Here is a 114,932-nt window from a genome sequence, read left to right on the forward strand (position 1 = left end):
AGGCGCTGCCGCCGGTCCTTGGCGATGTCGTTGGCAACCGTCGAGAAATAGCCGCTATATTCGGGAAGCTCGCGATCATGGAATGTATTGCGCCTGATCTCGCGATAGATCGTCGAGCGGTGCCGGCTGAGCTGGCGCGCCATCTCATTGACCGGCACCTTGCGTTCGACAAGCTGGTGCAGGCGACGGCGATCGGCGAGGGTCAGTAGCAAATAGCATCGCGACATTCCAAAATCTCCAAACGGAAGCCATTGTTTTTCTGGCACGTCGCGCTTGGAAATAGAATGTACCATCTAAGATTGCAGAAGTGGCATAAGGCAGGTTATGGAACATTCCGGTATCAAGCAGACGCGTGGCGGTACACGGCTGAGCCCGCAAGCCGACAAATGTCGGGAACTGTTGAGCCCGATGTATGCCAATTCCTGTCGCCCCATTTCGTCGCTCTAGGAATGTGCCTTAGGTGTCGCGACCAGCGGCGATCAGCGCGTGCGCGGCATCGCGGAGCAAACCCGTCGCCTCGCCGGGTTCGAAGACCTGCATGCTGACAAAGGCGCCGTTGATCAGGACCGCGAGCTGCCCGGCAAGCCGGTCGGGCGCAGCAACCGCCAGTTTGCCGGCGATGGTCTTTAGGCGGCGCCGCATTTCGCGCATATGGGCTTCGGCAACCTTGCGGGCCGGGTGACCGGCTTCCGGAAACTCGGCAGCGGTGTTGATCTGCGGGCAGCCTCGGTAATTGTCGCGCCCGACCCGTTCGCCGATCCACTCGAAATGGGCGTCGAGTTCGGCCGAAGCGTCATCCGCATGTTGCGTGCTCACCCGGTCCCAAGTGCTCCAGAAATCCAGATCCTCGCGCTTGAGAAAGGCGGCAATCAAATCGTCCTTTGTGCCGAAATGGCGGTAAAGACTGGTCTTGGCGACACCGGATTTTTCCACCACCAGATCGACACCAACGGCGCGGACGCCACGCCGGTAGAAGAGCTCCGACGCCGTTTCGAGAATTCTGTCCCGGACCTCGTTGACGGCAGTGGCCGGTGCGTTCGCTGTGCTTTTCGTCATTCGCTTATCTCCAATTCAGGCACACTAGCAGAAAGTTTGTTGACACGCTACAGACCTGTATGTTTTATAGAAGGCAGACAGGTCTGTAGCGCAAGGGGAAGCAATGACCATGGATCACGCCGACATCATCAGAACATCCCAAGCCGTCGCGGTCTTCGGCGCGAACGGCCATACCGGCCGGTTTGTCGTCACCGAACTGTTGCGGCGCGGGCTGAAACCGATTGCCATCGGACGGAGTATCGAGCGGCTGGCGGAAGCGGGTTTTCCGGACCGTGGCGTCGAATGCCGCGAAGCAGCGATAGAGGATGACGCGGCGCTCGACAGGGCTCTCGCCGAAGCGGCGGTGGTCATCAACTGCGCCGGCCCGTTCATGGAGACGGCCGATGCGGTCATAGGTGCCGCGTTGCGGGCCGGCATCCACTATCTCGACGTGACCGCTGAGCAGCCGAGCGCGCAGGCCACGTTCGACCGGCATGGTGCTGCTGCCGAAAAAGCGGGCGTAGTCGTCATCCCGGCCATGGGATTTTACGGCGGTCTGGCCGATCTGCTGGTGTCAGTGCTGATGGACGAATGGCAGGACGCAGACACTGTCGAAATTCGCGTCGCGCTCGACAGCTGGCTGCCCACGAAGGGCACGCGCGTGACGGGGGAGAAGAACAAGGCACAGCGCCTGGCCGTCAACGGCGGGCAGCTTGGGCCTGTGCCTCAGCCGGCGGCCGAGATAGTGTCTGTTTTACCAGCCCCGTTCGGCCGGCAGACATTGGTCGAGCTTCCATTTTCCGAAGTGCCGCTCATCGCCCGCCACATCAGGACAAGGGAGCTGCATACCTTCCTCAGCACGACAGCGCTGCGAGATGTTCGCGATCCGTCGACGCCCCCGCCCCAGGCCATCGATGAAACCGGGCGTTCGGCGCAGCGCTTCGTCGTTGAAGCGATCGTCACGCGAGGCGGCCTACGCCGCCGAATTCTCGCCCAGGGACAGGACATCTATGCCGTCACGGCGCCGATCATCTGCGAAGCAGTCCAGCGCATCCTGTCGGGCGACGTCCGCGATACCGGCGCGAAACCACCGGCTGCCATCTTTGATGCTGCGAGTTTCCTGCGGGCACTCGGCTCGAACCTGCTGGTTGAGACATCGGAAACCTCAAGTCTTCGCGCATAACTCGGGGACCCGATACGACATTTGCCAGTCAAATCGCCGGGCCGATGCGGGCCGGCGGGGATGCCTCCCCGCCGCATCAGGCAACGGCCTTCTCAGGCGAGATATTTCTTGAACCAGTCGACCGTCCGCTGCCATGCGAGCGTAGCGGCCGCTTCGTCGTAGCGCGGCGTGGAATCGTTGTGGAAGCCGTGATTGACGTCGGGATAGACATAGGCCTCGTAGGTCTTCCCTGCTGATTTCAGCGCCGCCTCATAGGCGGGCCAGCCTTCGTTGATGCCCTTGTCCAGGCCGGCATAATGAAGAAGCAGTGGCGCCTTGATCTTCGGCACGTCCTCGGCGCGCGGCTGCCGGCCGTAGAAGGGCACGGCGGCGGCAAGCTCGGGATAGGCCACCGCCGCGGCGTTGGAAACGCCGCCGCCGTAGCAGAAGCCGGTGATGCCGACTTTGCCGGTGGTGAGGTCGCTCTGCATCAGAAACTCGACTGCGGCGAAGAAGTCGTTCATCAGCTTTTCCGGATCCACCTTCTGCTGGAGTTCCCTTCCCTTTTCGTCATTGCCGGGATAGCCGCCGACCGAAGTCAGGCCATCCGGCGCAAGGGCGATGAAGCCGGCCTTCGCCACGCGCCGCGCCACATCCTCGATATAAGGGTTGAGGCCTCTGTTCTCGTGAACGACGACCACGCCGGCGACCTTGACGGTGGCGTTTTTGGGGCGGACGAGATAGCCGCGGACATCGCCGTTTCCTTTCGGCGAGGGATAGGTGATGTATTCGGCGGATATGTCGGGATCGGTGAACTCGACCTGGGTCGCCAGCGCATAATTGGGGCTGAGCGATGCCAGAATGGCGGCTGCCGTCACGCCGCCGACCGCAAACTTGGCGGCCCGGTCGAGAAACTCGCGCTTGGTGATCTTCCCGTGCGCGTAATAATCGTAGAGTTCGAGAAGTTCCTGCGGGAAATCCTTGGCTGTCATACGGGTCATGATGGCTCCTCCTGGCCTCGGGTTCTCAACGCATCCTACACGCGCGGGATAACGTGTCTTTTCAACCTTTCGCGAGCACTTGCGTGATCTTGCGGACGGTCGTTCACGCCTTGCAGCAAGAGGGATCGGCATCCGCCGTCCGTTCTTCGAGGCGCGGCCCTGTGCGCACCCGGTCCCTCGCGGCCCGGAATCGGCGGCCGCCTACCCATTCATGAAAATTAATTTCATACGCGCCCCGCGGCGCCCGTTTTCTATTGACGCCCCCTGTTTTTTGTCCCAACTTAAAGAAAATAAATTACTTAACTGGGAACATGATCGGCATGAAAGTAGGAATCATCGGGCTCGGATTCCGGCTGGGTTATCTCGGCTATGTCTTCAAGGCGATCGACAGCAGCTTCGACATCGTCGGCTATGTGGATCCTGATCCCGCCGGGCTTCCCGGATTGACGGAAAAGGGCATTTCGGTCGGTAAGGCCTATGGTTCGCCGGAAGAGCTTCTCGCTTCCGAAAAGCTAGATCTCTTAATGATCGGCTCTCCCAATCACATGCATCTCGACCATATCAGGCTCGGGCTTCAGGCCGGCCTGAAGGTCTTCTGTGAAAAGCCGATCGTCACGACGATTGCCGAAAGCATCGAGCTTGCCCATCTGATGGCGAAGTTCGGCCATGAGCGGCTGATGGTCGGCCTGGTGCTGCGTTACTCCCCGCTTTACAAGGATCTGCGCGCCATCCAGGCCGAGGGCACGCTTGGCCAGATCGTCTCGATCGAGGCCTCCGAACATATCGAGCCCTATCACGGCGCCTTCTTCATGCGCGACTGGCGCCGCTACGAGCGCTATTCCGGCAGCTTCATGCTGGAGAAATGCTGCCACGACCTCGACCTTTATAATGGCGTCGTCGGCGCCCGGCCGGAGCGCGTCGCCAGTTTCGGCGGCCGCAAGAGCTTCATCCCCGCCAACGACCCGGCGCGCGAAGGTATCAACGATCTCGAACTTTTCCACCGCAAGCCGAGCGGCTGGATGGGATCGGACAAGGTCTTCGACAGCGATGCCGATATCATCGATTATCAGGTGGCGATCGTCGAATATGAGAATGGCGTCGGCATGAACTTCCACACCAATCTGAACGTGCCCGACCAGTTCCGCCGTTTCGCCATCATGGGTTCGCGCGGCATGGCCGAAGGCGATTTCGTCCGCGGCTATCTCGACGTCCACGAGCAGCTGACCGGCAAGAAGGTGGTCGAGAACAAATATGCCGCCACCGAACTCTCCCAGCATTACGGCGCCGACGAGCAGATGGCGAGCGACCTCTTGGAAAGCGTGCGCACCGGCCTTGAACTTCCCGTGTCCACGCTGAACGCGCTGGAAGCCGGCATCCTCGCATTGGCAATGGACGAGGCGAGGATGAAGAAGACGGTCGTCGACCTGCGTCCCGTCTGGGACCGCTTCGACGAGGCGCTCCACGCCAGAGCGGCTTGAGGAAGGCGGCAAGATGAGTGTCCAAAGAAGCGCCTTCATCTTCGCCTGGATCCTTCTTCTTCCGGCCGTTCTCTATGTTCTCGCCATCGTCGCCTATCCCCTCGTCGACACGTTCATCCTCTCCTTCACCGACGCGTCGCTGAAGAAGACCACCAATTGGGTCGGCTGGGTCAATTACCAGAAGATCTTCAACGCCACCTTTGCCGAGGTGATCCTGCGCACCTTCGTCTGGACCTTCTTCTCGGTCGCCCTGAAAATGGTGATCGGCACCTTCGGCGCCTGCATGCTGAACGCCGCCGTGCCCGGCCGCTCGCTGTTCCGGCTGTTGACCATGCCGCCATGGATCGTGCCGATGGCGATCGGCATCTTCATGTGGGGCTGGATGTATAATGGCCAGTTCGGGATGATTTCGGGCCTGCTGCAGCGCTTCGGCCTCGTCGACGGCCCGGTCGCCTTCCTCGCCTATGGCAGCACCGCCTTCTGGGCGACAATCGTCACGGACGTCTGGATCGGCGTGCCGCTGGTGACGATCTATTTTCTGGCGGCGATCCAGTCGATCCCGAAGGACCTCTACGAGGCCGCCTGGACCGACGGCGCCGGCCGCTGGTACCGCTTCCGCCGCATCACCCTGCCGCTGATGGTGCCGGCCATCATCACCATGTCGATGCTGTCGCTGATTGCCACCTTCAATTCGTTCGACATCATCTGGATCCTGACGCAGGGCGGCCCGAGCGGCGAGACGACGACGATGATCATCGATACCTATCAGACCGCGATCGGCTCGAAGAAATACGGAGAAGGTGCGGCGCGCGCCGTGCTGATCTGCATCTTCCTGTCGCTCTTCTGCTTCGCCTATTTCCGCGTCACCCGCCGCCTCAACCCGGAGAAGCGCGCATGAGCAGTGCTGCCATGATCGACCGTTACCGCTGGTGGGAGATCATCCTGATCTATTGCGGCATCGCGGTGTTCCTGTTCTTCGTGCTGGCGCCCTTCGTCGAGGGCTTCCTGGTGTCGCTGAAGCCGCTCGCCCAGCTCTTCTCCTCGCCCTATCGCTTCTGGCCGGAGAACGGCTCGTTCGAAGCCTACCGGACGATGTGGATCAGCGTGCCGGGCTTCGGGCGCTATATCTTCAACTCCTTCTTCATCTCGATCATCGTCACGCTGATCGTGCTCTGCCTCGTCATTCCGGCGGCTTACGCCTTCGCCAAGTTCGAATTCAAGGGCATGGGCATCCTGCTCGGCGCCTTCCTGACGGTGAACATGTTCTCCGGCGCCGTGCTTCTGATCCCGCTCTTCCGGCTGATGCGCAGCATGGGCGTGCTCAACACCTATCTCGCGATGATCGTGCCGGGTGTCGCTTTCCTCATCCCGTCGGCGATCTGGCTGCTGCGCACCTATATGATCCGCATTCCCCAGGAGCTCAACGAAGCCGCCTTCATGGATGGCGCCAGCCACTTCTACACGCTTCGCCGCGTCATCCTGCCCATTGCGATGCCGGGAATTATCGTCGTCGCCATCACCACCTTCATCGGCGCTTACGCCCAGCAATTCATCTTCGCGCTGACCTTCAACTCGAAGACCGAATACATGCCCTTGCCGGTGGGGCTCTTTGCTTACTTCGGCAAGCAGGAGGTCATCTGGAACGAACTGATGGCGGCTTCCTTCGTCGGCATCGCGCCGGCGATGGTCGTCATCTTCTTCCTTCAGCGTTACCTCGTCGGCGGCCTGACCGCCGGTGCGGTGAAACAATAAGACTAAGAAAAGAGTGAACAGCTAACAACCACGATGGGAGTCACGACGTGAGCATAACAATCAAAACAGGCCTTATGGCCCTCGCCTTGCTCGGTTCGACGGCATTGACGGCAGTCACTGCCCATGCGGCCGACAAGGAAATCAGCTGGATCTATTGCGGCGACACGATCGACCCGGTCCACACCAAATACATCAAGCAGTGGGAAGAAAAGAACGCGGGCTGGAAGGTCACGCCCGAGGTCGTCGGCTGGGCGCAGTGCCAGGACAAGGCAACGACGCTCGCCGCCGCCGGCACGCCGGTTGCCATGGCCTATGTCGGCTCGCGCACGCTGAAGGAATTCGCGCAGAACGATCTCATCGTTCCGGTGCCGATGACCGATGAGGAGAAGAAGGCTTACTATCCCCACATCGTCGACACGGTAACCTTCGAGGGCAACCAGTGGGGCGTTCCGATCGCCTTCTCCACCAAGGCGCTCTACTGGAACAAGGATCTCTTCAAGCAGGCCGGCCTCGACCCCGAGACGCCGCCGAAGACCTGGGCCGAAGAAATCGAGATGGCCAAAACCATCAAGGAAAAGACCGGCATTCCGGGCTTTGGCCTTTCCGCCAAGACCTTCGACAACACGATGCACCAGTTCATGCATTGGGTTTACACCAACAACGGCGCGGTGACGGATGCCGAAGGCAAGATCACGCTCGACAGCCCGCAGATTCTCGCCGCGCTGAAGGCCTACAAGGATATCGTCCCCTACTCCGAGGAAGGCCCGACGGCCTATGAGCAGAACGAAGTCCGCGCCATCTTCCTCGACGGCAAGGTCGCCATGATCCAGGCCGGGTCGGGCGCCGCTACCCGTCTGAAGGAGACGAAGATCAACTGGGGCATCACGACGTTGCCGCTCGGCCCCGATGCCAAGGGTCCCGGCACGCTGCTGATCACCGACAGCCTTGCGATCTTCAAGGGTTCGGGCGTCGAGGACAAGGCGACCGAGTTCGCCAAGTTCATCACCTCGCCGGATGTTCAGTCGGAATACGAACTGCAGGGCGGCGCCGGCCTCACTCCGCTGCGTCCCTCCGCAAAGGTCGATGAGTTCGTCGCCAAGGATCCCTACTGGAAGCCGCTCATCGAGGGCATCAGCTATGGTGGTCCCGAGCCGCTCTTCACCGACTATAAGGGCTTCCAGAACTCGATGATCGAGATGATCCAGTCCGTGGTGACGGGCAAGGCCGAACCGGAAGCCGCGCTGAAGAAGGCTGCCGGCGAAATCGAGGCCTTCAAGTAAGCGATCTCCCTGGGGTCGCGGCATCAGCCGCGGCCCCTCCCCTCTATCGAACGTGCGACGAAGGCCGCCGGCGGAGACAGATTTTTGGGACAGCTTCTTCTCAACAAAGTCCAGAAGTTCTATGGCGACTACGAGGTTCTGAAGGGCGTGCAGCTCGAGGTGAGGAACGGCGAGTTCGTCGTCTTCGTCGGCCCGTCAGGCTGCGGCAAGTCCACGCTCTTGCGCATGATCGCCGGTCTCGACGCGACGACGGCGGGCGATATCGTCATCGACGGCGTCAGGGTCAACGATCTGCCGCCGGTCAAGCGCGGCATCGCCATGGTGTTCCAGTCCTACGCGCTCTATCCGCATATGTCGGTTTTCGAAAACATCGCCTTCCCGCTGCGCGTCGAGAAGATGGAAGAGCAAAAGCTCAAGGCCAAGGTGGAAAATGCGGCCCGCATCCTCCACCTAGACCAGCGGCTGCAGCAGAAGCCCGGCATGCTTTCCGGCGGCCAGCGCCAGCGCGTCGCGATCGGCCGCGCGATCGTGCGCGAACCGAAGATCTTCCTGTTCGACGAGCCGCTCTCCAACCTCGACGCGGCGCTGCGCGCCGACATGCGCATCGAGCTTGCCAAGCTGCACCGGCAGCTGAAGGCGACGATGATCTATGTGACGCACGACCAGGTCGAAGCCATGACCATGGCCGACCGCATCGTCGTGCTCGACGCCGGCAATATCTCGCAGACCGGCGCGCCGCTGGAGCTTTACCACAAGCCCGCCAACAAATTCGTCGCCGGCTTCATCGGCAACCCGAAAATGAATTTTCTGCCCGTCACCTGCAAGGCCGTCAGCGCCGCCGGCGTCGAAGTCGATTATCTCGGCCAGACCGCCGTCCTGCCGGTGACCCCGCGCGATGGCATGGCCGGCAAGACCCTGACGCTCGGCATCCGACCGGAGCATATCCAGCTCAACGGCGGCGACATCGTCTTTACCGTCACGCCGACGGTGATCGAGCGCCTCGGTGCCAATACGGTCGCCTATGCCTCGCTCAACGGCGAGGCCGAGAATTTCTGCGCCATGCTCCCCGGCAGCGTCGGCATCCGTGCGGATGCGCCTGTTTCGACCGGCATCAATGCCGCCGATTGCCATCTGTTCGATGAGGCGGGCGTTGCGTTTGAGCGGCGCGTGGAGCTGACCGAAATCGATATGAATGTGATCAACCCGACGGCGGCTTGAAGCGGCAGGCTCTGTGTTGGCGGTTCGTCTTGCCAGGGCACTTCCGGGGCGAAATGACACCCGGGCAATTGCGGCTGCCCGCCGGAAGGGAGTTAGGTTTTTTCATCCACTAACGTCGTTGGACAATCTCCTGCAGATGGACGAGTCGGGCCCATTGCGGACAGAGTGGTAGCCCTGGAGGGACTCGCCCCCTAACCAAGCGGTTATGAGCCGCCGGCTCTAACCATTGAGCTACGGGCCCCCTGACGCCAGTGGTGGGCGCCGAGGTGTCGAAGATCGTTACGATCGACCCGGGACTTTGTTCTATCTTGATCCGGCTTACTTTGGGAACGAAGGGGACTATGGAAAAGCGCTTTTCGGTCGGGACCAGTTCGAAGCCATGGCGATCAGATTGCGACACCTGAAGGGGCGCTTCATCTTCTCGATTAATGATGTTCCTGATATCCGTGATTTAGCGGCTGTATAATTCAAACAGTTTTTCGAGCGAGCATTGTAAGAAAATTAACCCGATCTGAACGCTCACTTTGAATGAAGGATAGCTAAGCATGTCGGCCGAAGATGCCACCAAGAATACAAATGGAAAGCGCAAAACTTGTTTCGTCGTTGGACCGATCGGGGCCGCTGGTAGCGTGTCGCGAAATCATGCGGATTGGTTGCTCAAAGGCGTGATTTTGCCAACATTCAAAGAGCACTTTCCCGATTTTGATGTTGTTCGCTCCGATAGAATTAACGAGCCGGGTATGATCGATGCCCAAATGATCGGATATCTATTAGACGCCGAATTGGTGGTTGCGGACATGAGTGAGCACAATGCCAATGCGTTTTACGAAATGGGTATTCGTCATATGGCAGCATTGCCCATAATTCACATGTTCAAGAAAGGCACCGTCATTCCGTTCGATGTGAAGCCGTATAGGTCGATCGAATTCGACTATGCAGATCCTGACGATCTGGTGGCGGCAAAGACTGAGCTTAAAGCTTTTGTTGAACAAACCCAAAAGCCCGATTTCAAGGTCGACAATCCTATAACACGGGCGCGAGGTGTGATGAGGATTTCGGAGAATGCCACTCCGGAGATGCAGTTGGTCTGGCAAGAGCTCAATGATCTGAAGCGCCAAATTGCAGAGCGAGATTTTCAACAAATACCCAAGGCGGATGACGTCGAACTAAGGATTACTGTTCCCTTGGTTGAGCTCGACAGAGTGATTTCGTTGTTGCATTCGATAGAGTCCTACTCAGGGCTTAGTATTTCTCGAGGGCAAGATCCGGCGGTCATCCATGCGTCATTCGGACCAGCCATAAGGCGGGACGAACTCGTGCGGATCCAACGCCAGGTACGACATTCCCAGGGCTTCGTGACGGTGCTGTCATCTGGCTCAACCGATATTCTTTCTTAATTCAATGCCCTGGATTGGTTTGAGATAAAATTCCAAATTTTGGTATCAAGATTCCGGAAAGTCGTGTCCGGCTACAGCGCTCCAGCTTAACCGCGGAACTATCAGCGCCTTTAGATGTCTAAGGACAAAAAAATGGTAGGCCCGGAGGGAGCGCCCGCCATTGCTCAAAACCCTTAGAAAGCGAGCTTCCAAGATGGCTAGGGGGACGCGATGTCTCCCTTTTGTGTGGTTGCATTGCACAGGATGGTAGAGCATGCAACAGCCACAAGTGATCGCTGCGCGGCCTAAAGATGCCAAAGCCCAAAATTCTCGATACGAATGGTAGCTTGAAATGGTGCCGTTCGCAGGAAGCGTTTCCCGAGATCAAAGGCGTTGCGTACCAAGGGCTCTACGGGCGGGCAGTGAAACGCGATGTCTCACTTTATGGTCCAGTTTTATTCGAGCGGATAGCACGCGGCAAGTGCTCATGCTCCTTTACTCCCGACGGCCCTCATGTAATTACACGTTAAGGTTTGCAAGCTACTTGTTTTTAGCAGCGAGAATTGGACAGATTATGCAAAAATTGTTCCTCACAGGCTTTCACATCTCAAATTTGAATGGTCGTTCAAATGTTGACTTGGTTATAAAAGACAACACCCTAGTCCTAGTTGGAGAGAACGGGACAGGGAAAACGACAATACTTAGAATAATGTTCTATTTCCTTTCGGGTAGATTTTTCGAGCTTTCTAAATTTCGGTTTGATGAGATAAACGTATTCTTTGGAAAAAAGAAATTTTCGCTAAAGCACAAAGATATTCAGACCCCATTCCTTGAGGCGCCTGATCTTGCTCGCGTGCCGCCTAGCATGCGCAATAGGTGGAAGGCTCTGGAAGCCGAGGGCAGGTACGACGAATTGCGCGCTTTGGCTGAGCGCGTTATGCCAAGAACCTATAGAGAACAGCTGACGATGTTCGAAAATCAGGCGGTCGAAAAACTTGCTGAGCTGCAAGCCGAGATTGTCAAGATAATGAATTCGCAGATACTCTACCTGCCCACCTATCGGCGCATCGAAAGAGAGCTGACGAGCATTTACGCGGGAATTGATCCTGATGACCTTCGGAGAAACCGCCTGGCCAGCCAGTCCGATACTGATGACGTTTATATCGAACTAGTCGAGTTCGGAATGGCCGATGTCAAGCGGGCGATCGATACGGCACTACAACGAATTAGCGCTTTCGCTAATGCGGGTCTCAACACATTGACGTTGGGATACTTGGGCGAGGTCGTAAACCAGGACTATCGGACGACCGAACGGCCGGAGATTGCCACCGCATCACCGGAGACCGTGTCGGCTGTCCTTAACCGGGTGGGGACCACGATTTTGAACGAGGGTCAGAAGCAACACCTAAGAGAGATCATTACCAAGGCAAAATTAAATGCCAGCGCACCTACAGAACATGAACAAATAATATTTCACTACTTCTCAAAGCTACTTCGTTTTCAAAGTGAATTGCAGGAAAGAGAAAAAAGCATAACGGCATTCTGCGAGCTATGTTCCACCTATATTAGGGACAAGAGGTTCGTTTATGACGCGCAGACTTTTTCATTTCGCATAGAGTGGACTGGAGGGCAGAAGCCGCAAACCGTGCGAGGACCGAAAAGCGAAGGTGATGTTGCATTGTCTGACCTCTCGTCTGGCGAAAAGCAAATCGTGTCGCTTTTTAGTCACCTATATTTGGCTGGTCGCGAGAGATTTTTCGTGTTGATCGATGAGCCTGAGCTATCTCTCTCGGTGCCCTGGCAGCGCCGGTTCCTTGAAGACATACGAGATGGCGAATTTTGTTCAGGCCTTATCGCAGTTACGCATTCGCCCTTCATCTATGACAATAGCCTCAGAAAGAGCACGCATGCTCTCGGCGAATTCGTTAGCGGGCCGGACTGGGGTAATCTTTAATGAGCATGCTTGATGTCCATGCAGCGGCCCTCCAAACCATAAATGAAGCTCATCATACCTTTCTTCTTAAGTACAAGAAAATCGCACGGAAAGTGTATGGTTTCACAGAGGGTAAAGAAGATCCTATGTTCTATAGGAGCTTGATTGAAGCCATTCTACCTCCGGACTGGTCGGTTGAACTGATTTCTTGCGGTGGAAGAGAAAAGGTAGTTGGCGCATACCAATCTTTTGATTGGACTGAATTCCCAAAGAAACGCATTTGTTTCTTCTTGGATCGCGATCTCACGAACTATATACCGCCAGAGATAGATATCGCTGATTGCAACGTCTATGTTACAGATGGATATAGTATTGAAAACAGTATTGTAAATTTCGGCCTTTGCGAGAGAATGCTCATTGAGGTGTTCAAAGTTGATAAAATTTCTGGCGAGGAGCAAGTTATCCTCGAACGCTTATTCAATACGTCTCTAAATAGCTACAAGTTATCACTCACCCCGTTGATGTCGCAAATCCTGCATTGGCGGCAAAAAAAGGTGGTTGCGCCTTTGAATAACGTTAATCTGAGCGCCCTCTTCAGCGTCGAGGACGGTCAGCTTGCAGTGAAAGTTGGAACAGATGACATGCTTCGGCTTTCTGCAAATGACGTTGGCGCGCCATCATTAGATGCGGCATCGTATAGGTTCGCCGAGGCTCAATTTACATCTGATGGAAACTGCCATGAATATACTAGAGGTAAGTATCTATTATGGTTTTTGAGTGCATTTCTTGCCTCTGTGCACGAAAATTCATCGAAGTTTTGTTCTAAAATACAAGTAACTCCAAAAATGAACGTAACTGTTGGCAGCAAAAACTTGATGATCTATGCGGCTCCTCGCGCTCGATGCCCGCAAACACTTCGTTCCTTCATTAATGACAACTACATCGATTTTATCGAGAGCGGCGTGCATGCTATAAGCGCGAGTGGTTGACTCATCTGCGATACCAAAAATTTCTACGAGGGGCTGTCTAAGTACCTGAACTTGGCTGCTTCCCCCCATGGCACTAGGAGTTCCGCGCGCTAAATTCGTGTCGTGCAAAGACCGCGATCTTCCCTCTCAGCATTCGCCGTCGTTTGGAGGATATGGGAGGGACAGGGGGCCGCATAGGTATATCGTAGCGGGTGTTGGACGCGGCACGTTCTCCCTGTCTGCAAAGCCGCTCCAGCTTCTTCGTGTGCTGCATCGAACGGGCATCACCGGTACGGACAGCGATAGAGCCCGGAGCTGGATCATCACCGCCCTTCGTACACAAAGGTATAATTTTGCGTACACAGAAGGCCTTAGTCGTTTGCCCGATAGGGTTAAATGCTCTGTTTGGGCAAAGCCATCAGCGTAGAGAAACCCTTATGGCCGCTGATTGTTAGAACCTCGGCCATTTGCGTAACGAAGTCATCCGCTGCGCGGCGCATCTCGCAATATCAGCGACCGCATTCCTGCTCCGAGCCAGCAATTCACCAATAACTGCGCTCTTCGACGAGCAGGTTCATTTCGCCCTCGACCGACCCCCCCTACCAGACGAGGCCGCGAGCCGCGACCTCCTCCACCCGGGTCACCACGCCGCCCCGATGAAACACCATCGTGTCGAACAGGTTGGAGACCACGCAGGTGTGGTTCGGGATGATGAACAGCTTCTCGCCGATCTGCGGCCGGGGGCCGGTGCAGTTTGAGAGATCGATCACGCCGTGTTCTTCCGAGAGGCTGGTGATCCGGGCCTGGGGATAGCCGACGATCAGACCGTAATCGCTGAAGCCCTGGAGGTCCGAAGTCAGCGCCTTCGAGCCGGCGTCGATGACGGCGCGGTCGGCGTTGGGGCGGGAGACGACGGTTGCGAGCACATGCATGGCGCAATCGTCCTCGGTGCAATGGCCCATGCGCACCATCTGGCGGTCGTTGTAGATATAGGTGCCGGCGCGGTGTTCCGTGGCCGAGGTGACGAGGTGCGCCTCGAACAGGCTCGGCGTTCCGCCATTGCTGACGATTGGGCAGGCGATGCCTTCCGATTTCAGGCGGTTGACCGTCTCGGTGATGAAGGCTTCGACGCTCGCTGCCGACTGCGGCTTCGGATAGGTGACGATGCCGCCGAAGGTGAGGCCGTCGGCGGCGGCGATGCGCTTGGCGAGTGCTGCGGCCTCCTCCGGCGTCTGCACGCCGCAGCGGCTGCCGCCCGTATCGCATTCGACAAGCACGGTCAGCGGCTTGTGGCCGGAGAAATGCGCGGCGAGCCCGTCGACTGTCGTTTCGCTGTCGGCGACGACCTTGAGGGCCGGGATTTTCTCGTTCAGCCTGGCGAGGCGCTCGAGCTTCTGCTGGCCAAGGATGTTGAAGGTGATCAGGATGTCGCCGAAGCCGGCTTCGGCAAAGACTTCCGCTTCCGTGACCTTCTGGCAATTGATGCCCTTGGCGCCCGCGGCGACCTGCGCCACGGCGAGCGCCGGAATCTTGTGCGTCTTGATATGCGGGCGGAAGTTCAGCCCGTGCTCGTCCATATAGGATTGAACGCGGGCGATGTTTGCAGCCACCCGGTCCTCGTCGATGACAGGGCGCGGCGTCGAGAGATCGGCGATCCTATCACCTGCCTTGGCGACGACGGCGAACCTGTTGTCATGCATCTAGGCGGCTCCGCGTTCTGTCCCGTGTGGATCGGCCACGATCGGCCAAATGGTCTTCGGCGCCCGCCGGTAAGGCGTCGTCGCCGGATTATTGGGATAGGGCGTTCCGGCGGAGCAGTAAAGGATCTCCGACGCGATCTTCGAGAAGGACGCGAAGAAGTGATTGGTGGATTTGATCACCAGGATCTTCTGCTTGGTGGGATCGAGGCCCATCACCGAAAAGAGGCTCGGGTCGAAGCTCTGGGCGCGCGTCGAATTGAGGATGATGTCGATGCCGTTGAGAACGATGTGCGCGGCATCGCCGAAAGGCGCGAGGCTCTCGCCGAACTGCATCGCGGCATTCCTGACCAGCTTGACGACCTTCACCGTGCCGTCGATGGGGTTGCCGGTGCCGGGGGCCGACTTGGCGCCGAAGCGCAGCGGAATTTCCGCCCCCTCCCCTGCCGCAAAGCAAATCTGCACCGCAATCGGATCCCAGATGGTGCCGATCGCCGCACTCGTGACACCGCGCGCCATGAGTTCTGCGAGAACAACGGTTGCATCGCCTGCCGTGCCGCCGCCCGGATTGTCCCAGACATCGGCGATGACGACGGGCCATGCGGTGGCGGCGATCGCCCGCGAGACGGCTTCCTTCTCGTCGATCTGCGGGACCATGAACGTGCCGCGTTTGGAAAAGAGTTCGAGGCCGAGTTCGCGCGCCAAGGCGGCACCTTTTTCCGGCTTGTTGTCGGTGACGACGAGCAGCTTTGTTCCCATTTCGGGAACGTCGCCGACCATGAAGCCGTGGATTACCGAAATCGACAGGATCTCAGGGTCATCCTTCTCGATCCGCATGATCTTGTCGACGAAGGAGCGCATGGGCTCGCGCGAGGTCGGGAAGACGTCGATCATGCGGCAGTCGAACACCGACATGAGAGGCTTGGCCCGGCCTTCGAGCGTTTCGACCGCGATGCGCCAGAGATCCTCGGCGCGATCGACGAAATCGGTATGCGGAAATTCCTTGAAATAGACGGCGAAATCGAGCGCGGCGACGCGCTTTGCCGTGAGATGGCTATGCGGATCGAGCTCGGCGCAGATCAGGACGTCAGACCCGACGATCTCGCGCATGCGCTGGAGAAGGTCGCCTTCCGTATCCTCATAGCCCGCTGCCACCATGGCGCCATGCAGGCCCATGACGACGGCGTCGACCGGCATGGCCGCCCGGAGCTGGCCGAGGATTTCGTCGCGCAATCCCTCATAGGTCTCCCGGTTGACGAGGCCTGCCGGATCGGCCCAGGTGGCCGTTCCCTCGATCAGTTCCCAGCCCTTTTCCCTGGTCACGCGCCTTCCGACGGTGATCGGCGCGGTGCAGAGCGTCGGCGTTTCGGGATGCTGGCCGGGGGGCGCATAAAGCGAGGCTTCGAATGCGCGGCGATCCACGCAGATCGGGGAGAAAGTGTTGGTCTCGGTCGCCAGTGCTGCCGTGAAAATGCGCAAGAAAGTGGCCTTCGTGTTGGCGGCTCCGCTTCAACCCATCGGGTTCGGCAGGTAGCCGGTGAAACCTGAGATTTTCCAGCGTCCCTCGTGCAGCCTGCAATAATAGAGCGTCTGCCATTGCAGGACATCGCGGGTGCCGTCAGCCTTGGTAATGCCGCCGTCGAATTTCTTGCGCACCAGCGCCATGTCGCCTTCGATCTCGATATCCTCGAGCGTCGTCGTGGTGAAGATCGCCGTGCGCGGATCTTCCGCGAAGCTCTGTCCGGCGAAATCCTTCGCCTGCCTTAGCCATTCCTGGCGGTAGGCCGAAAGCGTCGGGAAAGCCAGGCGCCACTTGTCGGGGCTCACTTCCTTCCGGCCGTCGATGCCAATGAAGCCCTCTTCCACGAAATCATGCTCCACCATCGACCAGTCGGCGGCGAGGAACGCGTCGATATCGCGGGAAACGAGCATTTCCCAGATCGCGTGCCGAGCGCTGTCGGACGGGAAAGGATTCTTGAACGGATCGCGCATTTCGGCCCCGGATTGAAATTCTTTTCATAAATTGCGTTTTTCCCTGGTCAAATTCCGCTTTCTATGGTCACTTGTCAACTTATCAAGAAAATAATTTGCAAGGATTTGGGAATGCCTATCAAGCGCTATGGCACTGTTCAAACGGGCGCCGGCGGCAAGGCGCTGCCTTTCGCGCGCGCCGTCGAAGCCGATGGATGGCTCTACGTGTCAGGACAGGTTGCAATGGAGGATGGCGAGATCATCGACGGCAACATCATCGCGCAGACCCATAAGACGATCGCCAATGTTCTCGATATTCTCGAGGAGGCCGGGTATGGCGTCGAGGATGTCGTGCGCGTCGGCGTCTGGCTCGATGATCCCCGCGATTTCTGGACCTTCAATAAAATCTATCAGGAGTATTTCGGCGAACATCCGCCGGCACGCGCCTGTGTGCAATCCTCGATGATGGTCGATTGCAAGGTTGAGATCGATTGCGTGGCCTATAAGAAGAAGGGTGCATAGCAAATAAGGGCGGGAGCGGCTTTGGATATCTTTTCGACATTGCAGGAAGACAAAGGCCGGCTCTCTCCCTCCGAAAGCCGCATCGCCGAGATCATCGTCAACGATTTCGAATTTGCCGTAAACGCCTCGATCATCGAGCTTGCCGAGCGGGCCGAGGTATCGCCGCCGACCGTGACGCGCTTCTGCCGCCGGCTCGGCTGCGAGAGTTTTTCCGATTTCAAGGTGCAGCTCGCCCGCACCGCCCATATCGGCGTGCGCTACCTGAAGCCGGAATCGAAAAGCACCGATCCGGCCGATGTCGCCCAGGATATCATCACCAAGGCGCAGAACGCGCTGTTTCTCCTGCACCGCTCGCTCGATCTGGCCGCGATCGAAACCGCCGTCTCTCACATCGCCAAGGCCGATATGATCTACGCCTTCGGCTCGGGCGGCAATTCGTCGATGATCGCCGACGAGCTGCAGAACCGCCTCTTCCGTCTCGGGCTGCGCATTACCGCAAGTTCCGACCACAGCATGCAGCTGATGATGGCGGCCGCGGCGAAGTCGGGCGACGTGCTGATCGGCTCCTCCTTCTCGGGGCGCAACATGGAGCTGGTGCGCGCCTTCGAGCTTGCCCGCCAGGCCAAGGTCAAGACGATCGCGCTGACGCAGACGGCAAGCCCGGTTGCCAAGGCGGCGGAAATCGTCGTGCCGATCGACCTTCCCGAAGGCAACAATATCTATCGCCCGACCTCGACGCGCATCGCCTACATCGCCATGGTCGATATTCTGGCGAGCCTGATCGCCTATGCCGTTCAGCCGAAGGCGACGGCGACGCTGCGGCGCATCAAGCAGCAGCTTGTCCTGCACCGGGACGGCGACGACCGGCAATTGCTTGGAGACTGAAGCGCATGAACGGGAGCGACATCCAATGACCCAATCGGCAGCGATCGTGACCGGCGCGGCCGGCGATATCGGCGCGGCGATCGCCGCGCGGCTCGCCGACGACCATGATGTCGTGCTGCTCGCCGACATCGATGCTGCGGCCGCCGCCGCCGTGGCTTCGAAGCTCGGCCCGGCCGACCGCTTCGTGGCCGTCGGATGCGATGTGACCAGCGAGGCAAGCATATCCGAACTGGCAAAACGGGCTGAAAACGTCGGCGTCGTTCGAACCCTGGTCAACAATGCCGGCGCTGCCCGCGCGACCAGCCTGCACGATACGACGCCGGAGATCTGGCGGGCCGACAATGCGCTCAATCTCGAGGCGGCCTTCTTATGCTTTCGCGCCTTAGAGCCGATGCTGAAGGCCTCGAAGGGCTCTGTCGTCAACATCGCCTCGGTCAACGGCATGAACGTTTTCGGGCATCCGGCCTATAGCGCCGCCAAGGCCGGCCTTCTGCACTTCACCCGGCTGGTCGCCGTCGAATACGGCAAATTCGGCATCCGCTCCAATGCCGTCGCCCCCGGCACGGTGAAGACGCGGGCCTGGGAGGCGCGCGCCGCCGCCAATCCCAATGTGTTCGAGGAGGCGCGCCGCTGGTATCCGCTGCGGCGCGTCGTCGATCCCAAGGATGTCGCCAATGCCGTCGCCTTCCTGGCGGGTCCGCTGGCGGCCGCCATAACGGGAGTCTGCCTGCCCGTCGATTGCGGGCTGACGGCCGGCCAGGCGGAGCTTGCGCGGACATTTTCCCAATCGGAGCATTATTGACATTCAGGGCTGCGATCTCTGAGTTGAAACGATAGCATGACATGACCTTCCGGACTGCCCGCCGCGGCCGCGCCTGCCGATTTCCCTGACGATTGATGCCCCCATGAGTCGCCTCTTCCCCGACGTCTTCCGCAATCCGGCGATCCGCGCCAGCATGATCGCCATTTTCACCTTCGGAATGGCGGGGGCGATGACCGCGCCCTATCGTTCGATCGTCGGCATTCGCGAATTGGGCCTGAGCGATGGCCTCTATTCCTTCCTGAGCTTCGCCTCAGCGGCGGTGAACGTCATCGTCAGCGTCCTGCTCGGCAATCTTGCCGATCGCCTCGGCGAATATCGGTCGGCGATGATCGGCGCCTGCATTTTCGGCATCGTCGGTTACGGCATGGTCTATGCCTTTCCGAGCGCGGCCATCTTCGCCATCAGCGGGTTGCTGCCGCTGCCGATCTTCGGAGCGCTGAATTCGCTGCTGTTTGCCAATGCGCGCGCGGCGATGCAGGGCATGAACCGGAATGACATGGTAACGGCCAATTCAGGCGTGCGCGCGATGATCTCGCTCTCCTGGGTATTGATCCCGGGGATTACCGGCCTTGTGCTCTCCGGCGCATCGAGCATGCTGCCGGCCTATCTCTTTGCCGCCATCTCCTGCCTGCTATGCCAGGCTATCATCCTCTTCGCCTTGTCGAAGCGGACGGGAACGGAGATGGCCGCGACCCATCACCTCACCTATCTCGGTGCGCTCCGCCAGGTGGTTTCGCCGCGGATTTCGGCACATATTGCAGGGGTGGCGCTGATCACCAGCACGCTGCATCTCAACGACGCCCTTCTGCCGCTGATTGCCACCGGCGCGGCGCATGGCGCGCTCAGCGATGTCGGCATTCTCGTAGGCATCGTCGCATTGCTGGAGGTCGTCTTCATCATCGTCTGGTCGCGGATTGCGCGAAAGACCGGCCAGATGACGGCGCTTGCTGCCGGCACTGTCATCTATGCCATATTCCTCGGCCTTCTCGGTTTCGCCTCCGAGCCATGGCATCTCTATGCGCTTACCTCACTTGCCGGCATCGGTGCTGCGGCGATCATCAGCTTTCCGATCACCTATCTCCAGGATCTCATCGCCGATCGGCCGGGGCTCGGCAGCGCGCTCATCTCCGTGAATATCTTCGCGAGCGCCGGGATCGGCGCACTGGTTTTTGCCGCCGGCACGTCGGTTACGGGTTATTCCGGCACCGCCATCCTCAGCGCCGTCACCGGATTGGCGGGGATCGGCATCCTCGGCTTCCTGCAGAGGCGCAACGCCTAGCCGATCGATGGGCTCGGGAAATATCTGGCTTTCATCACCACCCGTCTTGTGACAAGGGTGATGCACCCACTTCCTTTGAAGGCCACATGAAGGCGATCTCCGGCACGAATCTCGAGCAGGCCAAGTCTCACAACCGGCGCGTTGTGATAGAGTTGATCCGCACGCACGGTTCGCTCTCGCGGGCTGCGATCGCCCGGATGACGGCGCTGACGCCGCAGACGGTTTCGAACATCGTCGAGGAGCTGGAGAGGTCGCACCTGCTCGTGGCCGCCGAGGCGCAGAAGCTGGCGCGCGGCCAGCCGATCATTCCCTACACGATCAATCCGCGCGGCGCCTATTCGATCGGTCTCGAACTTGGCCGCCAGCGCGCCAGCGGCGTCCTGACGGATCTGTCGGGCGCCGTTTGCGCCCGCATTGAACGCGATATCGAGCATCCCGATCCGCAAAGGGCGATGCCGGTGCTGCAAGCGATCGTCGAGGAGCTGCACCAAGCCTTCGCCTTCGACCGCAGCAGGCTGCTCGGCGTCGGCATGGCCCTGCCCGGCCGCTATGGCGATGGCGGCACCACCTCCCTCAGCCCGCACAGCCTGCCCGGCTGGCAGAGTTTTCCCGTCGGGCGCGAGCTGGAAGAGCGGGTGAAGGTGCCGGTGCTCGTCGAGAACGACGCGACGGCGGCGGCGATCGGCGAGCGTCTCCATGGCGTCGCCCGCGGTCTCGCCAGCTTCGTCTACCTCTTTCTCGCGGGCGGCGGCGGCATCGGCGCCGGCATGTTCCTTGACGGCCACCTCTATAAGGGCAGCCGCAACAATGCCGGCGAGATCGGGCACATCATCGTCGAGCCGCATGGCAAGCTCTGCAGCTGCGGCAAACGCGGCTGCCTGGATCGCTACGTCTCGCCGAGCGTCGCTTACGAATTCATAGGCATCGCGAATGCGCAGGAGCTTTCGCCCGACGAGCTCGACGCGCTGATCGCCAGGAGCGGCGACGGGCTGGACGCCTGGCTAGACCAGGCCGTCCAGCCGCTGCGGCAAACGGTCGATTTTCTCGAACTCGCCTTCGATCCGCAGACCGTCGTGCTCGGCGGCAGCATATCGACATCGCTGATGCGCCGGCTTGCCGAGCGGCTGGAGCCGCTGCACGTCCCGATCGATCCCGACCAAAAGCGGACGCTGCCGCGCGTCATGATCGGCATGACCGGCAAGGATACAGCGATCCTCGGCGCCGCCGCCCTGCCGATCTTTTCCGAAACCAATCCGCGCTTCGACGTGCTGCAGAAGCCGGTTGGCTAAAGCAGTCGGCTCTCCTTCAGCCGCGTGCCGGGAGGCTCGCATCCGGTTGCGGCGGGCGGCGTGCGAGAGGGCGCGCGAAGATAATCACGTTGCCGAGCAGCGTCAGCGCCAGGCCGATCAGGCCCAGGCCGCTCCAGTGGTAGCCCTCGAAGACCGTCGACAGCGACAGGGCGACGATCGGGAACAGCACCGTGGCATAAGCAGCGCGTGAGGAGCCGATGCGCGACACCAGCATGAGATAGGTGGTGAAGCCGATCACCGATCCGATGGCCGCGAGATAGAGCAGCGCGGCAAGATAGGTGATGCCTGATGGTGCCACGATCGGGGTTTGCGTCACGGCAATCAGGACGAGAAGGATGATCGTGCCATAAGCCATGCCCCAGGCATTGGCGGTCAGCGGTGAGATGCCGGCCGCGCTGTTGCGGCGCGATGCCATATTGCCGAGCGAGAAGAACAGCGTGCCGAGCGCTGCGAGCCCGATCCCTTTCAACGTGCCCATATCGAAATCGACGGCAACCTCCTCTCCGAACAGCAGGAGAAGGCCGGTTGCGCCGAGCGCCGCTGCGAAGAGCGTGCGGCCGGTAATGCGGTCGCCGAAGAAGAGGCGCGCATTGACGGCATTGTAGATCGTCGCGAGCGAGAAGATCACCGAGATCAGTCCGGAAGGAATCGAGGCGGCCGCGTTGTAGAAACAGATGAAATTGAGGCTGAACAGGCAGAGCGCCTGCGCCAGGATGAAAGGTTGATCGCGCAAGGCAGGGAGCTTGAGCCGCCGCATGACAGCCAGGACGGCGATGAGAATCACGGCTGCGAGCGCAAATCTGTAAAAGACCGAGATCAGGACCGGCACCGGCCCGACCTGCATTGCAATGGCGATCCAGGTCGTTCCCCATATGAGGACGGTCGCGATGAAAAGAACGGCATTTGCCATGGAGTAATCCTCGTTTTCTCCAAGAATAGGCGAAGCGCGAGCGGGTCTCTTGCAGATTCTTGCTATGAAATCGATGTGCCCGGACTTCCCTCTCGCCATCTCAGCGGTCGCCCCGTATTATTCTGAGCGCGTGGCCAGCTGTGAGATAGAACGAGTGAACGATAGCCGCCTCTCGGTTTTCAGGTTTTTGTCCGCCTCTCCCACTGCGCGGATGTCACAGTCGATCGATCTGGGTTTCGGGCGATCGGCTGCCATTTGGAGCAATGCGCATGACAGGATGAGCTATCAGCGGCCGAACGGTCATACGTTCAGTCTTTATCTGAGCGGCGGCGCCGGAACGCGTCGGCTGGATGGCGGCCCCGACGCGCGCGGTCGTCCTGGTGTGCTGTGCATCATGCCGCAGGGCCACTCGTCCGAATGGGAAATCACCGACTTCTTCGAATTCGTCCATCTGTATGTTCCCGACGATCAGATGCGCCGGATGTTTGCCGAGACGTTTGACCGCGATGCGCGGCTCATGGCTCTTCCGGAAGTAACCTTCGACGATGCCCCCGCCTTGGCGCTGAGGCTTCGGCAGATGACGGAAGCGATATTGGCGGGCGGGCATCTGCTGGCCGAAGAAGCGATGACGCAGGCGATCCACGATCTCTTCGTCGATCCGCGTTATGGAGGCATGCGTGCCTGCACGATCAGCGGCGGGCTCGCGCCGCATGTGCGCCGCCGAACCCTGGACTATATCGAGGCCCATCTTGGCGAGACGATCCGCCTGCAGGATCTGGGTGATATCGGCCAGCTCAGCGCCTTTCATTTCCAGCGGATGTTCCGGGCAAGCTTTGGCGTGTCGCCGCATGGCTGGGTGGCGCACCGTCGTGTCGAGCGCGCCAAAATGATGCTATCGGGCATGGAGCCAATCGCGCAGATCGCTTCGGCCTGCGGCTTCAGCAGTCAGAGCCACATGACGCGGGCCTTCAAGCTGGGCACTGGCGTCACGCCCTCTGCCTACCGGCAGCGACAGTAAAGGCCGCCTTCAAGACTCTCGCAGCCCGTAAAGCAGCGGCATCAATCCCGCCAAGGCTCTGAAGCGCTCCCAAGACTTGGCGGACGGCTTCGTCCAGCCCGTTTCGGCCAGCGCGGAAATACGCGGGAAGACGAGACGGTCGAACACGGCGCGATCGGTCATCGGTTCCGACCAGATGCAGGCCTGGATGCCGAGAAGTCTCTGTTTCTGCGCTGCCGTCCAGCCGCCGACCGGATCGAAATTGTAGAGCTTTTCCGCGTCTGACGTTCCTGCCCAGCTGGCGCCGGGCTCGTCCCAGTCGGGTCTCAGCGCCATGTCGAGATAATAGACCTGCCCGGGGCAGACGACCATCTGATAGCCGCGTTCGGCGAGTTCGGCCGAGACCTCGACATTGCGCCAGCTGCAGAGATAGCTCTTCGATTTGTCGATGACATCGCCGTGCGCCGCTTCTTCCCAGCCGCCGGTGATGCAGCCCTTGCTCGCCAGGAAGCGCTGTACCCGCTCCAGGAATTCCGCCTGCAGGATAGCCGCACCCGAGCCATGGATATCGTCGGCGCCGTGGGTATTGGTGACGACGTTCAGCCGTTTGGCATGCGCATCGGCAACCGCGTCGCCGGCGACGGCGCGCAGGCGCGCAAGCGCTTCCGGCGAGCCGGACCAGGCGCCGAGGGGAACTTCGTCGGCGCCGAGGTGGATCGTCTTGAACGGAAAGAGCTCGATAAGTTCGGTAAGGATCGTCTCGACGATCTCGTAAGTCTTCTCCCGCGCCGGGTTGATGCAATTGTCGGGAAAGCCCTGCACCGAGTAGTAGCTGCCAGTTTCATCCGGATCACGCAGCTCCGGTATGGCCTGCTGCATGGCGTAGCAATGGCCGGGCATGTCGATCTCCGGCACGATTTCCACGCCAAGACCCTTTGCATAGGCGACGATATCGCGGATGACTGATTTGGTGTAGTAGCCGCCCGTCCGGGCCGGGCTGGAGCCGAGAAGCGGCGGCACAGCAAGGCCGTGGCCGCGCCAGGCGCCGACCTCGGTCAGAGCGGGATAGGCATCGATTTCCACGCGCCAGGCTTCGTCGTCGGACAGGTGCCAGTGGAAACGGTTGAGCTTGTTCCAGGCCAGAACCGCAATCAGCTTCTTGACCTCGGCCGCGCCATAGAACTGGCGGGCGACATCGAGATGCAGGCCGCGCCAGCCCATCGACGGCTCGTCGACGATCTCGCCGGATGCCGGAAACTGGAAAACGCCGGGATGCAGCCTCGCACCGCGCCAGATCTGGCCGAGTGTCACGAGGCCATAGAGAAAACCGGTCCGGCTGCTTGCCTCGACGGCGATCGTTTCGCCGTCGAAGCTCAGCCGATAAGCCTCCGCTCCCATGCCGGCGGCATCCCTGAGGGCAACCGGAACCGCGCCTTCCGCTTCACTGCGCACGATGCCTTCCACCGCGAAGAGATGGTCCACCAGCGCTGCGAAGCTCCGGGCGGCCGCCTCCCCTTCGGCGCTCTGCGCCTGCGGTGCAAAACCGGCGGGCAGCGGGCGGTGCGAGCTGACCGCCACGCGGTTCGGCCAGGGAATGATCGACACCTGGACGGGCGCATTGGCGGGAACCGGATAGATCTCGGCGCCGCGCTTCAGCGGCGCATTGCTGACGGAGGACCGCGTCGGCTCGATGGACAGCACGACGGTGCTGCCGTCGGAGAGCGCGAGATAGCCGCTCGTCGCGCCGTCCGTCCAGTGGCGGAACTGCCAGCTCAGCGCATAGACCGATATCGTCCATGTCTCGCCGGCGCCGAGAATGAAATTGGCCGGCGGTTTGAATTCGGTGAAATTCGACAGCCGCTGCGAGACGGTGGCGCCTTCGACGCGCCCGGCCGGATCGACGCGGCCCGGGCCGCTCACGCAGAGAGAAAAATCCGAAAGCGGCTCGGTGCCGAGATTCCTGAGGCGCAGGACATAGGAAAATTCCTTGCCGTCAGCAGGCGGGTTCCAGAGGGTTTCGAGCCGCAAGGCTTTCGGGCGCGGTATGGACATGGTCACTGGTTCCTCATGAAAATCAGGCTTGAACATTCCGCGGAGTGCGGGAGCTGAATTTGATGTCAATCAAATTGATTTAATATTGATAGTCAGTTTCCCGCCGGGGCGTCAACCGCCGATCGCGAATTTGCGACGGCCTGCTTCCATAACTTTCACCTTGAGGCGGCAGCCGGATCAGCCCCGACACCGAGCGTTCGATTTTCGTACAAAATTACGCCGCATCGCCGTTACGTTAACGATTAAGGTACCTTTAAGTACCATAATTTTCTCCACGATGGCGAATTGACCTGCCCGAACGCGGGTCGATAAGCATGAGGCTGCTCGCCACGGCCCGGATGTGTCCCGGGATGCAACACATCCAACTTCCGAAACAGGCGAATTTCCAATGACGAGCATCAATACGAACAATTCCGCGATGGCCGCGCTTCAGACGCTGCGCAGCATCAATTCCAACCTCGAGTCGACGCAGAACAGTGTTTCTACCGGTTATCGCGTCGATACCGCATCCGACAACGCTGCCTACTGGTCGATCGCAACCACGATGCGGTCCGACAACAAGGCCCTTTCTGCTGTGTCCGACGCCCTTGGCCTCGGCGCGGCAAAGGTCGATACGGCTTACACGGCAATGGAAAGTGCGATCGACGTCGTCGACGAGATCAAGGCCAAGCTGGTTGCCGCAACGGAAGACGGTGTCGACAAATCCAAGGTCCAGGAAGAAATCAGCCAGTTGCAGGAACAGCTGATGAGCATCGCCCAGTCGGCGTCGTTCTCCGGCGAGAACTGGGTCGCCGGCGAGAGCAGCACGAAGAGCGTGGTATCGTCCTTCGTTCGCGACGGCTCCGGCGCCGTTTCTGTTAAGATGACGGACTACGCTCTGGATACCGGCTCCATGGGCAACGTCCTGTTTGGCATGAGCGGCGGGTCGATCGAAACCTCCTCGGGTATCCTCGGTACCTCCTCGGGCGCGACCGGCTCGGTCTATTCGATGGACATCACCGACTTCACGCTCGGCCAGATCCAGTCGGCGCTGACGACAGTCGAATCGGCGCTGTCCGCGATGACCTCTGCCGGCGCGCAGCTGGGTTCGATCTCGACGCGTATCGAACTGCAGGAAGATTTCGTCAGCGCGCTGTCGGATTCGATCGATTCGGGCGTGGGCCGACTGGTCGATGCCGACATGGAGGAAGAATCGAGCAGGCTGTCTGCCCTGCAAACCCAGCAGCAGCTTGCGATCCAGTCTCTGTCGATCGCGAATTCGTCGTCCCAGAACATCCTGTCGCTCTTCCGCGGCTAATCGTACTGGTCGAGGCAAAGGGAGCCGGGCGCATAGCACGCCCGGACCACATTCGCTGATCGAGCACCGAGTCTGGCCCTCCCGGCCAGGCTCGGTCGCATTGTCGGCGAAAATGCCGCTGCCGGCATTTTTCTCCGCAAGCCAATACGGCTGCCCGGGCCTTCCAAGACCGGTTGCCCCTCTTCCGATTGTCGGTAAGATTTCTCTCAATCTTTTTGCGTCATCCTTCGATTCCCCTCTGATGCCAATCGATGAGATCCCGATGTCCCCCGACTTTACGCGCAGTTTGCAGATGCCCCGACGCGAAGAGCTTGGCCTCTCCACGATCGGCAACGGTTCCGACCTGTCGATATCGGCGCTGCCGAACGGCACGCTGTTTGCCATCGAATATGCCGACGACAAGGGATCGGTGCAGATCAATCAGATCCAGGGATCGCCGCTCATCGGCGGCATCGGCCGCCTGTATCTGCGCATCGGCGGTCCTTCGCCCGATGTCGTCGAGATCGTCGGCCCTCGCGCCGCCGGCAGCTTCGGGTCCGATGCGACGAGTTTTTCCTGGAGCGGCAAAACAGGCGACATCGGCTACAAGGTTCGCCTCGAGCTTCACCCCTCAGAAACCGCCTGGTTCTGGCGCGTCTCCCTTCGCCATCTGAAGCGTGGAAACGTTCCGGTGGATCTGGTGCTGGTCCAGGACCTCGGTCTCGGCGATCGCGGCTTCCTGATGAACAGCGAAGCCTATGCCTCGCAATATGTCGACCACCATATCGCCGAGCACGAGACATTCGGCCCCGTCCTGATGAACCGGCAAAACCTCAAGCAGTCGGGCGCGCGCAATCCCTGGATCGTGCAGGGCTGCCTTGAGGGCGCGGCCGCCTATGCCACGGATGCGATCCAGCTGGTGCAGGCGAAAGAGCGCCTCGGCGACCTGCTGGTCGGCCCCTTCGGCACCAGCCTGCCGAGCGAACGGCGGCAGCAGGAGACGGCATGTCCGGTCATCCAATCGAAATCCTTCCCGGTGCCGGCGAGCGGCGCGAGCGCGACTTTCTTCGCCCTGTTTGCTGCCGATCATCCCGAAGCATCGAGCGATGCCGATCTTTCGCTCCTCGGTGGGTTCGCGGCGACGGAAGGTGCTGCAGCTGATATTGCAGAAGCCGAGCCGGTCCGTAGCCTACTGCAGGATGCCGTTCTGCTCACGGCCGAGCCGCTCGATAAAAAGGCGATTGCGAGGCTCTATCCGGAACGGAGCCTGGAGGAATGCGCCGGCGGAAAGCTTCTTTCGTTTTTCGTGCCGGATGGCGTGCTGAACCGCCACGTTGTCCTCAGCGAAAAGGAGCGCCTGGTGGCGCGCCGCCACGGCGCGATCGTCCGCAGCGGCCAGAACATGTTGCTCGACGATTCCACGCTTGCCGCCACGTGCTGGATGCAGGGCATCTTCGCCGCGCAGCTGACGATCGGCAACACCTCCTTCCACAAGCTCTTTTCTGTGTCCCGCGACCCCTACAATCTGACGCGCGCCAGCGGGCTGCGCGTCATGGCCGATCTCGGCGCCGGCTGGCAGCTTCTGGCGGTGCCCTCGGCTTTCGAAATGGGGCTCAGCGATTGCCGCTGGATCTATCGTTGCGCTGGCCGTACCATCACCGTCGCGGCAGCCGCCTCCGGCGAGGATGCGGCCATGCAGTGGACGATTTCAGTGGAGGGCAAACCCTGCCGCTTCCTGGTGTTCGGCCATGTCGTTCTTGGCGAACGCGAATATGACGCGGGCGGCCGGATCGAGTTCGATCCATCCGGCAAACGCATCCGCTTCCTGCCGGATCCGGCCTGGCTCTGGGGTGATCGATACCCCGATGCCAGCTATTGGCTGGTGAGTTCGACGCCCGATGCCATCGAGGAAATCGGCGGCGACGAATTGCTCCATACCGACGGTGTCGCCCGCAATGGCGCCTTCATCGCGTTGCGCTCCCGGCCGACGCAGGCGCTGTCCTTCGCCGTCGTCGGTTCGATGACCGATGCTGAGGAGGCCGAGCGCCTGGCGCAGCGATATGCGGCTGGCATCGCCGATCAAGCCATGCTTGCGCCGGCATCGGCATTCTGGCGGAAGGCCGTGCGTGGCCTGACGATCGACGGCACATCGCCCGACCTCGCCGCGCAGGCGACCATGCTGCCCTGGCTCGCCCATGACGCCATCGTGCATCTGAGCGTGCCGCATGGGCTCGAACAATATACCGGTGCGGCCTGGGGCACGCGCGATGCCTGCCAGGGCCCGATCGAATTCCTGCTCGCCTATGAGCATGACCGCGAAGCCAAGGAGGTGGTGAAGACCGTCTTCAGCGAGCAGTACCTGGAAAAGGGTGACTGGCCGCAATGGTTCATGTTGGAGCCCTATTCCAACATCCGGGCGGGCGACTGTCACGGCGATATCGTCGTCTGGCCGCTGAAGGCGCTCTGCGACTATATCGAAGCGACCGGCGATCTCGCCATCCTCGATGAGGAGGTCACCTGGCGCGACGAAAAGACCATGCAGAAAGCGGCGCATACCGACACCATCGCGATCCATGTCGATAAGCTGCTCGATACCGTCCGCGAAGCTTTCATCCCGGGGACGCATCTGATCCGCTATGGCGAAGGAGACTGGAACGATTCCCTGCAGCCCGCCGATCCGCATCTGCGCGACTGGATGGTCAGCAGCTGGACCGTTGCCCTGCTCTATGAGCAGGTCGTCCGCTATTCCGCCATCCTGCGCCGTCGCGGGTCCGGCGAAAAGGCCAAGGCGCTCAGGAAGATCGCAACGGCGATGCGCCGGGACTTCAATCGCCATCTCATCCGTGACGGCGTGGTTGCCGGCTATGGCATCTTCGATCCCGAACATGACGGCGTCGAATTGCTGCTGCACCCGAGCGACCGGCGCACCGGCCTCTCCTTCTCGCTGATCTCGATGACGCAGGCGATGCTCGGCGGCCTCTTCACGCCGGTTCAGAGGCACGATCATATGAAGCTGATCGAGAAGCATCTGCTTTATCCCGATGGCGTGCGGCTGATGGAGAAACCTGCAACCTATGCCGGCGGGCCCGAGACGCTGTTTCGGCGAGCGGAATCCTCTTCCTTCTTCGGCCGCGAGATCGGGCTGATGTATGTGCATGCGCATCTGCGCTATTGCGAAACGCTCGCCCTGGAAGCCGAGGCGGACGAACTCTGGAAGGCAATCGCCGTCGTCAATCCGATCGCCGTCACATCGGCGCTGCCGCATGCTTCACTGCGCCAGCGCAACACCTATTTCAGCAGCAGCGACGCGGCCTTCCATGACCGCTATCAGGCGGCGGCCGAATGGGCGCGGGTCAAGGCGGGCAAAATCGCCGTCGACGGCGGCTGGCGCATCTATTCGAGCGGTCCGGGCCTCTACACACGGAGCTTCGTCGAAAATATCCTCGGCTTCAAACGGCGCTTCGGCCGGCGCAGGCGCAAGCCGCTTCTGCCCGCCGCTCATGCCTCCGTCGAACTGCAAACGGATCACGCCGCCTGGCGGCGGCTGATGAAGCCTCAGCGCAAAGATTAAGATGAACTACTCGCGTCGCGCAGCTCTTCGAAGCGCGCGGTGCTTTTCGACAGGTGGGTCCGGATGGCGCGGCGCGCGGCGGATTCGTTGCCGTCGCGGATCGCCGCGAATATGGCGTGATGTTCCCTGCGCATGCGCGTCGCATGGCGCTTGCGCTCGGCTGATGTCATCTTGTCCAGGCGCGCCCACTGCCGCGGCACCATGATGTTGCCGAAGGTATCGAAGAGACGGCCGTAATAGGAGTTCTGCGTCGCGACCAGAATGGAGCGGTGGAAGGCGTAGTCCTCCTGCGCGCCATATCCGCCTTCTTCCAGCGCCTTGTCGAGGGCGTCGAGGCGATCCTGCATGCGGTCGATATCTTCCTGCGTGCGCCGCAAGGCGGCGAGGCCGGCGGCTTCATATTCCACCCCCATGCGCAGCTCCAGCACGCGCAGGACCTCGTCGATCGACTGGAGGTCGTTGGGAATGATCGAGAAGGACCGCGGCTTGGGATCGTCGGAGACGAAAGCTCCGAGGCCCTGATGCGTGGTGATCAGCCCCTTGGCGCGCAGCGTGGCGAGCGCCTCGCGCACGATCGTCCGGCTGACGCCGGTCGCCGCCATGATCGCCTGTTCGGTCGGCAGGCGCTGGCCGGGCTTCAGATCGCCGGACTCGATCTGCGCCGTCATCATATCCGCAAGGCCGCTGCGCAGGTTCGGCGGCTGGCGAATAGTGTCGAAGACCGTCTTGTCCCTGTCCGTCATCCCGTGTCGAAGTCCTGCGTGTCGATGCGGCTGTGCCGGCCGCGCCTCTGTTGCTAACGCATGCGGGCGGGAAAGGCAAAACGATGCGAGCACGGCGGAACCGCCGTGCCTCGTCAGTTGCCGAGGCGTGTCACCGTGCGAGCCAGCCGCCGTCGACGGGCAGCACCGTCCCGTGCACGTAATCGGATGCCGGCGACGCCAGGAAGACGGCGGCACCGCCGAGTTCGGCGGGCGTTCCCCAGCGCCCGGCCGGAATGCGGGCGAGGATCGCGGCATTGCGGTCAGGATCTTCGCGCAGCGCCGTGGTGTTGTTGGTGACGAAATAGCCGGGCGCGATGGCATTGACGTTGACGCCCTTGGCCGCCCATTCGCAGGCGAGCAGCTTGGTCAATCCGGCAAGGCCGCTTTTCGATGCTGTATAGGACGGGATGCGGATGCCGCCCTGGAAGGAGAGCAGCGAGGCGATGTTGATGATCTTGCCCCTGCCCTTCTCGACCATGTGCCGGCCGGCCGCCTGCGACAGGAAGAAGGCCGTCTTCAAATTGACGTCGATCACCGCGTCCCAGTCTTCTTCGGTGAAGTCGAGCGCATCGGCGCGGCGAATGATGCCGGCATTGTTGACGAGAATGTCGAGGCCGCCGAAGGTGCGGATCGTCTCGTCGACGATCCCCTTGACCGGTTCGATGGTGGAGAGGTCGGCCTTGACCACGTGGAAGCGGCTGCCCGCTTCCTTCACCAATGCTTCGGTTTCGTCCATCGAGGAACGCCCGACGGCGACGATGGAGGCGCCCGCTTCGGCGAGCGCGGCCGCGATGGCCTGGCCGATACCGGTGTTGGCGCCGGTGACGACGGCAGTCCTGCCGGAAAGGTCGAAGGGGCTTGCCACAGCGCTCACCTCAGATCCGCAACGGCGATGTGGTCCATGTCGGTGAAGCTCTTGTTGTCGCCGGCCATCGCCCAGATGAAGCTGTAATTGCGGGTGCCGGCGCCGGAGTGGATCGACCAGGGCGGCGAAATGACCGCCTGCTCGCTGGCCACCACCATATGGCGGGTCTGCTGCGGCTCGCCCATGAAATGGAAGACGCGCTGGTCGGCTTCGAGATCGAAATAGAGATAGGCTTCCATGCGCCGGTCGTGCGTGTGCGCGGGCATGGTATTCCAGACACTGCCGGTCTCGAGCATCGTCAGGCCCATGGTCAGCTGGCAGGACTGGCAGATTTCGGGATGGACATACTGGTAGATCGACCGCTTGTTGGAGGTCGCCGGGTCGCCGGGGCTGAGATGCCTCGCCTTGTCGCGCGTGAGCAGCACGGTCGGATGCGTGGCATGGGCCGGCGTCGAGACGAGGTAGAATTTTGCCGGATCGGCGGCATCGACGCTTTCGAAGCGGATGTCGCGCGCACCCTTGCCGACATAGAGGCAATCATACTTGGCGAGATCGTAGCTCGCGCCGTCGACGACGATGCGGCCGGCGCCGCCGATGTTCAGGGCGCCGAGTTCACGTTCGGCAAGGAAGGTTTCCTGCCCGATCGCCGTCGGCGCCGTCAGCGTCAGCCCAGGAGCGAGCGGCGTGGCGCCGCCGATGACCATGCGGTCGTAATGGGAATAGGTGAGCCGGATCTCGCCGCCTTCGAAGATGGTTTCCACCAGAAAGTGACGCCGCAGCGTCTCCGTGTCGAAATTGCGCACGGCCTCGGGGTGGGAGGCGTGCCTCACGTCGATCTGCATGTCCATTTTCCTTCAGCTTCGTTGTCGTCTGGCATTGTCGGTATCGCGGAAGCCGGGTTTCGCCCGTCGTCTTCTGCTGCCGTGGTATCCGGCTAGTTACATAGTTGTACGACAAGTTTGGTGTCAACAGGTTTGTCCGGGCGCTCGCCTGATGAGATGCCTGGCTGGAAAAGCACGGAAGAAAATTTGAGACCGAACAGGGGGCGAGAAGGAGGCGGTCAAAACGAAAAAGCCTGCCGCGGGAGGAGGTGCGGCAGGCTTTCGAGAAAAACCGAACGACAGCTGGGAGGAGGAGTGCCGTCGTTCCCGCAAGCGACCCTGGGAGGAGGATGGGGCGCCTGCATTCTCGAAGGGATGCGGGAGGAGGTGCATCGCTTCGATAGAAATAATCATACTTATTTCCTGCTCAGTTGATAGGCATTTCTTTGCAGGGCAGCTATGCGCTATGCGAAGGGCGGGAGGCTTGATCGCGGCAGAGTGCCGTCGGGCGGCGGCACAAAAGCAAAGCGCCCGCTCGGGAGGAAGCAGGCGCTGGCAAGTTTCGAAGATGCTTGGTCTAAGCGGCCGTTAGCGGGCGATGGCTGCACGGGCGATGTTGCGGATGTCGCCGCGGCCGATGCCGAGGTCGTCCAGTTCGCGCGTGGACATACGGCCCAGTTCAGCGACCGTCTGACGGTACTTGCGCCAATTGTTGAAAGAGCGTGCTACGTTCATGATGATCCCCTTTCCGTGGGCTTTCGAAGCTTAGCTGCCAGTCCTTGGCGCTTCGTTCGCTTCGATGAGCTTCATATAGTACGAGACCCTCGATTGTTGCAGCGCCAATGCATCACTGCACCTATGCAGGGAATGCATGGATTACTGCAAGGGCTCAGAGTTTGAAGCGGTCGAAAGCCGTCAGGCGCAGGATCGGCGGATCCGCCTCGGCCCAGCGGTAGATTTCAGAGCGCAGGTAGGAAAGCTCTTCGGGGAGATCCTCTTCGCCGATCTCGATCCACCAGGATTTCAGACGGCCGTCGCTGCCGTCCGACCAGCGGTAGCCTCGCGCCTTCAGATGGTCCTTCATCTCGAAGGGGCTATGTTCCGCAAAGATGCGGATGCGGGAACGCTGGCTGGCGCGGTAAAGCTCCGCGAAGGCCCTCTCGCCGTCGCCCTGCGCCCGGTCGAGGATTTCGAGCAGCGCGTGGCAGTCGTCCACGGCGCGATGGCCCTCGTGGAAGTAACCGGCCTGGCCGACGAGATAGCCAAGCTTGGTGCCCTCGAAACCGCGAGCGCTCCAATCGATCTCCGTAACCGAGCAAGCCCAGGCCTTGCCGGCGAAGATGTTCGAGAAGGTCTCGCAGAACGGCCGGTCGAAGCCGGCATTATGGGCAATGATCAGATCCGCCGGCTCGATCAGTTCGCTGAGCGCGCGGATGTCGATTACCTGCCCTTCGACCATGGCATCGGTGATCCCGGTCAGCCGGGTGATCTCGGCCGGGATCGGCCGGGACGGCTGCTGCAGGCCGCCATAGACGCCGACGACATCGCCGACTAAGCCGTCTTCGTCGAACGTGAAGGCGACCGCACCGATTTCGATGATCTCGTCGCTGCGGTGGCTGAGACCTGTCGTTTCCGTATCGAGGATGACGCCGAGCCGTGAAAATCCTGGCCGCCTGATTGCCGCAATCGGCCGCGGCGAGAGCTTCCTGAGGATGCGGTAGTTGCCGCTCTCCTCCAGTACCCGCGCCATGTCTTCATCGGAACGGACGGCAGCCTGCGGTGGCTGCCGGCGCGACGGACGGTGCGCCTTGGCCGTCACGGGCGATGCCTTGGCAAACATGTCGAGTTGCGAATCTCTGTGCACGCTCATTGAATTTATATGTCACGGCGACGCGGCTTAATCCATCGGGCGCGCGGCTTATCCAGAGGGGAAGCTCAGGCGGCAGACCGCACCGGGATTGCGGTTGGCAATCGTCACCTCGCCGCGATGCAGGCACATGATGTCCCGAACGAGATTGAGGCCGAGGCCGGCTCCGCGCCCGTCGTGGTGGCGCTTGAAGAATGGCTCGAAGATGCGTTCCTGCAAATCGGCGGGAATGCCAGGCCCCTCGTCGCTGACCTCGACCCAGTTGGAGCCGGCGGTCAGGGAGATGATGCCTTTCCGGCCGCCATGATTGATGGCGTTCTGCAGGATATTCATCAGGGCGCGCTGCAGCGCCAGCGGGTCGCCATCGATCTCCCCGGCATGATCGACATCGAACTGCACCGTATATCCGGCGGCAAAAGCGAGCGGCGCCATTTCGATGATGACCTTTCGCGCCAGCTGGCCGAGATCGACCTTGATAAATGGGGACTTGCCCTGTTTCAGCCTTTGAAGATCGAGCATCTGTTCGGTGAGTATGGCGAGCCTGGCGGCATCTTCCAGGAGATCGGTCTTGATGGGGCCGTGCGGCAGCGATCCGATTCTGGTGTTGAGAATGGCTATTGGGGTGCGAAGCTCGTGGGCGGCATCGGTCAGGAACCGTTCCTGCCGCTCATAACCCTCGTCGAGACGGCCAAGCGCGCGGTTGACGGCGCGCACCAGCGGCGCGATCTCGTCGGGAACATCGTCTGCGGAGAGCCGGCCGCCGCGCTGGTCGATATCGATCGTATCGGCCTGAAGGGCTGCCTTGTCGACCCCGACAAGCGACCTGCGCACGACGATAGGCGTGGCGATCAGCGCGCCCAGCGCCATTACGGCGACGATGGGGATGACGACTTTAAGGATCCACGAAAGACCGCGTAGAAAAAACGTGCTGGCGGTGGGGCCGTCAGTGCCTGTCAGGAACTGCAGCTGACCCCAATCGGTGGGGATCCACTTCATAAGGGCAGCGGGACGGTCGTGATCGCCGAGACCCTTGGCGAATTTCGCTTGGCCGATATGGTCGAGTGTGTTGCTGATGCGTGCGTATTCCGGAGGGATCAGGCCTTCCGTCAAGGTGTGTCCCTGAGTGTCGCGGATGGTGAACCAAAGATCCGGCGCGTCTTTGCGGAGCTGCCGCAAATCTTCGGTCTCCCTGACGCTCAGTTCTCCCGAGGGCTGACGGAAGACGGCCTGGCGCAGGATCTCGATCGTGCCGTCCGGCGACCTGAAATCGAATATCTGCCAGACGAAAAACAGTACGATCATCACGAGCATGAGCACGACCGACTGCAAGGCGAGAAGCCGCCAGAACAGACGCTTACGCAGTGAATAGCCGCATCGCTTTCTCATGATGCCTCGCGCAGGAGATAGCCGACGCCCCTGATGACGTTGATGACCACGCCCGCCTGCGAGGCTGCCAGCTTGCGCCGCAGGCGCGATATGTGGGAATCGAGCGCGTTGGACTGGATTTCGTCGTCGAAGCCGAAGACCGCCTCCATCAGAGTTGGCCGCGGCACCATGCGGCCGGCCCGACGCATCAGGCATTCGAGCACCAGCGCCTCCCGGCGCGGCATGTCCAGAGGCTGGCCGGAGACGCTGACATCGCAATAGGTCGGGTCGAATGAAAGCCGGCCGATCGAGATCAGTGACGGGCGCAAGGTTTCGGAGCGGCGCATGACGGCACGCAGCCGTGCCAGAAGCTCATCGAAGACGAAGGGCTTGGCGAGGTAATCGTCGGCCCCGGTCTCAAGCCCGGTGATCTTGTCGGGAACCTCTCCTTTGGCGGTGATGACGATGATCGGCAGCGTCAATCCCCTTCTGCGGATCTTCGGAATGAGCTCAAGCCCGTCGCCGTCAGGCAATTGCCGATCCAGGAGAACGGCGTCATAGGCGCCGTCACCGATCACCATTTCGGCGTCACAGAGGGTCGAGACATGGTCCATCACCATGTCGTGCCTGGTCAGCGCGCCGCGAAGCGCCACGGCCATCTGAGGTTCGTCCTCGATCAGTAATATGCGCATCTCAAATTCCTATCGCGGCAGCCTTTCAAGGAGGGAGACCATATCATGCGCGGCGTCACACGATCAGGGCCATGGATCGACAGCCGCGGCCTGCAAAGACGTGCGAAATCAGAAGAGAAGATGTCGGGGTCGATCGAAACGTGGCTGGAGCCTTCACATGGACGAACTGATTCCTCCTATGAAACGGCTCAACATTGCAGCAGTCTGTCAAAGCCCCGCCTGGATCATGCTTCTTCGATTCTGGTGAACTGATGTACTCGTTGCAGAAGGGGAACAGGAACAGGTGCTTCATGCTCAGGCAACCGAACAGACATTGCGACCAGAGGAGAATTCATGCCGGGTGAGACCAGCAAGGGCGCTAACGAAGATGTCGTCATTGTCGGCGCCGGGGCCGCTGGCATTGCCGCTGCCCGCCGCCTTCAGTCAATCCGTCCCGATCTTTCCATTCTCCTTCTCGAAGCGGGAGATCGTCTCGGCGGCAGGGCGTGGACCGTTGGGCTGCCGGGCGTTGCCGATGTGGGGCTCGACCTCGGCTGCGGCTGGCTGCATGGCGCGCGTACCAATGCCTGGACTGAAGTGGCCGGCGAAGTCGGGCTGACGGTCGACCGCACGCCCGCTCCCTGGAATGGCGGTCGACGGCTTGAGCGGGACGATGCGGAGGTTCGTGCCTCGCAAGAGGCGGTCAGCGCCTATTTCGAACGGTTGGAGAACCACGAAGGCGATGATACCGACATGGCCCGAGCGCTGGAACCCGGAAATCCCCGGAACGGCCAGATCCGGGCGATCGGCACCTATATTACCGGCGCCGAACTGGAGCGGTCTTCGGTTGTCGACTATACCAGATATGACCCCGGCGCCGGACCGGATTGGCGGGTGCGCGAGGGCTATGGAACCGCAATCTCCCGCTATGGCGAGCCGGTGCCGGCAAGGCTCGGCGTGGAAGTCAGGCGCATCGACCATCGCCATGCCGGCCGCGTCGGCATCGAGACGAACAAGGGGACACTCAACACCCGAACGGTGCTCGTCACCGTTTCGACGAATGTGCTTGCCGCCGAAAAGATTGCCTTTGACCCTCCTCTGCCCGAGAAGATCGAGGCGGCGGCGCGTTTGCCGCTCGGGCTTGCCGACAAGCTGTTTCTCAGGCTCGCCAATCCGGAGGCGCTGCCGGCGGATACGCATATGCTCGGCTCGACCAGTCGCGGCGCGACCGGCACCTATCAGCTCCGGGCATTCGGCGCCCCTGTCGTGGAAGCCTATTTTGCCGGCGACCTCGCGCATGATCTGGAGCGGGCGGGCAGAGATGCCGCTTTCGCCTTCGCCGCTGATGAACTGGCGGCGCATTTCGGCGCGAATATTCGCAAGGAATTATCGGTGGCGGCGATCTCGGCCTGGGCCGCAGCACCTTATATCGGCGGCTCCTATTCCTACGCGGAGCCCGGCGCCTCCGATCTGCGCGGAGTTCTCGCGGCGCCGCATGAGGGGCGGATCTTCTTTGCCGGCGAAGCCTGTTCGCGCTCGCGCTATTCGACGGCGCACGGCGCTTACGAAACCGGGATCGCTGCCGCCGATCTGATCGGCGGCTCGTTTCCGCGACCCTAATCCTCTCCCGCCACAACGGCAGGGAAATATTTTTCCCACTTGTGGCCCGGGCGGGATTGGCTATGCTGCCCTTGCCCCTCGCGCTACCCAAGCCCAGGGCGTCGTACCTCATCATCCCGGCGGCAAGCGGCCGCCTCAAGCACGACACTGTCATTGATTGCAGGAGCCCCGGCTTCTAACCCCGACGCTTTTGCGCGCCGGCTGCGGGCATCCGCATGAGGAGGAAAAATGGATTATCGCAAGCTCGGTCCCAGCGGGGCCGTCGTTACCGCCTATTGCCTCGGCACCATGACCTTCGGGGCGGAGGCCGACGAGACCGCCTCGCACAAGCTGCTCGACGATTACTTCGCCTGGGGCGGCAATTTCATCGATACAGCCGATGTCTACAGCGCCGGCAAGTCGGAAGAGATCATCGGACGCTGGCTGAAGGCGCGCCCGACCGAAGCCCGCCAGGCGATCGTCGCCACCAAGGGACGTTTTCCGATGGGCAACGGCCCCAATGATATCGGCCTGTCGCGCCGGCATCTCGGCCAAGCGCTCGATGATTCCCTGCGCCGCCTCGGCCTCGAGCAGATCGACCTCTATCAGATGCATGCCTGGGACGCGCTGACGCCGATCGAAGAGACGCTGCGTTTCCTCGACGATGCGATTTCCTCAGGCAAGATCGGCTATTACGGCTTTTCCAACTACGTCGGCTGGCACATCGCCAAGGCGTCGGAGATCGCCAAGGCGCGGGGCTATACGCGTCCGGTGACGCTGCAGCCGCAATACAGCCTGCTGGCGCGCGACATCGAGCTCGAAATCGTCGCAGCCTGCCAGGATGCCGGCATGGGCCTCTTGCCATGGTCGCCGCTCGGCGGCGGCTGGCTGACAGGCAAGTACAAGCGCGACGAGATGCCGACCGGTGCCACCCGGCTCGGCGAGAATCCCAATCGCGGCAGCGAATCCTATGCGCCGCGCAATGCGCAGGAGCGCACCTGGGCGATCATCGGCGCGGTCGAAGAGATCGCCAAGGCCCACGGCGTCAGCATGGCGCAGGTGGCGCTCGCCTGGACGGCGGCCCAGCCGGCCGTCACCTCGGTCATTCTCGGCGCCCGCACGCCTGAGCAGCTCGCCGACAATCTCGGCGCCATGAAGGTCGAGCTTTCCAACGAGGAGATGGCCCGGCTGAACGAGGTCAGTGCGCCGCAGCCTCTCGACTATCCCTATGGCAAGGGCGGCATCGCCCAGCGCCATCGCAAGATCGAGGGCGGCCGCTGAGCCTTCCGGCCGGACAGGTCGACGCAAAAAGCCGCCATGGTTTCCCTGGCGGCTCAGACTGCTGACAAGGTCGGCCGAGCCCTCATTTCGTCATGCTCGGGCTTGTCCCGAGCATCTGCCCCCGGTCGATAGGGCAGCAGATCCTCGGCACAAGGCCGAGGATGACGTCAGGGGAGAGCACGATTGCCATGAAACTGAGCTGCCGTGTTCGGTGGCGGCTTTCGTATCTTCAGGGCAACGAGAGAGCGTGTCGTTACCCTCAGGCGGCCTGTACGGCCGCATTAAGCGGGATTTCGACGTCGATCTCCAGCGTCGAGACATATTCGTTGCGATCGATCGTCACCTGCACCTTGTCGTGGTCGAGCTCGACATGCTTGGCGATCACCGCAAGGATTTCCTCGCGCAGCAAGGTGACCAGGTCCGATCCCGCCGAAGCGCGCTCGTGGGCGAGAAGCACCTGCAGGCGTTCACGGGCGGCGGGCGCGGTTCTCTGCTTGTTGAAGAGACGGAAAATATTCATGCCGCCCTCCGTCCGAAAATCTTGCCGAAAATATTGCGCTTTTCCTCGGGGATCGCCATCGGCAGGATTTCGCCGGCGAGCCGGCGGGCGGCATCGAAATAGGCCATGGCGGCCGGGCTGCGGCTTTCGGCGAGCGTGACCGGCGCACCGACGTTGGAGGCGCGCAGCACATCCATGCTTTCCGGCACGATGCCGAGCAGCGGGATGGACAGGATTTCCAGCACGTCGTCGACCTTCAGCATGTCGCCGCGTTCGGCCCGGTTGGCGTCGTAGCGGGTCAGCAGCAGGTGCTTTTCCATCCGCTCGCCGCGCTCGGCCTTGGCGGTCTTTGCGTCCAGCAGGCCGATGATGCGATCGGAATCGCGCACCGACGATACTTCCGGATTGGTGACGACGACGGCGACATCGGCATGGCGCATCGCAAGCGTCGCGCCGCGCTCGATCCCGGCGGGGCTGTCGCAGATGATCCAGTCGAAATAGCGCTTCAGGTCGTTGATGACGCGCTCTACACCCTCGGGCGTCAGATTGTCCTTGTCGCGCGTCTGCGAGGCCGGCAGCAGGAACAGCGTTTCCAGCCGCTTGTCGCGGATCAGCGCCTGGGTGAGCTTGGCGTCGCCCTGGATGACATTGATCAGGTCGTAGACGACCCGGCGCTCCGCGCCCATCACCAGATCGAGATTGCGCAGGCCGACGTCGAAATCGACGACGACGACTTTCTCATTGCGTTGTGCCAGAGCCGCTCCCAATGCGGCGGTCGAGGTCGTCTTTCCGACCCCGCCCTTGCCTGACGTGACGACGATCACTTTCCCCATTTCTCTCTCCTTTGCCGTAGCTGCGACAAGTCAAAGTGTGACGGCGTTCGTTGCGCGTCTCGAAGACGCGCGGCGCCGTAATCAAATCAGTTTTTCCGCCATGATCGCATCCTCTTCGAGCCAGAGCTGAACGGCCTGTCCGCGAAGATTGGGCGCCATGTCTTCCGCCATTTTGTAGATGCCGTCGATTGCAACCAGCTCGGCTTCGAGCTTGCGGCAGAAGATTCGCGCCGATGCGTTGCCGATGGATCCTGCCATGGCGCGGCCACGCAGGGCGCCATAGATATGGACGGAGCCGCCGGCGATGACCTCGGCGCCCGAGGCGACGGAGCCGACGATGGTGACGTCGCCTTCCGGGAAGATCACCGATTGCCCCGAGCGCACCGGCTCCCTGATGACGATCGATTGCGTTGTTGCCGGACGAGTCTCAATGACCGCAGGTTTGCCGGCCGGCTCGGCCGGCTCGCTCGCCTGAACCTCGATGTCGGAAGCGGAGCGGCCGCCTTTGAGCGCCGGCGGCATGCCGGATCCGAGAATGGATGGCCGCGCGCCCTCGATGCCCATGATGCTGACATTGCGCTTGGCAAGCTCGGCGATGAGCTCCTTCAGCTGCGGCTTGTCGATTTGCAGGTCCGTCAGATCGAGCACGACAGGCCGTCCGAGGAAGAAACCGGCCGAGCGTGCGGCCAGATCGTCCAGTCTGGCCAGCCAATCATCGAAAGGAAGGTCAGGGGACAACATGACGGCCAGGAAGGAGCGGCCCTTGATGCGGATAGAGCGAGCGTCTGTTAGCACTTTGGTCATCTGTGTGAAGAAATCGTTGACCATGTCTACCGCCGACATGGTTAACAAAAAGTTAACGCGGCCCCGAAATTCCCTAACGTAATGTCACTTCCTTCGGTCGAGCGTTTTACTTAAGCAGATGAAAAGATTGAATTAATATGAAGAGTGAATAATCCTCATATATGATCGGGATAAAGATCTGTTGCTCGGCGATCACGTCGACAGCATCGCACGGTTCTTAGGGCTGCGTTAACCCCTCGGCGACTCACCCCATGCGCCCGGAGGCGCTGATCCTTTTCGGTAATGAGGTGCAGAGCAAGGACCTCATTCCACCGCTGTTTCGCCCGCGATCCGTTTGACGGCATCAGCGGCGGCTTCGAGCAGACGCTCCGACATGCCTTGGTCGGTCATGATGCGAGAGATGGTTACGGCGCCCACCATGAGGGACAGGACGACCATGGCTTTGTCATAGGGGTTCCTGCCGTCCGATGCCGGGATCAATTCGTCGAGAACCTGAAGATGCGCCTCGATGCCATTCTGGAACGGAGCTCGCACCTCTTCACTCTGGCGCGCCGCATCTGACCCAAGCGCAGCCAAGGGGCAGCCATCACCTTTCTCTTCCTGGTGCCCGGTCGAAAGATACATGCCGACAACCGCGGCGAAGGGATCGGCACTTCCGGCCGCAACCCTCGACCACCTGCGAATGGCGCTCTCCATTGCTCGGCCGGATGCCAGTGCCGCAAGATCATCCTTTGATGCGAACTGCTTGTAGAAGCCGCCTTGCGTCAGACCGGCCCCTTTCATCAGGTCCTTGAGCCCGATGCCGTCGAATCCATGCTCTCGGAAAAGCCGGCTTGCGACATTGATCACCGTTTCACGATTGGCCTCGGCTTGAGCGCGACTGACTCTCATTGCGATCTCCAATTAGATTTCATTTGACATCTATAGCAGAATTAGAGTTAGATCGCAATCTAATTCAAGGGCTGCGCCCGTCAATAAGGCTTACTGACATGAATCGTAAAATCCTCCTCGCCTCTTTCGGCCTTCTGGCGGCTGCCGGCGCCACGACGTTCGTGCTTTTCGGAGTCTCCTCGAAAGGAGGCGCGCAAGCCGCCGATCCGCGAATCGCGCCGCCGTTCGTCAAACTGGTGGAAGCGAAGAAGCCGGAAACGGCCGAACGCACCTTTACGGGCACCATTGCCGCCCGGGTACAGAGCAATCTCGGTTTTCGTGTGCCCGGCAAGGTCATGCAGCGTTATGTGGACGTTGGCGAGCAGGTCAAGGCCGGCCAGCCTTTGATGCGCATCGATGAGACCGATCTGCGTCTCGCGCTGACGGCGAAACACAATGCCGTCGTCTCCGCACAAGCTGTGTTGACCCAGGCGCAAGCCGACGAGAGACGCTATGCTGCTTTGACGAAAAGCGGATTGGCGGCGGCTTCGCCGCAGCGCTATGAACAGGCAAAGGCTGCACTCGATACGGCGACGGCTCAACTGGCTGCGGCGGAAGCGGAGGCAAGGGTCGCTGAAAACGCCGCAACCTACTCTTTGTTGGTTGCCGATGCTGACGGGACCATTGTCGAAACGCTCGGAGAGCCGGGTCAAGTCGTGACGGCGGGACAAACCGTGATCCGTCTGGCGCAGGCCGGCCCGCGCGAAGCGCTCGTCTGGCTTCCGGAGTCGCTGCGGCCGCAAATCGGCGAGATAGCCGAGGCCAGCATCTACGGAAACGAGAGCCGGCAGGACAAGGCGCGGCTTCGGCAGATCTCCGACGCTGCCGATCCTCAAACCCGCACCTATGAGGCGCGCTGGGTTCTGGATGGCGCTGCAGCTTCGGCGCCGCTGGGCGCGACGGTGACGATCAGAATCTCCAGCAGCAGCGGCCAATCGCATGCCGCAGTGCCCGTCGGCGCCGTATTGGACGATGGCAGCCGAACCGGCGTCTGGGTCTTCGATCAGGCATCTTCGACCGTCCACTTCCGGCAAGTGAAAATAGAACAATTGGGCGAGGAGGTCGCGGTGGTTTCCAGCGTCAATGCTGGCGAGCCGGTCGTCGCTCTCGGCGCCCATCTGCTGCAGGACGGCGCCAGCGTGCGCACCAAGGTAGAACAGGCAGAGGCGGCAAACTGATGACCTTCAATCTTTCCGCGCTCGCCGTTCGCGAGCGGGCCGTTACGCTGTTCTTCATCGTTCTGCTGGCCGCCGCCGGCGCCTATGCCTTCGTCAAGCTCGGGCGCGCCGAGGATCCCTCCTTCACCATCAAGACTTTGACCGTGACGACCGTGTGGCCGGGTGCGACAGCGCGCGAAATGCAGGATCTGGTCGCCGAGCCGCTGGAGAAGCGCCTCCAGGAACTCACTTGGTACGATCGTGTCGAGACGACAACGCGGCCGGGATACGCCTTTTTGACCGTGACACTGAAGGACAGCACGCCATCCACGGCCGTCGAGGGGGAATTCTATCAGGCCCGAAAGAAGCTTGGAGACGAGGCTCGCAACCTGCCCAGGGGCGTGCTCGGTCCCTTTGTCAACGACGAGTACTCCGATGTCAGCTTCGGCCTTTACGCGCTGAAGGCCAAGGGCATGCCGATGCGTGAGCTCGTGCGCCAGGCCGAGGTGATCCGCCAGGATCTTCTGCATGTGCCTGGAGTCAAGAAAATCAACATTCTCGGAGAGCGGCCCGAACAGATCTTCGTCGAATTCTCCTATGCCAAGCTCGCCACCCTCGGCATTTCGGCCCAGGACATCGCGGCCGCCTTGCAGCGGCAAAACACCGTGACGCCGGCGGGATCGATCGATACGCGCGGCCCGCAGGTCTTCATTCGCTTCGACGGCGCCTATGACAGCATCCAGGCGATATCAGACACGCCGATCGTCGCGGCCGGGCGCACGTTGAAGCTCTCGGATTTTGCCGAAGTGCGGCGCGGTTACCAGGATCCGGCCACCTATCTCATCCGCCATGACGGCGAGCCCGCCGTCATGCTGGCCGCGGTGATGCAACAGGGCTGGAACGGTCTGGAGCTTGGCAAGGCGCTGGAGGAAAGATCCGCCGCAATCGCAAAGACCCTGCCGCTCGGCATGACGCTCGCCAAGGTCAGCGACCAGGCCGTCAACATCGACGAAGCCGTCGGCGAGTTCATGCTGAAATTCGCGATGGCGCTCGGCGTCGTGTTGTTCGTCAGTCTCGTCAGTCTCGGCTGGCGTGTCGGCATCGTCGTCGCTCTGGCCGTTCCGCTCACGCTTGCCGTCGTCTTCCTCATCATGCTGGAGACCGGCCGGTTCTTCGATCGCATCACTCTTGGTGCGCTCATCCTGGCGCTCGGTCTCCTGGTCGACGACGCCATCATCGCCATCGAGGTGATGGTGGTGAAGATGGAAGAAGGGATGGATCGCATCAAGGCGGCCGCCTATGCCTGGAGCCACACCGCGGCCCCGATGCTGTCGGGCACGCTCGTGACGATCATCGGGCTGATGCCGGTCGGCTTTGCCCGGTCGACAGCCGGCGAATATGCCGGCAACATCTTCTGGGTCGTCGGCTTTGCGCTGATCGTCTCCTGGATTGTCGCGGTGATCTTCACGCCCTATCTCGGCGTCAAGATGCTGCCGGCGATCAAACCGGTCGAAGGCGGCCATCACGCCATCTACAACACCCCGAACTACCGGCGCCTGCGAGGGCTGATCGAATTTACCGTGCGCCACAAGTTCGTCACTTGTGCGGTGGTCGGCATCGTCATGGGGATCTCTGTCGTGGGCATGGGATCGGTAAAGCAGCAGTTCTTCCCGACATCGGATCGTCCGGAGGTTTTGGTTGAAGTCCGCATGCCTGAAGGGACCAGTATCGAGATGACGGCCGCCACGGTCGGGAAGCTCGAAGACTGGCTGCAACAGCAGCCGGAAGCAAAGACAGTGACGAGCTATGTCGGTCAGGGCGCTCCCCGCTTCTTCTTTGCCATGGCGCCCGAGCTGCCGGACCCGTCCTTCGCCAAGATCGTCGTGCTGACTCCGGACGCTCACACACGCGAGGCTTTGAAGCTTCGCCTGCGCGCGGCCATCTCGGATGGGCTCGCTCCGGAAGCCTATGTCCGCGTCACCCAGCTCGTCTTCGGTCCCTATACGCCGTTTCCGGTCGAATTCCGCATCATGGGGCCTGACACCGACCAATTGTACCGGCTCTCCGAAAAGGCCCTTGAGATGATGAAGAGCGTGCCGGATGTGCGTCAGGCAAACCGTGATTGGGGCAACCGCACACCGGTGGTGCGCTTCGTTCCAGACCAGGAACGGTTGGGCCTGATCGGCCTTTCGCCGGCGGAGGCCGCCCAGCAGCTACAGTTGCTGCTGAGCGGAATTCCGATCACCGAGGTTCGCGAGAATATCCGCAACGTGCCTGTCATCGCACGCAGTGCTGGCGACAACCGGCTTGATCCGTCGCGATTGGCAGACTTCTCATTGATGAGCCGGGACGGCCGACAGGTTCCGCTCGATCAGATCGGTCATTCCGAAATCCGGTTCGAAGAGCCGATCCTGAAACGTCGCGACCGCACGCCCGTTGTCACGATTCGTTCCGATATCGACGAGGCGACACAGCCCCCTGAGGTATCCCAGCAGGTCATGAAGGCGCTTCAGCCGCTGATCGCCTCGCTTCCTGTCGGGTATCGTATCGAGATGGGCGGGAACATCGAGGAATCGCTCAAGGCCAACGCCGCCCTCGTCAAAATCTTCCCGGCGATGATTGCCGCCATGCTGATCGTGATCGTGCTGCAGGTCCGCAGCCTGTCGACGATGACCATGGTCATGCTGACGGGGCCGCTCGGTCTTGCCGGGGCGGTTCCGGTCTTGCTGCTCTTCAATCAGCCGTTCGGCTTCAACGCCATTCTCGGATTGATCGGATTGGCCGGAATTCTGATGCGCAACACGCTGATCCTGACGGAACAGATCAAGGAGAACAAGGCAGCCGGTCTCGACGATTATCACGCCGTCGTCGAGGCGACGGTGCAGCGGACGCGTCCCGTCATTCTGACGGCCCTTGCCGCCGTCCTTGCCTTCATACCTCTTACCCATTCGGTGTTCTGGGGGTCGATGGCCTACACGCTGATCGGCGGCACGGCGGTCGGCACCGTGATGATCCTGCTCTTCCTTCCCGCTCTCTACGCCACGTGGTTTCGCATCAAGCCGACGAAAGATGAAAGCCATGAAAATACGCCGAAGGAAGTGGAGTTACCAACGGCAATGGCTGCCGAGTGATGTTCTCCGGGAGCGGCGATGGCATTTGACGTGCCGGAAACTGGGCGAATTCGTGAGAGCAACTCTGATCGAAAAATCGCCGGATAATGAAAAATTGTTGATAATCAACTGCTTGATAAGAGCCAAGGAGCATGCATGTCTACAAACAGAGTTGTTGTGATTACCGGAGCATCCTCCGGAATAGGTGAAGCGTCAGCCCGCCTTCTCGCACAACACGGCTTCCAGGTCTTTGGGGGCGTACGCAACCCGGCGCGTGTCAATGGCATTCCCGGCGTGCGCTATGGAACTGTCGACGTGACCGATGACGCTTCGGTCTCCAATTTTGTTCAATGGGTTTTGTCCGAGGCAGGCAAGATCGACATCCTGGTCAACAATGCCGGCGTTTCGCTGGTCGGCCCTGTCGAGAACACGTCGCCTTCCGAAGCGCAAACGGTATTCGATGCCAATGTTTTCGGCCCTTTGCGCATGATCCGCGCTGCTTTGCCCTCCATGCGCGCCGCCCGCAGCGGGCTGATCATCAATATCAGCTCGGTGCTCGGCTTCCTGCCCGCGCCGTTCATGGGAATATATGCCAGCAGCAAGCATGCGCTCGAAGGATTGTCGGAATCGCTGGACCATGAAATTCGTGAGTTCAACGTGCGCGTCGTGCTGATTGAACCGACCTTCACAAACACCAGGCTCGATGTAAACGCGGCACAGACCGAGGCGCCCTTGGGAGCCTACGCAGCGCAGGCCGAGGCGACCATCAAGGCGGTGCAAGCCCAGATCAAAACCGCGCCGTCTGCTGCAACAGTTGCGGAGGAGATTTTGTCGGCAATCAACGGCCCATACAAAATGCGTCAACCGGCCGGCGGCCAAGCAACGCTTCTAAGCCGGCTGCGCAGGTTCATGCCGGCAAAAGCGGTCGACAGCAGCCTGCGCAAGACATTCGGCTTCGGAAAGCGTCCGGCTTCCTAAGTCTTGCCCAAACTTCCAGACGGCGTCGGCTGACCGGTCGACTTAGCAAGCGTGATAACCTCAGGACGCCCGAGCGACTGGCGGAACACGCTTGTCTAAATTTCCGGCTGGCCGGGGCGACTCAGCCCATGCGCTCGGAGGCGTAGCTTCCGGGGCTTGCCGGGAAGACGACGGTGCGGTTGCCGTTGATGAAGGTGCGGTGATGGATATGGGCGTGGATGGCCCGCGCCAGCACCTGGCTTTCGACGTCGCGGCCGATCGAGACATAGTCGTCGGCGCTCTGGGCGTGGGTGATGCGCGCCGTGTCCTGCTCGATGATCGGGCCTTCGTCGAGGTCGGCGGTGACGTAATGGGCGGTGGCGCCGATCAGCTTGACGCCGCGCTCATAGGCCTGCTTGTAGGGGTTGGCGCCCTTGAAGGACGGCAGGAAGGAATGGTGGATGTTGATGATCTTGCCCGACATCTGCTTGCAGAGCTGGTCGGAGAGGACCTGCATGTAGCGGGCCAGCACGATCAGCTCGGTGCCGGTCTGGTTGACGAGCTCGACCAGCTGGGCTTCGGCCTGCGGCTTGTTCTCCTTGGTCACCTTGATGTGGTGGAAGGGGATGTCGTGGTTGACCACGACCTTCTGGTAATCGAAGTGGTTGGAGACGACGCCGACGATGTCGATCGGCAGGGCGCCGATCTTCCAGCGGTAGAGCAGGTCGTTGAGACAATGGCCGAAGCGCGACACCATCAGCAGCACCTTCATGCGGCTTTCGCTGTCGTGGAAATCATAGTCCATCTCGAAAGGCGCGGCGACGGCGGCAAAATCGGCGCTGATTTCGGAACCGGACAGCCGCTCTTCCGAAATGAAGCTGACGCGCATGAAGAACTTGCCGGTATCGAGATCGTCGAACTGCGAGCTGTCGATGATGTTGCAGCCCTTCTCGGCCAGATAGCTCGAAATCGCCGCAACGATGCCGCGCGTCGATTTGCAGGAGACGGTGAGTACGACGTTTTTCATGGCTGTCTCTTTCTTGGCCGGATCAGCTGCCTGGGGATGCGATCACGCCGAAGCTTGTCAGCCCGGCGTGTCGGCGCGCATCGAAGATGTCGGTCGGCCACTCAGATGTCGAGCGTGCTCATTCGCTCCCACTCGGTAAAATGCGAGCAATAGGCATTCCATTCCCGATGTTTGAGCTTGAGGTAGGCGGCGGAAAATTCCGATCCGATCGCCGCCTTCAGGCCTTCGTCGGCATCATAGGCGCGCAGCGCGTCAAGCAGATTGAGCGGCAGCCGCGGCGCGTCCTTCACCAGATGCCCCTCGGCATACATGTCGATATCGTGGTGCGGACCGGGATCTGCCCGGCTGCGGATGCCGTCGAGGCCGGCGGCGATGATGATCGCCTGCAGGAGATAGGGGTTGACCGCCCCGTCTGGCAGGCGCAGCTCGAAACGTCCCGGCCCCGGCACGCGCACCATATGGGTGCGGTTGTTGCCGGTCCAGGTGACGGTGTTCGGCGACCAGGTGGCGCCCGAGGTCGTGCGCGGCGCGTTGATGCGCTTGTAGGAATTGACCGTCGGATTGGTGATGGCGGCGAGTGCGGAAGCATGTTTCATGATGCCGCCGAGGAAGGTCTTGCCCTGCGCCGAAAGCCCGAAGGCCATTTCCTTGTCGGCGAAGGCGTTGACCTTGCCGTCGAGGTCCCAGACCGAAATATGGGCATGGCAGCCGTTTCCGGTCAGGCCCTTGAAGGGCTTCGGCATGAAGGTGGCGCGAAGCCCGTGCTTTTCGGCGACCGACTTGACCATGAATTTGAAGAAGGAGTGCTTGTCCGCCGTCTTCAGAACATCGTCATATTCCCAGTTCATCTCGAACTGGCCGTTCGCATCCTCGTGGTCGTTCTGATAGGGCTTCCAGCCGAGCTCGAGCATATAGTCGCAAATCTCGGCGATGACGTCGTAGCGGCGCATCACCGCCTGCTGATCGTAGCAAGGCTTCTCGGCGGTATCGAACTGATCCGAAATGACAGAGCCATCGGCGGAGATCAGAAAGAATTCCGGCTCGACGCCGGTTTTGACCCTCAGCCCTTCATTCGCAGCCTCAGCGACCAGTCTTTTCAGCAGCACGCGCGGCGCCTGTTCGACAGGCTGATCGTCCATGACGCAGTCGGCCGCGACCCATGCGACGTCTTTCTTCCAGGGCAGCTGGATGACGGAGGATGCATCGGGCACCGCGAACAGGTCGGGATGCGCGGGCGTCAGATCGAGCCAGGTGGCAAAGCCTGCAAAGCCGGCGCCATCTTTCTGCATATCGGCAATGGCTTCGGCGGGGACCAGCTTGGCGCGTTGGCCGCCGAACAGGTCGGTATAGCTGATCATGAAATATTTGATGCCTTTGTCTCTGGCAAAAGCAGCAAGGTCCAGTGTCATTCTCGTTCCCCTTTGGATTTCTTGGAGACACCTTGGTTATGGATATGGAACGGCCGGGACGTTTGCCCGGCCGGTAGAAATCAAAAGCCCCCTTTGCCGGGGATCCAGTTGGTGCCGGCGAGCGGCACCTGCGCCATGGCCGATGCCTCGATCGTCAGTGCGACGAGGTCTTCCGGCTCGAGGTTGTGCAGGTGGTTCTTGCCGCAGGCGCGCGCGATCGTCTGCGCTTCGAGCGTCATCACCTTCAGATAGTTGGCAAGGCGGCGGCCGGCCGCGACCGGGTCAAGGCGTTTTGCCAGTTCCGGGTCCTGGGTGGTGATGCCGGCCGGATCCTTGCCTTCATGCCAGTCGTCATAGGCGCCGGCCGTCGTGCCGAGCTTCTGATATTCCTCTTCCCAGTGCGGATCGTTGTCGCCGATGGCGACGAGTGCCGCCGTGCCGATCGCCACCGCGTCGGCGCCGAGCGCCAGCGCCTTGGCGACGTCGGCGCCGGAGCGGATGCCGCCCGACACGATGAGCTGCACCTTGCGATGCATGCCGAGATCCTGCAGCGCCTGAACGGCCGGGCGAATGCAGGCGAGCGTCGGCATGCCGACATTCTCGATGAAGACGTCCTGGGTCGCCGCCGTGCCGCCCTGCATGCCGTCGAGCACGACGACATCGGCACCCGCCTTCACGGCAAGGGCGGTGTCATAATAGGGGCGCGCGCCGCCGATCTTGACGTAGATCGGCTTTTCCCAATCGGTGATCTCGCGCAGTTCCATGATCTTGATTTCGAGATCGTCGGGGCCGGTCCAATCCGGATGGCGGCAGGCCGAGCGCTGGTCGATGCCCTTCGGCAGGTTGCGCATATTGGCGACGCGGTCGGAAATCTTCTGGCCGAGCAGCATGCCGCCGCCGCCGGGCTTGGCGCCCTGGCCGACCACGACTTCGATCGCATCGGCGCGCCGCAAATCCCTAGGATTCATGCCGTAGCGCGACGGCAGGTATTGATAGACCAGCGTCTGCGAGTGGCCGCGCTCCTCATCGGTCATGCCGCCGTCGCCCGTCGTGGTCGAGGTGCCTGCGATCGTCGCGCCGCGGCCGAGCGCTTCCTTGGCGTTGCCGGACAGCGCGCCGAAGCTCATGCCGGCAATGGTGATCGGCGTCTTCAACGTGATCGGCTTCTTGGCGAAACGCGAGCCGAGCACGACAGTCGTGTCGCACTTCTCGCGATAGCCTTCGAGCGGATAGCGCGAGATCGAGGCGCCGAGAAACAACAGATCGTCGAAATGCGGAACCTTGCGCTTGGTGCCGGCACCGCGGATGTCATAGATGCCGGTCGCCGCCGCGCGGCGGATTTCGGCGAGCGTATAGTCGTCGAAGGTCGCGGACTTGCGGGGCGGGGTATAGGGGTTGTGATAGCTCATGGATGTCCCTCGCCTCAATACGCGTCGGCGTTGTCGATGTTGAAATTGTAGAGCTTGCGGGCCGAGCCGTAGCGCTTGAACTCCTCGGGCCTGACGCCGGTGACGCCCGCGCGCTCGAGCAGCTCGGCAAGCTTGTCCAGATGCTCCCGCCGCATCTCTTTCTCGATGCAGTCGGCGCCGAGGCTCTTGACCGCGCCGCGGACGAACAGCTTGGCTTCGTAGAGCGAATCCCCCAGCGCATCGCCGGCGTCGCCGAGCACGACGAGATGGCCGGACTGGCCCATGAAGGCCGACATGTGGCCGATGCTGCCATGCACGACGATGTCGATGCCCTTCATCGAAATGCCGCAGCGCGAGGCCGCATTGCCCTTGATGACGAGCAGGCCGCCCTGTCCGGTGGCGCCGGCATACTGACTGGCGTCGCCTTCGATGACGACGGTGCCGGACATCATGTTTTCGGCAACACCTGGGCCGGCAGACCCGTGAACCGTCACCCTGCCGCCGTCATTCATGCCGGCGCAGTAATAGCCGACCGAGCCTCTGACGGCGACCGTGACGGGGCTGTCGATGCCGACGGCGACGGCATGGCTGCCGCGCGGGTTGACGACTTCGAATTCGGTGTCGTTGGCGCCCTTGGAAAGGGCGTGCAGCGCGCTGTTCAGCTCGCGAAGAGGGGTGTTGGAAAGATCGAATGTGGGCATTGGTTCCTCGTTGATCTGGGAGGCGGGTTCAGCCGGCTCCTGGCTTTCGGGCGCCCCTCAGGCGGCCTTGTCGTGATCCCAGAAGTAGACGGTTGCCGGCTCCGGCTCCCAGACGCGGGCATTCTCGATGCCGGGAAGGTTGACCAGCGCGCGATATTCCGAGCCGAAGGCGACATATTGGTCGGTCTCGGCCATGACGGCGGGCTTGCAGGCGATCGGATCGCGCACCACGCCGAAGCCGGATTTGGTGCCGACGACGAAGGTGAAGAAGCCGTCGAGATCGTCGAGCGCGCCGGTCAGCGCCTGGCCGAGATCCTTGCCCTTGGCCATCTCGGCCGTGAGATAGGCGGCGGCGACCTCGGAATCGTTTTGCGTCTCGAAGCTCATGCCTTCGCGGATGAGTTCGCGGCGCAGATTGTTGTGGTTGGAGAGCGAGCCGTTGTGCACCAGGCACTGGTCGGCGCCGGTCGAGAACGGATGGGCGCCGAGCGTGGTGACGGCGGATTCGGTTGCCATGCGGGTATGGCCGATGCCGTGGGTGCCGCCCATGGCGCGCACGTCGAAGCGCGCCACGACATCCTTGGGAAGGCCGATTTCCTTGTAGATTTCGACGCTTTCGCCCGAGCCCATCAGACGGACCGTCGGGCGGATCTGTTCGAGTGCCTCGCGCACGGCGCCGAGCTTGGAGGCATCAAGCTCGAGGACCGCGTGCGTGCTCTTGATCCACACATGCGCTTTGATATCTGCCTTCTCGAGGTCGCCGGCGAGGCCTTCGAAGTCGATACCGGGATTGGCGGACTGGATGGTCACCTTCGCCCTGCCCTCGGCTGAGCCGCCATAGATCGCGATGCCGGCCGAGTCCGGTCCGCGGTCGGTCATGGTGATCAGCATGTCGGAAAGCAGATTTCCCAGCTGAGGCTCAAGGCTCTTGTCCTTGAGGAAAAGTCCAACGATGCCGCACATAACTTGTGCCTCCTTTCAAGTTGGGAAAGGAGTAGCAGCTCTGTTTGTTGTCTTCAACTGGTAGGAATAAATTTTTCTTTTAAGGCAATATCAGCCTCTAGTGCTTTGCTGGGGATAGCTGATGATCGAGAGGTAGCGGCTCGGCAGTTTCACCAACTGCTCCGGCCCATGCGGCGCATCGGCATCGAAGAACAGGCTGTCGCCCGGCTGCATCTGGAAAAGCTGATCGCCATGGCGATAAACGACCTCGCCTTCGAGCATGTAGAGAAACTCCATGCCTTCGTGCTGGAAGGTCGGGAAGACGTCGGAATCGGCCGTCAGCGTGATGAGGTAGGGCTCGACGATGACGCCGCTCGAATTGTTGTCGATATGGCCGAGCAGATTATATTGGTGGCCGGCGCGCGTGCCGCGCCGTTCGAGCTCGACGCCCTCTCCCGCCTTGACGAAGACGGCGTTGCGCGGCTCCTCATAGCGGCGGAAGAACGCGGTCAAAGGCACGCCGATCGCCCGCGACAGCGATTGCAGCGTCGTCAGCGACGGCGAGATGTTGCCGTTCTCGATCTTCGACAGCATGCCGAGCGAAATGCCCGTCGCGGCCGCGAGGTCGGTGACCGTAATGCCGAGTTTCTTGCGATAGGCGCGCACCTCATGGCCGATCGCCATTTCGAGATTGTTTTCCTTCGGCTCCCGAACGGCGTGCGGGTCCTGGGAAAAAGGGGTGCGCCCGCCATGCGCCTGTTCCGGTTGGTCTGCCGCTTCACGCTTCGATTTCATGGCTCGCCTTTGCTTTCGTTCAGAGGCAAACCTATCGCCATAGTGAAATTTTCTCAACCGGGAGGAAAACTATTCCCGCCGCGCCTCGCGCGGAGCCACACCGTAAATGGCACGGAACATCCGGGAAAAATGGCTGAGACTGGAAAAGCCGGTGGCAACGGCGATCTCGGAGATCGAAAGCGGGCTTTGTTTCAGCAGGCGATGGGCGTGCTGCAACCGGATCCTGTGGTATTGATCGAGGAAGGTCGTGCCGAGATGGGTTGCAAAGAGCCGGTCGAGATGGCGGGCGGAAACACCGGCGATGCGCGCCATGGCGGCGCGATCGAGCGGCATCTCGATCGTCTCCTCCATCCGGTCGAGCACACTGAGCAGCCCTGGATGATGGACGCCGTAGCGTTCGGCGAGCGAGGCGCGCTGCGGTGCGGCGGGCTCGTTGACCTCGGTATGGAGATACCAGTCGCTGACACGGCGGGCGAAATCCGGCCCCATGCGCTCGGCGATCAGCACATGCATCATGTCGAGCGGTGCGATGCCGCCGCCGCAGGTGATGCGGTTGCCGTCGATCACGAAACGCGCCTGGCGAGGCGCGAGATCAGGGAAGGCTTCGAGAAGGGCGGCCGCATGTTCCCAGTGGATGGTGAAGTCGCGGCCGGCAAGCAGTCCCGCGGCGGCCATCAGATAGGGGCCGCCCGAAATTCCGCCGATCTTGACACCTTCGCGCGACAACTGCCTGAGGCAGCCGAGCACGCCGGGATAACGCCAGTCCCGCGGCGAACCGCCGGCACAGACGAAGGCGGTGCCGAGTCCTGCGCCCCTTACAGGAAGAGGTTCGGCCGGCACCGGCACACCGGAGGAGGAGAGAACAGGCGTGCCGTCCGGCGAGAAGGTCCGCAGACGATAGATATCGCGTCCGGCCAGAAGATTTGCCGCCCGCAACGGCTCCGTCGCCGAAGCGTAGGACATCAGCGCGAATCCCGGGATCAGGATAAAGCCGATCTCCTGGACATTTCTGGTATCGGGCGAGGACATATCCCTTTTATATTCATGAGTGTCCTAATTACGCAAGTCAGCGGCGGTCTTTCTGGCATCATGCAGCCGTTCTTTTCGGATTGACCCATGCGCTACTCCGCTCTTTCGATTTTCCTGAACGGCCTTCGCGGCAACAAAGGCTGGGCGCCTGCCTGGCGCGACCCGGCACCGAAGCCGCATTACGATGTCGTCATCGTCGGCGGCGGCGGTCACGGCCTTGCCACCGCCTATTATCTCGCCAAGGAGTTCGGCATTACCAATGTCGCCGTTCTCGAAAAGGGCTATCTCGGTTCCGGCAATATCGGCAGGAACACGACGATCATTCGCTCGAACTACCTGCTTCCCGGCAACAATCCCTTCTACGAACTGTCGATGAAGCTCTGGGAAGGCTTGGAGCAGGACTTCAACTTCAACGCCATGGTCTCGCAGCGCGGCGTGCTCAACCTCTTCCATTCCGATGCGCAGCGCGATGCCTATACGCGCCGCGGCAACGCCATGCGGCTGCACGGCGTCGACGCCGAGCTTCTCGACCGGCAGGCGGTGCGCAAGAAATTGCCCTTCCTCGATTTCGACAATGCGCGTTTCCCTGTGATGGGGGGCCTGTTCCATCCGCGTGGCGGCACGGTGCGCCACGATGCGGTCGCCTGGGGTTATGCGCGCGGCGCAGACAGCCGCGGCGTCGACATCATCACCCAGTGCGAAGTGACGGGCATCCGAAGCGAAAACGGTCAAGTCACCGGCGTCGAGACCAGCAGGGGCTTCATCGGCTGCGGCAAGCTGGCGCTGGCGGCGGCCGGCAATTCCACCGTCGTCGCCGATATGGCGGGCCTTCGCCTGCCGATCGAAAGCCATGTGCTGCAGGCCTTCGTCTCCGAGGGGCTGAAACCCTTCATCGACAATGTCGTCACCTTCGGCGCCGGACATTTCTACGTCTCTCAGTCGGACAAGGGCGGCCTCGTCTTCGGCGGCGATATCGACGGCTATAATTCCTATGCCCAGCGCGGCAATCTGGCGACGGTCGAACATGTCGCCGAAGCCGGCGTGGCGATGATCCCGTCGCTGTCGCGGGTGCGGTTTCTGCGCTCCTGGGGCGGGGTCATGGACATGAGCATGGACGGCTCGCCGATCATCGACCGCACCCATATCGACAAACTCTATCTCAACGCCGGCTGGTGCTACGGCGGCTTCAAGGCGACCCCCGCCTCCGGCTTCTGCTACGCCCACCTGATCGCCCGCAACGCGCCGCATCAGACCGCCCGCGCCTTCCGGCTCGACCGTTTCGCACGCGGCTATCCGATCGATGAAAAGGGCGTCGGCGCCCAGCCCAATCTGCACTGAGGACACTCAACATGGCGAGCCTGATTTCCTGTCCCCATTGTGGCGCCCGGCCAAAGGAGGAATTCTCGATCCGCGGCGATGCCGGCCTTGTCAGGCCGGCGCCGGACGCCGGCGCGGAGGCCTGGTTCGACTATGTCTATCTTCGCGACAACCCGCGCGGCCGACACAGCGAATATTGGCACCATTCCGCCGGATGCCGCCGCTGGCTGATCGTCGAGCGCGATACCGTTACCCATAAGGTCCATGGCGTCAGAGATGCCGCCCTTTCAAAGCTCGGCGGAGAACAGGCATGACGAGCTTCCGTCTTTCCTCCGGCGGGCGCATCGACCGCGCCACGACCCTCGGCTTCACCTTCGACGGCAAGGCGCTCGCAGGCCATCCGGGCGATACGCTCGCCTCGGCGCTGCTTGCCAATGGCGTCCAGCTCGTCGGCCGCAGTTTCAAATATCACCGTCCGCGCGGCATCCTGACGGCGGGTGCCGCCGAGCCGAACGCGCTGGTGACGACAGGCAGCGGCGGGCGCACCGAACCGAATACGCGCGCGACGATGATCGAACTCTACGAGGGGCTGACGGCAAAGAGCCAGAATCGCTGGCCGTTGCTCGGCTTCGATGTCGGCGCGGTCAACGGCCTGCTCTCGCCTTTCCTCAGTGCCGGTTTCTACTACAAGACCTTCATGTGGCCGGCGGCCCTCTGGGAAAAGCTCTACGAGCCGGTGATCCGCAAGGCAGCAGGCCTCGGCAGGGCTTCCTACGAGGCCGATCCCGATGCCTATGAGAAATGTTGGGCGCATTGCGATCTGCTGGTGATCGGCGCCGGCCCAGCCGGTCTTGCCGCAGCACTGACCGCCGGCCGCGCCGGCGCCCGCGTCATCCTCGCCGACGAAGGCTCCGAATTCGGCGGCAGCCTGCTGTCCGAGAGCAGCAGTGTCGAGGGCAAACCGGCGGATGCGCTTCTCGCCGAGCTGCTGAGCGAACTCGAGGCGCTGGAAAATGTGCGCCGCCTGCCGCGCACGACCGTGTTCGGCTGGTACGACGATAATGTCTTCGGCGCCGTCGAGCGCGTGCAGAAGCATGTGGCGCTGCCCGATCCGGATCGCCCGGTCGAACGCTTGTGGCGCATCGTCGCTCGCCAACCGATCCTGGCGACGGGGGCGGAGGAGCGGCCGCTGGTCTTCGGCGGCAACGACATTCCCGGCGTGATGATGGCAGGCGCCATGCGCAGCTATCTCAACCGGCAGGCGGTGGCACCAGGCAAAAGCACGGTGATCTTCACCACCAACGATACTGCATATGACACCGCCGCCGACCTCGAAGCCGCCGGCCTTCGAGTTGCCGCGATCGTCGACAGCCGCGTCGATGGCGGCAAGGGCTGGCAGGGCCGCGCCGAGGTTCTGCGGGGCGCCGGGGTCATCGATGCAGAGGGCGGCAAGCGCCTGCGCGGCGTCAGCATCGAGACCGCAGGCGGCATTCGCCGGATCGACGCGGATGCGCTCGCCATGTCGGGCGGCTGGAGCCCGGTCATTCATCTGGCCTGCCATCGCGGCGGCAAGCCGCAATGGTCCGAGGTGTCTTCAGCCTTTCTAGCGCCGGCATCACAGGACGGCCTCGCCGTTGCCGGCGCAGCCGCCGGCCTTGCGCAGACCGCAGCCTGCCTCGGTGATGGCGCGGCGAAGGCCGCCGCCGCAATGCAGGCAATCGGCTTTGCAGCGGAACCGGCCTTTGTTTCAGCTCCCGAGACGGCTCCGCATGCAAAGCCGCTCTGGTCGGTCAAAGGCTCGAAGGGCAAGGCCTTCGTCGACTATCAGAACGACGTCCATCTCAAGGACCTCGGCCTCGCCGTGCGCGAAGGCTACGGCCATGTCGAGCTCGCCAAGCGCTACACGACATCAGGCATGGCGACCGATCAGGGCAAGCTTTCCAACATCAACGCCATCGGCATCCTGGCCGAAGCGCGTGGCGTGTCGCCCGCCGAAGTGGGAACGACGACCTTCCGGCCCTTCTACACGCCGGTTTCCTTCGGCGCTCTGACCGGCGCCTCGCGCGGCAAGGATTTCCAGCCGGCGCGCAAATCGCCGCTGCATGGCTGGGCTGAGAAGAACGGCGCGGTCTTCGTCGAAACCGGCCTCTGGTATCGTTCCTCCTGGTTCCCGCGCGCCGGTGAGGCGACGTGGCGCGACAGCGTCGACCGCGAGGTGCTGAACATCCGGAAGAATGCCGGCCTTTGTGACGTCTCGACGCTCGGCAAGATCGAAATCTTCGGCAAGGATGCGGCGACCTTCCTCGATCGGATCTATTGCAACGGCTTCGCCAAGCTTGCGGTCGGCAAGGCGCGTTACGGCATCATGCTGCGCGAGGATGGCTTCATCTATGACGACGGCACCACCAGCCGCTTCAGCGACGAGCATTTCTTCATGACGACGACGACGGCGCTTGCCGCCGGCGTGCTGACCCATCTCGAATTCTGCGCCCAGACGCTGTGGCCGGAACTCGACGTCTGCTTCGCCTCCTCGACCGACCAATGGGCGCAGATGGCCGTTGCCGGGCCGAAGTCCCGCGCTGTCCTTTCGGAAATCGTCGACGAGGACATCTCCGATGCGGCCTTCCCTTTCATGAGCGTCCGCAAGGTTTCGCTGTTCGGCGGCCATCTCGAAGGCCGGCTCTTCCGCATCTCCTTCTCCGGCGAACTCGCCTACGAGTTGGCCGTGCCGGCCGGCTACGGCGAGAGCGTTGCCGATGCCATCATGGCGACCGGCGAGAAACACGGCATCTGCGCCTACGGCGCCGAAGCGCTTGGCGTCCTGCGCATCGAGAAGGGCCATGTCACCCATGCCGAGATCAACGGCACAGTCACCCCAGGCGATCTCGGTTTCGGCCGCATGGTGTCATCGAACAAGCCGGATTTCATCGGCAAGGCGATGCTCGCCCGTGAGGGTCTGCAGGATCCGGAGCGCCCGCGCCTCGTCGGCGTCAAGCCGCTCAATCTGGCAAGCGGCTTCCGCACTGGCTCGCATATCCTTGCCAAGGGTGCGGCGGCGACACTCGAAAACGATCAGGGCTATGTCACCTCAAGCGCCTTTTCGCCGACACTCGGCCATAAGATCGGCCTGGCGCTCGTCCGGCGCGGGCCGGAGCGCATCGGTGAGAAGGTGACGGTCTGGAACGGCCTGCACAACGAATTTACTGATGCAGTGCTCTGCCATCCCGTCTTTGTCGATCCTGAAAACGAGAAGCTCCATGCCTGATCTTCCCCAGCACAGGCCGGTTCTCGCCGGCGCCAGATATAACGGTGCGGCAGGATCCGCCCTCCGGCTGGAAGCCTTGCCGGAAGGCCATCTGCTGCACGTGTTCGGCACGATCGAGCCGGCCGCACTTGCCGCCGAACTGGCGAAGATAGGCCTTGCGAACAGTTCGATCCGCAAGGCCGGCTTCCGCCAATGGTTCGTCGCCGGCGATGCGCCGCTTTCTTCAGCCGCTCTCAACGCCCTTACTGCGGCCCTTGCCGGAAAAGCCTTCGTCATGGACCAGAGCCACGGACGCGTCCGCATCGGCGTTTCCGGCCGGTCTTCGCGCGTGCTTCTTTCAAAGGGCACCGCCGTCGATCTCGATCCCGCCGTCTTTGCCGAAGGCAGCTCGGCCATGACGATGGTCGGCCATATCTCCGTGCAGATCGTCCGCACCGGCGAAGACAGCTTCGAAGTCACGGTCCTGCGCAGCTTCGCCGAAAGCCTCTGGGGCGAGCTCAGGCATATGGCGGCGAGCGCCGAAAAGGACGGCGCATGAAGAGGCTTTTCGGTAGGCCTCAAGCCGTTTCCCGCCTCACGGGACCGGCCTTCGCCCATTCTGGAAGTTCTCCGCCCGCTATCTCTTCCATGGCATCGGATGCGAAACTTGGCACGACCCCGGTCCACAGCAATGCGCCGTCAGAATTGGAATGACCGTCGCCCTCGAGCTTGTAGATGCTTTCGACGACATACTGACCGTCGTCGTTGAGGCCCTTGATCTCGGAAATCTCGATCACCCGGCGTCTGCCGGTGCGCTTGAAGCGGGCGATCTGCACGACGACGTCGACGGCGGAGGCGATCTGGGCGCGTAGCGGCCGGAGCGGCATGTCGATATCGGACATCAGCGCCAACGTCTCCAGCCGGTGCAGAGCGTCGTAAGGCGTGTTGGCGTGTACCGTCGAAAGGCTGCCGCTGTGACCGGAGGTCATCGCCTGGATCATATCGAGCGCCTCGCCGCCGCGGCATTCGCCGACGATGATGCGGTCGGGCCGCATGCGCAGCGACGAGCGGAACAGGTCGCGGATGCTGGCGCCGCCGCGGCCGAAACGGTCGGGCTTCGTCACTTCGAGATAGACGACGTGCTCTTTGCGGATCTGCAGTTCCGACGTGTCTTCGATGACGATGATGCGCTCGTGGTCGGCAAAGGCTTCCGACAGCGCGTTCAGCATCGTCGTCTTGCCGGTGCCGGTGCCGCCTGAAATGATGACGTTCTTCTGCAGGCCGACAGCCGCCTGCAGCAGCGACAGTGACTCCTGCGTCAGGCTGCCTTGGGTCACGAGATCGCGAATGCTGCGATGTTCTTTCAGGAAGCGGCGGATGGAGATGCAGAGCCCGGTGCGGGCGGCGGGCGGCTGGATCATCTGCACGCGCGAACCGTCCGGCAGACGCGCCTCGACGCTCGGCTCCTCCGGCGTCAAGCGCTTGCCTGAAAACTGCGCGATGCTGCGCGCAGCCGATTCCAGATCTTCGCGGCTGGCAAAGCGCGTATCGGCGCGTTCGAGCTTTCCCCGCCGTTCGACGAAGATATCGGAGGTCCCGTTGATCAGGATTTCGGAAACGCTCGGATCCTCGAGCAGGAAACGGATCGGACCCAAGAGTTTGTCCAGCGCCCGGGTCAGGACCTGGAAGGTCGCCTGTTCGGCGGCGTCGTCGGAAACGGCCTTCATCAGAGCGGCATCCCGACAAGAACAGTGCTCATGCCGAACAGCGTGACCATCATCTGAACTGCGGTCGGGAAGAACATCATCAGTGGAATGAGGACCAATGCAAGTATCAAGACGCTGCTCATCGTTTCCATGGTTCTTTCTCCGGAACGATTGAAGGGTCATACCCAATATGTCGGATAAGCTTAATCCAGATCGCTAAGCAACGCCATGGGCGCGTGGCGCGCGGACGGGCGAAACGGCTGATCCGATCCAGATATTCTATCGCCTTGAAAGCATTGGCCGATTATGGGTCAGTGGACGATCGTTGGCCAAACTGCGGCGGGACGGTTACTTTGAGGTGAAAAGATAGCCGATTCAGCAGGTTAATTGAAAACGGCCGCCGTCAATTCCGTTTCATCAAGAGACGCCTCCAAGTCAGTTGGAACCCTTCGTTTCGTTTGCTTGACGGAGGGCTGGCCTTGGGCGCACTCTTGGGTCTTAATGGTGTTGCTCAACAAGCGTTGGCCGCCGGGGAAGATAAACCGAAGCAGAAAATATCATTAGAACGAGCAACGTGCCGTTTCGAAACGATAGCGTATTCTTGCTTCATCTTCACCAAGGTCTTCGATCCGAAACAAACCTAGGAACGAGGAATACGCAGATGTTTGGAAACCTCAAGACTCTCGCAATTGCACTTCACAAGGACGAGCGCGGCGACATGGCCCAGATCGTGCTCGCCGTCGCGCTGATCGTCATTCCGCTGATGCTGCTCTTGCTCGCATTCGGCAAACAGATCGGCGAATGGTTCAACGAAAAGAACACGGCTCTCTCCGACGCCGAGAGAATTCCTGAGCCGGGCCAATAATCGGATCCGTGTCATGGACATGACCTATGATCTGATCCAGATGCCTGCGGCGACGGCTCTTGCCGTCGCCTGCGCCACGACCGCGGCGGTGCTCGATCACCGCCATGGTCACATCCCGAACGCCGTGACCTATCCCTGCTTGCTTGCCGGCTTCGTGCTGGCAGCAATCAGCGGCGGTCTGGCAGGGATCGGCCTTGCCTTTGCCGGCCTCATCGCGGCCGGCATGATCTTCATCATCGCCTTCGCAGCCGGAAGCTGCGGCGGCGGCGATGTCAAGCTAATGGCGACGCTCGGCGCCATCCTCGGCCTCTGGCCCGCCATCGACGTGATGCTCGCATCGCTCACCGTCGGCGGCGTGATCGCCGTCTTCTCCATGGCACGGCGGGTTCAATGGAGCGGCTTGTTGCGGGCGGTCGGACTGTTCGTCTTGCTGCTGCCGGCGGGTATCCGCGGCGCCGCTGCGGTGCTGAAGCCGCGCGAAACACATCATACCATCCGCTTCGGCGTTGCCGCCGCTCTCGGACTCATCTGGTGCCTGTTCATGCCCGATTTCACCCCTCTTGCCTTCGTGAGGTAACGACAATGCGCCCTGAACTCGAACGCCCCATTTTCGACGGTGCCTTCTGGAGTTCGATCCTGCACTCGCGGACCTTTTGGATTCCCGAGGATCACGGCGCCCTCTTCGGTACCTTTGCGATCGCCCTTGTGCTCTTCGCCTCGATGCTGCTGCTGCCGCGGCTTTCCGCCCGCCGGCGCCGGATATCGGAGCTTCATGACGATATGTCGGGCAGCACCACGATGATGGACTTCGTGCTCGTCACGCCGGTCTTCGTCTTCTTCATGTTCGTGGTCTTCCAGTTCACCATTCTGGCAAAGAACCACCTTTTCACGCATTATGCCGCCTATGCGGCGGCGCGCAGCGCCCGCGTCTATTTCTGCCCGGCCCTGCCGATCACCATCCGCAGCCTGATCGACGCCAAGACCTGCGACGACGATGCTGCGCCAGGGAAGGCCGATCTTGCCGCTCGCCTGGCGCTGATCCCGGCCGCACCCTACGACCAGCTCAGATGCGTCGGCGCGTGCCAGCCGCCGGAAGAGGCGCTGAAGAACCTTGCCGATGCCTCGGGCCTTTCGAAGAACTGGCGCGCCATGCGCAACCAGGCCCGCTACATGTTCGACCCGCAGAACGTTACCGTGACCGTCGACCGCGCGCCGATGGCGCTCTTTGCCGCCATCAACCGGTCGCCGCACGTGCCCGTCACCGCCAGGGTCGAAGCCCGCTTCCTGCTGCTCGAATATGCCGGCTGGGTCTTCGCCCGCGGCCAGAGGAAGGACGGCCGCTACTACACGATCTCGACCGCGGAGGTGAACCTGCTATGACACCGACGTTCATCAAACGCCTGCACCGCGACGACCGCGGATTCCTGTCGCCGATCATTCTCTACATGACGATCGCGCTCGCGCTGATGATCGTCTGGATCCTGAACACCGGGCAGATGATCTACGACAAGCAGCGCACGCAGGATACTGCCGATGCCGCGGCCCTCGTCCACGCCGATTGGGAAGCACGCTATCTCAACATCATGGCGATGAACAATGTCGCCTCTTCCCAGGCAACCGTGGTCATGGCGACGTCGGTCGCCTACCAGCTCACGACGGCGGAACTGGCCCTGCGCTCGGGCGTCATTCTGGCGAAACTTGCCGAATATTCCTTCACGGAAGGCTTCGGTCCCGCATCCCTGCTGCCGCCGCTTCCGCCGATGCCCTATTGCCCCGGCTGGCAGAAGGTTCCGATCGTCGGCGGCATCATCTACGGCGCTTGCCTGGCGTTCCAAGGCTTCCGGGCGACCGAAGCCACCAAAGCGATTGCCTATACGGTGGCCGCGCAAGTCAAATACGATCCCTGGGGTCTCATCAACAAGTCCAGCGACATCATCGATGCGATGAACGACCTGAACGATTACCTCGTGGAAAGCTTTCCGCAGCGCGTCGGCAACGAGGCCCTGCATCTGGTGCGCCTGAACAAGTCGGACCATGTCGTGTTTCATCCGCCGTGCGAATCCTGCAACGACGCCGGAGAGGGCGCCGGCGGCAACCTGCCGGTGGATCGCGATGGCGCCAATCCCGTCGCTGCCTATACCGAAATGTGCCTTGCGATGTCGAATGGCACCCAGGGACAGGATCCACTCCTCATGCGCGGCGAATTTGCCAACCGCGGCTTCCCCAACGGCAAGGGTCCGTTGACGGCAGGCGGCGTCGACGGCAGCCATATTCGTGATTGGGTCAATCATGAAAGCGGTATCGACGATCAGCTGGTGGAATTCTACATCTTTTATGAAGCCTTCGGCCCGGCCTATCTCAGCAAAGTTCCCTTCAAGGCGATCGTCGAACAATGGGCCGGCGACCTCGGCTTCTGGGAAGAAGTGGCACTCGATGTCAGCTTCTGGCTCGCCGACAAGGTCTTCGGTGTCGGCTTCGGCATCACTAATCCCTTCCAGCTGCCGATCGACGTGCCGCCGCGTTATTCCGATGCGCAGACCAAGGACGAGAACGATTTCACCCGCAAGTTCGACATGATCTGGAACCAGGTCTGCGGCCCGGCGGGCGGCGCGATCTCGGTGGCCGGCGTCAACCTGCCCGTCCTCTCCTTCCCTAAGCCCTATTGGCTGAAGGGCCGTATCCCCTTCAACTTCACGCCCTTCGGCGGCGACCAGCTCACCGATTACCAGACGCTGGCGGTCGTTTCGCGTGCGCCGCGCGCCAGGCTCCAGGTCCGCCTGTTCAAGGACAAGACGCCTTCCGCCTATGCCTTTGCGCAAAGCTGGGTGCACAACTATACGGCCTTCGATCTCTATACGCAGGACTGGCTTGCCTCGCTTGCGCCCGCGACGCTCGCCGACGATATCGGCGCCGTCTCCAACACCATCAAGCAGAGCCAAGCCGCCGACAGTTTCACCGGCTTGACGCGGGTCTTCGACCAGGGAGGAGCCAATGCCTGGGCTGACGTCAACACACACTGAGCATGCCGGTGGCGCTCCGGCCGGCGGCATCCTGATGCGGCTGCACCGCGACAGGCGCGGTCTTGCCTCGATCGAATTCGTGCTCGCCGCGCCGGTGATCCTGCTGATCGTGATTTTCGTCATCCATGCGAACAGGATTTCGACCAAGAAGGTCGGAACCATGCTCGCCATGCGCAACGCCGCCTTCGCCGAAGCCAGTGGGCTGAATTGCACCTCCGATTTTTCGAATGTCTTCCCGATCCCGGCCCTGCCGGCGCTGCCGGGACGCGACGCGATGAGCTGCTCGCGCACGCCCTCCCATGAAGGCGACGGCGATCCGCAACGCACCTTCGTCTGGGACGACGTGCAGAACACGCTGAAGAGCGACGGCCGTGATTTCGGCGATATGGTCGGCGATCTCGCCAATGAAAAGCCGCAGCTCGTCACGGCGACGGCAGACCGCGTCTACAAGTTCCGGGATTCCGACGATCTCGATACTATCCGGAGCCTCCGCTGGAAGGATGCCTTCACGGTGGACGACTCGACGCTCTTTGCCTCCCACAACAACGACACCACGAGCCGAGGCTATGACCCGACCCTGCGCCGGGAAATCCGCGATGTCGCCAGCGATTCCGGCGATCTCTTCGACGGCGTCTTCCCGGGGGCGAAATAAAATGAAACAGGGCGCGCGCATCTTGCTTCATCTCCCGGTCGTGGCTCTCCTCATCGGGCTCGCCGCCCTGGTCGCGGCCACTCCAGGCCGCGCAGAGGTCTACAAGGATTTCAGGGCGACGCTGAATTCGATGCTGGCCGGCATTCTCGGTGCGCCGGAGCGCTCGCCGCGGGATCTCGTCATCAACGGCCAGCCGCTGCAGTTCACGCCCTATCAGAGCGATCGCAGCATCTCCGATATCACCGACGAATGGCTACGGGTTCTGGCCACCAATACCCGGCCGGCCTTGCCGGAAAGCAACGATAAGGAAGAATTGACGGCCGTCATCGCCGCCAACATGCTGATCGTCCCAAAGACGAGCCGTATCCGCGACGATCTCGCCGTGGTCGTGCGCTTCTTCGATGGCGACGGCGAAGCCGCGCTTGAGTATCTGCGCCGGCAGGATCCGGAAAATCCGTCGGCCCGGGGGCCGATACCAGGCGTTTCGATCATGATCCGCCGTCCCGCCGATGCGCCGGCGACCGAGGTGCTGATGAGCCGCTTCGACGATGTCGCCGCAACGCTGCCGGCCTTTGCAGCGCCCGCCGATACCGGCAAGCTGCCGCCGTCGCTGCGCCCGCCGCCCGGCGTCGAGGTGCTGAGCGATATCGGCGACCGCGACAATGGCCACATGTCGCGCACGGTCGTTTCGAAAGGCGCGCTGTCGGCCGCGCGCTGGTCCGATGCCCGCGCCGACCTTCTCGCCCGTGACGGTTTCACCATCGAGACGCCGCCGGCCCAGCGCGGCAGAGTGACGGCACTTTATGGCCGGCGCGGCAGCGTCGAAGCCAATGTTCTCTACACCCGCAGCAAAAGCGACGGCAGGACCGTCGAAGTCATTCAAATCAGGCAACCCTTCGTAGAGGGAATAACACCATGAACTGGAAGCTCATTGCGGCTGTCATCGTCGGGCTCATCACGGGCGTCCTGCTTTACTTCTGGACCGAGAGCGTCAAGAACGAGCAGACGGCCTATGCCTTCATGCGCCTCCAGCCCGATAGGAAGGTGACGAGAGGGCAGGCGATCACGCCCGATATGCTCGCCGAACCGGTGATGCTGCCGGAAAGCTTCGGGGCGCTCGCCAAGCTCGCCGTGCCTGCGGCGAGCGCCTATCAGGAATGGCTGAAGGACAGGACCGCTGCCGCCGACATTCCGGCGGGTTCCGTGCTGCTCTTCCAATATTTCGACGATGCGGACGGCGGTCGGCTGACGACGATGATCGCGCCCGGCAAACGCGCGCTGACGCTTCCGGTCAATGCGGCAGCTGCCGTCGGCCACTTCGTCGAGCCCGGCAGTTATGTCGATATCATCGGCACGGTCGACGAACCGGTCGAGCCTGTGGCGCCCCCTGCTGCGACCCAGCCGGGAGCCACCGGCCAGGCGCCCGCCGTTCCCGGACAAGCGCCTGCTGCCGCCGGGCAGCCGCAGGCTCCGGCCCAGCCGGTCTCGCCGGTCGAGCAGATGCTGAAGAACTATCTCACCCAATATCCCGGCGCCGACGAGAACGATGTCAATGCCTACCGCAAACAGGCACAGGACTATAAGCTCGGCATCAGCTCGCGCACCCGCGTCGTCACCCGCACCTTCCTGCAGAACGTGAAAGTGCTGGCCGTCGGCGCGGCGACGACTGCCGAGGGCGCCATCACCAAGGCCAACAGTACCTACAACAACGTGACGGTCGAGGTGACGCCCGCGGAAGCGGAAATGCTGATTTTTGCCCTGGGCCAGTCGAATGGCAGCCTAAACCTCGTTCTGCGCAACCCGGCCGACAGCGGCGTCGAGGAGCTGCCGAGCATCAACTGGACGCGCATGTGACCGCCGCATGAGGGAGTGAGCCATGCTGTTGAAGATTTCCTATGAGGACGGCAGCGGACGGGAGGTGATTCCACTTTCGGCGAACGAGACCTATTTCGTCGGCGAAAGCAGCACGCTTACGCTGCCCGCTGGGGCGGGCGTCGTGCGCCTGCGCGGCAGCCATGTCTCCTCGCCGCAATTCGTGCTGCGCAAATCCGGCCAGGGCTGGTCGGTTCAACATCATGGCCGCAATCCGACGCGTGTCGACGATCAGCCGCTGCGGGCGGGCACGCCGGTCGCGGTCTCGGCCGGCATGTCGATCTGGGTGCCGAATGTCACGATCGAACTGGTGGAGCCGGCCGCTGCTCCCGAGGCCGTCACGCAGTTTCCCGATCAGGAACGCGTGCTCGCCCTGCAGATGGAGATCCACGAGCGGCTGCTGAAGGACACGCAATACGACCGGCTGGTGAAATCCTCCGATTTCGGCCGTGAGGAGACGCGAAGCCGCATTCGCGAACGCCTCGACATGTTCATCAAGGAAGCGCTCGACACCGCGCCGCAGGATCTCGTCGTCCTCGTCATCAGGAACGCCGTCTATCGGTGGCTGGCAAAACGCATCGCCCGCACGACGCGGCGCGACGCCTCGTCGAATGCTGCGGCTCTGATACGGGAGGAGCAGGACAACCGCCGTCTCTTCGATGTCGGCAAGGCGCTGATCTCCGCCCTGCAGCTCAAGCTCAACTTCGAATCCACCCGCTCGGATTTTGCCCAGCTCGACACGCGTTTCAGCGCCGCCTTCCAAGCCCGGCAAGCTCTCTTTAATGCCGGCGACCGCTATGAGATCGCCCATGCGCACCTGCGTTCCAACATCGAAGAGCTGATGTACCGGTGGGGCACGATCTCCGAACTCATGGATCTCGACGTCATCTCGGAAATCATGGTGACGCGCTATGACGAGATCTATGTTGAGAAATTCGGCCTGTTGGAGCGTTATCCCTTCGCCTTCGCCAATGAGCGGCAGCTGATGAAGGTGATCGAGCGCATCGCCGTCGATTCCAACCGCTCGATCAACGAGAGTGAGGCGATGGCCGACTTCCGCATGCCGGATGGTTCGCGCGTCAACGCCGTCATCCCGCCGCTGGCGGTCAGGGGCGCCTGCCTCACCATCCGCAAATTTGGCGGCAAATCGCGGCTCGACATCAGCAAGCTGGTCACGGCAGGTGCGCTGAGCGAGCCGATGCGCGCCTTCCTGGAAGCCGCGGTGCGCGCCCGCAAGAACATCGTCGTCTCAGGCGGCACCGGCTCCGGCAAGACGACGCTCCTGAACAGCCTGTCGCAGTTCATTCCGGTCGGCGAGCGTGTCGTCGCCGTCGAAGACACATCCGAACTGCAGCTCGACGGCATCCATGTCGTCTATCTGCAATCGCGGCCGAAGACGGCGGAATCCGAGACCAGCGTCACCATCCGCGATCTCGTGCGCAATGCGCTGCGCATGCGTCCCGACCGCATCATCGTCGGCGAGTGCCGCGGTGCGGAGGCGATCGACATGCTGCAGGCGATGAACACCGGCCATGCCGGCTCGATGACGACGGCCCATGCCAATACGCCGCAGGACATGATGACCCGCCTGGAGGTGATGGTGCTGCAGGGCCAGAGTTCCCTCCCCGTCATGGCGATCCGCCAGCAGATCGTCGCTGCCGTCGAACTCGTCGTGCAGCTCAACCGCCTGGAAAGCGGCCGGCGCGCCGTGACCGAGATATCGGAAGTGATCGGCATCGATCCCGATACCGGCCTCGTCATCGTCGAGCCGATCTTCAATCTCGTCGGCCGGGCCGGCGGACAGGCGGTGCATGCCTTCACCGGCTACCTGCCGACCTTCGTCGCCGAGCTCGTCGAGTTCGGCGAAGACGGCGAAATCAAGAAACTCGATATGTTCGTCTGAGGGGGAAGCCATGGATATCAGCATTCTGCAGATCTTTACGGTGGCTCTCGGGGCGGTGACGGCGGGATTGCTCGTCTGGGGTGCGCCGGTGCGCTGGCCGGCACCGCTGCTCCGCGCGACCGAGCGCGACATCGCGCTCGCCAGCGAAGCCGCGCAGGTCTTCGGTCGCGATGCCGTTCCGCCCTACACGATGATCCTCGCCTATCTCATCACGGCGGTCGTCGTCTTCCTCGTGATCTCGCTGATCTTCGGGCCGATCTTCGGCATCGTCATCGCGATCCCCGTCGCCTTCTTCCTGCCCAAGGCGATGATCCGCTATTTCCTGCAGCGCCGCTGGCTGCAGATCGAATCCCAGCTTCCCTATGCCGTCGACCAGATCGTCTCGGCGGTCCGCACCGGCAAGCCGCTCGCCGTCGCCGTCAATGCGGTGGCCGATACGGGGCAGATGCCGGCTTCGCGTGAGTTCGAGCGCATCGCCCGCGAACAGAAGCTCGGCATCGGCCTGGTCGAGGCGCTGGACCGCCACGGCCGCAATGTGCCGAGCCTGCACTTCAAGATGGTCGACGCCGCGCTCGGCCTCTTTGCCCGCCAGGGCGGCGATATTTCCGAACCGTTGACCGAAATGTCGAAATCCTTCAAGGAAATCTGGAAGCTCGACCAGAAGATCACGACCTCCTCGTCGCAGGCGCGCATGAATTTCCGTGTCGTCAACGGCGGCGCGCTGTTCATGATCCTGATGATCTTCTTCGGCCAGCCGGAGCTGATCGATAAGGTGTTCGGCAATGCCATCGGCATCGTCATCGCGATCGTCGGCGCCATTCTCTACGCAACCGGCTTCTTCTGGATGCGCTCGATGATGAAGGTGTCGGTATGATGTCTCAGATACCTCTCGCCCCGATCGCCATCGTTTTTGCCGGCATCGCTGCCGCGCTCTTCGTCTGGTGGATCGGCGATCTGCTCGGCAGTGTCCAGGTCGTGCGGCGCAGCGCCGGCGGCGACGGCCCGCCGCCGAATATCGTCGACAGCATCGGCATGCGGACGCCCGTCGAATTCGTGCTGAGGCATTTCGAGCCGCTGCTGGCAGATTTCGGCGCCCAGCTCGAGCAGAAGCTGATTTATGGCGGCCGGCCCTTCGGCGGCGTGACGGGACGGGAATATATCGCGCTTCTCGTGGTGCTGAGCCTCTTCGGCTTCATCCTGCTCGGCCTGCTGTTCGGCATTGCGAGCGGCAGCGTCATCGGTGGGCTTGCAGCGGGCCTGATCCTCGGCTTCATCCCCGCCATCTATTTCTGGGTCGTCGCCGACGACAAGATGCAGGACCGCAAGGAACGCATTTCGCGGGAATTTCCTTATTTCCTCGATCTCGTCGTCATGACGCAGCAGGCGCAGGCGACCCTGCCGGAAAGCCTGAGGCTTTACGCCGAGGCCGCGCCCGGCACTGTCATGACCGAGGAGATCGAACAGACGCTGAAGGATGTGGCGCTCGGCACCGGCATGATCGAGGCGTTGCAACGCCTGGAGGCCCGCATGACCGCCGAGGAGGTGGTGCGCGTCATCCGCGCCGTCATCCAGGGCGAAGTCGAAGGCAGCAACCGCGTCGAGCTGTTGCGCGAACATGCGCGCGACCTGCGCTTCCGCCGCTGGGAGAAGGCGGACAGGGCCAGTGAAAAGCTGAAGGCCAAGATCGTCATGCCGGCGATGATGATCGTCGTCGCGATCCTTCTTCTGGTGCTGGCGCCGGCAATTGTCGAGATGATGTCGAGTGGGATGTTCTGATCATGGTCTTTTCCTTCTTTCGCGGAAACAAGCCAAGCCTTCTGCAGACCGGCCCCGGCGGCCAGAGCCGCAGCCATGTGCTCGACCGGCCGGAAATGTCGATTGGCCGGGCGGGCAATGCCGATATCGTCGTCGACGATCCCTTCCTGGCGCCGATCCATGCCCGTATCGAAAAGCAGAGCGACGGCACCTTCATCATCCGCCGCATGGGGTTGAACCCGATCATGCTGCGCGGCGAGGCGCTGCTGCAGACGGCCTCGTTGAAATCAGGCGACAGCTTCCGCCTCGGCAAGGATGTTGAATTCCAATTTCTGGAGAAGGCGCCCGCCAAGGAGGCGCCGAAGAAGGAGGCCGCCAAGGCGAGCGACGGCAAGCCGAAAAAGCCACTCTTCAAGCAGCCGGCCTTCCTCGCCGGCATCGGCCTCGCCTACCTCGCCATCGTCGGCATCGTGGGCTACGTGATCCTGTCCGACAGCGGCAGCACGGAGGGCGGCCCGACGGCCGAGCGCATTCACGCGGAAGCTGCCCGCATCCCGACATGCATCAAAAACGCGCGCCGCATGCGACAGGTCTCCGAAGCAAGCTTCAACGGCGCCGTCGGCGGCCGCGTCGGACGGGATGGCGACGCCACCTATGCCGCCCTTTCGCTGGCATCCGAACCCGCTGACGATGCGGCGCTGGCAAAGGCCGCCGAACCGATCGTCGAAGCTTACAAGCGCACGGCGCTGGCGGCGCTGGCTTCGGAAAACCGCGGCAACAACACCCTGGCGCAGACGCTCTACCAGCAGACCTACGATCTCGTTCCCGACGTCAACTGCTCGGCCGCCCGCTTTGCGCTGCAGCGGCGGGCGGCAGTGAAGCCACCCGCCCGCCGTTGATCGCCGGCCTTGCAAAAGGCCGCCGTCTGCTCATCATCGCTCTCTGCACGCCGCAGGGATGTCAGGCGCCTGCCGGAATACGGGCGATCACTTTGATCTCGAAGTCGAAGCCGGAGAGCCAGGTTACGCCGAGGGCGGTCCAATTCGGATAGGGCGGCTTGCTGAAGACCTCCTGCTTGACCGCCATGATCGTTCCGAACTGGTTTTCAGGGTCGGTGTGGAAGCTGGTGACATCAACGATATCATCCAGCGTGCAGCCGGCTGCGCTCAGCGTCGCCTTCAGATTTTCAAAGGCCAGCCGCACTTGGCGTTCGAAGTCGGGCTCGGGTGTTCCATCGGGCCGGCTGCCGACCTGTCCCGATACGAACAGCAAGTCACCGGATCGGATGGCGGCGGAATAGCCATGCTCCTCGTAAAGCGCATGTCTGTTGGCGGGAAAGATTGCTTGGCGTTGGGGCATTGTGATCTCTCTTTGTTGGCGATGGCGGATGTGAGCGGAGTCATGCTTCACAAGCTCGCCCTTCATTTGATATACGGTACGTATGTGAGATATTGGCATACGCACCGTATGTCAAGTCCAGATACGCACCGTATGTGAATTGGAGCTTAGAATGGCGAAAACACGCAGCGAGACGATGCAGGAAAACCGCGCCAAATTGATCGCTGCCGCGCGGAAGGCTTTTGCCGAAAAAGGGTACGCCTCGGCATCCATGGACGAGCTGACGGCTAACGCCGGCCTGACACGCGGAGCGCTCTACCACAACTTCGGAGACAAGCGCGGGCTTCTGGCGGCGGTGGTCGATCAGATCGATACCGAAATGGCGGCGCGCGCCAAGGAGATCGGTGCTCGGACTGACAATGTTTGGCAGGGCCTGCTCGCCGAGGGAGCAGCCTATATCGAGATGGCGCTCAATCCGGAGGTCCAGCGTATTGTTCTGCTCGACGGACCTGCAGTGTTGGGTGATCCCTCGCTATGGCCCAGCCAGAACAGTTGTCTGCAGGTGACCAAAGATGCTGTGGAGCGCCTTGTAGCGCAGGGCATCTTGAAGCCCGTCGACGCAGAGGCGGCCGCCCGATTGCTCAGCGGCGCAGCCCTCAATGCCGCTCTCTGGATCGCCGCGAGCGAAAACCCGCAAAGCGTGCTGCCGAAGGCGGTCGAGGCTTTTCAAGCCTTGGCGACAGGTCTGCTTATGGAGCGTTCGTCATCTGCTTGAGGCCGAAGTGGCGTATTTGCAAATCCTCACCGCAATTCGGCAGTCACCCGGAAAATCCCGCCCGCCGATGCATCCGAGCAGACGACGAAGGTCGAGCCTTCCTGCGCCATGAAGGCGACGTTGCCGCCGGCTTCGCAGGGGGTGGCGCTCCATTGCAGGATGATGTCGCCGTTATCGGGCAACTTTTCCGTCGGGATATTGGCGGCGCTTGCCATCCATTCCGTCGCCGACGGCAGGTGGACGGGGGCGTTCACCTGCTTCGACAGCCAGGCGGTGTAGTTCTGCGCCTCGGCAAGCGGCACGTCGTCGGCCGGCTGCTGCGGATTGTCGGCATAGGCCTGGGCGGCGGCGGGATCGGAGTTGGCGGTGTAGTATTCCGCCATTTCCGCGCGGGTGACGGCCCGCGTCTGCATGCAGAAGGATTTTTCGATCTTCACGGCGCCATCGGCAACGCCGAGCATCCCGCCAAGCTCCTTCAGCGAGGAGGTCATCAGCCGGACATTCTCCAGCGAATAACTTCCGGCCGGAACGGTTTCGAACGCAAGTTTCGGTGAAACCGGGCAGAAGCCCTTCGCCGACAGCGCTTCGAGATCGGCAAGGATCGGCTGATAACCCGCGATCGCCAGCTTGTAGGCCTCTGCGGTGTAGTGGCCGTCGGCCTCGCCGAGCTTCGGCTGGATTGCGGCAAGCGTCGGATCGGCGGCGCCGGCGCGGGTTGAGATCGAGGTGTAGAGATCGGCGACCTTCTGCTTCAGCGCCGTCGCCTCGTCTTTTGCCGCCATGACATCGGCAATCAAGACGTCGAACAGCTTGCTGGCGTCGCCATAAGCTGCGGTAGCCACCGGCATCTGCCATTGCTCGGCCTTCGCCTTGGCGTCGGTCATCAGCCCGTTCGCCTTGGTGAACTCGGGGCCTTCGCCGGCGCCGATGCGGGCGGCGGTGTCGCGCTTCGCGGCTGCGTCTTTCTCCGCGGAGGCCAGGGCAGTCAGCGCCTTGGCGAGGTCGTCGAAGGATGTCTTCGCCGTGTCGTAGCCGCCGACCGCCCCGTGCATCTGCTGGGCGGTAGCGCTCTCGGCGGCAGCCTGCATCTTCTTGTCGGCCTCGGCGAAAACGGGGGCCTTTTCGCCGCCCGCGGCGGAGGCTGCGGCTTTCGCCTTTTCGGCATTTTCCTTCGAAATGGCGATCAGCGCCTTGCCGAGGCTGATGGCGGCCTTCTGGTAGCCCGGCAGCGCCTGTTCATAGTCTTCGTCCTTCAGCAGGGCATCGGCCGAGGTCAGCGCCGAGGCGCCGGCGTCATAGGAAAGCTTCGCCTCGTCGCCGGAAGGGCGCTCCGGCGCCTTGGCGGCGATCGCCTTTTCCCGGCGGCTTTCGGCCTCCTTCTTCCAGACGCCGACATCGGCGACGAGCTTCGGGTCCGGCGCCAGCAGTTTCGGGACGGTGACGATGCCCACACCGATGCAGATCAGAAGCAGGGCTGCGATCATGGAAATCTTGGCGGGCGTCCACTTCTTCGGCTTCGGCGTCTCCGGCTGCTGGGCCATGCCGCGTGGATCCCAGTTCATCGGCTGGATGCCCGTCGTCACGCGGGTATATTCGCCGAGCGCATCGGCGCCCATGCGCGGCCGCTGCGCCGGGTCGCGGCTCAGCATTCTTTCGACCAGACTGGCAAGCCCTTCGGGAAAGCCGGGGATCAGCACGTCGAGGCGCGGGAAGACATTGGAAGGGTCGAGATGGATGTTCTTCCAGCTCTGCTCGCGCTGGTGTTCATCCTCCCAGACCATGACGCTGTCGAAGACGCTGGCATAGGTCTGCCGCGGCAGGAAGAGCTTGTAGGCGATCATGCCCATCGCATAGATGTCGAGCGCGGCGGAGGCGGAAAAGGTGCCGCTCGCATAAATCTCCGGCGCGCCGAATTCCGGCACATAGGGTGGGATGATGTGCTCGCCGATCTTCGAGATCAGGTGCAGATTGCCGATCCTGACCGAGAGGCCGGAATAATCCTCCGACACATAGATGCACTGGTCCGTCAGCGCATTATGGGCGTAACCCGCGCCATGCAGCGTCGCCAGACCTTCCAGGATATGGCGGCCGATTTCGACGGCGCGATCATGGGCGACGATTTCCACTTCGTCGAGATACTGGTGCAGCGTCTTCGACGGCCGCTTTTCGACGATGTAGAAATTGTCGTCTTCCGGGGACGGCGGGATGAGATCCTCGATTTCGACGAAGCGCCGGGCGGTCAGTAATTTGGCCTCGTTGATGGAGGTCCAGACCCGCTCGAAGCGGGCCTTGTCCAGTTTCAACGCCACGTCGGGCGTGACGATGAAGACCGCATGGTCCATCCGCTTGTCCTGAGCGGGATAGACGATGAACTCGTTCTCATAGACCGGCTCGCCGATCGTGTAGCGGGCGATCAGATCACTTCTCATGCACGTGTCCCCCTGCAATCATCATGAAACCGAAATTTATTCATCTGCCAGAAGCGGATCGCCGATCAGGCCCGCGGCCAAGAGGAGGCCGCTCCTCGTATCCCGAAGCGCGAAGGCGAAACGGGCATCGGCCGTCACGCGCACCAGTTTCGGATCTATGCTCCGCTCGGTGACGACAGCCGTCGTCGCCGCCGCTTCCGTGCCGTTTTCGTCCACCTTGATCATGGTCTTCTGCAGGACGCGCGACAAGCTGATGTTTTCCTTGGTGAACCCTGGAAAAGCCGCGTCCTTGGCCTTTTCGGGCGCCAGTCCCATCGCATTGAGTATAGGCATCAAATCACGGCCGTCATTCAGCGAAAAGCGGGGGAGGAAGATTTCGCCCTTGGCGGCCTCGAATTTTTCGCCCTGAAGCCAGGAGGAGAGCACCTTCAGGTCGGAGGCATCGACGCCCTTGCCGGTGCGCGCCGCAATGACGACCATGCGATAGGTTTCGCCCGCATAGACGAGATCGACGGCGGCGAAATTGTCGTCGAAGCGGAATTTCTGCCCGTCGCCAGCAAGATGCATCATCGGCACCTGGATCGTCGAGCCATCGGGACGCCGGAAGGGCGCCGCCGGGCTTTCCTTTTCGAAGGCGATTTTCCAGCGCGCCTTGAAGGAGAGCGCGCCGAGGCTGACGAAGCCGCCGCCGGGCGGCGATTCCAGGATGGCGGGAATGGCGCCGCGCGTCGTCTGGCTCACCCAGGCGTTGATGCGCTCGACGGATTTCGGTCCGTCCAGATCCTCGATCGAGGGCTTGATGTGGTGGCCGGCGAGCATGGAGAGGGCATCGGGCACGAGCACCAGCTTGTCGTCAAAAACGATCGCGGCGCCCGTCGCCAGCGGCGCGTCGGCGGCCGGCTTCTCAGGGTTCATCGCGTCGAGCACCTTCTCCGGTCCCTTCACCTCGGCTCCGAAGCCGAGGCTTTTGGCAATCGCCGCCTTGCCTTCCCCGGAGGCGCCGAGGGCCGCAAGCCCGAGGGCGGCGGTCAGGCTTGCCGGCGATACCATGATGTTCGCCGCCCCTTCCTTCGCCAGTGTGCGGTCGATGAGGTCGACGGCAAGCTCGGCCTGCGCGGCAAGGATCGCCTTGCTGTCGGCGGCTTCGCCTGCATCGGCGGCCGGGGCAAGCGCCATCAGCGAAGCGGCGAGACCCGCCAGCAGGATGGATTTCGACATGGCTCCCTCCTCTTCAACGGATACGATAGAATTTGGAATCGAACGACCATTTGCCCTGGGCGCCGGTCTCGTCGTCGCCGACGATCCTGAGGCTTCGGGCAAGGTCGTAGACATAGTTGAAAGCGGCGCGCTGGCCGACGAGCGGTGTCGGCACATCCGGCAGGTCGAGCACTTCGATCGGCTTGTCGCTGAGGATGGCAACGACCATGCCGACGCCGGCCGGCCCCTCCACCTGATATTCGAAGCCGATATAGGGGTTGCGCGCATCCGGCACGACGACCGGCCTTGCCGGATCGAGCCGGTTGTCGCCGCCCTTGGCGTTCGGCTTCAGGCCCATGGAGCGCTTATTCGGATAAAGCTGCGTCAGTTTTCCCGCCGCGTCGATATCGACCAAAATGAGATAACCGGGTTTCTTCGTGGAGACGCGCATCGCCACCTTGTCGCCGATGCTGACGGAGGTGCCGGGCAGCACGTCGACGGCAACACCCGCCTCGTTGTCGCTCTTCAATGTGTTCTCGACGGCGGCGACCGGCGTCTTCGCCTCTTCGCCGGTGACGACGTCGCGGCCGAGCGCATCCGGCAGGCCGTAGAATTGCGGCACCGGCGTGAAGCGGCAGTCCTCGGCATGCGCCCGGCAATATTCGTCGGATTTGCGCCGGACGTAGTCGAGAAGCGCCGCATTGCTGACATTCGGCTTGTCCGATGCGCGCGCTACCCCTTCCTGCACGCCTTCGATGAAGCGGCGGGTGAAGACGCCGAGCGGCGGCTTGGCTTCCTGATCGACGAGCGCCCACTGCCCAGAATTGACGGCCGACCAGACCATCGCCGATTCACCGCCAAAGGAGAATTTGGCTTCCTTGCCTGATTTGTTCGGGGGTTCGAGCCCTGCCAGCGCTGGGCCAAGGCACCGCACGGTGCCGTCGTTCGGCGCGGCCACCGCGCTGCGACTGCCGGGCCCGACATGGCAGGCGTCGATCAGCAGCGTGACGCGGCGGTCCTTGAGGCTGTTCAGCCGCGCGGCGATTTCCGTTTCCCGGATTTGGTTGGTGACGGTCACCTTGCCGTTCTCGCGCACCAGCTTGGCATCGGCTGCGACGAGCGTCGGGCTGGTCGTTGCTTCCGCGCCCATTTCCTCCGAGCCCTGGCCGCTGAAATAGAGAAAGACGCGGCTGCCGGATTGCGATTGGCGCACCAGCCAGTCGTCGATTTCGGCAAGGATCGCCTCACGTGTCGCCTTGCGGTTGGTCAGGACGTGGACCTGCTCCGGACGGTAGCCGAGCGTCTTGACGAGGAAGATCTGCATCGCCTTCACGTCGCTGGCGGACCCGGTCAGCTTCGCCTCACGCATTTCGTAATCGTCGATGCCGATCAGCAGCGCGCGGTCGCCGGGCGAGCTTTGAATCCCAGACGTGTCTACGGCAGGGGACTGAACCGCAGGTTCGTCTGTGGCGGGCTTGTCAGTGGCGGGCGTTTCCGTCGTTCCGGCAGGCGCCGCGTCGCCGGCGGGCGGAGTGGTGATGGCAAGGTTGGCCAGTTTCTCTCCGGATGGCTTCTTATTTGTTCCGGCGCCGGTGGTAGTCGATGCGACCTGCTCGTCGGCGACTGGTCCCTCGACATCAGGCACGTCGCCATCGGTCTTTGCGGCGATCCAGCCGCGGAAGGCGGCGACGCGGGTGTAGACGCCGTAATGTTCGGCCTCGGCGCAGCCCGCACCCCAGCTGACGACGCCGAGCTGGATCCATTTCTTGTCGGGGCGCTGGGCAACCAGCGGGCCGCCGCTGTCGCCCTGGCAGGCATCCTTTCCGCCTTCGGCGTAGCCGGCGCAGACATTGCGCTCGTCGATCGGGTTCATCCGCATCGAGCTCTCGCGATAGGCGGCGCGGCAGTCCTCGCGCGAGACGATCGGCAGCTCGACTTCCTGCAGCTCGGTCGGCAGGTATTTGTCGTCCCAGCCGTGATCGGCCTTGGTGTAGCCCCAGCCGGTGACGACGGCCGTGTGGCCGGCGGTTTCCACCGCCTCGTCCGAGGCGGAGGCGAGGAGTGCAGGCTTCGAGACGGCGGGCTGGGCAAGCTTGATGAGGGCGATGTCGTTGGCGAAGACTTTGCGGTCGAAATCCTCGTGGATGATCACGGTCTCCACGGCAAGGCCCGGCTTGTCGGGCCCATCGACTGATATCACCTTGTCGATTTTCGACTTGCCTTCGACGATCAGGAGATCGCGGGCGAAGAGATCCTGCTTGCCGGAACGGCCGCTGGTGACGCAATGGGCAGCTGTCAATATCCAGCGCGGCGCGATCAGCGAGCCGCCGCAATGGCCGCCGAAGCGACCGCGCTGTTCGGGATCGGGGGCCAGGATCTTCACCTGCCAGGGCCATTCACCCTTCCTTGCCGCCTGGCCGCCGATGACGCGCCCGCCATCCTCGCCGGCGAAATCGGTGTCCTGCTGCGCAAGGACAGGAGAGGCCAGAAGCAGAAGGGCGGCCGCAACGTTGAGGATGCTGCTGATCGACGTGCTCATAGCTTGGCTCCGGCGGAGGTATAGAGGACGGTAAATCCGACGCGTGCGCCTTCAGGCAGCAGCTCGCCGAGGCGTTTGGCGATGTTGCCGGCGGTACGGCGCCTGTCGTTCTGCTTCAGGAATTCCACAAGTTCGGGCATCGGCGTCTCAGCGGTGACGGCGACGAGCAGGTCCGTGCCGAAGGGGGCGACGACGGAAAGATCGAGATCGAAGGTCGCAGACATCTCGGCATCGGTGTCTCTTTCGCCGGGATAGAGGAACTGCACCGTTCCATCGCCGGTAATATCGAACAGCACGAGCTTGCGGCCCGTCAGTTCGGAAACCGTGACGCCGACGCGCTCGCCTTCGCGGTGAACGGTGTCGGAAGGCATCACGCGCACGGTCTGCGGACTTGTCTCGGAGAGCCGCTTCAGCGTGTCGAGCGCGGCCATCCGGTCGATGACGAAAGGCATGTCGCCGGCGCCGATGCCGGAGGCGACGACATCACCGCTGGCGATCGCCTCGCGCTTTTGCGGATCGAAAACCAGTTCGGCGTCCGCGCCATCCGCCAGCTTGAACGGCGTGATGGCAGGCTCGATTCCCTGCAGCACCGGCTCTGAGCCGAGAGCTGCAACCATGATCGGTGCCGGCTCGGCCAGCGGCGGAACGCTTGACTTTTCCGCCGCCGCCTGCGCCCCCGCCCCTTCGTAACTATAGACGACGGTGCGGTCGAGATCGCTTCCCGGCGGGCTTTCGGTAAAGACGTTTTGCCGCTGGTCGGTGAACTGATAGACCGACTGGCGGACGTATTCGAAGAGTTCTTGGCGGCTGACGGCGGCGTCGCCGTTCCGGTCGGCAGCGCCTTCGAAGGCGCGGGCGGTCGCATAGCTCAGCGCGCCGCGTTTGACCGGAATGCCGGGAATGGTGATCTCTGGTGATTTGGTGTTGTCGTCGACGGCGCCGAGAAAAGTCAGCCGCTGGTAATCGAAGCCGGTGGAAAGCGCGTCCGCCGTCGTCGAAATCGGCGCAAGATCGTCTTCCTCGATCGTGTAGGACGGCGCCTGCCGCCAGGTGATCTCGGCGCCGCGCGGATCGACGTCGCGGGTCATGCCGCCGGCATGGCAGGTATCGGCGATGAAGAGCACATCGGCGCCCTTGGCTTCCAGCTTGTGGATCAGCACCTTGAATTCGTCGCCGAAGATGCGCTCGCGCGATCCCGGCAGGCGTGTGTCGAAACCGGCAAGCACATAGACCTCGTCGCGGCCGCTCGGCTTCGAGCCCTTGACCCTTTCCGGCTCGCTCGAGCCATGGCCGGCAATGCCGAGCACGACGAGATCGCCCTCGCCGGCTCTTTCGGTAACCGATGCGATCGCCTGGAAGATGCCCTCGCGATCGGCCGCGCCATTCTTCAGGACCGTCATGTCCTCGACGCCGACCGAGCGCAGCGACAGCGACAGGTCCTCGGCATCGGCGACGGCGCCATGCAGCGGCGGGACGTTACGGTAGAGGTCGATGCCGATCAGCACAGCCCTGACGGCGCCGCGTGAGGGAGCTTCGATCGTCCTCGCCAGGCCGCCTGTCGCCGTCATGGCAAGAAGAGCAAGTGCTGCGGCCATGGAACGGGATGCGGACATGGCCAAACCTCCCCTCGCCCGGCTACTCGCGGCGCCATTCGACGCGGCGGTTCAGCGCGTCGATATCGTCTTCAGTGAGGTTGGCGGTCGCGGTCACGTCCACCGGCTCGGAGGAGCCGCGGCCTTCGGCGTCGATCGTCGCGTCGATGCCGTTTTTCTTCAGGAAATCGGCGACGGCCTGGGCGCGGCGCTGGGAGAGCTTCTGGTTATACTCGTCGCCGCCGCGCCGGTCGGTATGGCCGATCAGTATGATGCGGCCAGGATTTTGCTCCTTCAGCGCTTCCAGCAATTCCTGGGCAGCCTCCGTGCCGATCGAGGTGAAGGTCGATTTGTCGAAATCGAAGGTGATCGGGACCGGGATGGATACCGGCACGATGCCGCGCACATTCTCGGAATAGATGCCGCCGAGCACGCCGCTGCGGTGATCCTTCTCGGCCGGCACGAAGCTGCCCTTAGGATTGTCGCTCGTCGGATTGGCGGCAAGGATGCGGGCCTGGGCGGCGCGCTGGATGAGATCGGAGATCGTCTCGGCCGGCGGCGCCTTCGGCGTGCGGGTCTCGTTCTTGATGATCTCGATCGCCTGCTGGTAATCGGCGGCGGCATCGGCAAAGCGGCGTGCGGAGAAATAGATCTCGCCGAGCGTGGCGGAAGCCTGCCACAGCACCTGCGGGCTGTCGGCGGCCACTAGCAGCGGCTCGTAATCGGCGACCGGCTTGTCGGCGGCCATCATTTCCTGGGCTGCGGCAAGCCGCAGCGCGGCGACGCGGCGCTGGGCATTAATCTGGAACTGGCCGCAATCGGCGCTGACCGCGATCGCATCGGCTTCGGTCGCGGCGGCATTGATATCCTTGGCGGCGACGGCGGCGTTCAGCTTGTCGAGAAGCGCGTTGCAAACGGGCGTATCGGCATTGGCCACCTCGATCTCTTCGCCTTCGCTGGCGGCCTGCGGCTCAGCCGAGCGGCCGAGATTTATCTGCGGCATCTTGATGCCGAAACCGCCGGGAAGCTTGAATTGCGGCATCTTGATCTGCGGCATCGGCAGTTTCGGCATCTTCGTCTGGGATGACTGGGACGATTGATAGGATTGCGATGACTGCTTCGGCCTGTTGGACGTGCTGCCGGTGGCGGGGCCGATCAGCTCCAGCTCATCGGCGGCAAGCTCCTGGCCGGGGGCCAGGTTGGTGACGATCTTGTATTTCTTCGGCGGCTGCGAGGTCGCCTGCTCGACAGGTTTCGGGGCCGGCTTCTTCGGCTTTTCGATCACCGGCTCCGGCTTCTTGGCCACGTCCTGCTTCACGACAGGCTTCGGCTTCGGCGCAGCCTTGGGTTTCGTCGGGGTAACGGGCGGCTTTGCAGCCTGTTCGACCGGTGCGGGTTGGGCCTCGGGAGTTGGCTTTGCCGGCGCGGCGGCTACGGGCGGAACGGCGCCCATGCTGTCGACCGTGGTCAGTGTCAGCGTCTTGCTGCTGATCTTCGTGCCGAGGCTGCGGGCCTCTTCCAGGCTACGGGAAACGGCTTCCATGCCGCCGTCGATCGAGCGGAACATGCCGCTGCCGCTGCCGCCGAGATCGGCGAAGATGGTCAGCGGCTTTGAGGAATAGAAAACCTTGATCTGCTCCTGGCCGACCGGGCCGGAAACCTGCAGCCTGGCGCCGCTTGCGGGATCTGGCACCTGCACCCGCTTGCCGGCAGCGACGAGGGCATCGGTCTGATACTTGTTCGGGAAAAGCTTCACGACGGAGCCGTTCGGCGAGACGTTCAGCACCGTGACATAGGCGTTCTCGCTCGATTGGATGAAGAGGCCGACGACTTCACCGATGGCATATTTGGCCTCCGCGCGATCGAAGGTGATGCTGACGGGTCCGCTCTGGGCCGGCGCTTCGCTGAGTGTGCGTTCGTTCTGCGCTTCGACGGCGGGAACCATCGAAAAGAGCGAAAGACATGTGGCTGCGGCTAGGATGGCTTTACGGCTCAGCATCGGAACCTCCCCCTTCGAACAATCTCACACTGTGTTGAAGATGAGAATAGCACTGACCGGCGAAATTGGGATGGCTTAGCCCGTCTTGCTTGAGGGAGGGTTACAAATTGTTTGGAGGCGCGAAGAAACCGTCGCGGCAAAGACGTGAGCAAGACTCGGCATCGCCAATATATCGGCTGATATAGTCCTTCTGGACTTGGGATCGGTGCTTAGTTCTTCGGCTTCTGCCCGGCCGATTTCAAGATCGAGATCAGGTCGCTCATTCCCTCGGGCGAGGAATTGTAGAGCCAGAGAATGTCCGGATTGTCGGCCGTGAATTCCTTACCGGGGCCTGAGCCCATGTCGCGTCCCGGCGACGTCGCATCCGGCAGCTTGCCTTCGCCCGGCGTCAGCCCTTGGGCGCGTTCGTGTTCGGCGATGATCGCGACGGCGGCGGTAAAGGCTTTTTCGTCATGCTGACGCAGCGCTGCAAGCGAAGGGTTTCGCGCCGCAAGCGCATCCTCGACCGGCCCGGCAAAGCCGAGCTCAGGGATCTGCAGCGCCAGCAGAAGGCCGATCGACAGGGTTATGAGCCGGGATTTCGTCATCGTCGTCAAATCCATCATCAACGTTTCACGATAGCGCAGGCAGCACGACAATAGGAAGAGGCCGGCAGGAAGGCAACGGCGATCGCCGCCAAACGATTGGGAGGGTGGAAATCGACTGGCCGCGGGCTCAGAGGATCTTCATTTGCTGCAGGCCGAGGCGAAGATTGCGCAGCATCTCGCCGAAGATTTCCTCGATCTTGCCGGTCGACCAGACGACCATGGTGCCATAGGGCGAGCGCTTGCGCTGCATGAATCCCGCCGTCTCGAAATCGATCAGCGTCTTGCGGCAGGTCTCACTCGACATCACGGCGACGAGGAAACGGGCAAGGTTGGACTGGTCGATCGCGCCTGCCTTTTCCGCCCAGTTCTGGATCAACCGCGGCTTGGTGTCGGCGGTGAACATCGAAGCGAGCGCGCGGTCCTGCGAAAGGCCCAGGCGCTGCAGCTTGGCCGGATCGCGGGTGAGCGAAACCACATAGTCGTTGTGCAGATCGGCGAAGCGTTCGATGTCCTCGGCTGTGTTGATACCGAAGACCTTCATCGAATAAAGGAACTCGGCCATCAGATAGGTCGGCTCCGAGCGCAGCTGGGCCAGGTGTTTCTCGTCCGTGCTGGCCGAGGCCGCACAGACGCGGTCGGAGAAACCTATCCTCGCGGCGCGCACCTGCTCCAGCAGGCTGACATCGAGCGCGAGTTCGTCACCGTTCCAGTCCAGCATGAACATTCCCTGGCAGCAAATCTTTGAGATCCTGATCTTGTACTATCGCCGGCGCAGATCTCCAAATCGTTTGGAAAGCAACGGCTTGCTGAGGAGGCGCATCTATCCTAACATTTTAAAGACTTGACGGTCTTTCGGGGGTCGAGGCAATGCGTAGTTTCGGGTCGCATATTCTGCTTGCCGCAGCACTCGCGGTCGCCTCGCCAGGTTTTGCCAAAGACACTGTGATGATCGAGCTTCGCAGCGGCGATGGCGCCCGCTCGGTCGGCATCATTTCCGCCAGCGAGGAAGTGGAGGCATCCGGGCCGGCGGCGATCACCGTCGGCGACGACGGCACCATCTACATCCTCGATCAGAACAACGGCCGCGTGCTCGCCATCGACGCCGAGCGCTCGCAGGCTGATCCCGAGATCCTGCCGCTGCCGGAGAATGCCGCGCCGGAGGATCTCGCCGTCGTCCATAACGAACTCTATCTCTGGTCGGATGGCGTCGTGCCGCTTCAGCGCTCCACCGCTGCCGACGGCCGGTCGCAGACGCTGCGCGCCGTCGACGGCGGCGATGCCGACGATTATACGCGTTCGGTCTTCGCCTCCATGGGCTCGGTGCCGCCAGGCCCGCTGAACAGCATCATCGACGAGATCGGCCGCAGCACCAGCCGGCCCGAGGCCCGGCCGCCGATCATTCAATATGTGCCGAGCCGTGGGCTCGGTGATATCGTCGCGGAGGTCTCGGCTGCAAACGACAAGGCGGAAATCTTGCTTCGGCGCAGCAGCTCGGAAGAGAATTTCCTCTCGCTGCAGCTCGCCTCCGAAGGGCGGATCGGCACGGTAGAGCTTCTCGACATCGATACCACGGGCAGGCCCTATGCGCTGGTCGAACTCGTGCCCGCCGACCGGCCGGAACGCACCGGCATGCTGGTGGTGCGCTTCACGCCGAACGGGATGATGGACCGCGTCTACGACCTGCCGATCGAACCCGGCACGGTGTTTTCAAGACGGTTCGTTGCGATCGGTCCGCGCGGCGACGTGCTCTTTCTCCGCTCGCAGGAAAGCCGGGCGCAGGTGCTGAGGCTCGACGGCCGCGATCCCGGGCGCAGGCTCGCCGTCGCCAGGCCCGCCAAGCCGCTGAATACGGGCAAGCCGGGCAAGACGCCGAAAGTGGCGATCGTGCCGAAATCGCGAGGCGACGTCATCGAGCGCGCCATCGGCTTCGAAACCTTGAACTGGCTGGTGACGCCGGCCGCCTATGGCCGGGATCCCGGGCCGGGCTGCGCCAACATGAACCGGCTGCGCCGCCCGATCTACCTGATCGGCAAACGCGGCCAGACGGTGAAGGGCGTCCCTTACTGCTGGGGCTGCAAGACGCCGCTCGAGGCTTTCGTGAGCGGCGTGGAAAACGGCCAGACCGCCGGCAATGTCTGCACCAAGAGCGCGCCGCAATCCAACATTCTCGGCGTCGACTGCTCCGGCTTCGTCAGCGACGCCTGGGGGCTGAAGATGCATGTATCGACCCGCGCCATTCCGGGAATTACCAAGCGCCTCTCCGACCCCTGGTCTCTGCGGCCGGGCGACGCGCTGAACAAGCCTGGCTCGCATGTCCTGCTGTTCATGCGCTTCACGGACGACAAGAAGGTGGAGGTCATGGAGGCCTCGCCGAACGCCTGCAAGGGCCGCGTCTGCCGCAACACCTATTCGCTCGGCAATCTTCTGATGCGCGGCTACCAGCCGGTACGCTTCAGAGGGCTGGATGGCTGAGCGGGAGCGGCCTAACAGAGCAATAGCCTGATGAGGAGTAAAGACTCCCTGTTACGGGAGTCTTGTAGCGTCCAGCCGACCGTCTTCTCGATCATACTGGCGACGGAACGAAATCTTCCGAAGATACGGATTTTGCCTGCGGACGGCAGCTTGCCGCGTTAACCGAGAGCGCTACCGCTATCGCGCTAGCTGCTGGAGTAGCCAACGAAATACCTTCTTCTAAAGACACCATCGCGATATCGAGACCCGTGTAATTCACCATATAGTAGTCGGAGGCAGTCCGCGTGACCGCATCAGGCCGGATCAAAAGCAGGTCCTGAGCCATTGTGCCGACGAAAAGTGGGCCACCCCAGATATAGCGGAATGCGTAGACTGGAATGCCGGAGGGCGAGGTGCCGATGCGCCGAATTTGCGTCTTCAAGCGGCGATCTGAACCGTCCCATCCCCCACTGGGGCCGTCGCTGTCCGAACCGCCAGAGTCAGAGCCGCCGCCCATGCCGCCGCCAGAGCTGGAGCCCGAGCTGGAGCCGGAGCTGGAATTCCCACCGGCACCATTGTCGGATCGGGCGAAAGCCGGTTCATTGCTGTTGTTGGCCACTCGTTTGATGGCGGGCGTGGTTTTCCTTGTAGGCGTGGCGCTCCTAGCCGGCTCTTCACTGGCAAACAGTGTTCTTGCGCCCGGGTCGAAAATACAGCTCTGCAGGATTGCTCCGGAGCCGGCCATGAATGTCGAGCACATAAGCACGCGGATGATGAGTTTGCTGGTCATATAGGGCGCTCCCGGATCGCCGTTTCAGAAGAGATCAAACCTCGGATTTCGTTTCACCCAGGTCGCCTTGGCGAGTTCTACGAGCCTCGCGTCGAGCGACTTGGTTTTCGGCAACGCTTTTCGTTCCTGAGCAGTCAACTCGGCGTTGAAGGCTTCCTCCGCCTTCTTCTTCGCCGCGCTTGGCAGTGAGTTGAGTTCCGCCAGCGCCTGGTTCTTCGCATCACCGGTCCTCGGCTTGTTGACGGCAGCCGCGAGTGCGAAATAGCGCGCCGCAATTGCTACGCTCTCTGGGTCTTCGACCTCGTCTTTTGCCAGTCTGGCGCGATCGAGCGCCCCCCAATAGTCCCCTCGTTCCGCTCCCATCTCCAGCCACTTCACCGCAGCCGCCTTGTCGGCGGCAACGCCGATGCCGTCCCTGTACATACGTCCGAGGTTGGTGGGGGCAAACGGTTGGCCGCCTTCTGCTGCTTTGGTGAAAAGCTCCAGCGCCTTGCCGAGATCCTGAGGCACGGTCTTTCCCGACCGGTACACCAGCGCGAGATTATTCATCGAATAGATATCATTCCGTGCAAGGCCGGCTTCATAGAAACGAATGCCGCGCTGCGGATCGGCGGGAACATTGACTCCATTAAGGAAGATGTAGCCGAGCTCGTTCATCGCAAAAGTATGTCCGAGGTCCGCCGATTGCAGCATCAGCTTCAGGCCCTGCTGAGGATCGGCCTTGACGCCCCGCCCATAGAAGAGGCTTTTGCCGTATGTGTATAAAGCGTAGGGGTCGTTCTTCTTGGCCCCTGCTTGTACGATTTCATTCGCTTTCGCGGGGTTGGCCGGTACAGACGCGCCGATGATGTACAAGCTGGAAAGCTGGTCGATCGCCCTGACATGCCCGGCATCCATCGCCTTCTTGATTGTCGCGAAGGCCGTCTTCGTCTCGCGGTTGGCGAGCTGGGCGCGGCCGAGCTGATAGACGAAGCGTGCGACCTCGGGATAGGTCTTCATCGCCTCCGTGCAGGCAGGCACGGCCACGCTCGGATCGATCTCGTTCGGCAGTTTGCCCGCGGTGACGCCTTGCAGGTCGAGCGGCGCTGCGGCTGCGCTGTCGCAGGCGTCGAGTGCCGGCTTGAAGGTGACGGTCGCGGGCGGCAGGTTGTCGTTGGCGGCCTGCAGCGTGACAGTGAAGGTCTGGTTTTCCGTGCCGATCTGCGGCTCGTAGGAAAGCGCCGGGACATCAGTCGCCTCAAGCACATGGCCGAGCCCGATCACCCGGTCTCCGGCGCGCAGCGTGCCCTTGTCGGGAAGGGCTGCGACCTTGAAGGTCATTTCCGCGGCCGAAGCCGGCACTTCAGGCAGGTTCGCCTTGACGGGACCGACGCCGATCGTCGTATCGATGTCGCGCGGCAGTTCTTTCAGATAGGCGCCGGCATCGGCAAGCCGTGTCTGTTTCTCCTGTTCCAGCTGGGCGAGCTTGGCGCCGGCATCGGCCGAGACGGTGATTGCCACCACACCCTGCGTCGCCTGGCCGTAAGGGTCGCTGACGGTATAACCGATCAGGCCGACGGTGCCGGCGGCGACGCCTGATGAATCATAGGTCAGCGCCGTCAGCGCCGCGGCGGGAAGCTTCGCGCCCTGCTCGACCGGCTTGCCGTCGAAGCTGAGCTTGCCGGTCTGGGGAAGCTGGTTGATCGTGACGAGCAGTGCCGAGCCGGTCTCGTCATGCGGCGGCGCGATCATCAGCGGTGTGGCGGCGGCGCCCTCCGGCACGCTCGCCTGCTGCATCGGCTCGACGCTCGGCGGCGGCGGCGCAGGAATGAAATAGAAGCTGTCCATCAAGGAGGAGTTTTCCCAGGGCACCTGCTTGCCGTTGGTCATGGCGATGACATCGCGGCGCACATCGGTCAGAACCTGGCGGATTTCCTTGTTGGGCTCGCTGGCGCGCTTGATGAAGGATTCGGAATAGGGGCTGAGCGCCCCCTCGCCGTCGAGCGCCACCTGTCCCGGTTCGGTCGAAAAGGCGATCAGGCTGCCGAGATCGCTGTCGATGCGCGCAAGCCCGCGCGTGGCGCCGACCGGTTCCAGCTTCTCGGCCATCCAGAATTTCTGCGCGTTGAACGGATTGTTGCGGCAGGCATCGAGGAAGATCAGCTGCACCCGCGAATTCTGCTTGAGGTGATTCAGAATGAGGTCGAGCGGCATGGTCTGGGTCTCGACGTCATAAGGCGTCTCCAGGGTGGCATCGATCGGCACGATGAAATTCTGCCCGCCTACCTGGATGCCGTGGCCCGAATAATAGATGAGGCCGGCCTCGGCATTGCTGGTCGAGCGCAGGAAGCGGCGCACCGTATCTTCGAGCCCGATACGGTCGACATTGACGCCGATCGTCACGTCGAAGCCGGCCGCGCGCAGTGTATTGGCGACCTCTTCAACATCATTGGCGGGATTGGGAAGCGAGGGCAGCGTCTTATAGACCGAGTTGCCGATCACGAGGGCGACGCGCCGGCTGCTCTCCCCGGTGACGGCGCCATGCGCGATGCCAACTGACAGCAGTATTGCCGCAGCCGTCAGCAGATAAGCGCACAGTCTCTTGACGTCGTGAAACTTCGGCATGGCGCGATCGCAAACATTCTATTGTTTCTGTTCAATAAAATTTGCTGGCCTGCTGATGCCGGCCCCCTGCGCATTCACAGTTTGAAAATATTCCTGACTGCTAAAAAAAGCAAGCTTCGCCGTCTCCAAGAGAATTGGAGCAGACCTATCAATTTGGAGGCCTGTCGCCGGCGGGAAAGACTATGGAAACTTAAAAAATGAACATGCGGACGGTGGCGGATACGTCAGTTTCGATGACGTTTCCTATCCGCGAAACGTATAGTTGCTGATCGAGGCCGGTTTCATCTCGATGGAGAAGCCCGGCAGCGTGGGCGGCATATAGGCGGCGTTTTCGATGCGGCAGGGATCGACGAAATGTTCGTGGAGATGATCGACATATTCGATGACGCGGCCGTCCTTGGTGCCCGATACGGCGATGTAATCGATCATCGACAGGTGCTGAACATATTCGCAGAGGCCGACGCCGCCGGCATGCGGCCAGACGGGCAGGCCGAACTTCGCGGCGATCAGCAGCACGGAGAGAACCTCGTTCAGTCCGCCCATGCGGCAGGAATCGATCTGCACGATATCGATCGCGCCCTCGGCGATGAACTGCTTGAACATGATGCGGTTCTGGCACATTTCACCGGTCGCGACCTTCACCGGCGCGATCGCCTGGCGGATCTTGCGATGGCCGGCGACATCGTCCGGGCTGGTCGGTTCCTCGATGAAGAAAGGTTTGGCTGATGAAAGCGCCTTGACCCAGTCGATCGCCTGCCCGACATCCCAGACCTGGTTGGCGTCGATCATCAGGTAACGATCGGGACCGATCACCTCGCGCGCGATTCTGAGGCGGCGGATATCGTCGTCGAGGTCGCGGCCGACCTTCATCTTGATATGGTTGAAGCCGGCGTCGATCGCCTCCCGGCAAAGGCGGCGCAGCTTCTCGTCTTCATAACCCAGCCAGCCGGCCGAGGTCGTATAGCAGGCGTAACCCTCCTTTTCGAGGACGGCAATGCGCTCCGCCTTGCCGGCTTCCGCTTTCTTCAGAATGGCGATCGCTTCATCGCGCGTCAGCACGTCCGTGAGATAGCGGTAGTCGACGATATCAGCGATCTCTTCCGGCGACATTTCGGCGACGAGCCGCCAGACGGGCTTGCCGGCCTGCTTGGCGAGCAGATCCCAGACGGCATTGACGACAGCGCCGGTCGCGAGATGAATGGCGCCCTTTTCCGGGCCGATCCAGCGCAATTGGCTGTCGCTCGTCAAATGCCGCCAGAATTTGCCGGGATGGGCGAGAACCTCGGCCAGGTCGGTGCCGACGACCAGGTGGCGCATCGCTTCGATCGCCATGCAGCAGATGTCGTTGCCGCGGCCGATGGTGAAGGTCAGGCCGTGGCCGGCAAGATCGGGCGCATCCGTATCGAGAATGACGTAGGCTGCCGAATAATCGGGATCGGGGTTCATCGCATCGGAGCCGTCGAGGCTTTGCGAGGTGGGAAAGCGGAGGTCGAAGACGCGGAGATCGGTGATGCGGGTCATGGTGTTTCCTCCGTGATGGGCCCGATTTCATGAGCAGCCGGTGCGCCCGGCGGTGTGCCGGCGGCACCGTCGCGCGGGGTCAGATCGTCCAGCCGCCGTCGATGGCGATCGCCTGGCCCGAAGTATAGGTCGCGCCGGCGAGATAGACGGCGAGATCGGCGATCTCCTCCGGCGAGCCGAGCCGGCCCATCGGCTGGCGCGCGATGAAGGCGGCGCGCGCTGTGTCGTAATCGCCCTGCGCGCGCATGCGATCCTGCAGCGACGGGCTTTCCACCGTGCCGGGGCAGATGGCGTTGCAGCGGATGCCGTGGGCGACGTAATCGGCCGCCACAGCCTTGGTGAGCCCGATGACCGCCGCCTTGGTGACGCCATAGGCGAAGCGGTTCGGCACGCCCTTGATGCTGGAGGCGACGGAAGCCATGTTGATGATCGCCCCGTCCTTGCGCTCCAGCATCCCCGGCAGTACCGCGCGGATGGTGCGGATCATGGCCTTGACGTTGAGATCGAAGGCGAATTCGAGATCGGAATCCGGCATTTCGAGGATCGAGCCCGCATGGACGAAGCCGGCGCAGTTGAACAGCACGTCGACGGCGCCGATTTCGGCGACGAGGGCTTTGACCGCATCCCCGTCGAGCACGTTCAGCTTATGCGTGGAAACGCCGGTTTCCGCCGCAAGGGTGGCAAGCGCATCGGTATTGATATCAGTCGCGTGGACCTTGGCGCCGGCCGCGGCAAAGGCTGCCGCCGTCGCCCGGCCGATACCCTGGCCGGCGGCGGTGATGAGAACGGTTTTGCCGGAAAGTCTGTCTGTCATGTTACGGGCCTTTTCTTGATGTGTCTGCGCTGGACGATGGATGCGGCGATGTCTCCGGTGAAAGTTCGGCCATGATGGAACAGCTCGCGGTCACCGTCTATCGTTCGCTTTCTTTGCGCGCTTCGACCGGGTTCTGGCAAGCTGCGCGCAGCATTGCCATCTTGCGTTCGGGTGGCGGCTTGTCTTCAGCCATGATTTGTCTGTTTATAGACAAACAGACGATGGCCCCAGGGTCAAGTGCGAAGTTTTCCTTTTCCGGCCGCGGTTCTGCGTATATGCAGAGCAATATTCACAGGAGGAAGGAATGGAGACCGACGAGTCCGACCGCTATCGCGCTCCTGCCCTCGACAAGGGCCTCGATATATTGGAGCTGCTCGCCGGTGTCGACAGCGGCCTCACCCAGGCGGAGATCGCCAAGCGGCTCGATCGCAGCCCGAATGAATTCTACCGCATGCTCGACCGCCTGGTGCGCCGCGGCTACGTTACCCGGCTCGACGGCGATCGCTATTCACTGACGCTGAAACTGTTCGGCCTCGCCCAGCTGCACGCGCCGGTGCGCCGGCTCGCCTCTTATGCCACGCCGCTGATGCGCGAACTCGCCCAGCGCACGCGCCAGGCCAATCATCTCGCCGTCTTCGATCGCGGCGCTGCCGTCGTCATCGCCCAGCAGGAGGCGCCTGATTACTGGGGATTCTCGATCCGCATCGGCGCCCATATCAGCCTGTTCGACACCGGCTCGGGCCATGTGCTGCTCGCCTTCCGCAGTGACGAGGAGCGGGAGATGATGATCTCGGAGCACGTGCGCAGCCGTGCCGACATCGAGCTCGGCGCCGAATTCTACGACCGTCTCGACCAGATCCGCGAGCGCGGCTATGAGATGATGGCGAGCGCCCAGACGGCAGGCGTCTACAATCTCTCGGCCCCCGTTCTCGGGCCGGACCGGCGTTGCATCGCCGCCCTCACCTGCCCGTTCATCGCGCTCGTGAATGCGCCTTCGGCACCCGATATCAGCCAGACGATCGCACTGGTGCAGAAGACCGCCGCCCAGCTCTCGCTGCTCGCCGGCGCCGACGTCGCCAACCCTGCCTGAGGGTCGGGAATTTTTATTTGAACAATCCATTCACCGAGGATAGGTTGCGGCAACACACTCCTGGAGGAGAAGAGCGTGCTCATCGATACCCATCTGCACATCATCGACCGGTCGGCGCTGCCCTATCCGTGGCTCTCAAATGTGCCCGCTCTCGACCACGATTTCCTCTATGAGACCTATGCGACCGAGGCCCGGCGCTGCGGCATCACCAAAGTGCTGCACATGGAGGTCGATGTCGATCCTGCCGCCATGCAGGCCGAGACCGATCATGTCAGGAGCATCGCGGCGCGCGAGGGCAGTTTGATTGCCGGCGCCATCGTCTCCTGCCGGCCGGAAGAGAAGGGCTTTGCCGCCTATCTCGAACGACAAAAGGCCGATCCCTTCGTCAAGGGGTTTCGCCGCGTGCTGCATGTCGTCCCTGACGATGTCTCCGAAGGCGCCCTCTTCCGTGAAAACATCCGGCGCATCGGCGGCAGCGGCCTCACCTTCGATCTCTGCACGTTGCCACATCAGGCGGGCCGCGTGACCGCGCTGATCGATCTTGCGCCCGATGTGCAGTTCGTGCTCGACCATTGCGGCGTGCCCGATATCCGCTCGGATGCCTTTGAACCCTGGAAGGCCGGCATATCCGAGATTGCCCGTCGGCCGAACGTCGTCTGCAAGGTGTCCGGCGTCGTCGCCTATGCCGACGCCGAGATATGGGCGGCTCAGACGCTGAGGCCCTATATCGAGCATGTCATCGCAAGCTTCGGCTGGGATCGTGTCGTGTGGGGCAGTGACTGGCCGGTCTGCACGCTCGGCGGCGGTCTTTCCACGTGGGTGGCTGCGACCCATGCGGTGCTCTCCCTCAGCAGCGAGGCGGAGCGTTCCAAGCTGCTTTTCGCCAACGCCCAGCGCCTCTGGGCGCTTTGAAACAGGTCGCGCTCGTCGGATTCGGTCGCCGCGTATCGTTATAGTACAACCGCACACACTTTTGCGTGACGCGCTTTAATCTTCCATTTACGCAGTTCCCGGCAACGCTTCGCGCGTTGCTGGAGAAATCGTTGCGTATGTCTGTGGCTTCCAGGGTTGAGGAATGAGAGCGTTCCGCTTTTTCCTCAAATCACGGAAGTGCTCTATCGCTTGGTTGTCGCGTAGCACCTCTACACACTTTTACCTTAGATCCTCAAAATGACGTATCCCACAAAAGTGCTACTTTGGCATGTTTTTTGCTGATGATAGAATGAAGCGCGCCGTTGTTTCGGTTTGGGACGACTTACAACCAAGCAATTGCGAGCTTTATTCATCTCGGGTAAAAGTTGTCAGGCAGGGATATGACGAATAACCTCATGTCCACTGTCCTCAGGAGGGAAAAGAAATGAAAGAAGAACCGCATGCAGTGGATGTTCACGTCGGAAAGACGATCCGTATACAGCGTCTGCTGAGGAAGGTTTCCCAGACGGAACTGGGCGAACGTGTGGGCGTCACGTTCCAACAGATCCAGAAATACGAAAAGGGCTCCAACCGTGTTTCCGCCAGTATGCTGGTCGAAATCGCCGGCGCTCTGAAGGTCGATGTCAGAACGTTCTTCGACGATCTGTCCGCTCCTGATACAGCCAATGATAATCCGGCTCCCAGCGAGGAATTCATTATCTCGCGCGAAGGCGTGCTTCTCAACGCGGCGTTTTTCTCGATCAAGAACGAAGCTCTTCGCAAGAAGATCCTCAAGCTCGTCCAGGCGATCGCCAATACCGAACAGATGGAAGGTGACGCGGCCGAATAATCTGCCTTTCACGCGACCTCAACGGACCGCTTGAGAATCAATCGGGATCAATTGCCGTTGATCGATGAATTTCCATCGATCGGATCAATGTCCATTGATCGGGTTTAATGGCGATCGATCAGGATCAGATTCTCGCTGGCATCCTTCATTGCGATCTTGGCCTTGCTGCCGAGCAGCTTCTCGAGATTGACGTCAAGTTCCCTGTCGGGATCGATGCCGTCCCAATCGATGACGACCTGCAGCAGCGCCATGTTCGTCAGGTGCATCAGATTACGCAGCTGAAGTTTTTCAGCCTCCTCCTTGGCTGCCGACAGCAGCCGGAAGATCCTCGCGTATTCGCTGCCTGTACCCTCGGTATGTTGTTCAAACATCGTTCCCGCCTCGTTGGTCGTGAAACCCTACGATTCCATCGCCAGTACATCTTTCTGCCGCGACCGTTATTCTAGCGTTACAGGAGTCACATTCCGTGTGACTTCGGCATGCAAGAGCTCCCAGTGGGAAGTCGCGGCAAAGCGCCAGTCACGGTTGACGGGAAGGAATTCGTCGCGGCGCAGCCATTCCAACACCAGCCGGGCATCGTTGCGTTTGCGTTCGACGCGGTTGTTGCGGATAGCGGCGAGGATGTGATCGCGGCGCGGCTTGCGGGCGAAATGGCATTCATCGACGGCCTTCGCATAAGTGCGCTCGGAAAAATGCAGGAAGCGGCCGGCAAGCAGCAGTTTCTTGCGTTCGCCGGGTGTTATCTCGCCGCTGGCGTAAAGCGCGTCGATCGTCGGCTCGAAATCGACCCAAGGCACGGAAAGCGGCAGCCAGCCGAGTTCCTGCGGCGCATGTACGAGGGCCACGGCCTCGTCGTCGAGCAAGCGGCCGGTCTCGTAATCCTCGAAGATCGAGCCGATCCCGACCATGCCGAACGGAGCGCATTCGGCCGCCCGCAACGCGCCCATACTGGCGCCGCCGGCGACGGCGACATTCTGTTCGAGTGCGTAGAGGATTTCCTTGTGCCAGACCGATGGCAGATCACCGAAATAGCCGTCAACGAGACCGATCGCGGTGGCGCCGTCCTCGACGGCTTTCAGGATGTCGCCGCAGGCGGCCGGCGGCCGGAAGTCGATGGAGGAAGACGCTGCCCTTGCCGCGGCGAGATCGCTTCCCAGGCTCGGACCGACGAACAGCACCTTCATGATTGTGCTCCCCTCATGGTGTTGACCGCGCGCATGCCGAGCTGGATGTACTGGCCCGATATATCGACCTCCAGACCCGGTACGATCACCCTGACGACGGAGACCGGCAGGGTGTGGTTGGAAAACGGCACGACGACGATCTGTTCGATGCCGGTCGCCGCCAGCCGGCTCGCAATATGGTCGATGGTCTCCTGGATCGTCGCCTGCCGGCGATGACGCGGCTGGAACGCGCGCATCCGGCCGCCGCCCTCGCAAAGCTCGACCACCTGCTGCATCGCCGCACTTTGGTCGAGCCGCTGATAGATGCGCGGCGAGAAGTCGTCGCGGCTGCCGGCGATCGCGGTCAGCCGGCTCTGCGCCGCCTCGGTGATGGCGCGCAGCGCGGCGCGCACGGGATCGGGATGGCAGCCGCAGCCGCCGCAGACATGCGACCAGCGTGCATCGACACGATCCGAAAGATTGCCGGGCATGATGACGGCGAGAAACGCGGGAACGCCGATGTCTGTGGTCATGTCGAGCAGCAGCAGCCGCATGCCTGCGCGCGCGATCCGGTCGGTCATGATGTCGATCACGGTATCGCCGAAGGAGGCGGGGTCGATGCGGCTTTCCTTCAGGCGTTCCGGCGATTTCAGCTGGGTCAGGGCCCAGGCATCGCGTTCCACCAGTTCGCAAAGCCCATGCAGGACTGCTTCGGATGGCGTATTGCCGGAGGCAAGACCGTCGCTCGATTGCTCGAAGCCTGGCGGCCTCTCCCCGCGATGGTCGAGGCCGACGAGCCACCAGGGCACGAAAACGCTGCTGCCGGAAAGGATATCGATGCCGGAGCACCAGGGAATGGGGCTTTTGCCGATCTCGTCCGGCGCGCAACGCGCGACATTGTCGAGATCGATCATGGCGGCACGCTCCGCCCGCATGCTCTCGACCGTCGCCTGCGTCAGATCGGCGGGCGGTATTTCCGCGATCCGCGTCTCGATCGCCTCCATGGCAGCCGAGGCCATGGCGGCCTCGTTATCGATGCCCTTGCCCTGGAAGACCGAGAGCGTATGGCTGTTCGGCCGCGTCGCGAACGCGACCGGAATGTTCAGGACATCGAGCGCGGTCAGAAGGCCGACGCGCGTGATGCCGAATTCACGCAGATACGGCCTGATCGCAGCCAGCGTCTGGGCCGGCGTGACTGCGCGGTCGTGATATTCGCTGACGCCGGCCGATGATCGTTTGAGGTCACCGGCAAGCGTCTCAAGATCGGCGAAAGCGGACATGCAATCTCGTCCTTAGCGGAATTTCAGAGCATGAGTCAGGTTTTCGAGGGCATTGGCGGAAACGTTGAGCTCGTCCTGTTTCATGGCCGCCCTGGCGGCTGCAGAGAAACGCAGCGACTGAGCCTGAACTTGGGTGGTTTCAGCATTCGTCTTCATGTTCGATCTCCGATTGTTCGGACAGCGTGTTGCTGTCGTTAGCGGTCGGAGGGAAACATTGCCCGCGTCATTTAAGCGTTACAGGCTTCGTTAAAAGGCGACGCAATCAGGGGAGACCGGCGAGCTGCAGGCCGTGAATCAGGGCTTCCGTGTAACGGGGATCGCGATCCGGGACGAAGTGGCGGATATCTTCGCTGCGGAAATCCGGAAAATTCTCAAGGACGACCCTGGCGTAGTTCCCGGCTTTCTTCATATCGCCTGCCATCGCATGAGCGGCGGCGAGCAGGCGAGCGGTCGCCTGTTTGGAGTTCACCGGCTCAAGCGCCTCGATCGTCTTCTTGTAATCTTCACGGTCGAAATGAATGCCGCCGAGATTCCAGTAATAATAGTCCGGCGGCAGGGGATTGAGCCTGAAGGCGGCTTGGTTCAGCTCCAGCGCCTTGTCGAAATCACCATTGTGGCACAGAGCATCGGCATAGTCCGCAAGGATATCCGCATCGTTCGGATTGAGATCCTGAGCCTGCTGGAAATATTCCAGGCTCTCGTCGAAACGGCGGCGGTAAAGCGCCACGAAGCCGAGTTCGCGATAGGCCCGGCCGCTGTTCGGGTCGGACTGCTGCGCCAGCCGGGCAGCCCCGTTCGCCTCGTCGAGCAGGTCGGTATCCTGCATGCCGCGGATCAGCCATTCCATGCCGAGCGCGCGTGATACGCCGGCATGGGCAGCCGAGAAATGCTCATAACGGTTGAGCGAGGATTTGAACCATTTGCGGGCCTGGCGCAGGTGTTGCAGATCGGTCTTGGCGATCAGCCGCTTGCCTTCCAGGTAGAGACGGTAGGCGGAGGCCGGCGCATCGCCGATCGGCATCGCCAATTCGTGGCGCTCGATCGTGTCGGCGAGCGAGGAGACGATCCGCCGCGTCAGATGCGCGAAGGATTCGCTGATCTTCTGCATCACCAGCGGCAGTTCCAGCGCCCAGATCACCTCCGACGTCGTCGTCCGCGTCAGGCGGCAGGTCGCATAGACATCCTCGTCGCGGCCCTGGATAGTGACGTAGACCGCATAGTCGAAGCTGAGATCGAGCGGGCCGGGCACGGCACGCGCCGGATCGACCGAGCGGCTGAGGATCTCGAGGCTGGTATGCGCCGCGATGACCTTGAAGCCGCGCTGCTGGCTGAGGCCGATGGTGACGTCTTCGAGAAGCGCTCTGCCGACGCGCTCCATCAGCGGATCGGTAAAGATGCTTTCCGGCGGCAGGATGATGATGCGCGGCTGGCCGAGCATATCGGCGAACATGCCTGGCGCAGACGGGCGCTCCGGCGCTGCGGCTTGTGCTGCCGGGATCAGGCCGAGTTCGCGGGCGAGCGCCGTGGTGCTTTCCTCCGGCTCGGTGTCGAACTCGTCCTTCAGCTGGCTCTTGCACTTAAGATAGGCCTGACGCGCCGCGGCCGGATCGTTCATCCCGACATAAAGGCGCATCAAGGCGCGATAGGCCGTTTCGCTGGCCGGGTCGAGTTCCAGCAGGCGCCTGGCAAGCGCGACCTGCTCTTCATCCGACCTGTCTTCGGCGGTTTCGACCAGCCGGGTGAGATGGGTCGAACGCAATTCGTCGATACGCTGGCGCTCGAAGGTCAGCCAGTCCTCGGCGCCTTGCGTCGGCGATTTCGCGCCTTCCAGCAATTCGCCGTTGAGGATGCTGCTGTCTTCGGGGGCAAGCGGCCCTTTCTGCTTGAGGATGCGAACGTCGATCTCCCAGCCGTCGGCAAGGCCGATATGGGTCCTTGTCGCGGCGAGCAGCGGGGGAAGGTCGGCGGGAATGCTCTGCTCGATGCGCGCCAGCAGCTGGCGCAGGCTGCCTGCCCGTTTTTCCGGCAGTTCGGATTGCCAGAGCTGGCGCCTGATCGTTTCGCGGTCGAGTTCCAGATTGGATTCGGCAGCGAGCATGGCGAGAAGAAAATAGGATTTCTCCGGCAAGGGGAGCTCTCTCCCCGCCGCTATCAATCGCGGTCTTCCGAGCAGGCAGAGCCTGTTCGTCGACACCTCTGCGGATGTCTCTTGCATTTCGGTTCTCACCCCTGAAGCCCAAGGCGCGCAGAAGCGCCGGCCAGTGGGTAGCATGTTAGAGCTATAAGGGCGCCGCGCATAGCGGCTTTGCTATAAAAAGAAGAATTTTCGTCGAATAATTGCATCTTCTCGCGCCGTCTGTAGAGGAAAATGCTTACGAACACTTGATGCGAGACCGCCTCGGCGTCTCATTTCGGCACATTATTTGAACTGTCACCGTTCTTCGAAGCCGGCTATTAGAGTTTGCGCGGATCGAAGGCCAGCGGGACGCCCAGGGATCATAGGGCCCGGGCGATCCGTTTTGCGGCTGCTTCCGTCGCGGTTGCGGCCTCGACGAAATCAAGGCCGATATCGAGCACCGGCGCGCTGTGCGTCAGCCAGCCGACGGAAATGAGGTCGACGCCGGATGCCGCGATTGCGGCTGCCGTTGCCGGCGTGACACGGCCGGATGCTTCGGTGATCGCCCGGCCGGCGACGATGGCGACGGCTTCGCGCAGCTGGTCCGGCGTCATATTGTCGAGCAGAACGGCGTCGGCGCCGATCTCCATCGCTTCACGCAATTGAGCAAGCGTATCCACTTCCACCTCGATCTTCACCATATGGCCGACGCCGGCCCGCGCCCGGCGGATCGCCTCGGCAATGCCGCCGGCGATGGCGACGTGGTTATCCTTGATCAGCACCGCATCGTAGAGCGCGAAACGGTGGTTCATGCCGCCGCCGGCCCGCACCGCATATTTCTCCAGCGCCCGCAGCCCCGGCGTCGTCTTGCGCGTGCAGGCGACGGAAGCCTTGGTGCCGCCGATGGCGGCGGCAATCTCGGCCGTGACGGTTGCAATCCCCGAGAGATGGCCAAGGAAATTCAGCGCGGTACGCTCGGCGGTGAGGAGGCCGCGCGACGGGCCTTCGATGGTGGCGATTACGTCGCCAGGCTTGACCGCATCGCCGTCTTGGAGATGGCGGAGCGTGGTGATTTCGGGATCGACGAGGGAAAAGGCGAGTTCGGCCGCATCGAGGCCGGCGATCACGCCGGGCTGGCGGGCGGCCATAGCAACTGTCGAGCGATGATCCGCCGGAATGACCGATGCCGAGGTGATGTCGCCGGCAAGGCCAAGATCTTCAAGCAGCGCTGCCCGGACCAACGGTTCGACGATCAGGCGTGGAAGGGGAACGAGGCTCATCTCAGGCACTCCTTGCAAGCGAATAGGGCGGTGTCGCGTGGGCGATCTCCAGCGCGTCCAACAGGCGCATCTGACGTCGCCTTGCATCGGCATGCTTCAGCGGAAAATCGGTACGGGCGTGGGCGCCGCGCGATTCCGTTCGCAGGCTGGCAAAAACGGCGATCAGCAACGCGACGATGGCAGGATCGGCGGCGGGGCCGGTGCTTTTGGCAAACGGCAGCAATGCGGCGATCGCTCCATTCACGGCGCCGGCGTTGCGCAGCACGCCGAGATGGCGCGAGACGGTCGGCCGGACGAGCGAGGCATCGGCGGCCGCCGGCAGTTTTGCGGCGGTGATGGAGCCGGCACCATTTGCCGGCGCGCCGGACAGATCGCCTGCTGCCCGCATGCCCATCACGGCTGCTTCCAGCAGTGAGTTGCTGGCGAGCCGGTTGGCGCCGTGCAGCCCTGTCGAGGCAGCTTCCCCCGCCACCCAGAGACCGGGCACCGAGCTGCGCCCACTCGCATCCGTGGCAACGCCGCCCATATGATAGTGAACGGCCGGCCGCACCGGAATGAGGTCTGTCGCCGGGTCGATGCCGGCCTCGCCGCAGAGGGCTGCGATCACAGGAAAGCGTGCCGCGAACCGGTGGCCGAGCGCATTGCGGGCATCGAGGAAGACCCGGCCGCCACGGGCGATTTCGGCGCTGATGGCGCGTGCCACCACATCGCGGGGCGCAAGCTCGGCGCCCGGGATGCGGGCCATGAAGCGCTCGCCCTTTTCGTTGAGGAGCAAAGCCCCCTCCCCGCGCACCGCCTCGCTGACGAGCGCCAACGGCCGGCGGCGTGAATCGAGCGCGGTCGGATGGAACTGCACGAATTCCATATCGGCGAGAACAGCGCCCGCCCTTGCCGCGAGCGCGATCCCCTGGCCGAAATTGCCCATCGGATTGGTGGTCGCATCATAGAGCCCGCCGATGCCGCCGGTGGCGAGCACGACCCTGGACGTCGGAAGGATGGCGGCGCCATTGGCGGTCGCGCAATGCAGGCCCGCCACATGCTCGCCGTCCGTCAATATCCGCCGCGCCTCAAGTCCTTCGAGCACGGTGATCGAAGGCGTCTGCATCACCGCCCGCACCAGCGCGGCGACGATCGCCGCGCCGGAGCCGTCGCCTTCTGCGTGGACGATACGGCGACGGCAATGCGCGGCTTCCAGCCCCAACGAAAGCTCGCCCGCGGCATTCCTGTCGAAACGCACGCCGGCCCGTTCGAGCGCCGCAATCGCCGCCGGCGCCTCGGCGATAATGCCGGCGGCGACCGCTGGATCACAGAGACCGTCGCCGGCGGCAAGCGTATCGGCAAGGTGCAGCTCGGCGCTATCGTCGGCGCCCATGGCGGCGGCGATGCCGCCCTGCGCCCAGGCGCTCGACGTTTCCGCGCCAAGAGCTGCGCGGGTCACGATCACGCAGGGTTCCGGCGCCAGCGTCAGCGCGGTCATCAGCCCGGCAAGGCCGCTGCCGACGATCACCGTGCGTCCGGCAAGATGGTCGAGAAGCTCGGTCATATCGCCAGCATCCTCTCGACGGCGCGGCGTGCGGCCACGGCAATCGCCGGGTCGACGGTCACCTCATGACGGTTTTCTTCGAGCGCCGCACGGATATTGGCAAGCGTGATCCGCTTCATATGCGGGCAGAGATTGCAGGGGCGGATGAACTCGACGTCCGGATGGTGAACGGCGACATTGTCGCTCATCGAGCATTCGGTGAGGAGCACGACGCGCGCCGGCTTCTGCGTGCCGACATAATCCGACATCACGGCGGTCGAGCCGGCAAAATCGGCTTCTGCTACCACGTCAGGCGGGCACTCCGGATGGGCGAGCACCGTCACGCCGGGATGATTTTCACGCAGCTGGCGGACGTCTTCGGCGGTGAAAAGTTCATGCACTTCGCAATGGCCATGCCAGGCGATGATCTCGACATCCGTCTCGCGCGCGATGTTGCGCGCCAGATATTCATCCGGGATCATCAGCACCTTCGGCACGCCGAGCGATTCAACCACTTTCTTGGCATTGCCTGAGGTGCAGCAAATATCGGAGGCGGCCTTCACCGCGGCCGAGGTGTTGACATAGGTGATGACCGGGACGCCGGGATGGGCCTGACGCAGCAGCGCGATATCTTCGGGTATGATCGAGTCCGCCAGCGAACAGCCGGCGCCGAGATCCGGGATCAGCACCGTTTTCTCGGGGTTCAGAAGCTTGGCGGTCTCGGCCATGAAATGCACGCCGGCCAGCACGATGACGTCGGCATCGACTTCGATCGCCTTGCGAGCGAGCGCCAGGCTGTCGCCGACGATATCGGCCACCCCGTGGAAGATCTCCGGCGTCTGGTAATTATGGGCGAGAATGACGGCGTTGCGGCGGCGCTTGAGCTCGAGGATCGCGTCGACGTCATTTTCGAACATCATCCATTCGGCTTTGGGGATGACGCGGCTGACGCGTTCGTAGAGCGAGGATGCGGAAACAGCGTGATTCATGACCGGCTCCTAATTATGCTCGAATTGAGCATATCATGGGCAAAGACATATTCTCATGCTGAGCATATGTCAATGGCGGGAGAGCGGTAATTTCGTTCCGGCGAGCGCGCGTTCCTCGAGCACCGTATGGCGGAAGCGGAACAGCTTGGCCGGCCGGCCGCCGGTTTCGCTTTCCGTCCCGCCGGTTTCCTCGACCAGTTCCTGCTGTTCGATCAGGCGGCGGAAATTCTGCTTGTGCAGCGTCAGCCCGGCCAACGCTTCGATGGTGCGCTGCAGCCTGAGCAGCGTGAAACTGTCGGGCATCAGCTCGAAGACGACGGGGCGGTATTTGATTTTGGCGCGCAGCCTTGCGATGCCGGTCGCGAGAATGCGGCGGTGGTCGGCGAACATCGCCCGGCCGAGATTGGCTTCGGCGGCGCATCCGGCTTCGGCGACCAGCCCGGCTTCATAGAGCAGTTCATAGCGCTGCAGCGCCAGATCCTCGTTCCAGCCGCCGCCGTCGAGGCCGAAGGTGAAATCCGCGCGGCGATGACGATGGTCGCGCCGCGCGGGATCGGCGTCGGCCCAGTCCCTCAGGCGTGTCATGATCTCGTCGAGCACGGCCGGCCGGCCGTGCCGATGGTCTTCCCAAGGGAAATATTCATACCAGCCGTGCCACCCCGGCCGGCCGGCGCCGGACTGCTCGTTGACGAGGCCGAGATAGCTGATCGAGATCGTCCGCCCGCCAAGGATTTCGTTGTTCCGGTCGCGATCGGCGAAAGTGTAGAGCTGCTCGAGATAGCCGACCGGGTGCTCCGTCTGCTCCTGCACCCATTCGCGCAGGCCCGATTGCAGCGTGCGATGGCCCATTTCGAAAGGGCCTGACGGCAGCGCATTGCCGGAACGGATGGTCATGACGCGCGGCTCGTCCCCCGTCACCGCGACGAGCACCGCAATCAATTCCGCATGCGCAAAGCCTATCGTCACAGGGGACCGAATACTCCGTTCCGAATGGGTCGAACGGATCATTCCTGACATAGGCGAAGGCGGAAGCCAATGGCGGGCTTCCCCTTTCCCCAGCGGGCGAAGGGGAAGCGCGGAGCAAGCCGTAAGCTTTCAGTGATTGCCGATCTCGCCCGCCAGCCGATCCAGGAAAGCCTTCAATTCCGCTTCTTCGATGCCGACGAGATGGCGCTTTTCCGGATAGGCGCCGGATCTGACATCGTGGGCGAACTCGGTAAAGGCGGCGATGCGCTCGCGCTGCAGCCGGTCATATTCGGCGGCGAAGTTGCGATAGACCTTGGCATGGCGCGGATAATGGCCGCGATTGGCGCCGAGCACGTCGTCGGCGAAGAGATATTGGGCGTCGCAGCCACTGCCGGCGCCCATGGAGATCATCAGCATCGAGGTGTTGCTGCTGATGGCGGCGGCGACCTCTCCCGGCACGACTTCGATTTCGGCAGCAAAGGCGCCGGCTTCTTCCAGCGCCTTGGTCTGCCGCCAGATCTCCGCGGCGCTCGCCGCCGTCTTGCCGACGGCGCGGAAGCCGCCGGTCCAGGTCGCCTTCGAAGGGATCAAGCCGAGATGGCCGCAGACGGGAATGCCTTCATCGCGCATGCGCCGGATCGTCTGCAGGCTTGCGGCGCAATAGACCGCATCGCCGCCGGCCTTCAACGCCGCGAAGGCGGCGCGCAGATAATCCTCGGCCGAAACATGGTCGCCATATTCGAGCCCCGGAATGGCAAAAGGCGTAGGCGCGATCTCGCGGAAGACCGGGCCGAGCAGCGAAGGCGGCACGGAAACGATATCGATCCCGGCCTTTTCGGCGGCCTCCGCCTCCTCCAGCGAGGTGACGCGCAGCATGGTGAGCTGGCGCTTGCCTTTTTCCGCAAGCAGGTCGGCGACCGTCGCGCGCTTGTGTTTCTTCATCGTCAATTCCTTTAATGAATAGCGGCTGCTCAGGCGGCCAACAGGGATTTCAGTTTGACGTTGCTTGATGTCAGCGCGGCCGGGTCGGGGCGGGCGCCTGCTGCAATCAGCATTTCGGCGAGCCTGATGTCGCGCGCCACCGCATTGCCGGTTCCGATGCCGCTTGCGGCGATCAGCCGGCCATCGGCGTCGAGATGGAAGAGAATAAAGGCGCCGGCGCCGAGGTCGCGGCGCAGATGCGCCACAGCGCCTTCGGCAAGCCCTGATATCTGCAGCGTCATGTCATATTGGTCCGACCAGAACCACGGCACTGCCGAAACGGCTTCGTCGAGGCCGAGCATGTTGGCTGCGGCCAATGTGCCCTGCTCCTGGGCGTTGCGCCAGGATTCCAGCCGCACCCGCCGGCCGCCATAGATCGGCAAAGGGAAAGAGCAGCAGTCGCCGGCGGCAAAAACATCCGGCGCCGAGGTCTGGAGATAGGTATCGACGGCAATACCGTTCTCGATTGCGAGGCCCGCTTTTTCAGCGATCTCGACATTCGGCCGCGCGCCGATGCCGACAAGAGCAAGGTCGGCTTCGATCACCTCGCCGGTGGACAGCCTGATCACGGCCTTCCCGCCTTCCTCGGTCAGCGTCTCGATCGAGACGCCGCAGCGTATATCGACGCCCTCGGCGCGATGGCGCTCGGTGAGGAGATGGGCGATTTCCTCCGGCACGCCGCGCTTCAGCACGCGTTCCAGTCCCTCGATGACGGTCACCTCGGCGCCGAGGAGGCGCGCCGTCGCCGCAAGCTCCAAGCCGATGAAGCCACCGCCGATGATGGCGATATGACGGCCCGGCTTCATTGCATCGCGCAAAGCCGCCGCATCGTGATGGGTCCGGAGCGAGCGAATATGCGCGCTGCCCTCCGGCGCGCCTGGAAACGACCGCGCGCTCGCGCCCGTCGCCAGCAGAAGCTTGTCGTAGGAGAGTGTCGTCCCGTCGGAAAGCGTGACGGTTCTGGATGCCGTGTCGACATCCCTGGCCTCCAGGCCGGTCAGCAGGCGGATGCCGCTTTCGGCGTATTTCTCCGCCGCAGCGATGAATTTTGGATCGCTGGCATCGGCGATACCGGCCTTGGAAAGCGGCGGCCGCTCATACGGATGGAGGGCTTCGGCGCCGACAAGCGTTATTTCGCCGTCAAAACCTTTTTCCCGCAAGGCGAAGGCGGCGCGCGCACCGCATTCGCCGGCACCAAGGATCACGAAATGAGCCACAACAGCCTCCCTCAGACCGAGATGAAGACGGTGCCGCCTTCGACCTTCACGGGGTAGGTCTTGAGATTGACGCAGACCGGCGCGCCCTTGGCTTCGCCCGTCTTGTAATTGAAGCGGCCGTTATGTTTCGGACATTCGATGATCTCATCCATCACAAGCCCGTCGGCGAGGTGGATATGTTCATGCGTGCAGAGCCCGTCGGTTGCGAAGAATTCGTTGTCGGGGCTGCGGTAGACCGCGAAGGTGCGCCCGCCATGATCGAAGCGGATGACATCCTCTTCGTCGATCTCGTCCTTGCCGCAGACTTCGATCCAGTTTCCGCTCATCTTATCCTCCCTCGATCGCAATTATTGGGCCGCCGGGGCCAGTTCGTTGTGGAATTCCTCGCGATAGGGCCGCGCGGTGGCCGGCAGTTCGCGCCGCAGGAAATAATCCTCGTTGCGTAGCTGGCGCAGGAAGGCCGGGATCATCTCGCGATAGCCAGACCAGATCGACGCGTTCGGCGCCGGCAGATCGTGCTTGATCATCGCATGCAGCCTGGGCAGCGCGTGGTAGGGCACCATCGGAAACATGTGATGTTCGACGTGGTAGTTCATGTTCCAGTAAATGAAGCGGCTGATCGGGTTCATGTAGACCGTGCGGCTGTTCAGCCGGTGGTCGATCACATTGTCGGCGAGACCGCCATGCTGCAGCAGCCCGGTCAGCACATGGTGCCAGGCGCCGTAGAGGCGCGGCAGGCCGATCAGCATCAAGGGAAGGATCGAACCCATGGCAATCGCGGCTGCGATCGTAGCGATATAGATGACGAGCCAGATACGGGCGATGCGGATCGCCTTCGGCTGTTCCATCTCGGGAATGAAAGTCTTTTCCGCCGTGCTGATGACGCCGAAGACATTGCGCAGCATGTCGACGACGGCATGCCAGACATCGAGGATACCGAAGAAATTGAGGATCAGCCGGAGGAGATCCGGCGGCCGCATGACGGCGATCTCGGGATCGCGGCCGACGATGACGGTATCGGTGTGATGGCGCGTGTGGCTCCAGCGCCAGGTCACCGGATTGCGCATGATCATGAAGCAGGCGATCTGATAGACCACATCGTTCATCCAGCGCGTCTTGAAAGCGGTGCCGTGGCCGCATTCGTGCCAGCGGCTGTCGGACGCCGAGCCGTAAAGCACGCCATAGGCGAGGAAGAAGGGCACGGCGATCCACGAACCCCAGAAATAGATACCGAGCCCGGCAAAGACCGCCATGCTGCCGAGCCAGATGACGGTGTCACGGATTGCGGGTGCATCGGAGCGCTGCATCAGCGCCTTCATCTCCTTGCGCGGAATGTCGGTGTGGTACCATTGCGCTGCCGCCAGCCCCGTCTCGACGGCGGTGCGGCCGCTTTCGCCGAGCAGGTCGTAGTCACGTTTCTTTGTCTGGGTCGCCATCGTCCGCCTCCCGCTATGCTGATGGCGGGGAGAATAGGTTGACTTTAGTAAGTGCTCAATGCAGGCTTGATATATTCTATCAAAAGCCATCAGAAATGGCTTTCATTCATGATTGAATCTATCAGGAACGTTCATGCGCCGCCCCACCATATCCGATCTCGCCCGCGCCTCCGGCGTCAGCGTCGCCACCGTCGATCGCGTTCTCAACGCCCGCCATCCCGTGCGGGAGGAGACGGCGCGGCGGGTTTATGACGCGGCGCAGTCGATCGGCTATCATGCGGTCGGCCTTATCAGGCAGCGCGTCTTCGAAGATCTGCCGCAATACAGGCTGGCTTTCCTGCTGCAGAAACCGACACAGCAGTTCTACCAGGCATTCGCGCGTGAGATCGAAGCGGCGGCGCGATCGGTCACGAACGCCCGCATCCAGGCCCATATCGACTTTCCGTCAGCCGCCACGCCGGCTGCAATCGTCGAGAAACTCAAGGCTCTCGGTGCACGCAATCAGGCCGTTGCCCTAGTTGCGCCTGATTACCCCGCGGTGACGACCGCCATTGAGGAGTTGAAGGAAAAAGGCGTCCCGGTCTTCTCGCTCCTCTCCGATTTCGCGTCGGGCGTGCGCACCGGCTACATCGGCGTCAACAACCGCAAGGTTGGCCGCACCGCCGCCTGGGTGATTGCGCGGACGGCGCATAAACCCGGCAAGGTCGCCTGTTTCGTTGGCAGCCATCGTTTTCATGGGCATGAACTCCGGGAAATCGGCTTCCGCTCCTATTTTCGCGAAAATGCGCCGGAATTTGATGTCATCGACACATTGATCAACCTGGATACGCCCGAGATCACGCACGAGGCGACGTTAACGTTGCTACAGAAACATCCCGATCTTGCCGGGCTTTATGTCTGCGGCGGCGGCATGGAAGGAGCGATTTCGGCATTCCGGGAGGAGAACCTTGGCGGCAAGGTCGTGCTCGTGGTCAACGAACTGACGCCCGACAGCAAAGCAGGTCTTGCCGATGACATCGTCGCTATGGCAATCGGCACGCCCCTGCCCGCGCTCTGTCAGGAGCTGATGGTGCTGATGAGGAATGCGGTCGAAAACAGCGAAGCCGCCATCCCCGGGCAGTCCTTCTTGCCCTTCGACATCTACCTTTCCGAAAACATCTGAAGCATGATGGAATTCTATCATACCGGCTGAAATTCTCTCAGCAATGAGGGCGGTCGCCGACGATGACGGATGGATTGGCGGGCGAATTCGGATAGAGATTCGCTCACTCATTCACGAGGAACCGCTCCGCCTGCCGCGGAGCCGAGGAGGATATATCCGTCATGACTTCGATCCGCTTTGCGCTCAACCATATGGCCGCGCCGTCGCTCGCCATCGATGATTTCTTCGCGCTTGCAAAGTCGCTCGGCATCGACTCCGTCGAAATCCGCAACGACCTTTCCGGCAACGCAATTCTCGACGGCACCAAGCCCGAAGCGATCAAGCAGGCAGCGGCTCAACATGGCCTGACGATCATTTCGATCAATGCTCTGCAGCGCTTCAACGAATGGAATGAAACGCGCGCCAGGGAAGCGCGGGAACTGATCGATTATGCCCGCGTATCCGGCGCGAGAGCGCTCGTTCTCGTTCCGAAGAACGACGGCACCGGCTGCACCGACGGCGAACGCCAGGCCAATCTGCGCCAGTCTCTGACGGCGCTGAAGCCGATGCTCGATGAAGCCGGCATCATCGGTCTCGTCGAGCCGCTCGGTTTCGAGATCTGCTCGCTGCGCTCGAAGACGGAAGCCGCCGAGGCCATCAAGGAACTCGGCGCGCAATCGACCTTCAAGCTCGTCCACGACACCTTCCACCATCACCTTGCCGGCGAAGCCGCGACTTTCCCGGAACTTTCCGGCCTCGTGCATATCTCCGGCGTCAGCGATCCTGCCGTCTCGGTTTCCGATATGCGCGATTCCCATCGTGTGCTCGTGGACGGCGACGACCGGCTCGACAATGCTGGGCAGATCAAGGCGCTGCTGCAGGCGGGTTATGCCGGGCCGTTCTCCTTCGAACCCTTCGCGGCCGAAGTCCATGCGGTCAAGGATCCGGCCGGTGCACTCCGCGCCAGCATGGATTATCTCGCAGCCCGGGTTTAAACTGGCAAGCTTGCTCTTATCGCCATGCGAGAAGCCGCGCCATCAGCGCGGCCGATCGTTCGAAGCTATTCCCGGCCCCTGAACCGGCGCTGATAGGCCGGATCATAGAGCGAGCTCTCGCGAAAATCCTCGGCTGCGAGCGAGGGGCCGACGAAAATAATCGCCGTGCGTTCGATCGGTTCGGCCGCAACTTTCGCTTCGATATCGCACAGCGTACCCCACAGGATGCGCTCGTCCGGCCATGAGGCCTTGACGACGATCGCGACCGGGCAGCCGGCGCCGTAAAGCGGCGTCAGTTCCTCCACCACCTGCTTCAGCGCATGGATTGCCAGATGGATCGCCAGCGTGGCGCCCGTCGCGCCGAATTTGGTGAGCGTCTCGTCGTTCGGCATCGGTGAAGCGCGGCCGGAAACGCGGGTGAGCACCAGGCTCTGGGCCACCGAGGGAATTGTCAGTTCGCGGCCGAGCGCCGAGGCGGCGGCGGCAAAGGCCGGAACGCCTGGCGTCATCGTATAGGCGATGCCGTGTTTTTGCAGCCGGCGCACCTGCTCGGCGACCGCACTCCAGACCGAGAGATCGCCGGAATGCAGCCGGGCGACATCCTGGCCGGCGGCAGCGGCGCTGAGATATTCCGACTCGATCTCGTCGAGCGACATCGGGGCGGTATCGACGATGCGCGCATCCGGAGGGCAATATTGCAGCAGTTCCGGCGAGACGATCGATCCGGCATAGAGGCAGACCGGGCATTGGCCAATGAGATCGCGGCCGCGGACTGTGATCAGATCGGCCGCTCCAGGCCCTGCGCCGATGAAATGCACCGTCATCGAATTATCCTTTCGTCCAGCGCCACTGGGTGACCGGCATGGCCGGCCGCCAGCCGCTCATGCCGCCAAGGGGCTCGGCGCGCGCTATGTCGATCCGCGTGAGCGAACCGCCGCGTTTTGTGTGTTCTGAGAGCAGTACGGCCTCCATCTCCAGCGTGACGGCATTGGCGACGAGCCGCCCTCCCCGCTTTAGCGCGGCAACGGCGCCGTCTATCACATCTGGTTCGCTGCCGCCGCCGCCGAGGAAGATCGCATCCGGCTCCGGCAACCCCAGCAGGGCATCCGGTGCCGAACCTTCGACGACGGCGAGATGCGGGACGCCGAAGGCGGACGCGTTGCGGGCGATGCGCGCGGCCCGCGCCGGCGACTGCTCGATTGCGATCGCCTTCAGCGACGGATCGGCCAGCATCCACTCGATGCCGATCGATCCCGAGCCCGCGCCGACATCCCAGAGCAATTCGCCGTGACGCGGCGCAAGCGCCGACAGCGTCACCGCCCGGATTTCGCGTTTGGTGATCTGTCCGTCATGATCGAACAACGCGTCCTCGAGGCCCGCGGCAAAAGGCAGGATGCGAGCCCCCTCCCCTGCCGCAACATGGAGCGCACAGACATTCAGGGGATCGACCTCCGCGAGATCGAAATCCGCAGCCGTCGTATGCCTCAGCCGCTCCCGATCGCCGCCAAGCGCCTCGAGTACGGTAAGCCGCGACTGACCGAAGCCGGCGGCGGCAAGCAAGGCGGCGAGTTCGCCCGGCCCCTTCTCGTCCGAGGTCAGCGCAATGATGCGCCGTCCGGGGTGCAGATGCGGCCGGATCAGGTCGAGCGGGCGTCCATGCAGCGAGACCGTCGCCACGTCCTGCAGCGGCCAGCCGAGGCGGGACGCGGCAAGGCTGAAGGCGGACGGCGCGGGGATGGTGTAGATTTCCTCTGCCGCCAGATGGCGGGAAAGCGTTGCGCCGACGCCGTAGAGAAAAGGGTCGCCGGAGGCGAGTACGACGACCGGCGTGCCGCGCCTTTCAAGAATGGCGTCGATCGAGCGCTCGAAAGGGCTCTGCCAGGAGAGCTTTTCACCTGTGATCAGCGATGCGGCAAGCGCGTGATGCCGCGCCCCGCCGAAAACGGCGGGTGCGCTCGCAATGAGCCGTTTCGCCTCTTCGCCCAGCCCTGCTGGACCATCTTCGCCGATGCCGATAATAGTCAGCCAGCGTTGGCCGGAAGGGGAAGAAACATCAGCCATGGGCAGACCACGCATCCTCATTCTCGGCGGCACCGGCGAGGCGCGCCTGCTCGCCGGAGCGCTCGCGGCGCGTGACGACTGCGATGTTCTTCTGTCGCTGGCCGGCCGCACCGAACAACCGGCCGCGCAGCCGGTTCCGGTTCGTATCGGTGGTTTCGGCGGGGCTGCGGCGCTGGCCGATTTTCTGAAAGCCGGCGAATATGACCTGCTGGTCGACGCCACGCATCCCTTTGCCGAGCGCATTTCCGCCAACGCCGCCTTCGCGGCCGAAACCACGGGCATTGCTGCCATCGCTCTGCGCCGCCCCGAATGGCGCCGTCAGCCGGGCGACCGCTGGCAGGAGGTGCGGGGCATTCCGGCAGCCATCGAAGCGCTCGGCCCCTCCCCTCGCCGTGTCTTCCTGGCGGCGGGCCGGCAGGGCGCGCATCGCGTGGAAGCGGCGCCGCAACATTTTTATCTCATCCGCAGCGTCGATCGGGTCGAGCCGCCGCTCGCGCTCGCGAAGGTCGAATACATCCTCGATCGTGGTCCGTTCACGTTGGAAGACGAATGCGCTTTGCTGAGGAAACATGGGATCGATGTCATCATTGCCAAGAACAGCGGCGGAGGCGCCACCTATGCGAAGATCGAGGCGGCCCGCCTGCTCGGTATCGAGGTGATGATGGTGGTGCGCGAGACCGGCCCTGAGGTCGCCGTGGTCGAGACTGTCGAGGCAGCGCTTGCGGCGATCGATCACCTCTTTCCTCCTGCCATGAAACGCGGCGTGTAGACGAGGTCCAGCTTGCCGGGGCGCGCAACGACACGCGTTTCGGCCGAGCCGATGATGACGCAGGTCGCCATATCGGCAACCGATGCATTCGCCTCAGACAGCGGTTGCACCGCGATGCGCTCATCTGCCCTTCCGGCCGCACGGCCGAAAATCACCGGCGTCGTTACCGGCAGATGCTGCCGCAACAATTTGAAAGCCTCGCCGAGTTGCCACGGCCGCGCCCGGCTGATCGGATTATAGAGGGCGATGACGAAGCCTGCCTTCGCCGCCAGCTCAAGACGGTTCTCTATGATGTTCCAAGGCTTTAGGTTGTCTGAAAGCGATATGGCGCAGAAATCGTGGCCGAGCGGCGCCCCGGCCCTCGCCGCCACCGCCAGCATTGCCGTGACGCCGGGCAGGACGGTGAGATCGACCGCACGCCAGGCCGCCGGTCCATTTTCGATCGCCTCGCAGACGGCGGCGGCCATGGCGAAGATACCGGGATCGCCGCCGGAGACGACACAGACCTTCGCGCCGTCCGCCGCCATGGCGAGAGCTGCCACTGCCCTATCGAGCTCCTCGCGATTGTCCGAGACGTGCCGCAACTGATCGGGGCGCAGTTGAAGCCTGTCGAGATAAGGCCCGTAACCGAAGAAATCCGTCGCTGCGTCGACGGCGGCCAGCGCTTCCGGCGTCATCTGCTCGGGATTGCCGGGACCGGTGCCGATCACGAAAAGTGTGCCTTTCATCGGCTGTTCTCCCAGCCCGGCACCAGCACGAGCGAGAAATAGGGCGCATCGCCCTCGCCCTTGTCGGCAAGCTTCTCCATCGCCGCATTCGACATGGTGCCGCGCTCGACATAGACGGCTTCCGCCAGCCGGCCGGCCGCTGCCAGCGCCCGGCGGATCTTCGGCAGATTTCGGCCGACCTTCATGATGACGGCCGCTTGCGTATCAGCGAGACGACGGGTCAATTCGGTCTCGGCCATCGTGCCGGGCAGTACGGAAAGCACGTCGTCACCCTGGACGATCGGCATGCCTGCCAGGGACCAGCAGCCCGACATGGCGCTGATGCCGGGGATCACTTCCGTTGGATAACGCGTCGATAGCCTGACATGCAGGTGCATATAGGAACCGTAGAACAGCGGATCGCCTTCGCTGAGCACGGCGACGGTCAGCCCCGCGTCGAGATGGCCGGCGACATCTCTTGCAGATCGATCGTAGAACTCCGTGATCTGGCTCTGATAGCGCTCGTCATTCTTGTCGATTTCGGTGGTGACCGGATAATAGAGCGGCAGCAGCGTCACGCCGGGTTTCAGCAGCGGTTCGACGATCGCCTTGCCGTTTCCGCCCCTGCCCTGCTTGGCGAAGTACGCGATCACATCTGCACCTTCGATGGCGCGCACGGCTTTGAGGGTCAGGAGTTCGGGATCGCCGGGGCCTGTGCCGACGCCGATGAGACGGCCGTTTGTTGTCATAGGCCGGGCCTCGCCAGCGCATTGATGGCGGCGGCCGTCATCGCGCTGCCGCCGAGCCGGCCGCGCACGATGGCGAAGGGGACGCCATACGAATTTTCCGCCAACGCATCCTTCGATTCCGCCGCGCCGACAAAACCAACAGGCATGCCGAGGATCGCCGCAGGTTTCGGCGCGCCGTCGCGCAGCAGTTCGAGGAGATGGAAGAGCGCCGTCGGCGCATTGCCGATTGCGACAACGCTTCCACCGAGCCGGTCGAGCCAGAGATGCATGGCGGCAGCCGAGCGTGTATTGCCGATCTCACGCGCGAGCTCTGGAGTTTCGGGGTCACGCAGCGTGCACACCACCTCGTTCAGCGCCGGCAGCCGAGCGCGGGTGACGCCGTGGGATACCATTTCCGCATCGCAGAA

Annotated in this window: 101 protein-coding genes and 2 pseudogenes (1 of these 103 running past the window's edge); 46 read left to right on the top strand and 57 right to left on the bottom strand. The window is 62.2% G+C overall.

Going from position 1 to position 114,932, the window contains the following annotated elements:
• On the bottom strand, positions 1-227 hold a 227-nt coding region (locus ATY76_RS11560), incomplete at its 3' end, for a helix-turn-helix domain-containing protein (RefSeq protein ID WP_141105010.1).
• Positions 228-456: 229 nt separating this feature from the next.
• Complete coding sequence (locus ATY76_RS11565; protein WP_088674907.1) at positions 457-1,056, bottom strand: TetR/AcrR family transcriptional regulator; 600 nt, start codon at positions 1,054-1,056, stop codon at positions 457-459.
• Between the two features lie 103 nt (positions 1,057-1,159).
• On the opposite strand from ATY76_RS11565, the gene ATY76_RS11570 reads away from it, so the two are divergent.
• Positions 1,160-2,218, top strand: coding sequence for a saccharopine dehydrogenase NADP-binding domain-containing protein (locus ATY76_RS11570; protein ID WP_088674908.1), 1,059 nt, complete (start codon positions 1,160-1,162; stop codon positions 2,216-2,218).
• A gap of 92 nt (positions 2,219-2,310) precedes the next feature.
• Here ATY76_RS11570 and yghX read toward each other — a convergent pair whose 3' ends face one another.
• Complete coding sequence (gene yghX / locus ATY76_RS11575) at positions 2,311-3,198, bottom strand: YghX family hydrolase (protein WP_088674909.1); 888 nt, start codon at positions 3,196-3,198, stop codon at positions 2,311-2,313.
• A gap of 320 nt (positions 3,199-3,518) precedes the next feature.
• Between yghX and ATY76_RS11580 the strand changes: the two genes are divergently transcribed.
• The 9 genes and pseudogenes from ATY76_RS11580 to ATY76_RS11625 all read left to right on the top strand — a co-directional run bounded on the left by ATY76_RS11580 (position 3,519) and on the right by ATY76_RS11625 (position 13,224).
• Entirely contained in the window at positions 3,519-4,676 is a 1,158-nt protein-coding gene (locus tag ATY76_RS11580; protein ID WP_088675036.1) for a Gfo/Idh/MocA family oxidoreductase, read from the top strand.
• Between the two features lie 13 nt (positions 4,677-4,689).
• Entirely contained in the window at positions 4,690-5,574 is an 885-nt protein-coding gene (locus ATY76_RS11585) for a sugar ABC transporter permease (RefSeq protein WP_088674910.1), read from the top strand.
• Positions 5,571-6,428 (top strand): carbohydrate ABC transporter permease, encoded by an 858-nt coding sequence (locus ATY76_RS11590; protein ID WP_088674911.1) that lies wholly within the window; start codon positions 5,571-5,573, stop codon positions 6,426-6,428. Before ATY76_RS11585 ends, ATY76_RS11590 begins: the two co-directional genes overlap by 4 nt.
• Positions 6,429-6,502: 74 nt before the next feature.
• The gene (locus tag ATY76_RS11595) at positions 6,503-7,708 is read left to right on the top strand and encodes an ABC transporter substrate-binding protein (RefSeq protein ID WP_088674912.1); all 1,206 of its coding nucleotides are present in this window, start codon (positions 6,503-6,505) and stop codon (positions 7,706-7,708) included.
• 84 nt (positions 7,709-7,792) lie between these two features.
• The gene (gene ugpC, locus ATY76_RS11600) at positions 7,793-8,926 is read left to right on the top strand and encodes a sn-glycerol-3-phosphate ABC transporter ATP-binding protein UgpC (RefSeq protein ID WP_088674913.1); all 1,134 of its coding nucleotides are present in this window, start codon (positions 7,793-7,795) and stop codon (positions 8,924-8,926) included.
• A gap of 274 nt (positions 8,927-9,200) precedes the next feature.
• Positions 9,201-9,377: pseudogene (locus ATY76_RS34115) on the top strand (DNA adenine methylase); the annotation flags it as partial.
• Positions 9,378-9,471: 94 nt separating this feature from the next.
• Positions 9,472-10,323 (top strand): hypothetical protein, encoded by an 852-nt coding sequence (locus ATY76_RS11615; RefSeq protein ID WP_088674914.1) that lies wholly within the window; start codon positions 9,472-9,474, stop codon positions 10,321-10,323.
• 553 nt (positions 10,324-10,876) lie between these two features.
• The gene (locus ATY76_RS11620) at positions 10,877-12,256 is read left to right on the top strand and encodes an AAA family ATPase (RefSeq protein ID WP_190233635.1); all 1,380 of its coding nucleotides are present in this window, start codon (positions 10,877-10,879) and stop codon (positions 12,254-12,256) included.
• On the top strand, positions 12,256-13,224 hold the full coding sequence (locus ATY76_RS11625; protein ID WP_088674916.1) for a DUF4435 domain-containing protein: 969 nt from the start codon (positions 12,256-12,258) through the stop codon (positions 13,222-13,224). The genes ATY76_RS11620 and ATY76_RS11625 overlap by 1 nt, the downstream gene beginning before the upstream one ends.
• 578 nt (positions 13,225-13,802) lie before the next feature.
• Here the strand turns inward: ATY76_RS11625 and ATY76_RS11630 are convergent.
• Genes ATY76_RS11630 through ATY76_RS11640 form a run of 3 tightly spaced genes read right to left on the bottom strand, consistent with a single transcriptional unit; the run spans position 13,803 to position 16,892 of the window.
• Complete coding sequence (locus ATY76_RS11630) at positions 13,803-14,903, bottom strand: D-TA family PLP-dependent enzyme (RefSeq protein ID WP_088674917.1); 1,101 nt, start codon at positions 14,901-14,903, stop codon at positions 13,803-13,805.
• Positions 14,904-16,379 carry a M81 family metallopeptidase gene (locus ATY76_RS11635; RefSeq protein WP_088674918.1) on the bottom strand — a complete coding sequence of 492 codons (1,476 nt, stop codon included), beginning with the start codon at positions 16,377-16,379 and terminating at the stop codon, positions 14,904-14,906. It abuts the gene before it with no gap.
• Between the two features lie 30 nt (positions 16,380-16,409).
• A complete protein-coding gene (locus ATY76_RS11640) occupies positions 16,410-16,892 on the bottom strand; it encodes a hypothetical protein (protein ID WP_088674919.1) in 483 nt (160 codons plus the stop codon).
• 111 nt (positions 16,893-17,003) lie between these two features.
• Between ATY76_RS11640 and ATY76_RS11645 the strand changes: the two genes are divergently transcribed.
• From ATY76_RS11645 to ATY76_RS11665, 5 genes are all read left to right on the top strand, one after another.
• Positions 17,004-17,393, top strand: coding sequence for a RidA family protein (locus tag ATY76_RS11645; RefSeq protein ID WP_071091593.1), 390 nt, complete (start codon positions 17,004-17,006; stop codon positions 17,391-17,393).
• 21 nt (positions 17,394-17,414) lie between these two features.
• A complete protein-coding gene (locus ATY76_RS11650; protein WP_088674920.1) occupies positions 17,415-18,278 on the top strand; it encodes a MurR/RpiR family transcriptional regulator in 864 nt (287 codons plus the stop codon).
• A 25-nt stretch (positions 18,279-18,303) separates the two neighbouring features.
• Complete coding sequence (locus ATY76_RS11655; protein ID WP_088674921.1) at positions 18,304-19,080, top strand: SDR family oxidoreductase; 777 nt, start codon at positions 18,304-18,306, stop codon at positions 19,078-19,080.
• Positions 19,081-19,183: 103 nt separating this feature from the next.
• Positions 19,184-20,380 carry an MFS transporter gene (locus ATY76_RS11660; protein WP_088674922.1) on the top strand — a complete coding sequence of 399 codons (1,197 nt, stop codon included), beginning with the start codon at positions 19,184-19,186 and terminating at the stop codon, positions 20,378-20,380.
• Between the two features lie 86 nt (positions 20,381-20,466).
• Complete coding sequence (locus ATY76_RS11665; RefSeq protein WP_088674923.1) at positions 20,467-21,669, top strand: ROK family transcriptional regulator; 1,203 nt, start codon at positions 20,467-20,469, stop codon at positions 21,667-21,669.
• Between the two features lie 16 nt (positions 21,670-21,685).
• Here ATY76_RS11665 and ATY76_RS11670 read toward each other — a convergent pair whose 3' ends face one another.
• A complete protein-coding gene (locus tag ATY76_RS11670) occupies positions 21,686-22,600 on the bottom strand; it encodes a DMT family transporter (RefSeq protein ID WP_088674924.1) in 915 nt (304 codons plus the stop codon).
• A gap of 277 nt (positions 22,601-22,877) precedes the next feature.
• Between ATY76_RS11670 and ATY76_RS11675 the strand changes: the two genes are divergently transcribed.
• A complete protein-coding gene (locus tag ATY76_RS11675; protein WP_088674925.1) occupies positions 22,878-23,618 on the top strand; it encodes an AraC family transcriptional regulator in 741 nt (246 codons plus the stop codon).
• Positions 23,619-23,627: 9 nt separating this feature from the next.
• Here ATY76_RS11675 and ATY76_RS11680 read toward each other — a convergent pair whose 3' ends face one another.
• Entirely contained in the window at positions 23,628-25,649 is a 2,022-nt protein-coding gene (locus ATY76_RS11680; RefSeq protein ID WP_088674926.1) for a beta-N-acetylhexosaminidase, read from the bottom strand.
• Between the two features lie 388 nt (positions 25,650-26,037).
• Between ATY76_RS11680 and ATY76_RS11685 the strand changes: the two genes are divergently transcribed.
• Together ATY76_RS11685 and ATY76_RS11690 are read left to right on the top strand one after the other, a co-directional pair.
• Entirely contained in the window at positions 26,038-26,946 is a 909-nt protein-coding gene (locus ATY76_RS11685; RefSeq protein WP_088674927.1) for a flagellin, read from the top strand.
• A 262-nt stretch (positions 26,947-27,208) separates the two neighbouring features.
• Positions 27,209-30,496 carry a cellobiose phosphorylase gene (locus ATY76_RS11690; protein ID WP_088675037.1) on the top strand — a complete coding sequence of 1,096 codons (3,288 nt, stop codon included), beginning with the start codon at positions 27,209-27,211 and terminating at the stop codon, positions 30,494-30,496.
• Here the strand turns inward: ATY76_RS11690 and ATY76_RS11695 are convergent.
• From ATY76_RS11695 to ATY76_RS11725, 7 genes are all read right to left on the bottom strand, one after another.
• Positions 30,493-31,239, bottom strand: coding sequence for a FadR/GntR family transcriptional regulator (locus ATY76_RS11695; RefSeq protein ID WP_088674928.1), 747 nt, complete (start codon positions 31,237-31,239; stop codon positions 30,493-30,495). The two genes, ATY76_RS11690 and ATY76_RS11695, sit on opposite strands and share 4 nt — an antisense overlap.
• Positions 31,240-31,369: 130 nt before the next feature.
• Entirely contained in the window at positions 31,370-32,134 is a 765-nt protein-coding gene (gene kduD / locus ATY76_RS11700; protein ID WP_280950931.1) for a 2-dehydro-3-deoxy-D-gluconate 5-dehydrogenase KduD, read from the bottom strand.
• A complete protein-coding gene (gene kduI / locus ATY76_RS11705) occupies positions 32,131-32,967 on the bottom strand; it encodes a 5-dehydro-4-deoxy-D-glucuronate isomerase (protein WP_088674930.1) in 837 nt (278 codons plus the stop codon). The genes kduD and kduI overlap by 4 nt, the downstream gene beginning before the upstream one ends.
• A gap of 567 nt (positions 32,968-33,534) precedes the next feature.
• Positions 33,535-33,681 (bottom strand): DUF1127 domain-containing protein, encoded by a 147-nt coding sequence (locus ATY76_RS11710; RefSeq protein ID WP_088392288.1) that lies wholly within the window; start codon positions 33,679-33,681, stop codon positions 33,535-33,537.
• Between the two features lie 154 nt (positions 33,682-33,835).
• Positions 33,836-34,816, bottom strand: a complete 981-nt coding sequence (locus ATY76_RS11715) for a 3'-5' exonuclease (protein WP_088674931.1) — start codon at positions 34,814-34,816, stop codon at positions 33,836-33,838.
• 48 nt (positions 34,817-34,864) lie between these two features.
• Complete coding sequence (locus tag ATY76_RS11720; RefSeq protein ID WP_088674932.1) at positions 34,865-36,199, bottom strand: ATP-binding protein; 1,335 nt, start codon at positions 36,197-36,199, stop codon at positions 34,865-34,867.
• Positions 36,196-36,870, bottom strand: coding sequence for a response regulator transcription factor (locus ATY76_RS11725; RefSeq protein ID WP_088674933.1), 675 nt, complete (start codon positions 36,868-36,870; stop codon positions 36,196-36,198). The genes ATY76_RS11720 and ATY76_RS11725 overlap by 4 nt, the downstream gene beginning before the upstream one ends.
• A gap of 333 nt (positions 36,871-37,203) precedes the next feature.
• On the opposite strand from ATY76_RS11725, the gene ATY76_RS11730 reads away from it, so the two are divergent.
• Positions 37,204-38,469: an FAD-dependent oxidoreductase gene (locus ATY76_RS11730; protein WP_088674934.1), complete on the top strand. Its 1,266-nt coding sequence runs from the start codon at positions 37,204-37,206 to the stop codon at positions 38,467-38,469.
• A gap of 228 nt (positions 38,470-38,697) precedes the next feature.
• Positions 38,698-39,729, top strand: coding sequence for an aldo/keto reductase (locus ATY76_RS11735; protein WP_088674935.1), 1,032 nt, complete (start codon positions 38,698-38,700; stop codon positions 39,727-39,729).
• A 259-nt stretch (positions 39,730-39,988) separates the two neighbouring features.
• On the opposite strand, the gene minE is transcribed toward ATY76_RS11735, so the two are convergent.
• The 4 genes from minE to ATY76_RS11755 form a co-directional block, all read right to left on the bottom strand.
• Positions 39,989-40,249 (bottom strand): cell division topological specificity factor MinE, encoded by a 261-nt coding sequence (gene minE, locus ATY76_RS11740; RefSeq protein ID WP_004674690.1) that lies wholly within the window; start codon positions 40,247-40,249, stop codon positions 39,989-39,991.
• On the bottom strand, positions 40,246-41,061 hold the full coding sequence (gene minD, locus ATY76_RS11745; protein WP_088674936.1) for a septum site-determining protein MinD: 816 nt from the start codon (positions 41,059-41,061) through the stop codon (positions 40,246-40,248). Before minD ends, minE begins: the two co-directional genes overlap by 4 nt.
• Positions 41,062-41,142: 81 nt before the next feature.
• The gene (gene minC, locus ATY76_RS11750) at positions 41,143-41,865 is read right to left on the bottom strand and encodes a septum site-determining protein MinC (RefSeq protein WP_088675038.1); all 723 of its coding nucleotides are present in this window, start codon (positions 41,863-41,865) and stop codon (positions 41,143-41,145) included.
• Between the two features lie 303 nt (positions 41,866-42,168).
• Positions 42,169-42,756, bottom strand: a complete 588-nt coding sequence (locus tag ATY76_RS11755) for a TetR/AcrR family transcriptional regulator (protein WP_088674937.1) — start codon at positions 42,754-42,756, stop codon at positions 42,169-42,171.
• Positions 42,757-42,854: 98 nt separating this feature from the next.
• Here ATY76_RS11755 and ATY76_RS11760 point away from each other — a divergent pair, with 98 nt between their 5' ends.
• The 3 genes from ATY76_RS11760 (at position 42,855) to ATY76_RS11770 (ending at position 48,040) form a co-directional block, all read left to right on the top strand.
• On the top strand, positions 42,855-43,973 hold the full coding sequence (locus tag ATY76_RS11760) for an efflux RND transporter periplasmic adaptor subunit (protein ID WP_088674938.1): 1,119 nt from the start codon (positions 42,855-42,857) through the stop codon (positions 43,971-43,973).
• Complete coding sequence (locus ATY76_RS11765) at positions 43,973-47,083, top strand: efflux RND transporter permease subunit (protein WP_088674939.1); 3,111 nt, start codon at positions 43,973-43,975, stop codon at positions 47,081-47,083. The genes ATY76_RS11760 and ATY76_RS11765 overlap by 1 nt, the downstream gene beginning before the upstream one ends.
• 135 nt (positions 47,084-47,218) lie before the next feature.
• Complete coding sequence (locus ATY76_RS11770; protein WP_088674940.1) at positions 47,219-48,040, top strand: oxidoreductase; 822 nt, start codon at positions 47,219-47,221, stop codon at positions 48,038-48,040.
• 121 nt (positions 48,041-48,161) lie between these two features.
• Here ATY76_RS11770 and purU read toward each other — a convergent pair whose 3' ends face one another.
• The 7 genes from purU to ATY76_RS11805 all read right to left on the bottom strand — a co-directional run bounded on the left by purU (position 48,162) and on the right by ATY76_RS11805 (position 55,331).
• The gene (gene purU / locus ATY76_RS11775; protein ID WP_088674941.1) at positions 48,162-49,046 is read right to left on the bottom strand and encodes a formyltetrahydrofolate deformylase; all 885 of its coding nucleotides are present in this window, start codon (positions 49,044-49,046) and stop codon (positions 48,162-48,164) included.
• Between the two features lie 101 nt (positions 49,047-49,147).
• Positions 49,148-50,455 (bottom strand): type III glutamate--ammonia ligase, encoded by a 1,308-nt coding sequence (glnT, locus tag ATY76_RS11780; RefSeq protein WP_088674942.1) that lies wholly within the window; start codon positions 50,453-50,455, stop codon positions 49,148-49,150.
• 80 nt (positions 50,456-50,535) lie between these two features.
• A complete protein-coding gene (locus ATY76_RS11785; protein WP_088674943.1) occupies positions 50,536-51,864 on the bottom strand; it encodes an FMN-binding glutamate synthase family protein in 1,329 nt (442 codons plus the stop codon).
• 14 nt (positions 51,865-51,878) lie between these two features.
• Positions 51,879-52,565 (bottom strand): GXGXG domain-containing protein, encoded by a 687-nt coding sequence (locus tag ATY76_RS11790; RefSeq protein ID WP_088674944.1) that lies wholly within the window; start codon positions 52,563-52,565, stop codon positions 51,879-51,881.
• 57 nt (positions 52,566-52,622) lie between these two features.
• Positions 52,623-53,528 (bottom strand): glutamine amidotransferase family protein, encoded by a 906-nt coding sequence (locus ATY76_RS11795; RefSeq protein ID WP_088674945.1) that lies wholly within the window; start codon positions 53,526-53,528, stop codon positions 52,623-52,625.
• A 90-nt stretch (positions 53,529-53,618) separates the two neighbouring features.
• The gene (locus ATY76_RS11800) at positions 53,619-54,302 is read right to left on the bottom strand and encodes a helix-turn-helix domain-containing protein (protein WP_088674946.1); all 684 of its coding nucleotides are present in this window, start codon (positions 54,300-54,302) and stop codon (positions 53,619-53,621) included.
• 69 nt (positions 54,303-54,371) lie between these two features.
• Positions 54,372-55,331 carry a GlxA family transcriptional regulator gene (locus tag ATY76_RS11805; protein WP_088674947.1) on the bottom strand — a complete coding sequence of 320 codons (960 nt, stop codon included), beginning with the start codon at positions 55,329-55,331 and terminating at the stop codon, positions 54,372-54,374.
• An 87-nt stretch (positions 55,332-55,418) separates the two neighbouring features.
• On the opposite strand from ATY76_RS11805, the gene ATY76_RS11810 reads away from it, so the two are divergent.
• From ATY76_RS11810 to ATY76_RS11825, 4 genes are read left to right on the top strand one after another with little or no spacing between them, the layout of a single operon-like run.
• Positions 55,419-56,669, top strand: coding sequence for a sarcosine oxidase subunit beta family protein (locus ATY76_RS11810; protein WP_088674948.1), 1,251 nt, complete (start codon positions 55,419-55,421; stop codon positions 56,667-56,669).
• Between the two features lie 11 nt (positions 56,670-56,680).
• The gene (locus ATY76_RS11815) at positions 56,681-56,962 is read left to right on the top strand and encodes a sarcosine oxidase subunit delta (RefSeq protein WP_088674949.1); all 282 of its coding nucleotides are present in this window, start codon (positions 56,681-56,683) and stop codon (positions 56,960-56,962) included.
• On the top strand, positions 56,959-59,913 hold the full coding sequence (locus tag ATY76_RS11820; RefSeq protein WP_088674950.1) for a sarcosine oxidase subunit alpha family protein: 2,955 nt from the start codon (positions 56,959-56,961) through the stop codon (positions 59,911-59,913). Before ATY76_RS11815 ends, ATY76_RS11820 begins: the two co-directional genes overlap by 4 nt.
• Complete coding sequence (locus ATY76_RS11825) at positions 59,906-60,451, top strand: sarcosine oxidase subunit gamma family protein (protein WP_088674951.1); 546 nt, start codon at positions 59,906-59,908, stop codon at positions 60,449-60,451. Before ATY76_RS11820 ends, ATY76_RS11825 begins: the two co-directional genes overlap by 8 nt.
• Positions 60,452-60,470: 19 nt before the next feature.
• Here the strand turns inward: ATY76_RS11825 and ATY76_RS11830 are convergent.
• Positions 60,471-61,868 (bottom strand): annotated as a pseudogene (locus tag ATY76_RS11830) (ATPase, T2SS/T4P/T4SS family).
• A 391-nt stretch (positions 61,869-62,259) separates the two neighbouring features.
• Between ATY76_RS11830 and ATY76_RS11840 the strand changes: the two are divergent.
• From ATY76_RS11840 to ATY76_RS11890, 11 genes are read left to right on the top strand one after another with little or no spacing between them, the layout of a single operon-like run.
• On the top strand, positions 62,260-62,463 hold the full coding sequence (locus tag ATY76_RS11840) for a hypothetical protein (RefSeq protein ID WP_088674954.1): 204 nt from the start codon (positions 62,260-62,262) through the stop codon (positions 62,461-62,463).
• Positions 62,464-62,476: 13 nt separating this feature from the next.
• Complete coding sequence (locus ATY76_RS11845) at positions 62,477-63,040, top strand: prepilin peptidase (protein WP_088674955.1); 564 nt, start codon at positions 62,477-62,479, stop codon at positions 63,038-63,040.
• Between the two features lie 5 nt (positions 63,041-63,045).
• Positions 63,046-63,843, top strand: a complete 798-nt coding sequence (locus ATY76_RS11850; protein ID WP_088674956.1) for a TadE/TadG family type IV pilus assembly protein — start codon at positions 63,046-63,048, stop codon at positions 63,841-63,843.
• Positions 63,840-65,483: a Tad domain-containing protein gene (locus ATY76_RS11855; RefSeq protein WP_088674957.1), complete on the top strand. Its 1,644-nt coding sequence runs from the start codon at positions 63,840-63,842 to the stop codon at positions 65,481-65,483. The genes ATY76_RS11850 and ATY76_RS11855 overlap by 4 nt, the downstream gene beginning before the upstream one ends.
• On the top strand, positions 65,455-66,135 hold the full coding sequence (locus ATY76_RS11860) for a TadE family protein (RefSeq protein ID WP_088675039.1): 681 nt from the start codon (positions 65,455-65,457) through the stop codon (positions 66,133-66,135). The genes ATY76_RS11855 and ATY76_RS11860 overlap by 29 nt, the downstream gene beginning before the upstream one ends.
• Position 66,136: 1 nt before the next feature.
• Positions 66,137-67,054, top strand: coding sequence for a hypothetical protein (locus ATY76_RS11865; protein ID WP_088674958.1), 918 nt, complete (start codon positions 66,137-66,139; stop codon positions 67,052-67,054).
• On the top strand, positions 67,051-67,989 hold the full coding sequence (locus tag ATY76_RS11870) for an RcpC/CpaB family pilus assembly protein (protein WP_088674959.1): 939 nt from the start codon (positions 67,051-67,053) through the stop codon (positions 67,987-67,989). The genes ATY76_RS11865 and ATY76_RS11870 overlap by 4 nt, the downstream gene beginning before the upstream one ends.
• A 22-nt stretch (positions 67,990-68,011) precedes the next feature.
• Positions 68,012-69,910, top strand: a complete 1,899-nt coding sequence (locus ATY76_RS11875) for an ATPase, T2SS/T4P/T4SS family (protein WP_088674960.1) — start codon at positions 68,012-68,014, stop codon at positions 69,908-69,910.
• Between the two features lie 10 nt (positions 69,911-69,920).
• Positions 69,921-70,784, top strand: coding sequence for a type II secretion system F family protein (locus ATY76_RS11880; protein ID WP_088674961.1), 864 nt, complete (start codon positions 69,921-69,923; stop codon positions 70,782-70,784).
• The gene (locus ATY76_RS11885) at positions 70,781-71,686 is read left to right on the top strand and encodes a type II secretion system F family protein (protein ID WP_088674962.1); all 906 of its coding nucleotides are present in this window, start codon (positions 70,781-70,783) and stop codon (positions 71,684-71,686) included. Before ATY76_RS11880 ends, ATY76_RS11885 begins: the two co-directional genes overlap by 4 nt.
• Before the next feature lie 2 nt (positions 71,687-71,688).
• The gene (locus tag ATY76_RS11890) at positions 71,689-72,564 is read left to right on the top strand and encodes an FHA domain-containing protein (protein WP_088674963.1); all 876 of its coding nucleotides are present in this window, start codon (positions 71,689-71,691) and stop codon (positions 72,562-72,564) included.
• 61 nt (positions 72,565-72,625) lie between these two features.
• Here ATY76_RS11890 and ATY76_RS11895 read toward each other — a convergent pair whose 3' ends face one another.
• Positions 72,626-73,024, bottom strand: coding sequence for a RidA family protein (locus ATY76_RS11895; RefSeq protein WP_190233636.1), 399 nt, complete (start codon positions 73,022-73,024; stop codon positions 72,626-72,628).
• Between the two features lie 151 nt (positions 73,025-73,175).
• Here ATY76_RS11895 and ATY76_RS11900 point away from each other — a divergent pair, with 151 nt between their 5' ends.
• Positions 73,176-73,778 (top strand): TetR/AcrR family transcriptional regulator, encoded by a 603-nt coding sequence (locus ATY76_RS11900; protein WP_088674964.1) that lies wholly within the window; start codon positions 73,176-73,178, stop codon positions 73,776-73,778.
• Positions 73,779-73,804: 26 nt separating this feature from the next.
• On the opposite strand, the gene ATY76_RS11905 is transcribed toward ATY76_RS11900, so the two are convergent.
• From ATY76_RS11905 to ATY76_RS11935, 7 genes are all read right to left on the bottom strand, one after another.
• Positions 73,805-76,207, bottom strand: coding sequence for a serine/threonine protein kinase (locus ATY76_RS11905; RefSeq protein WP_088674965.1), 2,403 nt, complete (start codon positions 76,205-76,207; stop codon positions 73,805-73,807).
• 36 nt (positions 76,208-76,243) lie between these two features.
• Entirely contained in the window at positions 76,244-77,425 is a 1,182-nt protein-coding gene (locus tag ATY76_RS11910; protein WP_088674966.1) for a serpin family protein, read from the bottom strand.
• A 13-nt stretch (positions 77,426-77,438) separates the two neighbouring features.
• A complete protein-coding gene (locus ATY76_RS11915) occupies positions 77,439-79,943 on the bottom strand; it encodes a trypsin-like serine protease (RefSeq protein WP_088674967.1) in 2,505 nt (834 codons plus the stop codon).
• Entirely contained in the window at positions 79,940-81,556 is a 1,617-nt protein-coding gene (locus ATY76_RS11920) for a caspase family protein (protein ID WP_088674968.1), read from the bottom strand. The genes ATY76_RS11915 and ATY76_RS11920 overlap by 4 nt, the downstream gene beginning before the upstream one ends.
• A gap of 22 nt (positions 81,557-81,578) precedes the next feature.
• Positions 81,579-83,534: a DUF4384 domain-containing protein gene (locus tag ATY76_RS11925; RefSeq protein ID WP_088674969.1), complete on the bottom strand. Its 1,956-nt coding sequence runs from the start codon at positions 83,532-83,534 to the stop codon at positions 81,579-81,581.
• A gap of 209 nt (positions 83,535-83,743) precedes the next feature.
• A complete protein-coding gene (locus tag ATY76_RS11930) occupies positions 83,744-84,121 on the bottom strand; it encodes a hypothetical protein (RefSeq protein ID WP_088675041.1) in 378 nt (125 codons plus the stop codon).
• 127 nt (positions 84,122-84,248) lie between these two features.
• Positions 84,249-84,839, bottom strand: coding sequence for a hypothetical protein (locus ATY76_RS11935; RefSeq protein ID WP_088675042.1), 591 nt, complete (start codon positions 84,837-84,839; stop codon positions 84,249-84,251).
• Between the two features lie 149 nt (positions 84,840-84,988).
• Between ATY76_RS11935 and ATY76_RS11940 the strand changes: the two genes are divergently transcribed.
• The gene (locus ATY76_RS11940; RefSeq protein WP_088674970.1) at positions 84,989-86,593 is read left to right on the top strand and encodes a hypothetical protein; all 1,605 of its coding nucleotides are present in this window, start codon (positions 84,989-84,991) and stop codon (positions 86,591-86,593) included.
• A 91-nt stretch (positions 86,594-86,684) separates the two neighbouring features.
• Here the strand turns inward: ATY76_RS11940 and ATY76_RS34120 are convergent, their stop codons facing one another.
• From ATY76_RS34120 to ATY76_RS11965, 4 genes are all read right to left on the bottom strand, one after another.
• A complete protein-coding gene (locus ATY76_RS34120; protein ID WP_245309812.1) occupies positions 86,685-87,362 on the bottom strand; it encodes a tail fiber domain-containing protein in 678 nt (225 codons plus the stop codon).
• 24 nt (positions 87,363-87,386) lie between these two features.
• Positions 87,387-89,966 (bottom strand): caspase family protein, encoded by a 2,580-nt coding sequence (locus ATY76_RS11955; RefSeq protein WP_088674972.1) that lies wholly within the window; start codon positions 89,964-89,966, stop codon positions 87,387-87,389.
• A 243-nt stretch (positions 89,967-90,209) separates the two neighbouring features.
• Positions 90,210-91,487: an L-fuconate dehydratase gene (locus ATY76_RS11960; protein WP_088674973.1), complete on the bottom strand. Its 1,278-nt coding sequence runs from the start codon at positions 91,485-91,487 to the stop codon at positions 90,210-90,212.
• A gap of 79 nt (positions 91,488-91,566) precedes the next feature.
• On the bottom strand, positions 91,567-92,301 hold the full coding sequence (locus ATY76_RS11965) for an SDR family oxidoreductase (RefSeq protein WP_088674974.1): 735 nt from the start codon (positions 92,299-92,301) through the stop codon (positions 91,567-91,569).
• Between the two features lie 304 nt (positions 92,302-92,605).
• Here ATY76_RS11965 and ATY76_RS11970 point away from each other — a divergent pair, with 304 nt between their 5' ends.
• The 3 genes from ATY76_RS11970 (at position 92,606) to ATY76_RS11980 (ending at position 95,153) form a co-directional block, all read left to right on the top strand.
• A complete protein-coding gene (locus ATY76_RS11970) occupies positions 92,606-93,391 on the top strand; it encodes an IclR family transcriptional regulator (protein WP_088674975.1) in 786 nt (261 codons plus the stop codon).
• A gap of 75 nt (positions 93,392-93,466) precedes the next feature.
• Positions 93,467-94,303: an amidohydrolase gene (locus tag ATY76_RS11975; RefSeq protein WP_088674976.1), complete on the top strand. Its 837-nt coding sequence runs from the start codon at positions 93,467-93,469 to the stop codon at positions 94,301-94,303.
• A 445-nt stretch (positions 94,304-94,748) separates the two neighbouring features.
• On the top strand, positions 94,749-95,153 hold the full coding sequence (locus ATY76_RS11980; RefSeq protein WP_088674977.1) for a helix-turn-helix transcriptional regulator: 405 nt from the start codon (positions 94,749-94,751) through the stop codon (positions 95,151-95,153).
• 104 nt (positions 95,154-95,257) lie between these two features.
• Here ATY76_RS11980 and ATY76_RS11985 read toward each other — a convergent pair whose 3' ends face one another.
• The 13 genes from ATY76_RS11985 to ATY76_RS12040 all read right to left on the bottom strand — a co-directional run bounded on the left by ATY76_RS11985 (position 95,258) and on the right by ATY76_RS12040 (position 108,103).
• Positions 95,258-95,524: a hypothetical protein gene (locus tag ATY76_RS11985; RefSeq protein ID WP_088674978.1), complete on the bottom strand. Its 267-nt coding sequence runs from the start codon at positions 95,522-95,524 to the stop codon at positions 95,258-95,260.
• Positions 95,525-95,590: 66 nt separating this feature from the next.
• Positions 95,591-96,337 carry a TfuA-like protein gene (locus ATY76_RS11990; protein WP_088674979.1) on the bottom strand — a complete coding sequence of 249 codons (747 nt, stop codon included), beginning with the start codon at positions 96,335-96,337 and terminating at the stop codon, positions 95,591-95,593.
• Entirely contained in the window at positions 96,334-97,596 is a 1,263-nt protein-coding gene (locus ATY76_RS11995) for a YcaO-like family protein (RefSeq protein WP_088674980.1), read from the bottom strand. Before ATY76_RS11995 ends, ATY76_RS11990 begins: the two co-directional genes overlap by 4 nt.
• A gap of 12 nt (positions 97,597-97,608) precedes the next feature.
• Complete coding sequence (locus ATY76_RS33685; RefSeq protein WP_190233637.1) at positions 97,609-97,752, bottom strand: hypothetical protein; 144 nt, start codon at positions 97,750-97,752, stop codon at positions 97,609-97,611.
• A gap of 106 nt (positions 97,753-97,858) precedes the next feature.
• Positions 97,859-99,811: a BTAD domain-containing putative transcriptional regulator gene (locus ATY76_RS12000; protein WP_088674981.1), complete on the bottom strand. Its 1,953-nt coding sequence runs from the start codon at positions 99,809-99,811 to the stop codon at positions 97,859-97,861.
• 281 nt (positions 99,812-100,092) lie between these two features.
• Positions 100,093-100,992, bottom strand: a complete 900-nt coding sequence (gene nadC, locus ATY76_RS12005) for a carboxylating nicotinate-nucleotide diphosphorylase (RefSeq protein ID WP_088674982.1) — start codon at positions 100,990-100,992, stop codon at positions 100,093-100,095.
• A 1-nt stretch (position 100,993) separates the two neighbouring features.
• Positions 100,994-102,535 carry an L-aspartate oxidase gene (locus ATY76_RS12010; protein ID WP_088674983.1) on the bottom strand — a complete coding sequence of 514 codons (1,542 nt, stop codon included), beginning with the start codon at positions 102,533-102,535 and terminating at the stop codon, positions 100,994-100,996.
• Positions 102,532-103,503, bottom strand: coding sequence for a quinolinate synthase NadA (nadA, locus tag ATY76_RS12015; RefSeq protein ID WP_088674984.1), 972 nt, complete (start codon positions 103,501-103,503; stop codon positions 102,532-102,534). The genes ATY76_RS12010 and nadA overlap by 4 nt, the downstream gene beginning before the upstream one ends.
• 69 nt (positions 103,504-103,572) lie before the next feature.
• Complete coding sequence (locus tag ATY76_RS12020; RefSeq protein ID WP_088674985.1) at positions 103,573-104,469, bottom strand: hypothetical protein; 897 nt, start codon at positions 104,467-104,469, stop codon at positions 103,573-103,575.
• Positions 104,470-104,598: 129 nt separating this feature from the next.
• Positions 104,599-105,411 (bottom strand): 3-methyl-2-oxobutanoate hydroxymethyltransferase, encoded by an 813-nt coding sequence (locus tag ATY76_RS12025; protein WP_088674986.1) that lies wholly within the window; start codon positions 105,409-105,411, stop codon positions 104,599-104,601.
• 29 nt (positions 105,412-105,440) lie between these two features.
• On the bottom strand, positions 105,441-106,667 hold the full coding sequence (locus tag ATY76_RS12030; protein ID WP_088674987.1) for an FAD-dependent oxidoreductase: 1,227 nt from the start codon (positions 106,665-106,667) through the stop codon (positions 105,441-105,443).
• Positions 106,668-106,678: 11 nt separating this feature from the next.
• A complete protein-coding gene (locus ATY76_RS12035; RefSeq protein ID WP_088674988.1) occupies positions 106,679-106,993 on the bottom strand; it encodes a MocE family 2Fe-2S type ferredoxin in 315 nt (104 codons plus the stop codon).
• A gap of 21 nt (positions 106,994-107,014) precedes the next feature.
• Positions 107,015-108,103 carry a fatty acid desaturase family protein gene (locus ATY76_RS12040; RefSeq protein WP_088674989.1) on the bottom strand — a complete coding sequence of 363 codons (1,089 nt, stop codon included), beginning with the start codon at positions 108,101-108,103 and terminating at the stop codon, positions 107,015-107,017.
• Positions 108,104-108,236: 133 nt separating this feature from the next.
• Between ATY76_RS12040 and ATY76_RS12045 the strand changes: the two genes are divergently transcribed.
• On the top strand, positions 108,237-109,265 hold the full coding sequence (locus tag ATY76_RS12045) for a LacI family DNA-binding transcriptional regulator (protein ID WP_088674990.1): 1,029 nt from the start codon (positions 108,237-108,239) through the stop codon (positions 109,263-109,265).
• A gap of 161 nt (positions 109,266-109,426) precedes the next feature.
• Entirely contained in the window at positions 109,427-110,239 is an 813-nt protein-coding gene (locus ATY76_RS12050) for a TIM barrel protein (protein WP_088674991.1), read from the top strand.
• A gap of 65 nt (positions 110,240-110,304) precedes the next feature.
• Here the strand turns inward: ATY76_RS12050 and cobM are convergent, their stop codons facing one another.
• Together cobM and cbiE are read right to left on the bottom strand one after the other, a co-directional pair.
• Entirely contained in the window at positions 110,305-111,063 is a 759-nt protein-coding gene (gene cobM / locus ATY76_RS12055) for a precorrin-4 C(11)-methyltransferase (protein ID WP_088674992.1), read from the bottom strand.
• 4 nt (positions 111,064-111,067) lie between these two features.
• Positions 111,068-112,300: a precorrin-6y C5,15-methyltransferase (decarboxylating) subunit CbiE gene (gene cbiE, locus ATY76_RS12060; protein ID WP_088674993.1), complete on the bottom strand. Its 1,233-nt coding sequence runs from the start codon at positions 112,298-112,300 to the stop codon at positions 111,068-111,070.
• Between cbiE and ATY76_RS12065 the strand changes: the two genes are divergently transcribed.
• Complete coding sequence (locus tag ATY76_RS12065; protein ID WP_088674994.1) at positions 112,299-113,069, top strand: cobalt-precorrin-6A reductase; 771 nt, start codon at positions 112,299-112,301, stop codon at positions 113,067-113,069. The genes cbiE and ATY76_RS12065 overlap by 2 nt on opposite strands.
• Here ATY76_RS12065 and ATY76_RS12070 read toward each other — a convergent pair.
• The 3 genes in view from ATY76_RS12070 to ATY76_RS12080 are tightly spaced (each overlapping or abutting the next) and all read right to left on the bottom strand, a layout consistent with a single transcriptional unit that may run on beyond the window.
• Positions 113,033-113,797 (bottom strand): precorrin-3B C(17)-methyltransferase, encoded by a 765-nt coding sequence (locus ATY76_RS12070; protein WP_088674995.1) that lies wholly within the window; start codon positions 113,795-113,797, stop codon positions 113,033-113,035. The genes ATY76_RS12065 and ATY76_RS12070 overlap by 37 nt on opposite strands.
• Entirely contained in the window at positions 113,794-114,525 is a 732-nt protein-coding gene (locus ATY76_RS12075; RefSeq protein WP_088674996.1) for a precorrin-2 C(20)-methyltransferase, read from the bottom strand. Before ATY76_RS12075 ends, ATY76_RS12070 begins: the two co-directional genes overlap by 4 nt.
• Positions 114,522-114,932 carry the 3' portion of a precorrin-8X methylmutase gene (locus ATY76_RS12080; RefSeq protein WP_088674997.1) on the bottom strand. It continues 222 nt past the right edge of the window, so the window shows 411 of its 633 coding nt (coding positions 223-633); its start codon lies beyond the right edge, outside the window — the gene reads right to left on this strand; the stop codon is at positions 114,522-114,524. The genes ATY76_RS12075 and ATY76_RS12080 overlap by 4 nt, the downstream gene beginning before the upstream one ends.

The organism is Rhizobium sp. R339, assembly GCF_002211395.1.
Lineage (GTDB): Bacteria > Pseudomonadota > Alphaproteobacteria > Rhizobiales > Rhizobiaceae > Rhizobium.

Bases quoted from the DNA above. Each gene is read 5' to 3' on its own strand.
- ATY76_RS11825 (WP_088674951.1), top strand. From the start codon at position 59,906: ATGCCTGATCTTCCCCAGCACAGGCCGGTTCTCGCCGGCGCCAGATAT.
- ATY76_RS11855 (WP_088674957.1), top strand. From the start codon at position 63,840: ATGACACCGACGTTCATCAAACGCCTGCACCGCGACGACCGCGGATTC.
- ATY76_RS34120 (WP_245309812.1), bottom strand. From the start codon at position 87,362: ATGACCAGCAAACTCATCATCCGCGTGCTTATGTGCTCGACATTCATG.
- ATY76_RS11925 (WP_088674969.1), bottom strand. From the start codon at position 83,534: ATGCTGAGCCGTAAAGCCATCCTAGCCGCAGCCACATGTCTTTCGCTC.
- purU (WP_088674941.1), bottom strand. From the start codon at position 49,046: ATGAAAAACGTCGTACTCACCGTCTCCTGCAAATCGACGCGCGGCATC.
- ATY76_RS12065 (WP_088674994.1), top strand. From the start codon at position 112,299: ATGGGCAGACCACGCATCCTCATTCTCGGCGGCACCGGCGAGGCGCGC.
- ATY76_RS11870 (WP_088674959.1), top strand. From the start codon at position 67,051: ATGAACTGGAAGCTCATTGCGGCTGTCATCGTCGGGCTCATCACGGGC.
- kduI (WP_088674930.1), bottom strand. From the start codon at position 32,967: ATGCAGATCGACGTGAGGCACGCCTCCCACCCCGAGGCCGTGCGCAAT.
- ATY76_RS11815 (WP_088674949.1), top strand. From the start codon at position 56,681: ATGGCGAGCCTGATTTCCTGTCCCCATTGTGGCGCCCGGCCAAAGGAG.
- ATY76_RS11580 (WP_088675036.1), top strand. From the start codon at position 3,519: ATGAAAGTAGGAATCATCGGGCTCGGATTCCGGCTGGGTTATCTCGGC.
- ATY76_RS11885 (WP_088674962.1), top strand. From the start codon at position 70,781: ATGATGTCTCAGATACCTCTCGCCCCGATCGCCATCGTTTTTGCCGGC.
- ATY76_RS12070 (WP_088674995.1), bottom strand. From the start codon at position 113,797: ATGAAAGGCACACTTTTCGTGATCGGCACCGGTCCCGGCAATCCCGAG.
- cbiE (WP_088674993.1), bottom strand. From the start codon at position 112,300: ATGGCTGATGTTTCTTCCCCTTCCGGCCAACGCTGGCTGACTATTATC.
- ATY76_RS11920 (WP_088674968.1), bottom strand. From the start codon at position 81,556: ATGTCCGCATCCCGTTCCATGGCCGCAGCACTTGCTCTTCTTGCCATG.
- ATY76_RS11820 (WP_088674950.1), top strand. From the start codon at position 56,959: ATGACGAGCTTCCGTCTTTCCTCCGGCGGGCGCATCGACCGCGCCACG.
- ATY76_RS11955 (WP_088674972.1), bottom strand. From the start codon at position 89,966: ATGCCGAAGTTTCACGACGTCAAGAGACTGTGCGCTTATCTGCTGACG.
- ATY76_RS11695 (WP_088674928.1), bottom strand. From the start codon at position 31,239: ATGACGGACAGGGACAAGACGGTCTTCGACACTATTCGCCAGCCGCCG.
- ATY76_RS11800 (WP_088674946.1), bottom strand. From the start codon at position 54,302: ATGAAATCGAAGCGTGAAGCGGCAGACCAACCGGAACAGGCGCATGGC.
- ATY76_RS11860 (WP_088675039.1), top strand. From the start codon at position 65,455: ATGCCTGGGCTGACGTCAACACACACTGAGCATGCCGGTGGCGCTCCG.
- ATY76_RS11890 (WP_088674963.1), top strand. From the start codon at position 71,689: ATGGTCTTTTCCTTCTTTCGCGGAAACAAGCCAAGCCTTCTGCAGACC.
- ATY76_RS11710 (WP_088392288.1), bottom strand. From the start codon at position 33,681: ATGAACGTAGCACGCTCTTTCAACAATTGGCGCAAGTACCGTCAGACG.
- ATY76_RS11565 (WP_088674907.1), bottom strand. From the start codon at position 1,056: ATGACGAAAAGCACAGCGAACGCACCGGCCACTGCCGTCAACGAGGTC.
- ATY76_RS11595 (WP_088674912.1), top strand. From the start codon at position 6,503: ATGGCCCTCGCCTTGCTCGGTTCGACGGCATTGACGGCAGTCACTGCC.
- ATY76_RS11990 (WP_088674979.1), bottom strand. From the start codon at position 96,337: ATGAAGGTGCTGTTCGTCGGTCCGAGCCTGGGAAGCGATCTCGCCGCG.
- ATY76_RS11790 (WP_088674944.1), bottom strand. From the start codon at position 52,565: ATGCCCACATTCGATCTTTCCAACACCCCTCTTCGCGAGCTGAACAGC.
- ATY76_RS11615 (WP_088674914.1), top strand. From the start codon at position 9,472: ATGTCGGCCGAAGATGCCACCAAGAATACAAATGGAAAGCGCAAAACT.
- ATY76_RS11895 (WP_190233636.1), bottom strand. From the start codon at position 73,024: ATGCCCCAACGCCAAGCAATCTTTCCCGCCAACAGACATGCGCTTTAC.
- minD (WP_088674936.1), bottom strand. From the start codon at position 41,061: ATGGGGAAAGTGATCGTCGTCACGTCAGGCAAGGGCGGGGTCGGAAAG.
- ATY76_RS11585 (WP_088674910.1), top strand. From the start codon at position 4,690: ATGAGTGTCCAAAGAAGCGCCTTCATCTTCGCCTGGATCCTTCTTCTT.
- minE (WP_004674690.1), bottom strand. From the start codon at position 40,249: ATGAATATTTTCCGTCTCTTCAACAAGCAGAGAACCGCGCCCGCCGCC.
- ATY76_RS11690 (WP_088675037.1), top strand. From the start codon at position 27,209: ATGTCCCCCGACTTTACGCGCAGTTTGCAGATGCCCCGACGCGAAGAG.
- ATY76_RS11905 (WP_088674965.1), bottom strand. From the start codon at position 76,207: ATGAGAAGTGATCTGATCGCCCGCTACACGATCGGCGAGCCGGTCTAT.
- ATY76_RS11680 (WP_088674926.1), bottom strand. From the start codon at position 25,649: ATGTCCATACCGCGCCCGAAAGCCTTGCGGCTCGAAACCCTCTGGAAC.
- ATY76_RS11630 (WP_088674917.1), bottom strand. From the start codon at position 14,903: ATGCATGACAACAGGTTCGCCGTCGTCGCCAAGGCAGGTGATAGGATC.
- ATY76_RS11770 (WP_088674940.1), top strand. From the start codon at position 47,219: ATGTCTACAAACAGAGTTGTTGTGATTACCGGAGCATCCTCCGGAATA.
- ATY76_RS11720 (WP_088674932.1), bottom strand. From the start codon at position 36,199: ATGAGAAAGCGATGCGGCTATTCACTGCGTAAGCGTCTGTTCTGGCGG.
- ATY76_RS11840 (WP_088674954.1), top strand. From the start codon at position 62,260: ATGTTTGGAAACCTCAAGACTCTCGCAATTGCACTTCACAAGGACGAG.
- ATY76_RS11765 (WP_088674939.1), top strand. From the start codon at position 43,973: ATGACCTTCAATCTTTCCGCGCTCGCCGTTCGCGAGCGGGCCGTTACG.
- ATY76_RS12040 (WP_088674989.1), bottom strand. From the start codon at position 108,103: ATGGCGACCCAGACAAAGAAACGTGACTACGACCTGCTCGGCGAAAGC.
- ATY76_RS11845 (WP_088674955.1), top strand. From the start codon at position 62,477: ATGGACATGACCTATGATCTGATCCAGATGCCTGCGGCGACGGCTCTT.
- ATY76_RS11725 (WP_088674933.1), bottom strand. From the start codon at position 36,870: ATGCGCATATTACTGATCGAGGACGAACCTCAGATGGCCGTGGCGCTT.
- ATY76_RS11930 (WP_088675041.1), bottom strand. From the start codon at position 84,121: ATGACGAAATCCCGGCTCATAACCCTGTCGATCGGCCTTCTGCTGGCG.
- ATY76_RS11965 (WP_088674974.1), bottom strand. From the start codon at position 92,301: ATGACAGACAGACTTTCCGGCAAAACCGTTCTCATCACCGCCGCCGGC.
- ATY76_RS11805 (WP_088674947.1), bottom strand. From the start codon at position 55,331: ATGTCCTCGCCCGATACCAGAAATGTCCAGGAGATCGGCTTTATCCTG.
- ATY76_RS11935 (WP_088675042.1), bottom strand. From the start codon at position 84,839: ATGCTGGACTGGAACGGTGACGAACTCGCGCTCGATGTCAGCCTGCTG.
- glnT (WP_088674942.1), bottom strand. From the start codon at position 50,455: ATGACACTGGACCTTGCTGCTTTTGCCAGAGACAAAGGCATCAAATAT.
- ATY76_RS11875 (WP_088674960.1), top strand. From the start codon at position 68,012: ATGCTGTTGAAGATTTCCTATGAGGACGGCAGCGGACGGGAGGTGATT.
- ATY76_RS11670 (WP_088674924.1), bottom strand. From the start codon at position 22,600: ATGGCAAATGCCGTTCTTTTCATCGCGACCGTCCTCATATGGGGAACG.
- ATY76_RS11915 (WP_088674967.1), bottom strand. From the start codon at position 79,943: ATGAGCACGTCGATCAGCAGCATCCTCAACGTTGCGGCCGCCCTTCTG.
- ATY76_RS11795 (WP_088674945.1), bottom strand. From the start codon at position 53,528: ATGTGCGGCATCGTTGGACTTTTCCTCAAGGACAAGAGCCTTGAGCCT.
- ATY76_RS11620 (WP_190233635.1), top strand. From the start codon at position 10,877: ATGCAAAAATTGTTCCTCACAGGCTTTCACATCTCAAATTTGAATGGT.
- ATY76_RS12075 (WP_088674996.1), bottom strand. From the start codon at position 114,525: ATGACAACAAACGGCCGTCTCATCGGCGTCGGCACAGGCCCCGGCGAT.
- ATY76_RS11940 (WP_088674970.1), top strand. From the start codon at position 84,989: ATGCGTAGTTTCGGGTCGCATATTCTGCTTGCCGCAGCACTCGCGGTC.
- ATY76_RS11730 (WP_088674934.1), top strand. From the start codon at position 37,204: ATGCCGGGTGAGACCAGCAAGGGCGCTAACGAAGATGTCGTCATTGTC.
- ATY76_RS12045 (WP_088674990.1), top strand. From the start codon at position 108,237: ATGCGCCGCCCCACCATATCCGATCTCGCCCGCGCCTCCGGCGTCAGC.
- minC (WP_088675038.1), bottom strand. From the start codon at position 41,865: ATGACCAAAGTGCTAACAGACGCTCGCTCTATCCGCATCAAGGGCCGC.
- cobM (WP_088674992.1), bottom strand. From the start codon at position 111,063: ATGACGGTGCATTTCATCGGCGCAGGGCCTGGAGCGGCCGATCTGATC.
- ATY76_RS11715 (WP_088674931.1), bottom strand. From the start codon at position 34,816: ATGAGCGTGCACAGAGATTCGCAACTCGACATGTTTGCCAAGGCATCG.
- ATY76_RS11590 (WP_088674911.1), top strand. From the start codon at position 5,571: ATGAGCAGTGCTGCCATGATCGACCGTTACCGCTGGTGGGAGATCATC.
- ATY76_RS11675 (WP_088674925.1), top strand. From the start codon at position 22,878: ATGAGCTATCAGCGGCCGAACGGTCATACGTTCAGTCTTTATCTGAGC.
- ATY76_RS11910 (WP_088674966.1), bottom strand. From the start codon at position 77,425: ATGTCGAAATCCATCCTGCTGGCGGGTCTCGCCGCTTCGCTGATGGCG.
- ATY76_RS11755 (WP_088674937.1), bottom strand. From the start codon at position 42,756: ATGAGAGTCAGTCGCGCTCAAGCCGAGGCCAATCGTGAAACGGTGATC.
- ATY76_RS11900 (WP_088674964.1), top strand. From the start codon at position 73,176: ATGGCGAAAACACGCAGCGAGACGATGCAGGAAAACCGCGCCAAATTG.
- ATY76_RS11570 (WP_088674908.1), top strand. From the start codon at position 1,160: ATGACCATGGATCACGCCGACATCATCAGAACATCCCAAGCCGTCGCG.
- ATY76_RS12000 (WP_088674981.1), bottom strand. From the start codon at position 99,811: ATGCAAGAGACATCCGCAGAGGTGTCGACGAACAGGCTCTGCCTGCTC.
- ATY76_RS11760 (WP_088674938.1), top strand. From the start codon at position 42,855: ATGAATCGTAAAATCCTCCTCGCCTCTTTCGGCCTTCTGGCGGCTGCC.
- ATY76_RS11660 (WP_088674922.1), top strand. From the start codon at position 19,184: ATGAGTCGCCTCTTCCCCGACGTCTTCCGCAATCCGGCGATCCGCGCC.
- ATY76_RS12025 (WP_088674986.1), bottom strand. From the start codon at position 105,411: ATGAAGAAACACAAGCGCGCGACGGTCGCCGACCTGCTTGCGGAAAAA.
- ATY76_RS12010 (WP_088674983.1), bottom strand. From the start codon at position 102,535: ATGACCGAGCTTCTCGACCATCTTGCCGGACGCACGGTGATCGTCGGC.
- nadC (WP_088674982.1), bottom strand. From the start codon at position 100,992: ATGAGCCTCGTTCCCCTTCCACGCCTGATCGTCGAACCGTTGGTCCGG.
- ATY76_RS11865 (WP_088674958.1), top strand. From the start codon at position 66,137: ATGAAACAGGGCGCGCGCATCTTGCTTCATCTCCCGGTCGTGGCTCTC.
- ATY76_RS11640 (WP_088674919.1), bottom strand. From the start codon at position 16,892: ATGCGCGATCCGTTCAAGAATCCTTTCCCGTCCGACAGCGCTCGGCAC.
- ATY76_RS11665 (WP_088674923.1), top strand. From the start codon at position 20,467: ATGAAGGCGATCTCCGGCACGAATCTCGAGCAGGCCAAGTCTCACAAC.
- ATY76_RS11850 (WP_088674956.1), top strand. From the start codon at position 63,046: ATGCGCCCTGAACTCGAACGCCCCATTTTCGACGGTGCCTTCTGGAGT.
- ATY76_RS12050 (WP_088674991.1), top strand. From the start codon at position 109,427: ATGACTTCGATCCGCTTTGCGCTCAACCATATGGCCGCGCCGTCGCTC.
- ATY76_RS33685 (WP_190233637.1), bottom strand. From the start codon at position 97,752: ATGAAGACGAATGCTGAAACCACCCAAGTTCAGGCTCAGTCGCTGCGT.
- ATY76_RS12035 (WP_088674988.1), bottom strand. From the start codon at position 106,993: ATGAGCGGAAACTGGATCGAAGTCTGCGGCAAGGACGAGATCGACGAA.
- ATY76_RS11685 (WP_088674927.1), top strand. From the start codon at position 26,038: ATGACGAGCATCAATACGAACAATTCCGCGATGGCCGCGCTTCAGACG.
- nadA (WP_088674984.1), bottom strand. From the start codon at position 103,503: ATGAATCACGCTGTTTCCGCATCCTCGCTCTACGAACGCGTCAGCCGC.
- yghX (WP_088674909.1), bottom strand. From the start codon at position 3,198: ATGACCCGTATGACAGCCAAGGATTTCCCGCAGGAACTTCTCGAACTC.
- ATY76_RS11735 (WP_088674935.1), top strand. From the start codon at position 38,698: ATGGATTATCGCAAGCTCGGTCCCAGCGGGGCCGTCGTTACCGCCTAT.
- ATY76_RS11960 (WP_088674973.1), bottom strand. From the start codon at position 91,487: ATGACCCGCATCACCGATCTCCGCGTCTTCGACCTCCGCTTTCCCACC.
- ATY76_RS11655 (WP_088674921.1), top strand. From the start codon at position 18,304: ATGACCCAATCGGCAGCGATCGTGACCGGCGCGGCCGGCGATATCGGC.
- ATY76_RS11980 (WP_088674977.1), top strand. From the start codon at position 94,749: ATGAAAGAAGAACCGCATGCAGTGGATGTTCACGTCGGAAAGACGATC.
- ATY76_RS11985 (WP_088674978.1), bottom strand. From the start codon at position 95,524: ATGTTTGAACAACATACCGAGGGTACAGGCAGCGAATACGCGAGGATC.
- ATY76_RS11645 (WP_071091593.1), top strand. From the start codon at position 17,004: ATGCCTATCAAGCGCTATGGCACTGTTCAAACGGGCGCCGGCGGCAAG.
- ATY76_RS11880 (WP_088674961.1), top strand. From the start codon at position 69,921: ATGGATATCAGCATTCTGCAGATCTTTACGGTGGCTCTCGGGGCGGTG.
- ATY76_RS11785 (WP_088674943.1), bottom strand. From the start codon at position 51,864: ATGAGCTATCACAACCCCTATACCCCGCCCCGCAAGTCCGCGACCTTC.
- ATY76_RS11625 (WP_088674916.1), top strand. From the start codon at position 12,256: ATGAGCATGCTTGATGTCCATGCAGCGGCCCTCCAAACCATAAATGAA.
- ATY76_RS11995 (WP_088674980.1), bottom strand. From the start codon at position 97,596: ATGTCCGCTTTCGCCGATCTTGAGACGCTTGCCGGTGACCTCAAACGA.
- ATY76_RS11810 (WP_088674948.1), top strand. From the start codon at position 55,419: ATGCGCTACTCCGCTCTTTCGATTTTCCTGAACGGCCTTCGCGGCAAC.
- ATY76_RS11970 (WP_088674975.1), top strand. From the start codon at position 92,606: ATGGAGACCGACGAGTCCGACCGCTATCGCGCTCCTGCCCTCGACAAG.